The organism is Fodinibius salsisoli, assembly GCF_026229185.1.
GTDB lineage: Bacteria > Bacteroidota > Rhodothermia > Balneolales > Balneolaceae > Fodinibius > Fodinibius salsisoli.
In genome coordinates this window covers 230,687-346,029 of sequence record NZ_JAGGJA010000002.1, presented here as the reverse complement: position 1 = coordinate 346,029, position 115,343 = coordinate 230,687, and the positions used below count along the sequence as shown (strand labels likewise).

At 44.4% G+C, this 115,343-nt stretch carries 89 protein-coding genes and 1 pseudogene (2 of these 90 running past the window's edge); 52 read left to right on the top strand and 38 right to left on the bottom strand.

What is annotated here, in order from left to right:
- Positions 1–2,064 carry the 3' portion of an outer membrane protein assembly factor BamB family protein gene (locus tag J6I44_RS04265; RefSeq protein WP_265764751.1) on the top strand. It extends 105 nt beyond the left edge of the window, so 2,064 of the gene's 2,169 nt are visible here — the last part of the coding sequence; its start codon lies off the left edge, out of view; its stop codon occupies positions 2,062–2,064.
- Between the two features lie 345 nt (positions 2,065–2,409).
- Here J6I44_RS04265 and J6I44_RS04260 read toward each other — a convergent pair whose 3' ends face one another.
- From J6I44_RS04260 to porD, 7 genes are all read right to left on the bottom strand, one after another.
- Positions 2,410–3,624, bottom strand: coding sequence for an acyl-CoA dehydrogenase (locus tag J6I44_RS04260; protein ID WP_265764750.1), 1,215 nt, complete (start codon positions 3,622–3,624; stop codon positions 2,410–2,412).
- A 273-nt stretch (positions 3,625–3,897) separates the two neighbouring features.
- On the bottom strand, positions 3,898–5,049 hold the full coding sequence (locus tag J6I44_RS04255; protein WP_265764749.1) for an acyl-CoA dehydrogenase family protein: 1,152 nt from the start codon (positions 5,047–5,049) through the stop codon (positions 3,898–3,900).
- 834 nt (positions 5,050–5,883) lie between these two features.
- Positions 5,884–6,186 carry a ferredoxin family protein gene (locus tag J6I44_RS04250; protein WP_265764748.1) on the bottom strand — a complete coding sequence of 101 codons (303 nt, stop codon included), beginning with the start codon at positions 6,184–6,186 and terminating at the stop codon, positions 5,884–5,886.
- Positions 6,183–7,508 carry an FAD-dependent oxidoreductase gene (locus tag J6I44_RS04245; RefSeq protein ID WP_265764747.1) on the bottom strand — a complete coding sequence of 442 codons (1,326 nt, stop codon included), beginning with the start codon at positions 7,506–7,508 and terminating at the stop codon, positions 6,183–6,185. Before J6I44_RS04245 ends, J6I44_RS04250 begins: the two co-directional genes overlap by 4 nt.
- 105 nt (positions 7,509–7,613) lie before the next feature.
- Positions 7,614–8,588 carry an electron transfer flavoprotein subunit alpha/FixB family protein gene (locus tag J6I44_RS04240; RefSeq protein WP_265764746.1) on the bottom strand — a complete coding sequence of 325 codons (975 nt, stop codon included), beginning with the start codon at positions 8,586–8,588 and terminating at the stop codon, positions 7,614–7,616.
- A 113-nt stretch (positions 8,589–8,701) separates the two neighbouring features.
- The gene (locus J6I44_RS04235) at positions 8,702–9,472 is read right to left on the bottom strand and encodes an electron transfer flavoprotein subunit beta/FixA family protein (protein ID WP_265764745.1); all 771 of its coding nucleotides are present in this window, start codon (positions 9,470–9,472) and stop codon (positions 8,702–8,704) included.
- 251 nt (positions 9,473–9,723) lie between these two features.
- Positions 9,724–10,650 (bottom strand): type IX secretion system protein PorD, encoded by a 927-nt coding sequence (gene porD / locus J6I44_RS04230; protein WP_265764744.1) that lies wholly within the window; start codon positions 10,648–10,650, stop codon positions 9,724–9,726.
- 36 nt (positions 10,651–10,686) lie between these two features.
- Here porD and J6I44_RS04225 point away from each other — a divergent pair, with 36 nt between their 5' ends.
- The 7 genes from J6I44_RS04225 (at position 10,687) to J6I44_RS04195 (ending at position 19,951) form a co-directional block, all read left to right on the top strand.
- Positions 10,687–11,541 (top strand): hypothetical protein, encoded by an 855-nt coding sequence (locus J6I44_RS04225; RefSeq protein ID WP_265764743.1) that lies wholly within the window; start codon positions 10,687–10,689, stop codon positions 11,539–11,541.
- On the top strand, positions 11,541–13,598 hold the full coding sequence (locus J6I44_RS04220) for a ComEA family DNA-binding protein (protein ID WP_265764742.1): 2,058 nt from the start codon (positions 11,541–11,543) through the stop codon (positions 13,596–13,598). Before J6I44_RS04225 ends, J6I44_RS04220 begins: the two co-directional genes overlap by 1 nt.
- A gap of 450 nt (positions 13,599–14,048) precedes the next feature.
- Positions 14,049–14,720: a class I SAM-dependent methyltransferase gene (locus J6I44_RS04215; RefSeq protein ID WP_265764741.1), complete on the top strand. Its 672-nt coding sequence runs from the start codon at positions 14,049–14,051 to the stop codon at positions 14,718–14,720.
- A gap of 337 nt (positions 14,721–15,057) precedes the next feature.
- Entirely contained in the window at positions 15,058–16,125 is a 1,068-nt protein-coding gene (locus J6I44_RS04210; protein WP_265764740.1) for a hypothetical protein, read from the top strand.
- Positions 16,126–16,222: 97 nt separating this feature from the next.
- A complete protein-coding gene (locus J6I44_RS04205) occupies positions 16,223–17,773 on the top strand; it encodes a flippase (RefSeq protein WP_265764739.1) in 1,551 nt (516 codons plus the stop codon).
- 16 nt (positions 17,774–17,789) lie between these two features.
- A complete protein-coding gene (locus tag J6I44_RS04200; RefSeq protein WP_265764738.1) occupies positions 17,790–18,692 on the top strand; it encodes a glycosyltransferase family 2 protein in 903 nt (300 codons plus the stop codon).
- 17 nt (positions 18,693–18,709) lie between these two features.
- Positions 18,710–19,951 carry an O-antigen ligase family protein gene (locus J6I44_RS04195; protein WP_265764737.1) on the top strand — a complete coding sequence of 414 codons (1,242 nt, stop codon included), beginning with the start codon at positions 18,710–18,712 and terminating at the stop codon, positions 19,949–19,951.
- 120 nt (positions 19,952–20,071) lie between these two features.
- Here J6I44_RS04195 and J6I44_RS04190 read toward each other — a convergent pair whose 3' ends face one another.
- Entirely contained in the window at positions 20,072–20,815 is a 744-nt protein-coding gene (locus J6I44_RS04190; protein ID WP_265764736.1) for a sulfotransferase, read from the bottom strand.
- Between the two features lie 485 nt (positions 20,816–21,300).
- Here J6I44_RS04190 and J6I44_RS04185 point away from each other — a divergent pair, with 485 nt between their 5' ends.
- Positions 21,301–22,059: a sugar transferase gene (locus tag J6I44_RS04185; RefSeq protein ID WP_265764735.1), complete on the top strand. Its 759-nt coding sequence runs from the start codon at positions 21,301–21,303 to the stop codon at positions 22,057–22,059.
- 619 nt (positions 22,060–22,678) lie between these two features.
- Positions 22,679–23,998 (top strand): glycerate kinase type-2 family protein, encoded by a 1,320-nt coding sequence (locus tag J6I44_RS04180; RefSeq protein ID WP_265764734.1) that lies wholly within the window; start codon positions 22,679–22,681, stop codon positions 23,996–23,998.
- Between the two features lie 563 nt (positions 23,999–24,561).
- Here J6I44_RS04180 and J6I44_RS04175 read toward each other — a convergent pair.
- The 4 genes from J6I44_RS04175 to J6I44_RS04160 form a co-directional block, all read right to left on the bottom strand.
- Positions 24,562–27,072 carry an SLBB domain-containing protein gene (locus J6I44_RS04175; RefSeq protein WP_265764733.1) on the bottom strand — a complete coding sequence of 837 codons (2,511 nt, stop codon included), beginning with the start codon at positions 27,070–27,072 and terminating at the stop codon, positions 24,562–24,564.
- A 428-nt stretch (positions 27,073–27,500) separates the two neighbouring features.
- Complete coding sequence (locus tag J6I44_RS04170; RefSeq protein ID WP_265764732.1) at positions 27,501–28,610, bottom strand: glycosyltransferase; 1,110 nt, start codon at positions 28,608–28,610, stop codon at positions 27,501–27,503.
- A gap of 29 nt (positions 28,611–28,639) precedes the next feature.
- Entirely contained in the window at positions 28,640–30,391 is a 1,752-nt protein-coding gene (locus J6I44_RS04165; protein WP_265764731.1) for a capsule assembly Wzi family protein, read from the bottom strand.
- A 126-nt stretch (positions 30,392–30,517) separates the two neighbouring features.
- Positions 30,518–32,107 (bottom strand): capsule assembly Wzi family protein, encoded by a 1,590-nt coding sequence (locus J6I44_RS04160; protein ID WP_265764730.1) that lies wholly within the window; start codon positions 32,105–32,107, stop codon positions 30,518–30,520.
- Positions 32,108–32,640: 533 nt separating this feature from the next.
- On the opposite strand from J6I44_RS04160, the gene J6I44_RS04155 reads away from it, so the two are divergent.
- The 5 genes from J6I44_RS04155 (at position 32,641) to cysN (ending at position 39,144) form a co-directional block, all read left to right on the top strand.
- Complete coding sequence (locus J6I44_RS04155; RefSeq protein WP_265764729.1) at positions 32,641–34,410, top strand: SLC13 family permease; 1,770 nt, start codon at positions 32,641–32,643, stop codon at positions 34,408–34,410.
- Positions 34,411–34,947: 537 nt separating this feature from the next.
- Entirely contained in the window at positions 34,948–35,712 is a 765-nt protein-coding gene (cysQ, locus tag J6I44_RS04150) for a 3'(2'),5'-bisphosphate nucleotidase CysQ (RefSeq protein WP_265764863.1), read from the top strand.
- Between the two features lie 212 nt (positions 35,713–35,924).
- The gene (cysC, locus tag J6I44_RS04145; protein WP_265764728.1) at positions 35,925–36,458 is read left to right on the top strand and encodes an adenylyl-sulfate kinase; all 534 of its coding nucleotides are present in this window, start codon (positions 35,925–35,927) and stop codon (positions 36,456–36,458) included.
- Between the two features lie 424 nt (positions 36,459–36,882).
- Positions 36,883–37,788, top strand: a complete 906-nt coding sequence (gene cysD, locus J6I44_RS04140; RefSeq protein ID WP_265764727.1) for a sulfate adenylyltransferase subunit CysD — start codon at positions 36,883–36,885, stop codon at positions 37,786–37,788.
- Positions 37,789–37,863: 75 nt separating this feature from the next.
- Positions 37,864–39,144 carry a sulfate adenylyltransferase subunit CysN gene (gene cysN, locus J6I44_RS04135; RefSeq protein ID WP_265764726.1) on the top strand — a complete coding sequence of 427 codons (1,281 nt, stop codon included), beginning with the start codon at positions 37,864–37,866 and terminating at the stop codon, positions 39,142–39,144.
- Positions 39,145–39,587: 443 nt separating this feature from the next.
- On the opposite strand, the gene J6I44_RS04130 is transcribed toward cysN, so the two are convergent.
- The 3 genes from J6I44_RS04130 to J6I44_RS04120 form a co-directional block, all read right to left on the bottom strand.
- The gene (locus J6I44_RS04130; RefSeq protein ID WP_265764725.1) at positions 39,588–39,716 is read right to left on the bottom strand and encodes a hypothetical protein; all 129 of its coding nucleotides are present in this window, start codon (positions 39,714–39,716) and stop codon (positions 39,588–39,590) included.
- Between the two features lie 387 nt (positions 39,717–40,103).
- Positions 40,104–40,598 (bottom strand): cupin domain-containing protein, encoded by a 495-nt coding sequence (locus J6I44_RS04125; RefSeq protein ID WP_265764724.1) that lies wholly within the window; start codon positions 40,596–40,598, stop codon positions 40,104–40,106.
- 474 nt (positions 40,599–41,072) lie between these two features.
- The gene (locus tag J6I44_RS04120; RefSeq protein WP_265764723.1) at positions 41,073–48,221 is read right to left on the bottom strand and encodes a lamin tail domain-containing protein; all 7,149 of its coding nucleotides are present in this window, start codon (positions 48,219–48,221) and stop codon (positions 41,073–41,075) included.
- A 256-nt stretch (positions 48,222–48,477) separates the two neighbouring features.
- On the opposite strand from J6I44_RS04120, the gene J6I44_RS04115 reads away from it, so the two are divergent.
- Entirely contained in the window at positions 48,478–48,870 is a 393-nt protein-coding gene (locus tag J6I44_RS04115; RefSeq protein WP_265764722.1) for a hypothetical protein, read from the top strand.
- Between the two features lie 44 nt (positions 48,871–48,914).
- On the opposite strand, the gene asd is transcribed toward J6I44_RS04115, so the two are convergent.
- Positions 48,915–49,973 (bottom strand): aspartate-semialdehyde dehydrogenase, encoded by a 1,059-nt coding sequence (gene asd / locus J6I44_RS04110; RefSeq protein WP_265764721.1) that lies wholly within the window; start codon positions 49,971–49,973, stop codon positions 48,915–48,917.
- A gap of 169 nt (positions 49,974–50,142) precedes the next feature.
- Between asd and J6I44_RS04105 the strand changes: the two genes are divergently transcribed.
- From J6I44_RS04105 to J6I44_RS04100, 3 genes are all read left to right on the top strand, one after another.
- The gene (locus tag J6I44_RS04105; RefSeq protein WP_265764720.1) at positions 50,143–51,612 is read left to right on the top strand and encodes a glycine--tRNA ligase; all 1,470 of its coding nucleotides are present in this window, start codon (positions 50,143–50,145) and stop codon (positions 51,610–51,612) included.
- A gap of 815 nt (positions 51,613–52,427) precedes the next feature.
- Entirely contained in the window at positions 52,428–52,694 is a 267-nt protein-coding gene (locus J6I44_RS20790; protein WP_350356673.1) for an AlbA family DNA-binding domain-containing protein, read from the top strand.
- 866 nt (positions 52,695–53,560) lie between these two features.
- A complete protein-coding gene (locus tag J6I44_RS04100; protein ID WP_265764719.1) occupies positions 53,561–54,082 on the top strand; it encodes a DUF4395 domain-containing protein in 522 nt (173 codons plus the stop codon).
- Between the two features lie 389 nt (positions 54,083–54,471).
- Here the strand turns inward: J6I44_RS04100 and J6I44_RS04095 are convergent, their stop codons facing one another.
- The gene (locus J6I44_RS04095; RefSeq protein ID WP_265764718.1) at positions 54,472–55,011 is read right to left on the bottom strand and encodes a carboxypeptidase-like regulatory domain-containing protein; all 540 of its coding nucleotides are present in this window, start codon (positions 55,009–55,011) and stop codon (positions 54,472–54,474) included.
- A gap of 645 nt (positions 55,012–55,656) precedes the next feature.
- On the opposite strand from J6I44_RS04095, the gene J6I44_RS04090 reads away from it, so the two are divergent.
- The 3 genes and pseudogenes from J6I44_RS04090 (at position 55,657) to J6I44_RS04080 (ending at position 56,855) form a co-directional block, all read left to right on the top strand.
- A complete protein-coding gene (locus J6I44_RS04090; RefSeq protein WP_265764717.1) occupies positions 55,657–56,286 on the top strand; it encodes a hypothetical protein in 630 nt (209 codons plus the stop codon).
- Positions 56,287–56,341: 55 nt separating this feature from the next.
- Positions 56,342–56,527, top strand: a pseudogene (locus J6I44_RS04085) (RNA polymerase subunit sigma); the annotation flags it as partial.
- A gap of 133 nt (positions 56,528–56,660) precedes the next feature.
- Positions 56,661–56,855, top strand: a complete 195-nt coding sequence (locus J6I44_RS04080; protein WP_265764715.1) for a hypothetical protein — start codon at positions 56,661–56,663, stop codon at positions 56,853–56,855.
- 53 nt (positions 56,856–56,908) lie between these two features.
- Here the strand turns inward: J6I44_RS04080 and J6I44_RS04075 are convergent, their stop codons facing one another.
- The 4 genes from J6I44_RS04075 to J6I44_RS04060 form a co-directional block, all read right to left on the bottom strand.
- On the bottom strand, positions 56,909–57,109 hold the full coding sequence (locus J6I44_RS04075) for a dodecin family protein (protein ID WP_265764714.1): 201 nt from the start codon (positions 57,107–57,109) through the stop codon (positions 56,909–56,911).
- Positions 57,110–57,218: 109 nt separating this feature from the next.
- Complete coding sequence (locus tag J6I44_RS04070) at positions 57,219–58,622, bottom strand: alpha/beta hydrolase family protein (protein ID WP_265764713.1); 1,404 nt, start codon at positions 58,620–58,622, stop codon at positions 57,219–57,221.
- Between the two features lie 5 nt (positions 58,623–58,627).
- Positions 58,628–59,281: an SdpI family protein gene (locus J6I44_RS04065; RefSeq protein WP_265764712.1), complete on the bottom strand. Its 654-nt coding sequence runs from the start codon at positions 59,279–59,281 to the stop codon at positions 58,628–58,630.
- On the bottom strand, positions 59,278–59,547 hold the full coding sequence (locus J6I44_RS04060; protein WP_265764711.1) for an autorepressor SdpR family transcription factor: 270 nt from the start codon (positions 59,545–59,547) through the stop codon (positions 59,278–59,280). The genes J6I44_RS04065 and J6I44_RS04060 overlap by 4 nt, the downstream gene beginning before the upstream one ends.
- 242 nt (positions 59,548–59,789) lie before the next feature.
- Here J6I44_RS04060 and J6I44_RS04055 point away from each other — a divergent pair, with 242 nt between their 5' ends.
- Positions 59,790–60,713, top strand: a complete 924-nt coding sequence (locus J6I44_RS04055) for a sulfite exporter TauE/SafE family protein (RefSeq protein WP_265764710.1) — start codon at positions 59,790–59,792, stop codon at positions 60,711–60,713.
- Between the two features lie 89 nt (positions 60,714–60,802).
- On the opposite strand, the gene J6I44_RS04050 is transcribed toward J6I44_RS04055, so the two are convergent.
- Positions 60,803–61,405, bottom strand: a complete 603-nt coding sequence (locus tag J6I44_RS04050) for a superoxide dismutase family protein (RefSeq protein WP_265764709.1) — start codon at positions 61,403–61,405, stop codon at positions 60,803–60,805.
- 74 nt (positions 61,406–61,479) lie between these two features.
- Positions 61,480–62,235, bottom strand: a complete 756-nt coding sequence (locus J6I44_RS04045; RefSeq protein WP_265764708.1) for an alpha/beta hydrolase family protein — start codon at positions 62,233–62,235, stop codon at positions 61,480–61,482.
- Positions 62,236–62,305: 70 nt separating this feature from the next.
- On the opposite strand from J6I44_RS04045, the gene J6I44_RS04040 reads away from it, so the two are divergent.
- The gene (locus J6I44_RS04040; RefSeq protein ID WP_265764707.1) at positions 62,306–62,734 is read left to right on the top strand and encodes a VOC family protein; all 429 of its coding nucleotides are present in this window, start codon (positions 62,306–62,308) and stop codon (positions 62,732–62,734) included.
- A gap of 26 nt (positions 62,735–62,760) precedes the next feature.
- On the opposite strand, the gene J6I44_RS04035 is transcribed toward J6I44_RS04040, so the two are convergent.
- Positions 62,761–63,528 carry an SDR family NAD(P)-dependent oxidoreductase gene (locus J6I44_RS04035; RefSeq protein ID WP_265764706.1) on the bottom strand — a complete coding sequence of 256 codons (768 nt, stop codon included), beginning with the start codon at positions 63,526–63,528 and terminating at the stop codon, positions 62,761–62,763.
- Positions 63,529–63,540: 12 nt separating this feature from the next.
- Positions 63,541–65,496, bottom strand: coding sequence for an ABC-F family ATP-binding cassette domain-containing protein (locus J6I44_RS04030; protein ID WP_265764705.1), 1,956 nt, complete (start codon positions 65,494–65,496; stop codon positions 63,541–63,543).
- 122 nt (positions 65,497–65,618) lie between these two features.
- On the opposite strand from J6I44_RS04030, the gene J6I44_RS04025 reads away from it, so the two are divergent.
- Complete coding sequence (locus J6I44_RS04025; RefSeq protein WP_265764704.1) at positions 65,619–66,692, top strand: hemolysin family protein; 1,074 nt, start codon at positions 65,619–65,621, stop codon at positions 66,690–66,692.
- A gap of 26 nt (positions 66,693–66,718) precedes the next feature.
- On the opposite strand, the gene J6I44_RS04020 is transcribed toward J6I44_RS04025, so the two are convergent.
- Positions 66,719–68,068, bottom strand: coding sequence for an aspartate kinase (locus tag J6I44_RS04020; RefSeq protein WP_265764703.1), 1,350 nt, complete (start codon positions 68,066–68,068; stop codon positions 66,719–66,721).
- 155 nt (positions 68,069–68,223) lie between these two features.
- Between J6I44_RS04020 and J6I44_RS04015 the strand changes: the two genes are divergently transcribed.
- Complete coding sequence (locus J6I44_RS04015) at positions 68,224–68,799, top strand: RNA polymerase sigma-70 factor (protein WP_265764702.1); 576 nt, start codon at positions 68,224–68,226, stop codon at positions 68,797–68,799.
- 7 nt (positions 68,800–68,806) lie between these two features.
- Here the strand turns inward: J6I44_RS04015 and thrC are convergent, their stop codons facing one another.
- Together thrC and J6I44_RS04005 are read right to left on the bottom strand one after the other, a co-directional pair.
- Entirely contained in the window at positions 68,807–70,510 is a 1,704-nt protein-coding gene (gene thrC, locus J6I44_RS04010; protein ID WP_265764701.1) for a threonine synthase, read from the bottom strand.
- Between the two features lie 62 nt (positions 70,511–70,572).
- Positions 70,573–70,824, bottom strand: coding sequence for a hypothetical protein (locus J6I44_RS04005; RefSeq protein WP_265764700.1), 252 nt, complete (start codon positions 70,822–70,824; stop codon positions 70,573–70,575).
- Positions 70,825–70,904: 80 nt separating this feature from the next.
- Here J6I44_RS04005 and J6I44_RS04000 point away from each other — a divergent pair, with 80 nt between their 5' ends.
- Entirely contained in the window at positions 70,905–72,095 is a 1,191-nt protein-coding gene (locus J6I44_RS04000) for an anhydro-N-acetylmuramic acid kinase (RefSeq protein ID WP_265764699.1), read from the top strand.
- Positions 72,096–72,215: 120 nt separating this feature from the next.
- Here the strand turns inward: J6I44_RS04000 and J6I44_RS03995 are convergent, their stop codons facing one another.
- Complete coding sequence (locus J6I44_RS03995; RefSeq protein WP_265764698.1) at positions 72,216–73,121, bottom strand: 3-methyladenine DNA glycosylase; 906 nt, start codon at positions 73,119–73,121, stop codon at positions 72,216–72,218.
- An 83-nt stretch (positions 73,122–73,204) separates the two neighbouring features.
- Between J6I44_RS03995 and J6I44_RS03990 the strand changes: the two genes are divergently transcribed.
- A complete protein-coding gene (locus tag J6I44_RS03990; protein ID WP_265764697.1) occupies positions 73,205–74,140 on the top strand; it encodes a UbiA family prenyltransferase in 936 nt (311 codons plus the stop codon).
- Positions 74,141–74,197: 57 nt separating this feature from the next.
- Entirely contained in the window at positions 74,198–74,815 is a 618-nt protein-coding gene (locus tag J6I44_RS03985) for a thioredoxin family protein (RefSeq protein ID WP_265764696.1), read from the top strand.
- Positions 74,816–74,876: 61 nt separating this feature from the next.
- Here J6I44_RS03985 and J6I44_RS03980 read toward each other — a convergent pair whose 3' ends face one another.
- From J6I44_RS03980 to J6I44_RS03970, 3 genes are all read right to left on the bottom strand, one after another.
- On the bottom strand, positions 74,877–78,062 hold the full coding sequence (locus J6I44_RS03980) for a T9SS type A sorting domain-containing protein (protein WP_265764695.1): 3,186 nt from the start codon (positions 78,060–78,062) through the stop codon (positions 74,877–74,879).
- Positions 78,063–78,075: 13 nt separating this feature from the next.
- Positions 78,076–78,522 carry a hypothetical protein gene (locus tag J6I44_RS03975; protein ID WP_265764694.1) on the bottom strand — a complete coding sequence of 149 codons (447 nt, stop codon included), beginning with the start codon at positions 78,520–78,522 and terminating at the stop codon, positions 78,076–78,078.
- A gap of 68 nt (positions 78,523–78,590) precedes the next feature.
- The gene (locus J6I44_RS03970; protein ID WP_265764693.1) at positions 78,591–79,418 is read right to left on the bottom strand and encodes a 3-keto-disaccharide hydrolase; all 828 of its coding nucleotides are present in this window, start codon (positions 79,416–79,418) and stop codon (positions 78,591–78,593) included.
- Positions 79,419–79,561: 143 nt separating this feature from the next.
- Between J6I44_RS03970 and J6I44_RS03965 the strand changes: the two genes are divergently transcribed.
- The 7 genes from J6I44_RS03965 to J6I44_RS03935 all read left to right on the top strand — a co-directional run bounded on the left by J6I44_RS03965 (position 79,562) and on the right by J6I44_RS03935 (position 87,838).
- A complete protein-coding gene (locus J6I44_RS03965; protein WP_265764692.1) occupies positions 79,562–80,749 on the top strand; it encodes an aspartate aminotransferase family protein in 1,188 nt (395 codons plus the stop codon).
- A 66-nt stretch (positions 80,750–80,815) separates the two neighbouring features.
- Positions 80,816–81,634 (top strand): hypothetical protein, encoded by an 819-nt coding sequence (locus J6I44_RS03960; protein ID WP_265764691.1) that lies wholly within the window; start codon positions 80,816–80,818, stop codon positions 81,632–81,634.
- Positions 81,635–81,913: 279 nt separating this feature from the next.
- Positions 81,914–82,690, top strand: a complete 777-nt coding sequence (locus J6I44_RS03955; RefSeq protein WP_265764690.1) for a hypothetical protein — start codon at positions 81,914–81,916, stop codon at positions 82,688–82,690.
- Between the two features lie 219 nt (positions 82,691–82,909).
- A complete protein-coding gene (locus tag J6I44_RS03950) occupies positions 82,910–84,085 on the top strand; it encodes a PQQ-dependent sugar dehydrogenase (RefSeq protein ID WP_265764689.1) in 1,176 nt (391 codons plus the stop codon).
- A gap of 129 nt (positions 84,086–84,214) precedes the next feature.
- The gene (locus J6I44_RS03945) at positions 84,215–85,579 is read left to right on the top strand and encodes an NAD-dependent succinate-semialdehyde dehydrogenase (RefSeq protein ID WP_265764688.1); all 1,365 of its coding nucleotides are present in this window, start codon (positions 84,215–84,217) and stop codon (positions 85,577–85,579) included.
- A 236-nt stretch (positions 85,580–85,815) separates the two neighbouring features.
- Complete coding sequence (locus tag J6I44_RS03940; protein WP_265764687.1) at positions 85,816–86,619, top strand: hypothetical protein; 804 nt, start codon at positions 85,816–85,818, stop codon at positions 86,617–86,619.
- Positions 86,620–86,776: 157 nt separating this feature from the next.
- Positions 86,777–87,838, top strand: a complete 1,062-nt coding sequence (locus J6I44_RS03935; protein WP_265764685.1) for a PA0069 family radical SAM protein — start codon at positions 86,777–86,779, stop codon at positions 87,836–87,838.
- Between the two features lie 230 nt (positions 87,839–88,068).
- Here the strand turns inward: J6I44_RS03935 and J6I44_RS03930 are convergent, their stop codons facing one another.
- The 6 genes from J6I44_RS03930 to J6I44_RS03905 form a co-directional block, all read right to left on the bottom strand.
- The gene (locus tag J6I44_RS03930; protein WP_265764684.1) at positions 88,069–88,428 is read right to left on the bottom strand and encodes an SPW repeat domain-containing protein; all 360 of its coding nucleotides are present in this window, start codon (positions 88,426–88,428) and stop codon (positions 88,069–88,071) included.
- 11 nt (positions 88,429–88,439) lie between these two features.
- Positions 88,440–88,793 (bottom strand): hypothetical protein, encoded by a 354-nt coding sequence (locus J6I44_RS03925; protein ID WP_265764683.1) that lies wholly within the window; start codon positions 88,791–88,793, stop codon positions 88,440–88,442.
- 102 nt (positions 88,794–88,895) lie between these two features.
- Positions 88,896–89,480, bottom strand: a complete 585-nt coding sequence (locus J6I44_RS03920) for a Crp/Fnr family transcriptional regulator (protein WP_265764682.1) — start codon at positions 89,478–89,480, stop codon at positions 88,896–88,898.
- Between the two features lie 298 nt (positions 89,481–89,778).
- Complete coding sequence (locus J6I44_RS03915) at positions 89,779–90,414, bottom strand: peptidase associated/transthyretin-like domain-containing protein (RefSeq protein ID WP_265764681.1); 636 nt, start codon at positions 90,412–90,414, stop codon at positions 89,779–89,781.
- 126 nt (positions 90,415–90,540) lie between these two features.
- Positions 90,541–91,338 (bottom strand): LytR/AlgR family response regulator transcription factor, encoded by a 798-nt coding sequence (locus tag J6I44_RS03910; protein WP_265764680.1) that lies wholly within the window; start codon positions 91,336–91,338, stop codon positions 90,541–90,543.
- Positions 91,339–91,513: 175 nt separating this feature from the next.
- Complete coding sequence (locus tag J6I44_RS03905) at positions 91,514–92,125, bottom strand: hypothetical protein (protein ID WP_265764679.1); 612 nt, start codon at positions 92,123–92,125, stop codon at positions 91,514–91,516.
- Between the two features lie 271 nt (positions 92,126–92,396).
- On the opposite strand from J6I44_RS03905, the gene J6I44_RS03900 reads away from it, so the two are divergent.
- From J6I44_RS03900 to J6I44_RS03825, 16 genes are all read left to right on the top strand, one after another.
- On the top strand, positions 92,397–92,975 hold the full coding sequence (locus J6I44_RS03900) for a thioredoxin family protein (RefSeq protein WP_265764678.1): 579 nt from the start codon (positions 92,397–92,399) through the stop codon (positions 92,973–92,975).
- A complete protein-coding gene (gene pdxH / locus J6I44_RS03895) occupies positions 92,965–93,624 on the top strand; it encodes a pyridoxamine 5'-phosphate oxidase (RefSeq protein ID WP_265764677.1) in 660 nt (219 codons plus the stop codon). Before J6I44_RS03900 ends, pdxH begins: the two co-directional genes overlap by 11 nt.
- 20 nt (positions 93,625–93,644) lie before the next feature.
- Positions 93,645–94,328 (top strand): tRNA (guanosine(46)-N7)-methyltransferase TrmB, encoded by a 684-nt coding sequence (gene trmB / locus J6I44_RS03890; protein ID WP_265764676.1) that lies wholly within the window; start codon positions 93,645–93,647, stop codon positions 94,326–94,328.
- A gap of 209 nt (positions 94,329–94,537) precedes the next feature.
- On the top strand, positions 94,538–95,665 hold the full coding sequence (locus J6I44_RS03885; RefSeq protein WP_265764675.1) for a sensor histidine kinase: 1,128 nt from the start codon (positions 94,538–94,540) through the stop codon (positions 95,663–95,665).
- 3 nt (positions 95,666–95,668) lie between these two features.
- The gene (locus J6I44_RS03880) at positions 95,669–96,769 is read left to right on the top strand and encodes a sensor histidine kinase (RefSeq protein WP_265764674.1); all 1,101 of its coding nucleotides are present in this window, start codon (positions 95,669–95,671) and stop codon (positions 96,767–96,769) included.
- Positions 96,770–96,780: 11 nt separating this feature from the next.
- Complete coding sequence (locus tag J6I44_RS03875) at positions 96,781–97,539, top strand: LytR/AlgR family response regulator transcription factor (RefSeq protein ID WP_265764673.1); 759 nt, start codon at positions 96,781–96,783, stop codon at positions 97,537–97,539.
- 229 nt (positions 97,540–97,768) lie between these two features.
- Positions 97,769–100,909, top strand: a complete 3,141-nt coding sequence (locus tag J6I44_RS03870) for a SusC/RagA family TonB-linked outer membrane protein (RefSeq protein WP_265764672.1) — start codon at positions 97,769–97,771, stop codon at positions 100,907–100,909.
- A 23-nt stretch (positions 100,910–100,932) separates the two neighbouring features.
- Complete coding sequence (locus tag J6I44_RS03865) at positions 100,933–102,408, top strand: SusD/RagB family nutrient-binding outer membrane lipoprotein (RefSeq protein WP_265764671.1); 1,476 nt, start codon at positions 100,933–100,935, stop codon at positions 102,406–102,408.
- A 623-nt stretch (positions 102,409–103,031) separates the two neighbouring features.
- Complete coding sequence (locus J6I44_RS03860; protein ID WP_265764670.1) at positions 103,032–103,658, top strand: TetR/AcrR family transcriptional regulator; 627 nt, start codon at positions 103,032–103,034, stop codon at positions 103,656–103,658.
- A 22-nt stretch (positions 103,659–103,680) separates the two neighbouring features.
- Complete coding sequence (locus J6I44_RS03855; RefSeq protein WP_265764669.1) at positions 103,681–106,152, top strand: acyl-CoA dehydrogenase; 2,472 nt, start codon at positions 103,681–103,683, stop codon at positions 106,150–106,152.
- A gap of 370 nt (positions 106,153–106,522) precedes the next feature.
- Positions 106,523–107,038 (top strand): RNA polymerase sigma factor, encoded by a 516-nt coding sequence (locus J6I44_RS03850; protein ID WP_265764668.1) that lies wholly within the window; start codon positions 106,523–106,525, stop codon positions 107,036–107,038.
- 267 nt (positions 107,039–107,305) lie between these two features.
- Positions 107,306–108,349, top strand: coding sequence for a FecR family protein (locus J6I44_RS03845; RefSeq protein WP_265764667.1), 1,044 nt, complete (start codon positions 107,306–107,308; stop codon positions 108,347–108,349).
- Positions 108,350–108,359: 10 nt separating this feature from the next.
- Positions 108,360–111,911 (top strand): TonB-dependent receptor, encoded by a 3,552-nt coding sequence (locus tag J6I44_RS03840; RefSeq protein ID WP_265764666.1) that lies wholly within the window; start codon positions 108,360–108,362, stop codon positions 111,909–111,911.
- Between the two features lie 20 nt (positions 111,912–111,931).
- On the top strand, positions 111,932–113,842 hold the full coding sequence (locus tag J6I44_RS03835) for a RagB/SusD family nutrient uptake outer membrane protein (RefSeq protein WP_265764665.1): 1,911 nt from the start codon (positions 111,932–111,934) through the stop codon (positions 113,840–113,842).
- 88 nt (positions 113,843–113,930) lie between these two features.
- On the top strand, positions 113,931–115,094 hold the full coding sequence (locus tag J6I44_RS03830) for a DUF5000 domain-containing lipoprotein (protein WP_265764664.1): 1,164 nt from the start codon (positions 113,931–113,933) through the stop codon (positions 115,092–115,094).
- A gap of 63 nt (positions 115,095–115,157) precedes the next feature.
- Positions 115,158–115,343 carry the start of a DUF4998 domain-containing protein gene (locus J6I44_RS03825; protein WP_265764663.1) on the top strand. 1,071 nt of this gene lie beyond the right edge of the window, so only the first 186 of its 1,257 coding nucleotides appear in the window; the start codon lies at positions 115,158–115,160; its stop codon lies off the right edge, out of view.

Genomic DNA, 115,343 nt, shown 5'->3' with positions numbered 1-115,343 from the left:
AATAAGGAACAGAATCGCTACTCAGAGCTTACTCAGATTGACAGTTCCAATGTGACACAGCTTGAGAAAGCCTGGACCTACCGTACGGGCGATGCCGGAGGCGATTACTCTCAAATACAGACGAATCCCGTTGTCATAGATGGCATATTATTCGGATTATCCCCAAAAATGAAAGCTTTTGCCTTGGATGCGAAGACCGGAGAAGAACGGTGGATGTTTAATCCCTTTGGAGATATGGAGGAAGCACCATCCATTAACACCAGCCGGGGGCTTACCTATTGGGAGGAGAACGATGATAAGCGTATCCTATTCGCGGCGGGTTCTTCACTCTATGCCCTGGATGCTGAAACAGGAAATCCTGTTAAAAATTTTGGAGAAGAAGGGAGCATCAGCTTAAAAAAAGGGTATAGCGAGCAGTTTGATGATTTTTCAATCTCGGCAACTTCGCCCGGTATCATTTATAAAGATCTTATCATCATCGGTTCGCGGCTCTCCGAGGGAGCAGATGCGGGGCCGGGGGATATCAGGGCTTTTGATGTTAAGACCGGAGCACTCGAGTGGACCTTCCACACGATTCCTCGGCCAGGAGAGTTTGGGCATGATACCTGGGAAAACCCGGAGGCATGGAAAGAAATAGGCGGGGCCAACAGCTGGGCGGGTATGGCCCTCGATGAAGAACGAGGAGTTGTTTATGTGCCTACTGGCTCGGCTTCACCCGATTTTTATGGTGGTAACCGTAAGGGAGCGAATCTGTTTGCCAACACGCTACTGGCGCTTGATGCTTCCACCGGCAAACGTCTGTGGCATTTCCAGACCGTTCATCACGATCTGTGGGACCGGGACCTGCCTTCGCCACCGACCTTAGTCACGGTAAATCACGATGGGAAGTCTGTGGATGCTGTGGCGCAAACCACGAAGACCGGCTATGTGCTGCTCTTTAATCGCGAAACAGGGGAGCCTTTATTTGAAATCGAAGAGCGGAAGGTTCCAACCGAAACGAATTTGGAGGGGGAAGAGGTATGGCGCACGCAGCCTGCCCCGGTAAAGCCCGAGCCCCTGATACGACAGCAGATGAGCGTGGAGGATGTAAATCCATACATTTCGAAGCAGGAACAGCAGCAGATCAAGGAACGGATTCGCAGTTATGAAACGCAGCATATGTTCGAAGCTCCCTCCATAAAAGGGGATATCATGTTCCCCGGTTTCGACGGTGGAGCCGAGTGGGGAGGCAGTGCCTTTGACCCGGAAACCGGCATGCTATATGTGAACACCAACGAAGTGCCCTGGATTTTGCAAGTCATTGACAAGAAGCCGGGGGAGGACTCTAAAACGTTGTCAAAGTCAAGGCTGTTGGGCAAAGAGGTTTATTTGAATTCATGTGTTTCCTGCCATGGCGCCAACCTGGAAGGCAGCGGTAGAAGTCCCTCCCTGGTTGGAGTAGCCAGTCGACGTACACCGGATGATATTTTAGCCCTGGTTAACAGCGGAAGCGGAATGATGCCAGCTTTCAGTCAAATTTCAGAGCTTCGCAAAAAGGCCCTGGTGAATTTTCTCCTGAAAGAAGACCACTTTAAGGTGGATGAAAAGCAAGTATCAGACAAAACGGAAATGGGTGGCGAGGCAGCCGGGCAAGATCGATACACCTTGAATGGGTATCGGAAGTTTCGGACCAAAGAAGGGTATCCGGCTATAAACCCGCCCTGGGGAAAACTGAATGCAGTGAATCTGCATAACGGCGAAATAGAATGGCAGGTCCCGCTTGGCGAATACCCAGAGCTCCGGGAGCAGGGTATTGACCCTACGGGTACGGAGAATTATGGCGGACCGGTGGTTACCAAAGGTGGTGTTGTATTTATCGCCGCAACCCTGGACAAAAAGATTCGGGCCTTTGATAAGGATTCGGGCGATCTGCTTTGGGAAGCCGAACTACCATATGCCGGATTTGCTACGCCCAGCACCTACGAAGTAGACGGCAAGCAATACATTGTCATCGCCTGCGGGGGCGGTAAACTGGGGGCAGAATCCGGTGATGCTTATGTAGCTTTCGCTTTGCCTGACAGTTAAGTAACGTGAGTTCGAGATAACAGCAAGATTATTTTTCTGCCTGTAGTTGGTTCCTTGCCCTTTGTTAACCCTCTCCTTTCCTCTCCCTGATAATCAGGGAGAGGGAGACTCTTCCTCAACTATAGTCCGCTACGCTATATCAAAGCCCTTAAAGCCATTTATTACCTTCAATTTCTTATAAGTCAAAATAAGGTGGTTTTGCTGGATACAATATGTAGATCGGCCATTCTGGCCGATATGATCCACGGAAGTTACGGCGGTACTACTCGGACAAGATGTCCGGGCTACATGGTTATATCGAGCAGACGTTAAATAATAACCAAAGGGAACAAAAGAAACCTTCCTCTAATCCATGTCATTACCGCGTGGCACAAATGATTGGATATCGGTAATCTCTCGTCCCAAAATCAGGCCATGGATATCAAAGGTGCCTTCATAGGTATTGACCGATTCAAGGTTCATCATGTGATGAATGACACGGTATTCTCCGGTAATGCCGTTAGCACCATGCATATCGCGGGCCGTACGGGCAATTTCAAGTGCCTTGCCGCAGTTGTTGCGTTTGGCCAGTGAAACCATGGAATGGTGATCACGTCCTTCATCCTTAAGTTTCCCTAATCGCCATGCCAACATCTGCATCTGGGTGATATCGGTTAGCATATTTGCCAGTTTCGTCTGTGGAAGCTGGTTGGCACCAATCGGATGGCCAAACTGTGTTCGCTCCAAGACATATTGCCGCGCTTTCTGATAACAAAATTCTGCTGCTCCAACGGTCCCCCAGGCAATACCGTACCGGGCGCTGTTCAGGCAGGTAAAAGGGCCCTTAAGTCCGGTGATATCCGGAAAAACGTTTTCTTCGGGCACAAAGACATCCTCAAAGACCAGTTCTCCGGTCTCGGAGGCACGAAGCGACATTTTATATTTGGTTGCCGGAGCACTAAATCCATCCATATCTTTTTCCACCAGGAAGCCACGGATTACACCCTCATCATCTTTATTTTCCCTAGCCTTGGCCCAGACCACTGCGACGTCAGCAATTGGGGAGTTAGTGATCCACATTTTGGCCCCATTGAGAATCCAGCCGCCGTCTGTTTTGGTAGCAGTCGTGGTCATCCCACCCGGATCGGATCCGTGATCGGGTTCGGTAAGTCCAAAGCATCCAATCATTTCACCGGATGCAAGTTTAGGCAGAAAACGCTCTTTCTGCTCTTCGGTCCCAAACTTGAATATGGGATACATCACCAGCGAAGACTGTACCGACATGAACGAGCGATAGCCAGAATCCACGCGCTCCACCTCGCGGGCAATAAGTCCATAGGCCGTTTGACTGGCCCCACTGCCACCGTATTTGGGATCCAGGTAGGAGCCTAACAGTCCCAGTTCGCCCATTTCTTTGGCGATAGCAGGATCAAAATATTCCTCTTGGTTTCCCTTCAGCGCCCGGGGCTCCAGTTTGCTTTGAGCGTAGTCGCGAGCGGTCTCCATGATCATACGATCATCTTCGGAAAGTTCAGATTCAAACAGTAGAGGATCATCTATGTTAAAACTATTATGGGACATAGGCGATAATTTTGTGCTTAATTTTTGGATGCAAGGTAAGTGGTCGACAGGCTAAGGTCAACACTTTTAAAAAGTGGTTAAGTAAGAAGTGTTAAGTTTTAAGGATGGCAGTTAGAGTTTGGAAATTTGAGGTTAGAAATTTGAAATTAATCCTTGACCCGGAGTGTAGGAATGGACAGTCTGTAACTGCTAACTGCTAACTGCTAACTGCTAACTGCTAACTGCTAACTGCTAACTGCTAACTGCTAACTGCTAACTGCTAACTGCTAACTGCTAACCCCAGAACTCCTTCTTCAGCTCACGGGCTATAATCATACGTTGGATTTCAGAGGTGCCCTCGCCAATGGTCATGAGTTTGGCATCACGTAAAAAGCGCTCCACATGATACTCTTTGATATATCCATAGCCTCCGTGAATTTGTACGGCCTTATCGGCGGCGCGGACCGCCAGCTCAGAAGCAAAAAGCTTAGCTTTAGAGGCTGCCTGCTTAAACGGTTTCCCTTGATCTTTCAGCCATGCCGCGCGATGTACTAAAAAGCGAGCGGCATCAATTTCGGTAGCCATATCGGCAAGTTTGGCTTCAATGGCCTGGAAGTCACCGATGGGGGATCCGAACTGTTTGCGTTCCCCCGAATATTTCATCGACTCTTCCAGGGCTCCGCGTGCAATGCCCACCGAAAGCGCCCCGATGCCAATTCGTCCGCCATCCAGTACTTTCATGGTATCGATAAATCCTTTTCCTTCTGCGCCCAGGAGATTTTCTTCGGGCACTTCCACATCTTCGAAATAGACTTCCGTCGTGTCGGAGGAATTCATTCCCAGTTTTTCCATCTTACTACCGGACTGTACGCCTTCCCGGGAGCTCTCCACAATAAATGTGCTGATACCTTTGGTCCCTTTATTTGGATCCGTCTTCGCCAATACAACATAGGTATCACCTACCGAACCCTGGGTGATGAATATTTTGGAGCCATTGATAATCCATTGATCATCTTTTTTTTCAGCTGTGGTTTTCATGCCTGAGGCATCGCTCCCGGAGCCGGGCTCAGTGAGACACCAAGCGGCTAGCTTATCACCTTTTGCCAGGGGCGTAAGGTACTTTTCTTTCTGCTCATCTGTACCTGCGAGTTCGATATGTCCGGAGCCAAGCGAGGTATGAGAGGCCACGGTCAGGGCAAGCGAAGCATCCCATCGTGCTATTTCTTCAATAGCCAGGCAGAAACTGATGTGATCAATACCTCCGCCGCCGTATTCAACCGGGTGAACCATCCCCATGAATCCCTGCTCAGCCAGTCGTTGGACGAGGTCGTAAGGAAATGTTTTATTGGCATCCCGCTCCTTGACGTCAGGAGCGATGTACCGCTTGGCAAAGTCTCGCATACTGTCACGAATCAGTTGTTGCTCTTCCGATAGCTCAAAATCCATAAGACGACCCTCTTTGTATTAGGATGGAAATTTGCTGGCGTTTAGGTAGCATAATGAAAATTGGGAAAGGAAGCTAATAGAACCTTAAGGTGCCAGAACGAGGTGTACGAAGCCTACGTATCACCTTTACGTAGGCTTCGTATCATCCATATGTAGGGTAGGATGTGTCAGCCTCGGCCTGCAAGAATGGTGCATTTTGATGGTCCTTGTACAATTGGTAACGCGTGGAGGGCACAGGATAGTGCCTCATCGGGCGACTGGGGTTGTCGTCCGATGAATAGCAAAGCGCCTTGTCTACTCATCCGACTTCAACCCCAGAATTCGGATGAGAACAGGGGTCTTTTGAAACCAATGGGGGGGGAGCGTTGATATGGACAAGAGCATAGATTTTATATAAAATCTTAAGGGTCAAAACTCATAGCAAAAGACATTGGGATTTGGTCAATCCTCTTGTCCTCCTTCTCCCCCGAATAGCTCGGGACATGCAAGGAGGAACTCATTACTTGAAATACTTGCTGTAGAACGATTTCCGAACTATTTCCACAAAATCTCTCCCCGAAAGTGTTCGGGACAAGCTTTGGAGAAGAAGGATTTAGGGAGATTGCTCCTCTGGTCAAAGAGAGCAACCCTCATTTTTAACCGCTAAATATTTAATTAATCAATTCTTATAACGCAAGGGGTCGTCTATTATCATGTTGGAGGAAACCCACGACAATTTTTTGTCGCTATTAATTTTTCAAATAGCAATCCCAAGTCTCCCTTTGAAGGGAGTACCGCCGGAGGCGGGGAGGGATGTATAGAAAGTCTGACCAGAAGTCTATTTTGCAAATTTTCTCACCCAAAATTCCAGGTCACACCGCGACCGATTTCGGGATCGGGATAGTTCCACTCTACGGCACCCTGGTCGCAGGCATACATGCAGGTGCCGCATTCTATGCAATCCTCCACCTGGAAATGGACCTGGCCATCTTCATCCATAGTGTAGCAGTTGGCCGGACAGACATAGGTTGTGGCTTTATGGGGACAGGTAGAATTACAGATATCCGTATCCACCACAATATGTGGCTTGATATCCGATTTTGCCTGGTTACGGTAGCTGACCAGTCCCAGTCGTTCTGAAAGTTTAAGTAATTTCATAGCGATTTGGCTCCTTTAAATCCTATTTTCATTAAATCCCAATACGACGAATGTTTCTTGACCGATTCCGATAACAAGTTACGCGACTTTTTGGTCGGCTCGTTATCGATGGTAAAGAACTTGCGACCAAAGTCACAAATCAGGTTGGGCATATCCTGGTACATCGTCGGGTTATGCAGCATATGTACCGCATCCTGGAAACTGTTGATGTCCTTCATTACATAACTTCCCTGCAACTTCTGCTTATATTGCTTAAGTGTCTGGCTGGAATAGTCAGCCTGCTCTTTTGCTTCTACAATCGTTTCTGCCGCCAGGATGCCCGAGCGCATGGCATAATCCATGCCCTGGATGGCTTTTCCGGCATTCATGAGCAGATTGGCCGCTTCTCCACATAGTAAAACACCATCTTTATAAACCTCCCTGGGCATTACGCGCTTATCGCCCGAGGATACGGCATGCGCTGAATACTCAACGATTTCTCCATCCTGCAGGATGTCTTTAATAACGGGGTGCATCTTGAAATTATTGAGCAGGTCATGGGGACTTTTCTCCTTCTCCCGCATATCTTTGATACCAGCTACCAGCCCAAGGGAGATAGTATCGCGGTTGGTATAGAGAAATCCGCCGCCTTCCACACCGTCCGTAGCATAACCTACAAATTCGTTTGACATTCCGCTTAGCCCGTTGAGCTGGAAGCGGTCTTCCAGTACTTTTTGATCGAAGCGGATAACTTCTTTGATGCCCGTCAGGATGTGGTCAGCCGGCACGTAGTCGTTTTGTAACCCGACTTGTCGTGTAAGCAAGTTGTTGACGCCCTCGGCAATGATCACACTGTCGGCGCTAAACTCTTCTTCACCCGTACGGATGCCTACCGCTTTGTCGTTCTCCATCAGTACCTCATCCACCTTGATGTTGGTGGCAATAAACGACTCCATAGCGAAATCGCTTTCATCGATGGCATTTTGCACTTTCTCCGCCAGCCAGCGGTCGAATTTGGAACGCAACACCACCACGCCGGAGTAGGGCGTTTCATTAAAGTGAGAGGACTTGAAGTCGATGGAAAAAGCAGACTGTTCATCCAGAAAAGTCAGCCGGCGGTGATTGATGAAGCGCTCCCAGCCGCCGTCTTCTTCCTGCCAGTATTCCGGCACCAGCCGCGCCAGGTCACTGCCCCAGAGCACGCCGCCGGACACATTTTTGGAACCTGCAAACTCGCCCTTTTCGATGAGCAGGAACTTCATGTTGTTACGTGCAAGAATCATGGCGGCTGCTAATCCGGCAACGCCTGCTCCAACGATAATACAGTCAAACTTTTCATCCATGTTATTTTTGAGTCTGTAAGTTTAAATTGTATGGAGACTGCCTCCTACATACTGCTAACTGCCATTTCTTAAAAGGAGGCAGCAGCAGTTGGCTAAGATTAAAATCTATGATTTAATTTTCCTTAGTTCTTCAATAAACGGAGGCAGCACTTTGTACAGGTCACCGACGATGCCGTAATCCGCAATATCAAAAATAGGGGCATCGGGATCTTTGTTAATTGCTACAATAACCTTGCTGTTGGCCATACCCGCAACGTGCTGAATGGCTCCCGAAATGCCCACGGCAATATAAAGCTGGGGAGAAACCACTTTGCCCGTCTGACCGATCTGGAGGCTGGGATCTATGACGCCCGCTTCGGTCAACGCACGCGAGGCCCCGATGCCGGCATTCAGCGTAGAAGCCAATTCCTGGATCAGCTCTTGTCCTTCCTCGTCTTTGGCACCACGTCCCGCTGCTACAATCGTTTCGGCTTCGGAAAGGTCGATTTTATCCCCGGAGGTACCGATTATTTCTTTCAGCTTAGCCTTGATGTCGCTTTCCTCCATACTAAAATCAAGCGCTATCACTTCGGCATCTGTATCTTGTTCCTGCAACTCATAGGAGCCTGATCGAACGGAGACCAAAATACGATCGCCCTCCGCTTCATTCTCAGAAAGAATCTTTGCTGCCATCACCGGGCGGGTAGCCGTGATGCCGTTGCCCGTTAATTCAAAAGCGGAGACGTCCGAAAGAACAGCCGCCTGTTGATTCGCTGCCAAGGCTCCCAGGATATCTTTAGTTCCTTCTGTTGATGCGAAGGCAAAAAGATACGGATCCACTTCGTCAATCACTTTGTTCAATGCCCTGAGCAGTGGAGTATTGCGATGGTTTTCAAAAATAGAGTCCGAAATCGTATAAATGGTGGAAGGGCCATACTTTTGAACTTCCCCGGTATAGCTATCCGCATCCGGATCAATGATAACCGCGGCTACCGAATGGCCGTGCTCGTCGGCCTGCTGCCGGAGATGCGATAAAACTTCCAGTGAAGATCGTTTAACCTTTCCGTCACTAATGGCGATGTGTGCTAATAATGTGCTCATGGTGAAATATTTTTTAGTTGAAACTCTTCGCTTCTAAACCTTGGTGATCAAACGGGAGATGGCAAATGTGAAATATAATTTTGTCGTTTTACATTTGACATCCGAAGTTTCACTTAAACAACGTTTGCCTCTTCGTCGAGTAGTTGAGCCACTTTTTGAGCTATTTCTTCGGGCTCGCCCTCAAACTTTTGTCCTGCCTCGCGTTCTGGCTTTTCGCGATAGCCGGTTACCTTGGTCTTTGATTTAAGCTTATTCTCTTCGACATCCAAATCTGCAATTTCCACACTTTCTACCGGCTTTCGTTTTGACTGCATGATACCCTTCAGGCTGGGGATTCGTGGCTCGTTCATGTCATTAGAACATGTGACAAGGCTGGGAGTAGGTAGGGCAATCATTTCCTGGCCAGTATCGCCCTGACGTTTTACAATCAGCTTGCTATCTTCAATGGAAAGTCCCACCGCGTTGGTGGCATAGGGCAGATCGAGGTGTTCGGCCAGCATACCGCCGGTTAGACCTGCATCCGTATCCTGCGATTGCTTGCCGCAAGAAATGATATCGTACTCCTTATCCTGGAAGAACGTAGCCAAAATATGAGCATAACTGGCTGAGTCATAGGCCTCATCACCACTGGTCCGGATATGGGTCGCTTTGTCAGCTCCCATGGCCAGTGCTTTACGAATGGTTTCGGTGGCTTTATCAGGTCCAACCAGCACAACTTCAACCTCGCCGCCATGTTCTTCGGTCAGGACCAACGCTTCTTCAACTGCAGAAGCATCATAGGCATTGAGGATCATACGGTCGGTATCCTGGATCAGTTCGCCATTTTTTATTTGGATGGGAGCATTCACATCCGGAACCTGTTTAATACAAACATAAAATTTCATACAGCGAATAGTTTTTGGGTTAGAATGGAAGTAGATCTCCTTATCAGCTGATCAATATACAAAACCTGATTTAAAATGTAGAGCTTCTGGCAGTGAACAGTTCAACAGAGCAGTAGACATACGGCAGGATAAAGTATTAAGTAAAAAGTGAGAAGTAAGAAGTGTTGAATAGAATTGCGAAAATTAATCCTTGACAAGGAATAGGTAGAACATTTTTCTGCCTTCTGCCTTCTGCCTTCTGCCTTCTGCCTTCACTGTAATTGTCGGTAAGAAGAAAGATGGCTCTGATCAATCTCGGAAAGCAGATTGAAGGCTTCCTCTTTAACCTGTGGGGCAGCATCTTCGAAGATGGAAGCAATTTCGCGGTATTTGGTGTTAAAAAAGGTATCGAACAATAAGTTGACGGACGTATTTTGTTTGGATTCTTGTATTTTTTGGAGGGCTTGTAGCACTTCTTTTCGAGCTTGTTCAGGATCGCTGATAAATTGGTCGAGCCCCTGGCGGTGATATTGATAGATGGCCGAACGAAGTCCCTCGTAAGCGGGACTCAGTAAATTTTCAACAAGTTGACCACGGCTACGTCGATTCGTTCCGCTGCGTTCCCAACCGGCAGCAGAGATGGATTGAGCCTGCGAAACAATTTTCTGAGCTTCCGTAAAAAGCAGGGTGCCTCCCAAGTCCTCAAAGCTGTCAAAATCGTATCCCAAAATGATGTAAACATAAAAATCAAAAAAACTGGTGAGCGGATCGTACTGCAGCTTGTCATGGACAAGTGAGCGATTGGGTGTATAATTGAAGCTCAGGTTCTCATCATTATAAAAAAAGAGGGCCGTTTGTCGCGTTGAATTATAGATGGGGCGTCGAGAGCGGAAAACGACTTGGGCATCAAAGTTGAAATTGTCGTCCGCGCTCAGTAACGTTATCTGTATATCAACGCCGATGCGTTCTTGCGGGGTAAAGCTGGCGTTGATCCAGTTATGTTCATTGATATATGTTTCGATTTCCTCAGCCAGATTATCAATAGCGGTAAGAGAGGTATTATTAATTTGGCTGCGATCGACGGTTACTTCGGCCTCCAGTTCCTGGCTATACATTTGCATAGGAAATAACAGAAGGCAAAGAGAGAGCAAAAGAAGGCCGAGGCCTAATCGATCCTTATAAAAGAGAAAAAAGTTCATCAGCACCTTTATTTTAAACTCAAGAGAGACTCATCTATGGATTATATTATAGGAAACCAATGGTATTCTCAAAGAAAGTTTTTAATCCTTTTTGTTAGTGCGGTATTTCTCAGTACAACTTTTCCTGTTGTTGCCCTGGGACAAGATGTGCTGGGAGCACGCGAGCTGGCAATAGGACAAGCGACCACGGCGCTGCCGAACAGTAGTTGGTCTGTATTTGCCAATCCTGCTATGATATCGGATGAGGAATCGTCTGTTTCATTCTTCGGGGTGCGCTACTATGGACTCTCGGAGGTCTCCGATGTTGCCGCTACCGTTATCTATCCTACCGACTTTGGAGTCTTAGCGGCCGGAGCACATCGTTATGGCTTCGATTTATTTAACGAAAATCGATTACGAGTAGGCTATAAAAATGCGATCTCAGGATTTCATTACGGTATCGTCTTCAACTACAGCCATGTAGTGCAGGGTGGGGGATACGGTTCGGGAGGCGCTCTCGGCTTCGATGTTGGGATAGCCGCACCGATCGTCTCCGATTTGTGGATTGCTGCCAAAGCAACCAACGTCAACCAGCCAGCCTATGGCTCTCGCAATGAGGAGGAGTTACCACGGAATCTAAGTGTCGGGCTCTCGTATCAACTTTCAGATGTGGCCCTGTTTACCTCAGAAGTGTTCAAGGATGTGCGTTTCCCGATTGCTTATCGCGGGGGAATAGAAGTGCGTATTATCAGTGGATTGATGGGACGTGCGGGTGTGACTACTTCCCCACAATCCTTTTCAGCAGGCTTTGGATACCTGGGGTCTTTCTGGAGTGCCAATGTAGGTGTGCAGCGTCATGAGAATAACGTGCTGGGCTACAGTCCGGCTATCGATTTTAAAATCAGCTGGTAATGCGCTCTGTTTTAATCCACATAGCACTCATTGGATGGTTGATTCCCGCTGCCGTGGTTGCCCAACAGCGCGACTCTACCCAGACGCAGGTGCAGGAAGACCTGGAGCAGGCGCTGGAAGACTTCGATATAGAAGAGGGCGAAAGGGGGAGCGAGCAGCTCATACAGCTCCTGCAAGAATTGATGGCGAATCCTATCAATATTAATCGGGCGGATGTGAATGAGCTTAGGGAAGTCCCCGGAATAAATTTGAAGACAGCCCGAGCTATCATCCACTATCGGACCGAAGAAAAGCCTTTTGAAACCTTGGGCGAGCTGACTGAAGTGTCGGGCATTGGTAGGGTAACCTTCGAGAAGGTGCAACCCTATGTGACTATCGGCAGCGGACTGGAGCTCAGTAAGGCGCTGTATTCAGATCCCCGGTATTGGACGAACGACGGAAAATTACAAGTATTTAGTCGCTATCAACAAGATTTGCAAAAAGGACAGGGATATATTGAACCACCGGAAGAGGGCGGCTATCGGGGCAGTCCTATGAAGTATTACCAGCGGTTTGGTTATCAAAGCGACCATCTCTCCATGAATTTTACCCAGGAAAAAGATGCGGGAGAACAGTTATCCAACCCCGCGCGCTTTGATCATCAGTCGTGGCATTTAGCGCTCGAGGATAATGGGCTGTTGCAAATGATTGCGGTGGGCGACTACAGCCTGTCCTTCGGGCAGGGATTGGTATTGTGGAATGGTGGGGTATTTGGAAAGGGAAGCGATGTTATCGGGGCCGCGAACCGCAAGGGTAGAGGAATAAAGCCGTATACCTCTGCGCAAGAGACCAACTACTATCGTGGAGCTGCCGCTACAGTGGGCCGACGGTTCCAAATTACAGGATTTTATTCCGCACGAAACCGAAGTTCCAGCATTATTTCTCCTGATACCGTTCGCTATCCCGGCTCCGATGGATATCATCGTACGAACAAAGAACATGGGCAGCGTGGAAATCTTGGACAAATGTTATACGGAGGGCGTCTGCAGTTTGAATTCCCTTTTGGAATCGTTGGAGCCACGGGCTACCGCACTCGGTTCGATCGTTATATCAAAGCCAGTGATCAGGCCTATGCGCGGTATGATTTTGAAGGAGAAACCACCTCCACAGTTGGCTTCGATTACACCCTGCTTGTAGGTCCTGTGCTGATTTTTGGAGAAGTGGCCCGCAGCAGAAATGGAGGTTTGGGAGGGGTAACTGGCATTGAAAGTTCGCTGGGGTCCGATACCGAGATGGCCGTTGCATATCGTAATTATCAGAAAACTTTTCAGTCGGTCTTGGGCAACGGGTTCGGAGAAGTTTCAGGAAATCCCAAGAACGAAGAAGGTATTTATCTGGGTCTACAGCATACCATCGGAGACAAGGTTACGCTCCATGCGTATATGGATCAGTTTCGTTTTCCCGCCCCGCGTTTTGGCACCCATCAGCCGACCAAAGGATATGACTGGCTGGGAAAGGCAGAAGTGGAAGTTAGTCCGGAGCTGGAATTCTATGTGCAGCTCCGAAGTGAGACCAAAGAAGATGAATATGAGGCAACGGACGCCCTGGGACGTCAGCAGCGTCTTTTGGATAACACCCGGCGCAGTAACCTCAGGGCAAATTTATCCTACTGGGTGAATGATAGGGTTCGATTACGCACAAGGGGAGAATGGGTCCAGAGTCGAGCGGCCGGAGAACAGGTTGAAAACGGCTACCTATTGTATCAGGATTTGCGACTACTGCTGAAAGATAACCTCAAAATCGATACGCGTATCTCTGTCTTTGATACCCATAGTTATGCTGCCCGAGTGTATCAGTACGAGAACGATTTGCTCTATGTCTTTGCCAGCCAGATGTTATATGATCGCGGACAACGGATGTACCTGCTGCTCAACTATGAGCCCTTTGACTTCCTGGAAGGCTGGGCTAAGATTGGGATTACCAAGTATGAAGATAAGCAGGTGATCGGTAGCGGACTGAATCAAATAAAGGGAGATTTTCGAAGTGAAATAGGCATTCAACTTCGGTTTAAGTTTTAGTTGTCTCAGTCTTATTGCTGTGAGAAACGATCAACGTTGATGTCATTGCGAGCGTAGTGAAGCAATCTCCTGAAAACAGAGAACGTTACGGGGAGATTACTTCGTCGTTGCAAGCTCCTCCTCGTAATGACAGGTTGGTTTAGAAGAATTAGACTTGGTGTAGGGCATTTGTCATGTCTATCCATTTCCCGGGCACTATAAAGGGGCCAGAGAAATAAATAAACCTGCATAAGTTTTGAGGGAGCTCTGCTCTCGTGTCTTAAGCCATCCAGGAGATGAGGCCCATCACAGCTGCAGTAGGATATTTGAGAAGTGATGATATATCCAGCTATGCTGTTTCTGTTCTTAGAACCAAACGACTACTATGGTAAAAAATGATTTTAACCCCTAAATGCGTTTTGTTAGTTTGATCTCTAATAACTCAATGAGCTATAAATAGATCATCAAAAAATGCCAGAACCCAAATGGGAACAATTTGCCAGGGAAGAGGCGAAGTGCTATGTGGATACGAATTTCAATGGTAACAAAAAAGATTTTTTTAACTCCGGACAGTCATTCGTTGAACAAAGCCTGGAAGAAGTCTTGCCCCGTTTGGATGAAACAGCACGAGCTCTGGAGATTGGGTGCGGAGTGGGTCGGTTAACCTTTCCACATGCAGTTGAATTTGATGAAGTTTTAGCTGTAGACGTGGCCCCCACAATGCTGGCCCAACTAGAAAAGCATGCCAACCAGTTTGGGGTTGATAACATTGAAACTTATCTGCCCGATCAACCTTGGCATACGAAACCTGTTAATTTTGTTTATTCCTACCTGGTGTTTCAGCATATACCTGATTTGGAGGTCATCAGAAAGTATATTAAAAAAATAGCCTCCTGCCTAAAACCTAATGGAAAGGGGATGGCTCGGCTACAGTTTGATACTCGTCCGGCTACCCTTTTGTATAGGTGCAGAAATAACCTACCTGACTGGCTATTACCAAAGAACCAGCGGCAAGGAATTCGCCGGATCCGTAGAAAACCCAATACCCTTGAAGGTATTTTTCAAACAAACAACTTGAGCATTGTACGCCAGCAATTTACGAATTCTACGATGCATACCTTTCTTTTAGAAAAAATAGATTGATCAGCAAGAACCCCTATTAAATTCTGAGTGAGCTTTGCTCTCGTTTAGTAAGCTGTTCAGGAACAGAATTCCTTTAGAACTGAGTCCAATTGAAATTGGATATTCTCCAGCAGAGCTATAATCTTGGTGCCAAGAATCGCCTTTCTCTGCACCATAAAAATCCGTATCATTTGTGGCTGTAAGCGAAATATAGTTTTAAAGTAAAGAGGAAAAGCTGAGTAAAGGTCACGAACATAACGATTCCGGAGAAGAAAAGGCCCAGGAATTATCGGCTCGGGAGTATCGGCTGGTACCTGTCGAGGAGGAAAAAGCAAATGATGATAATGCTGTTAATATCGTGGAGCTACTTCGGTTATTGGGAGAAAAACGCCGGTTGATTGCCAAAATAACGGGTGGTTTTGTAGTTTTGGGATTGATTATTGCCTTATTTAGTTCGGTTGAATATACCTCGGAGGCATTGTTGATGCCCGAAGTGAAAAGCAGTGAAAGTTCTGCAGGTGATTTATTGGAAAGTTATGGAGGTATGCTTGGGTTGGGCAGCCTGGGATCAATGGAACTTTCCAAAGAGGGAACGATCGCACCGGAAGTCTATCCCCAAATAATAAAGAGTTTAGGCTTTCAGGATAAACTGCTTCAGAAGGAGATCTATTTTTCAGAGCTTGATACCACGGTGAGCGGCTATACATACTTTGAAGATATCCGAAACCTTTCTCTTTTTGAGTTTTTGATTGAATACACCCTTAAACTGCCCGGAAAGCTTGGCTCCCCGGACCCTGTAAAACAGTTGCCGGAATGGTTGAGAACTCAATTTAATGAAGATGCCGTTGTTGAGTTAAAAAGTGACGAGCTCGAAATTATTAAAAAAATGAAGGAAAGAATTACTATAGAGCTCAGTAGCGAAACTGGAGTTCTTACGGTAACATCCACAATGCCGGATCCCATTGCCGCCGCCCAGATTAACCGGGGAGTAATTAACATGCTCAAGGATTTTATCAAAGCTTATAGTACTCAGAAGGCAAAGGAAGATCTGCAGTTTGCACAGACACAGCATGAGCAGGCACAAGAGCGCCTTAAGAAGGTACAGGATAAGCTTGCTAACTTTTTAGATCAGAATGTTAATCTTGCTACAGCTAAGTCCCGGGCAGAGGAGCAGCGTCTGCAGGCCGAATTTGACTTAGCTTATAATATGTACAACAGTGTATCTCAGCAGCTAATGGAGGCCAAAATGAAAGTGCAGGAACAGACGCCGGTGTTTAAGCCGCTGCAGTCGGTCAATGTTCCTATAGAAAAAAGTAAGCCCCAGCGCATCCTCATTTTGATACTGTCTTTTTTAGTAGGCCTTGTGGTCTCTTTCGTGTTTATCGCCAGCCGGGATGTCTATCAAAAAGTTAGCCGGAATATGTAGGATAGTATTCCGAGAAATGTTTGTTCCTCTAATCTACAGAAACTTTTATAAAATCCTGTTAGTTATCCTAAACTCCGTTTCGGAAGCACAACTATAGATGAATTCTTCGTCCTCCCATTCGTCATCAAAGCAACAGGGTATTTTAGGACAGAATACCCTGATTAATATCATGGGCAGGGGAATCCCACTCTTATTTGCCGTTGTGGCTATCCCTTTCGTGATTGATGGTCTTGGAACTGAGCGTTTTGGTGTGCTTACCATCGTCTGGATTGTCATTGGATATTTTGGCCTTTTCGATATGGGACTGGGGCGGGCCACCACCAAGTTTGTAGCCGATCAGGAAGCTCGTGGCGCTGACCAGCTTTCACCTATAATTCTTACTTCTATATTCTTACTTATTGGACTGGGAATAATAGGAGGAGGAATTATCGTTATAGCTACACCTTATCTTGTCCAAAATATACTGAATATCCCTTCAGAACTTATCGGTGAAACTACCCAAGCCTTTTATGTACTAAGCATATCCATCCCCCTGGTACTGGGATCTATAGGAGCCCGAGGAGCCTTGGAGGCCCAACAACGATTTGGAATTGTTAACCTAATAAAAGTGCCGGCCAGTATTATCAACTATGTTGGGCCATTATTGGTATTACCGTTCAGCAATCAGTTGCAGCATGTGGTCATTGTACTGGTTATAGCACGGGCTGTCACTTTTGTAATGTACCTCTTTTATTGTTTAAAGAATGACTTAAACCTTCGTTTAGATCAGTATCCTGTTTTACAGTGGGTTAAAGAGTTGTTGAGTTTTGGGGCCTGGATTACCGTCAGTAATCTTATCAGCCCTCTTATGGTCTATATTGACCGATTTATTTTAGGGGCCATGATGACGATGACGGCCGTGGCCTATTACACCACTCCTTACGAAATGGTGACCCGGTTGTTAATGGTTTCTGGCAGCTTTATGGGCGTGATGTTTCCGGCATTCAGCGTGTACTCACTAAAGAAAAAAGAAAAGCTGACCGCCCTTCATCAAAAATCTATTCGGTACCTGTTACTAGTGCTGGTGCCTATTATTACCTTTCTTGTTCTCAGTGCCGAGCCATTACTTTACTATTGGATAGGCGATGAGTTTGCACAGAACAGTACCCATGTCTTACAACTTTTGGGCATAGGTGTACTGATTAATTCGATAGCGGCTGTGCCTTATACTATGCTACAGGCCATTGGTCGTCCAGATATTACGGCCAAGCTTCATATGGCAGAGTTGCCTGTTTATTTAGCAATGATCTGGTTCTTAACCCAGGCGATGGGCATTACAGGCGTTGCCCTGGCATGGGTACTGCGGGTTACCATTGATGCTGGACTGTTGCTCTTTTTTAGTAATCGTCTGGTAGGGTTTATTTCTCAAAAAGGGAATGCTATCCAAGCACAGGTATGGGGCTTTACCGTTTGCATAATAGTGTCTTCAGCTATTCTTTTTATTTTTGATAATAGAAATGTGTTATTAGGAATAGGAATCGTGATGGGAGTCGCCGTTTTTTTAGCTATCTGGAAATTTACTTTAAAGCCCGGAGAACGGTCTCGTTTGCTGGAGTTGTATCGGCAACTTAAGACCAAAATTTTTCATAAAAAGATTGCTAACGAATAATTAAGCCCCGTTGCCAATGAATATATCTTTAACGCCCAGGATATTTATAATTTTGGTCAACTGGAACGGATGGCAGGATACCATCGAATGCCTCCATTCTTTGGATAACCTCGATTACCCTAATTATTCGGTCATTGTTGTTGATAATGGATCAACTGACGGATCCCCAGAAAAGATCAGCAGGGCATTTCCGCAGGTCCATCTCATTGAAAGTGACCAAAACCTGGGCTTTGCCGGGGGCAATAATTTAGGTATTGAACAGGCACTTAACGAAGGAACTGATTATGTATGGTTGTTAAATAATGACACCGTAGTGGATCCAGATGCTCTTTCTCACCTCGTCCAGCGGATGGAAAAAGATACCAACATAGGTATATGCGGGTCTAAACTTATTTATTACCACCAGCGTGATACCATCCAAGTGTTGGGCGGAGGAAGCCATAACAAATGGTTGGCGACGACCAACAATTTTGGGCAACATCAGTCTGTGGAAACCTCCTTTAATCCTCAGCAAATTGAAGAAAATCTTGATTTCGTTATCGGGGCCTCGATGCTGGTATCCCGGCGCTTCCTCAACGAGGTGGGATGGTTGAGTGAAGATTATTTTCTATATTACGAAGAACTTGATTGGGGAATACGGGCTAAGCCACAATTTTCATTAGGATTTGCACCGGAAAGTGTTGTCTATCATAAGGAGGGAGCATCTACTGGGGGAAACCAATTACAGCGAGCTAACAGGAGTGAAAAATCCGATTATTATCAGCTCAAAAACCGATTAAAGTTCACTTATAAATTTTTCCCATTATATTTGCCTTGTGCCTATTTATCTATTTTTTATGCTTTGATTAACAGAGTACGAAGAGGCCAGTGGAAGCGCATCCCCATGATCATAAAACTAATGTTTACCTTTAATAAATAGTGTAACGGATTACTCTAGTGGATTTACAGAAGAAATTTGTATTGGGACTGGCGCTGGTGTCACTATTTGGGACAGTGACCAACTTCATCTATGTTAGTCCCTTACTGACCCTGTTGATTCCATTATCTATTTATGCATTTAACAAAAATGAGCTGCCCCGGCCCATTGCGTGGCTGTATGCTTTCTTGGCACTCTTTTTAATGAGTGTACTGCTGTACCATCCTCTCTCTGTTGTTGAATTTGGCTTTTACCGGCGCGACGGCAATTTTATCATTTCCTATGCGCCGCTGCTCATTTTGCCCCTGTTCAGCTTTGAATTTAAGCTGCGGAACCATTTTCGCCAGTTCTACCTGTTTGGCGTCATTCTTTATGGACTGTTATTTGTATATCACCTGTTAACCGCTAACTTTTTAGGTAATATTCATGAAATAGTTTTCAGTGGATTGTTTTACGCACAAAACGCAGTAGGTGGTTTTTTATCCACTTTAGGTGCACTGGGCTTTGCCTACTGGTATCACCGTGGCAGTAAAAAGGAGCTATTTTTATTTCTGTTAGTCCTAATCATTTTGATAGCTACCTATTCCCGCGGATCTATCCTGGGGTTAGCACTTGGCATTATGGCTTGGTACTGTGTACAAACCGAGCGTATGAAAATACTTATGTTGTTACTTTTGATACCCATTTTGTTTACTGCTGGCAGCCTGATGATCGGTTACCCTTACTACAAAGGACAGATTGCTACTCAAAATAATGTTCAGATAGATCTTGATAATGATGTAGAACAGAAAAGTGCCAATGTGATGATCAGAATATTCTATACCTTCCCCAGGGCTTGGTATATATTTTTGGAATCGCCCGTTTTAGGCAATGGAGTAGGGTCGTACGACGACAGGCCGTATGATCTGCAAGAGATTGTTCCCTATCTAACCTACAATGCCCAGCCCCAAAAAGCACATACCGATGCACATGCTCATCATTCGTATTTACATTTTCTTGCGGAACAGGGTATCGTAGGATTGACTCTGTTTTTAACGTTCTGGGTATCGCTCTTTTTATATCTCAAACGTATTAAAACCCAGCCGGTGATCCGCGATTACTTATTGATCGTTTTTTTTACTATCACTTTTGCCTCGTTTACCGCGCATCGCTTTACAACCCCTTCACACATGCTTCCCTTTACCATCTCGGTTGGACTGTTCATGATGCATAAAGGAAATTATAAACGGGTCAAGATTAGCGTGCTGGGCGGTTCAAAGTAAATCTGAATTCATAGAAAGTTATATACTTTTATTAGAATAGGTTACAATGTAAGCCAGCGGATTGATACCTCCCGGGAGGAGTTAAGTGTCTTCAAAAGTTAAGGACAATGGTTGAGTGATCTAAGCTTCACTACTGTACCTTTTTATAAAACCAAGTATGTCATCCAGGTAGTTATTTGAATTTTCTACTAATTTTTCCAGTTTTATAAAATGGATGTCATCAAATAGTTTGATATATTTTTTCTTGTATTCTTTTATTAGATCAATGCATTTGGTATGGTAATATTCAGGTCCTCTCTCGCGCATTAACTTGTCATATCCACTTAGTTTAGGACCAAAAGGGTAGAGTCCCTTGCGCCAGTGGTTAAATTTAAGAAGAGAGTATTTGGTGAAATTAAAAACCTGGGAGGAATGGATCTGCTTGTGTAATAGCAGCGTATTTTGGGGATTTTGTCCCTTTTCTAAATTATATGCATCTGGTTGTGATTTTTGTAAATACTTAGCTGGGTTAAATCCGCCATGTTTCAGCGTTGCTTTTACATTAGATTGCAAGCAGGCTTGCTCATCCCTTTCGATGAATAATATCTTAGCCTCTGGTAATACATACTTTACTGTTTCTGGTCTAAAAAGGTTCGGAGGTGATTTTTCAATGACAATTTTGTTGTCATGTCGAAGCTTCCGTGCAACAAATTTTTTTAAGTATTCATTTTTAACGGGCTTAACCTGATCGTAGATATTAAACTTATCGATATTCTTCCACAAAAGATGAGGCTCATTGAATTGTTTACATTCAATGTTGTTGTAAATTAAATTAGATAAATAAGTAGTGCCTGACCTTGAATAACCGATAATACAAAATATCATTTTCTACTATTGCCTCTCTTGTTAGAAAAACTAGTAATGTGTAAAATGTTCATTTATTTAATGATTAAATAAGAAATATTAAAAAAATAATTTTGCTTTAGAAACAAATCTATGGGGAAGCAATAATCTTCTAAGAACATTTCATCGATGAGCTTACTAATTATTCAACAAAGCAAAGGAATTGCAACTGGTAGATATTTTGTTAGCATCTTCCTATATCATTCTGTGCGAAACTCAATTGTCTAATTCAAGATAAATAAATCAATTTATCTTGAAACATAAACAATCAATGCTGGTAAATATTGTTTGATGGTCCTATTGCTCAATAGAAAGTATTTATAACTGAGGTGTGGACTTTATTTTAATCTTAAAAAGAGTTCTTTTTTTACTATTGAGTGAAATAGTTTTATATTAGATTTTTTTGAACCTGAACATAACTATTAGCTATAAGCCCAGTTAGCTACAATTCTTAATAAATTATTAAGATGGGATATAAAAGCGAGTCGGTTGCCCCTGAAAACCTAATTCAAGAGAAATATCAAACCGTCAGGCAATGTATTGTACAAGAGATGTACGATACTAATATAGCGTCTGCTAACGGTGCGGATAGCAGTTATTCAAAATTTGAATCACTGGCAAATAATACCTTTAGGGGTAAGCGAAGTATCGACATTTTTATTGGATGTTTTGCTTTTCTGTTTTTCCTATTGCTGTATCCCGTTTTTGCCCTATTTATTAAGCTAAGCTCTAAGGGACCTGTTCTATACAAGCAACGCAGAACCGGACAACATGGGCATGAGTTTGTCTGTTATAAATTTCGGACGATGCATCAGCTGGATCTTCGGCGTATTGATGGCAAACCGGTGGTAACCCAAGAAAACGATAAGCGAGTCTTCTGGTTTGGTAGTTTATTACGGATGACCAATCTGGATGAATTGCCACAGGTGCTGAACGTGTTGAAGGGAGATATGAGTCTTATTGGTCCCCGGCCTTATGCGATTGAAGAATGCGCACACTGGAATAACATGTATGATGATTTTTATTACCGGTATGCAGTCAAACCCGGCATTTCAGGACTCGCTCAGGTCAAAGGGTACCGAGGGGGAACGTTGGATGTAGATCATATGAGGAAGCGTTTAGACTACGATCTTATTTATGTTGAAAAACAGTGTCTGGGCCTGGATTTAAATATTTTAGGCCACACCATTCTTAAAATGATTCATCTGGATACGGATGGACATTAGTTGTTTAGGGCGGGTAAAGGCTTAATGGGTTGTACACTTCTGTGATAATTCTAAATTATAATGTAATTGTCTCATGCCAAAGGGAGCAGGGGATGTCGTATAGGTGATATATTGTTCTATTTTTGGAACGAACATCCCACAGAAGCGCGACCAGACTAAAAGGTATCGCCAGCTGGAAAAAGAGACCAGTAAGTAACCAGAGGCACCTCAGATCAAAGAATAAAAACTCACTTCTGATTTAGACAGTTTTTTTCAATCCTCAGCGTCTCCTTTGCCTTAACGAACCGAACCTTTTTTCTTAGATCGGTCGTATTAAAATCAGTTTGCCACCGGTCTTAAACTTGTTGACAAATGAGCTGTGACAAATCTCCCTTTTGGGAGTACGGCATAGCGGAGAGGTTTTTTTGTAGTAAATAAGTCGAAAGTGTGAAGTTTAAAGCACTTGGATGGATTCGCCCCGTGGGCTGTGGACCCTATTCATTAGGCTTGGAGAGCTATCATTTTCCTGCTATAAATCAGATATCCCATGGAAAGAAAAACACTTTATTTCCATTAAAATAAGTGCGTACTTAGACTGCAATAAATATTTGATACGCTTAATAGACAACCAGTAGTCTCTATGCATACATATCTGAAGGAGCTTTTCCTCCGTACCCTCGATGCTTGTTCACCCCAGAAGGCCATCGCGGACCGGGTCTCTTGTAAAGGGCATAAGTTGAGCGTTGGGGCGTCGGGCTTTGACCTGAAGGAACATCCCGTTTATGTTTTTGCGGCGGGGAAGGCCTCCATCCCCATGTATGAAGCGGTGCATACTATTATGGAAGGTCGAATAGCCGGGAGTCTGGTAATCACAGCCGGTTCGAAGGCTTCGGTTTCTGTGCCGGCGGATGAGATCATTGAAGGAGAACATCCGGTGCCGGGCAGGGGTAGTTTGAGGGCCGGAGAGCAGGCGATCTCTTTTTTTAAGGAAATACCCGGAGATGCGATTGTATTGAACCTCATCTCGGGGGGCACTTCTTCATTAATGTGTCAGCCTGCAGAGGACATTACTATCGAAGAACTTAATCAAACGTTCGACCTTTTGAATAACTCGGGTGCCGGGATTTATGAGATGAATGCCGTCCGTAAGCATTGTTCAGATATTAAGGGAGGGCAGTTGCTTCGTTCATTATCCCATGAAACGACGTTGATTAATTTGATTATTTCGGATGTGCCGGGTGATCATCCGGCTGTTATCGGAAGCGGGCCTACCGTTCCTGATTCCTCGACTTTTTCAGATGCAGAAGGCGTCTTAAAAGAACGAAGCATTTGGGATAAAGTGCCCAAGTCAGTACGAAAACATATTCAGTTGGGAATAGCAGGCCGTTGGCAGGAAACGCTAAAGCCGGGGGAGATATCCTTTGCTGGTGAGCAAACACAGATAATCAGTTCGGCTGGTCAGTTTGCCCGGCAGGCAGAGGCCTTTGCGGCAGAGGACGGGTACCAGGTATGGGTAGCCAGGGAGCCTTTTAATGAGCCGGTGGAAACGGTTGCTACTACTGTTTATGAAAGAATTAAGGATCAGTTGGAGAAGGAAGGCACTCAGGAAAGGCCAACGCTGCTTATATTTTATGGGGAATCAACGGTAAAAGTTACGGGAGAAGGAAAAGGAGGACGGAACCAGGAGTTAGCACTGCGTGGAGCTTTAAAGATCGCTAATCAGCCAAATATAAGCTGGCTAAGTGCTGGTACCGATGGGATTGACGGTCCGACGGATGCGGCGGGAGCTCTTGTTGACGGTGAGACGATAGGGCGGGCTCGCAATAATGATATAGATCCGGAAACTTACCTGCAGCGTAATGATTCCTATCATTTCCACAAGCAGATGGATACCCTTCTAAAAACGGGGGCCACGGGTCATAATTTAATGGATGTGGTTTGGATTGAGATTGGGGGCTAAGCCTGTCTTAGATAAGGCAATAAGAATTCTTCCTTGGAAGAGGGAGTGCCAGATGTGTTGCCCTATCCCGGCGTGCCCAGTGGAATATTATTCCACTGGAGTCTCAAACAAGGAATAGGCTGGTATCACTCATCGGATGAGTGATCTTGCTCATTGTTTGTTAGGGGTCCTGTTACTCATCCGATGAGTATAGTCTAAATAACTTGGTGGAACCCTATATCTCCTGAATGGGGATTATTGATGATAAAATACGTAGTAGGTCGGGAATCTTTCCCGACTGTAACAACCATAATAAAGATGCTATCAGCCGGACAAGATGTCTGGCCTACTATTGTAAACTACCTGTTACAGGGTAAATTTACCCTCCGAGAGAGGAGGTTAAGAGTTTTAAGGTTTGGGCAATCAGTTTTGAGGCTAATCACCCATAAAACAAGGAATACTGATTTCTCGCAAAAAAACTGTGATTATCAGCCTAATCTGTATTCCATTGATCCAGTGAGATTCTTCAGCTCCACTTCGTCTCGTTCAGAATATATATTGTAGGAGGAAATCCACATCTCCTCTTAATTCCTCGTGATCTGAACGATAGTCGTTGCTATGAGGGCCGCGGTAGAGGTAATTGCTGACAATATACCGATACGTTCCTGGGTAGAGAGGCCTTCATTGGGATCTTCTTCCGGCACGACGATAGTAGCCCCGGGCTGTACAGAGGGATAATTTTTGAAGAATAAAAACTTCTTGGTTCTATCCACATCGCCATTGGCATAGATAATATAAGCCTTCTTTTTTCGGGCAAGGTCATTAAATCCACCGGCAGCCGTAATATAGTCAGAAAATGAACGGCCAGGCTCGAAGCGAATGGTCGTGGGATAGAATACGCCACCTTCAACAGTCACGGTTTCAAGCCGTTGGGGCACGAACAGGGAATCTCCCTCCTCGAGTAATAGATCATACCTGGAGCCCGGATTTTGAAGTACTTCCGGAAGCTCAATACCGACCTGGGCCGACTCACTGCGCTGGGCCTGTTGTCTTTGTTGTTGCTGTTCTTGAGCTTCAGTTCCTTCTACGTTGGCAAGCATTTGCTGAGACTCCTGCTGGGTAAATTCTCTTCTCCTGAAAAGGGTTGCGCCTTCGGTATAGGCATCATTGGTCAGCCCGCCCGCTCGTTCTATAATATCAGAGATGCGTTCGGTACGCGATGAAATGGCATACTTCCCGGGGTACTGCACTTCACCAACAACATGTATCTCTTTCTGTTCTTCGTAATTTGGAAGCTCACGAATATAGACCTGGTCAAAGGGATGCAGCTCAAAGTTAGCGCCGGCCTCACCAAGGCTCAAGTCTTCGTTTACGTTAAAGGTTTTGATATCAGCAATAAATGACCGGTTGCCGGTCAGGTCATCTACATCACGGATGCGGCGGGCAACCTCAATACGATAAGGGGTGGCAGATTCTTTAAAGCCATCCGCCATATAGATGAGGTCCTCAAGCGTCATGCCCTTGGCATACTCATACTCATCCGGACTTTGTACCGGTCCCTTAATGCCAACCGTATATTCTTCTCTCAGATCAAAAATAGAGTTAATACGAACGATATCATCTTTCTTCAGGGGGATATTATGAGCTTCGGGATTTTGCATCAGCTCTCGTACGCTAAAAGAGATGGTCTCCATGGTATAATCGTCCTGAGTACGTAAGATGAGCCCACGGTTCATGAAAGCATCCCCCATCAGTCCGTCGGCACGTTGGATGAGCGAATAGAGGGAAGTAGTATCATTTAGAGCATATTCGCCGGGACGAAAAACGGCGCCTTCAATTTCAACTTTATTGGTAAAACGATCTAATATTTCTCCTACAGCTACGGAGTCTCCGTTTGATAAGACATAATCATCGAAATAACCTTTGTTGACGTCCGAAATTCGACGCTGCTTAGGAGTATTGCCAACCACTTTAATGCGATCGGTATAGGCTTGGTCGGTGAAATCGCCGGCATAGACGATCAGATCCTGTAAGGTTTCATTGCCCACAAGCTCGTAGATGCCGGGTCGTTTGACTTCACCCTCAATTTCTACACGGTTCTGATAAGGCTGGATCTGAATGATATCCTGCGAGCGCAGCCGGATATTCTGGGACTGGTTACCATAAATGAGCAGGTCGTAAAGGTCAAAAGTAGCGACTTTCTCATCGCCACGCATGACGTTGATTTTTCGGAAGCTTCCCTGTGTATTGGGGCCGCCTGCAGCGTAGAGGGCGTTAAATACCGTGGAAAAGGATGACAACGTGTAGGTTCCGGGCACATTAGCTTCGCCTAGCACGGTTACTTTGATGCTGCGCACCTGTCCCAGGGACAGCTGCATGTAGGTGTCCTTATTTTGTTCGTTCTGTGGATTCAGTCCGGAGTAGATATCTCCAAGGCGGGAGCGAAGCCGGTTGGAGGCTTCGTCAATGGACAGGCCGTTAACATTGATAGGGCCAATGTTTTGGATGTTAATCATGCCATCCGGCGTTACTTGCAGCTGGTAATTCATTTGAGCAGCTCCCCATATATCGATGATAATTTCGTCGCCGGGACCTAACTCATAATCTTTGGGAGTAGGGATATTCAGTGCAGGTTCGAACGTCACTCGGTCATCGGTAAAGAGCTTATATCCAAATATTTTTTCACGAAGCTGTCTTTTAGCCATTTCCAGCGAATCGGAAAGGGCATACAGGGAATCAAATTTTGTGGGATCGGCCGGAGGTCCTTCTGTTTCAACTTGCGTTCTAAGCTGCCCGGTCTGTAGTCCCTGGGTTGTGTCTCCCCCGAGGCCTCCACTGCGCGCTTGCTGAAGGCGTTGCCGTAATTTACTGGCCTGCGATTGGGGTAACCCCCGGGATACTGCTAATTGAACGGCCTGATCGATAGAGAGACTACGAGCTTGTGCAGCATCATATATGCGTTGAATCTGCTGGTCGGAAAGCTGGTCAACTCTAATACTCTTGAAATCGATATCAGATAGGCTTTGATTTTGTGCCTGTACAAGGGTAGCAAAGCACAAAAGTAGAAGAGGTAATAGTCCCTTTGTCAATCGCATTGATAGTATAATCTTATTGGATATTGAATTTTTCTAAGCGCTTAAAATAATGAATTTAGTGATAAACTTACATTCTGATTTTATAACTTCTAAAGTTCGTTTGACACATTATGTTCCGATGAGAGGCTGTTTGCGTATCGAGGGTTGAGATGGGAAGTAGTAAAATTCGAGCTGCAGTTTATTTGTTGTACGTTTGCACCAGTATCACTCCGAAGCCTTAGCGGCGAGGAGTCTCAAATGGGCAATAGGCTGATACCACCCATCGGATGAGTGATATGGCTGAATACTCAACTATGTCTTTTTGTACTCATCCGATGAGTATAAAATGCTACGTATTCCGGGCTATGAGATGATCTATCCCCAGCTCTTTTAGACACCGACGCCCCTAAAAAACCATCGGATAAGTATCTCTAAAGGTATTCAGAAGGTTAGTCCTTCAGCTTACCTTCAATAAATGACTGTATCTGTTGACGAAAATGGGCTTCATCAAATTTAGTCACAGACTGCTTGACCGTTTGAGAATCAAACTCTGTTTCTTCAAATACCGAGATAGTCTGTAGCAATGATTCGGGCGTCTGTTCCTCAAAAAAACAGCCATTAATCCCATCTTGAATATAATCCCGGGTGCCGCCCTGACCATATCCAATAACAGGAGTGCCCAATGACATGGCTTCTACAGGACTCATTCCAAAATCTTCTTCCGCCGCAAATAAAAAGGCTTTTGCCTGTGCAATTAGTTTTGTTTTAGTATCTTCATCCACAAAGCCCAAAAAATGGATATTGTCGGACTGGACCAGTGATTCTAAGCGGTCACGGTCATTACCCGCACCGGCAATATATAATTCGCGATCCGGCGATTGATTAAAAGCTTCAATAAGGATATCTACTCGTTTATAAGGTACCAGTCGTCCCACCGTTATGTAGTGTTCTTTCTGCTCAACACCCTTGTGTTTATCCCGGTATTGCTGAACTTGTATCGGAGGATGGATGACGGTAGCTTCCCTGCGATATATATCTTCAATACGTTTTTGTACGGTAGTCGAATTGGCTATGAAATGATCTACTCTGTTGGCCGTGGATACATCCCATATGCGCAAATAGTTCATTACGTATCGGAGGGCCGTGCGGGTTAACTTTCCAATATCGTTTTCGTTCTGCAGGTATTCATGATACTTCACCCAGGCTTGCCGCATGGGCGTGTGGACGTAGGAGATATGCAAGGTATCCGGGCGAGATAAAACCCCTTTAGCCCACAGGTACGAGCTGGAAATGATCAGGTCATAGCCGGTTAAATCAAAATCTTCTACATAGGTAGGGTAGAGAGGAAGTAGCTTGCGGTAATGCTTTTGACGCCAAGAGGAATCTTTGATTTTAGGATGCTCGATAACCCGGTGCCCCTCGAAATAAGTGTCCATTACTTGCTGTTCGCCAAACATGGTATAAATGTCAGCCTGGGGAAACAGGGTAGCAATTTGGTGAGTGACGATTTCAGCCCCTCCAAATTGATTTAGGAAATCTGTTACAATGGCTGTTTTCAAAATAGCAGTTCTAAAGGGTTCAAAGTTTCTTAAAAGAGGTATCGGACGGAAAGTTGATACTGCATATTGATCACATTATGTCCTTCAATAGTATAGAAAGCCGGCTTCCCTAAATCAAAGCGACCGTAGTTAAAGTTTTTATTCCATGTAATACGACCATCCAGTAAGAAAGAGCCCACTTGGTAAGCCCCTGTGAGACCAAGGTTCAGGTTGATACGATGGTGGAACTGGTCTTTAAATCCACCGCCGGGATAAAAGCGTTGATTAAACTCATAATGAAAATGGTTATTATCGACCATGCGCTGAGCAAAAATTCCCAGCTTCCCCTTCTTGAAATAACCTTCAATACTTACAAATTGGCTTTCTGATCCGGGACCGATGGCTGCTCCCAAAAGTTGTCCCCTGTTGGTATGTCCTTGCTTGATTCTTTTGTGGGTGTAGTAATAGGTTTGAGGGCGAACCTCATCGATACGACCGGGAAGAAGGGAATTGACTTCGGCGTTCACTTTTACAAAATCAATCCAGTTGCTTTCAATGATTTTTTGTACGCCAAAAGTATAAGCCCGGCCATGTTGGGGCTCCATTAGAAAGTCGCGGAAATTCCAGTTATGAGATTCCTTATAGAGTTCACCATAGATTTCAGCATTACTTTCCGGAAGAACCCATCGGAAGTAGACCGAATTAAGGGCGTTTTTATCTTCATAATGACTCGCATCGCGGGCGCTATTTAATGCTTTTTCATCCGGATTGGGGAAGGAACGGAAGATAGCAAAATAATCGGCTGCTTTTAGCCCACCATCAGGAATGTATTGTTGAATGATCCGGCTTGTACCGATGTGAAAGTTCGGCAGGAAAGAAGGCGAATAAATCAGGTTAAGACCATTCATGAACCGCTTTTTCTCATAATGAATGGATATAGAATCCTCAAAAAACTTGGAGTCTCGGGGCCAGGCTGCTATCCAGCGAAATTGGAGATGGCCTATATTCCAGGGAAGCTCAATAGGCTCGCGACTGCCCAAGAAGCCATGTGGCACCCCCGAAGCATTGTTGCTCATCACCAAGGCATACCGTACGCCTGGTCCCCACCACAGAGGTTCATTACTAATGCCAAGCTCAAGACCATGATGGTGGAATCGGATGGAAGAATGGCCCCAGTCGAAAGTAGTATAACTATCCGGGCCGAACCGGAACGGCTGGTCGATACGCTGATCGAGTGTATCTTCCGGAAGGATGCCGGGGGCTACATAACGGACATTGCCCTCACTGTCACGGGGAAGGAATCGGGGGGCTTCAAAATCCCTGTTCCCGGTATAGATTAAGTGGGGACGAAAACTAATATCCAGGTAGTCTGAAGTCAGGTAGACGCCGCCCTGAAATTCGGTATTGATGCCTCGACCATACCAGGCGGCTCCATTATTTCCACCATAGGGCAGCTTTGTATTTTGGGTGGCCTGTAACACAGGTTCATAAAATCCGACGGTAAAATCTTCTGAGATGTTAATCTTAGGGGTACTGTCCGGAGAGGCCCACCACGAATCTGAATAGCCCAAATTTCTTCGGACCTTCTGATAGCTTTCCTTGCTAACCGGACGATTCATATATGATATTTCGGCAGTAGAATCTGAAAGCAGTTGAAGCAATCGGAACTGGTCATCCCGAAAATCGCCAACAGGAACCGTTTGAGCAGCAGTTTGTGCAGGAACCAAGTTGAGACATACCAGTATGAGGATCGCAACAAGAGGGTATTGGCCTTGAATAGTATATGCAGCGGATGAAGTCAAAGTGTCAATGTTTTGCTTTGTTGATGTAATTTTTTGCGCTGGCTTTTGCGAAACCATTTTTTCAATCTGTCCACCAGCTTATGGATCAGGATTTGGATCTAAAACCCTTTTTATAAGCTCATAGGGTTAAAACAAGTATCGAGCAGAGAGCTGGAGTTGAATATTTATCTTATCATTCTGGCCGGTAGTGTCGAAATCAATATCCGGGTTTCCATACTCATACCGGCCGTAGTTATAATTTTTATTCCAAATGAGTTTGCCTCCCAGCAGTAAGGGACCGGTTTGGTAAGCGCCTGTAAATCCAATATTTAAGTTAATACGATGGCGGTAAATATCTCCGACTGGTGGATTGGGTTGATTCGTATCATTGTATTCGTAATGGAAAAAATCATTCTCTGCGACCCGCTGGACAAATACCCCCATCATACCGTTCTCAAAAAATCCTTCTGCGCCAATATATTGACTGGCCGAACCCGGTCCGATAGCAGCACCTAATACTTCGCCCTGGTTGGTATGTCCTTGTTTAATTTGTTGATGACGGTAATAATAGGTCTGTGGACGCACTTCATCGGTGCGATTGGGGACCAGCGAATTTACTTCGCCCGTGAATTTGAAGAAATCGAACCAGTTATTGGTTTCTACTACCTTTTGAAGACCAAGGGTAAATGCGCGGTCGTGGTCCGGTTCCATGAACAGGTCGCGGGCATTGAAATAGCTGTCCTCCCGAAAATATTCTCCATACACTTCGGCATTGCTTTCCGGAAAGACCCACCGAAAGAAAGCAGAAACCAGCTGGTTTTGAGCATCACTGCTTCTCGTTTGACGCTCATTGAAAAAGGGAAGCGTAGCTGCATAGTCCTGGAATTTTAAGCCACTTTCTGGAATATATTTATGACTGAAGCGTCCAAAACCGAGGCTTAAGTTGGGCGCAAAGCCCGGGGTGAATATGACATTGAGTCCGGTGGTGAAGCGGTCCTTGTCCGTTGACGGAGTTGTTTGGAAGTATTCAGAGTCTTGAGGATAAGCCCATATTACTTTGAACTCTAAGCTCCCGATACCCAGGGGAAAGACGATAGGAGTACGAGTTCCCAAAAAACCATGGTGCAAGCCAGATGCATTATTACTCAGTAACAACCCATTTTGGACGCCTGGTCCCCACCAGAGTGGTTCGGTACTCAGGCCTGCTGCAATACTTTTATAGTGAATACTAACAGAAGAATGGCCCCACTCAAAATCACTATAGCCATCGGGACCAAACCGATAGGGCATGTCGATGCCTCCAAAGATAGCCCGGTATTGAGGGTTGCCATCCTCATTGGTTGGGATGAAGCGAGGTTTGGCGAAATCATTATTCTGGGCATAAGTCAGATGTGGCCGGAAGGTAACCGTAAGATAGTCCGATGTAAGATAAAAACCTCCCTGCAGCTCGGTGTTCAGTCCCCGCCCATACCAGGCGGCTCCATTATTTCCCCCATAGGGCAGCTCACTATTAATTGTGTTGGTGAATACCGGATTGTAGATACCTGCTCTAAAGAAATTATTGGCAAAAGTAGTCTCAGGCCCTTCCAGGTTCTGGGTCCACCAGCCCTTGGCAGTTGATGAGGTTTGGTTAGTCAGCTTATGATAGTCGCCCATCCAGAGCGACCGATTCATTAAGGAAGTCTGGATGGTTGAATCTGACAGAAGCTGCAGTGTGCGGTATTGATGATCGCTCATACTGCCAACGGGAATCGATTGGGCATAAACATACGAGGTCGAAGAACAAACAAACAGCAACGCAAAGAGTGCAAAAAGATTAGACTGAGACCGGTAGATGAAATTAATTGAAGTCAATAGCTTCTTGATCTGTGATTAGTAAATACCTTAAAGTAATGGGATGCAACTAAAATAGCTAAAATTCATAAATCTCACATTTAATAAACAGAGACTCTATCTTTATGTTCCTGACACGATAACGCGTTTAAGAGTTAAATCATTTTTTATCATAGTAATCATTGGGTTCTAAGAACAGAAACAGGTTATAGGTGTGTTATCATCTCCCTACTCTCGGGAAGCACACCGTGCGTAGGGGATGACCCATTTTAAACTATAGCCAGCGTCTGTGAAATCAAGCTTTTCATTATTCTTCCAACCGCTAAACGCGTTAACACAATATATTTAGAACCATAAAACGTATTATGTGATTTGAAAGCTTCCAATATTTCTTTTTCTTTACCTCAGGCTAAAATTATAAACGGAGGAAAAAGTTCATGACCATTGCCGGATGGACGGTCGTAGCCGTCATTATTTTATGTTTGATTCTTCTTATTAAGACACGCATATCAGCGGATGTCATATTCCTCAGTGGTTTGACCATTCTTATTGTAGGTCAGGCAGTTTCTCCAGTCAATGCACTCATAGGCTTTTCTAACCAGGGGATGCTAACCGTTGCTGCCTTGTATGTAGTTGCGGCCGGTCTTAAAGAGACCGGGGCCATTCAGTTTGTGGTAAATAAGATTGTGGGCCGTTCGCGCAGTATTCGAATGGCCCAGCTGCGTATTATGGCGCCTGTAATGGTGATTAGTGCTTTTTTGAATAACACCCCGGTTGTGGCTTCCTTCATTCCGGCCCTGGAAGACTGGGCTCGAAAGAATCGTATCCCGGCTTCCAAAATTTTAATTCCGCTTAGTTACGCAGCTATTCTGGGGGGCACTTGTACGCTGATTGGGACCAGTACGAACCTTATTGTCAACGGTCTCCTGATACAGGAGACGGGCTCTGCATCATTGGGACTTTTTGAGCCGGCGCTGGTCGGTATTCCCTGTGCTATTGCCGGTTTTATTTATCTGGCGCTTTTTGGTCGCAAGATGTTGCCCATCCGCGGTTCCGGCTTTGACACCTTTAAAGATCCGCGGGAATATACCATTGAAATGCTGGTGGATGAAGGCAGTTCACTTGTAGAGGGCACCATAGAGGAAGCCGGCCTTCGTAACTTGCCCGGACTCTATTTGGCAGAAGTCTACCGGGAAGATCAAATCCTGGCGGCCGTCGATCCGGAAATCCGTCTTAAGGCCAAAGATCGGCTTATCTTTACCGGCATCGTGGATTCTATTGTTGATCTGCAGCAGATGAAAGGACTCAGTCCTGCAACAGATCAGCTTTTCAAACTTAACTCTACCCGCAGAGAACGACTGTTGATTGAAGCGGTCGTTTCTCCGACGCATCCCATTAATGGACGAACAATCAAAGAAGGGCGATTTCGGAATCTCTATGACGCAGTAGTGTTAGCTGTGGCGCGGAATGGTGAGCGAGTGAAAGAAAAAATAGGAGATATCCGGCTACAGACCGGCGACACCTTGCTGCTGGAGGCGCATCCGAACTTTTTGCAGCAATACAGAAATTCAAGCGACTATTTTCTGGTCAGCGGCATCAGTGGCTCCAGTCCCCCGAATTATGATAAATCAGGGGTTGCATGGACTATCCTGGGGATCATGGTCGGTTCGGTGGCCTTTAATTTGCTGTCGATGTTTCAAGCCTCCTTTATGGCGGCAGGCTTGATGATTTTTAGCAAATGTTGCCGTGCTGCCGATGCCAAAAGCTATATTGATTGGTCCGTATTATTGGTCATAGCCGCCTCGTTGGGTATAGGGAATGCGATGCAGGAGACCGGAGCCGCTGAAATTATGGCCGAGAGCTTTTTAGGGGTTGTAGAATCGAATCCCCACTTAGCCTTGATTGGCACCTACCTGGCTACCTGGATACTCACCGAACTCATTACCAATAATGCTTCGGCCGTGCTTATTTTCCCCATTGCCATATCGATGGCTGCTTCGTTTGGGGTTAATTATATGCCGTTTGTAATGACGATCATTATGGCAGCCTCTGCCAGCTTCTCAACACCTATTGGCTATCAGACGAACCTCATGGTCTATGGCCCGGGGGGATATAAATTTACGGATTTTACGAAAATAGGCTTACCCCTGAATCTGCTGGTCGCCACGATTACCATCATATTAGTACCGATGATCTGGCCGTTTTAAATGTTTAGGATGCAAGATGTAAGTCTACTAAAGTTTCAGAGTGCATGTATTGGGGTGAATGTGAAATGTTTGGCAGGTTGATCCAAATCCATCCCCATGTTGTCACTCCGAGGAGCTTGTGACGAGGAGTCTCAAATGAGGAATATAGTAGGCATACTCATCTGATGAGTATGTAACGCTCGAATGATGCCCCATCCCACTACTATGTTAAAGACTTTGTAGCACAGGCTGCCCCTTTCCTACAAGCAGGCCCAGTGGCATGCTACACTGTGACCCTACGATTTCTCGGAGGATTCCATAGGGTAGGGAAGGGAGCGTTAGGACTTAGCCTGTGTAGGTCGGGAAGCTTTCCCAACCATATCAACTGGAATCAAGATTCTGCCAGCAGATAAACGATGGCATGTTTGCAACTTCTGACAGAAAGGCCCAGAGGCCCATTAAAAAGATACTATTTCCTTATTCGAAGAAGCCTAATTATTTACTATCTTTGGCGCGAAATAGATTTAGAATATCAAATAATAAATTAGCGTGGCAGTAATGGTTGAAGAAATTGTTAAGGTAGCAAAGCGGGCTGGAGAGGCAATGCTGGAATTTTATAATGATGATGTGGAGGTCATGCAGAAAGACGACGATTCTCCGCTGACCAAGGCCGACCTTGCTGCTCACCATATTATTGTTGAAGCTCTCGCCGAGATCGATCCTGATACGCCGGTGATCTCGGAAGAATCCGGTATCCCCGAATACGAGGATCGCAAAAACTGGGAAAGTTTCTGGATTGTTGATCCCTTGGACGGGACGAAAGAGTTTATTAAAAAGAATGGGGAGTTTACGGTTAACATAGCCCTTATTGATCAGGGGACACCCGTCTTAGGGGTGGTTTATGTACCCGATAAACAAACAACCTATTATGCCACCAAAGAGGAGGGCGCCTTTAAACAGCTCGCCGATGAAAAACCAGAACGTATTTACTCGAAGCTTAGCGATGGCAAAAGCGAGCTGACGGCGGTACAAAGTCGATCGCACGGCTCTAATAGCCTTATCAAAGAATTGGAAGAAAAAGGATTGACGGTAACCAAGACGGTGCCGGCCGGAAGTTCGATCAAGTTTTGCCTGGTAGCGGAAGGTGAGGCTGACATTTATCCACGTATGGGGCCTACAATGGAATGGGATGTGGCCGCTGGGGATTGTGTGTATCGATATTCCGCACGCGAAGGGGCCCATCCATCACCATTGACCTATAATAAGCCTGATTTGAAGAACACGGGCTTTTTGATAGGAGTGGAAGGTGATTTTAAATTTTGAATGATGAATTATTGATTGTCAATCAAGCTATATTGTCACTTTTTCTTCTATTGCCAGAAAAATATGTAAGAATTTGTTGAGGATTGGATCTTATTCTATAAATATTAACTGGTCAAAATTCATCATTCTAAATTTTCCATTAGTATAAATACCGTCATTGGTCATCCGTCATAAATCAACTAAACCTTTAAAACGCTATACTTATAGTCATTATGTCTAAAGAAAAGAAATTAAAGCCGGCGGTTCTTTGGTTTACCGGCTTGTCCGGATCCGGGAAGAGTACTATTTCAGAAAAAGTATACCCGGCCTTGAAAGAACGGGGCTATCGGGTAGAACACCTCGATGGAGATGCCATCCGTGAAGTCTTCCCCAAGACAGGATTTAGCAAAGAAGAACGTAACGCTCATGTTAAGCGTGTTGGCTACATCGCCAGTCGCCTGCAGGCACACGAGGTTTTTGTCATTGGCTCCTTCATCTCTCCCTACCAGGAAGCACGAGATTTTGTCCGTAATATGTGTGAGGATTTTGTGGAGATCTACGTTTCTACCCCGCTTGAAGTTTGTGAGGAACGCGATGTTAAAGGACTCTATGCCCAGGCCCGTAAAGGCGAGATTGATAACTTTACTGGCATCAGTGATCCGTATGAAGCCCCTGAAAACCCCGAACTTGAAATTGATACCACGGATATTACACCTGAAGAAGGCGTTCAGATGGTTTTGGATTACCTGGAAAACAGGGAAGGGTAACAGCGGTTTATCGTTCATTTTGCAGGTTCGGTAACTGGGAACTCTTATCTTTGAAAGTTGAAAAAGAGAAGTTGACTGTTGTCATGCAAACGGAGAAAGGGATCCCAAATGGGAATCGGTCGGTATCATTCATTGGATGAGTGATTTAACTCATTTTTGAATAAGAGCTCCTGTTACTCATCCCATAAGTATGGGATGCTTGAATAATGCCCTTATCCCTAACCCTGACTGATGGACAGTTCGTCAGATATTTTATTAGGGAGTAAAGGGATTCGAAATAGTAGGCTGTATTTCAAAAGTCAGTCGAAACATTTTTAACTTTTGATAGTAGACAGGCTGTTAAATAACGTAAATCATACATGGTTTTTCTTACTATTAATGCTTAGCTTTAGCAGCTTCATAAAATCAATACAGAATTTTATCTATGCGTAAGTACAAATTAAGCCATATTCGGCAGTTAGAAGCTGAATCTATTCACATAATGAGGGAGGTAGCCGCTCAGTTCGAGAATCCGGTCCTTATGTTTTCCGGAGGCAAGGATTCGATCACAATGGCCAAGCTCGCACAGAAAGCTTTTTGGCCGGGCAAAATTCCTTTTCCATTTCTGCATGTGGATACCGGTCATAACTTTGATGAAACCCTTGAATTTCGCGATAACCTGATGGATGAACTTGGTGTTGAGCTGATTGTAGCCAAAGTTCAGGATCTGATCGATTCCGGAGAAGTACGAGAAGAAAACGGTCCTAACGCCAGCCGGAATAAACTGCAGATTCCTGCTCTACTTAAGGCGCTGGAAGAGCATGAGTTTGATGCCGCTTTCGGTGGCGCCCGACGCGATGAAGAGAAAGCACGTGCTAAAGAGCGCTTTTTCTCTCACCGTGATGAGTTTGGACAGTGGGATCCCAAGAACCAGCGACCGGAACTCTGGAATTTGTATAACGGCAAGAAGGGGCATGGCGAGCACTTCCGTGTATTTCCGCTGAGTAACTGGACCGAAATGGATGTATGGCAGTATATTGCTGCAGAAGATATTGATATCCCGGACCTGTACCTGGCTCATGAACGTGAGGTCGTTGAGCGAGCAGATACTTTCCTGGCCAAGTCGGAGTTTATCACTCTTACTGATGAAGAAGAGTATGAAACCAGAACCGTACGTTTCCGAACGATTGGAGATATGACCTGTACCGGTGCTTTTCAGTCGGATGCTGCAACCGTCCCCCAAATTATTGAAGAAGTTGCTTCCGCACGTATTACGGAACGAGGCAACCGTACGGACGACAAGCGGGCTGAAGCCGCTATGGAAGAACGAAAGAAACAAGGCTACTTCTAATTAAAAATTTTCAATTATGAATTAGGAATTATCTTTAATTCCTGGTTTTTAATTTACAATTCTCAATTCTTGACAATGAGTACTAACGAAACTGAAGCAAGCAAATATCTTAATATGGACCTCCTCCGCTTTACAACGGCGGGGAGTGTAGATGACGGCAAAAGTACACTGATTGGCCGTCTGCTATACGATTCTAAGGCCATCTTTGATGATCAGATGGAAAAGATCGAGGAGTCCAGCCGTAAGAAGGGAGATGAATACACGAACCTGGCATTATTAACTGACGGACTGTCTGCCGAACGAGAGCAGGGCATTACCATCGATGTAGCTTATCGCTACTTTTCGACGCCCAACCGTAAGTTTATTATCGCCGACACCCCGGGCCACGTGCAGTATACCCGGAATATGGTGACCGGCGCCTCCACAGCTAACCTGGCGATCATCCTGGTTGATGCCCGTAATGGCGTCATTGAGCAGACCTGTCGGCACTCATTCATCGCTTCTTTACTACAGATTGAGCACATCATCCTTTGTGTCAATAAGATGGATCTGGTGGATTACAGCGAAGAGCGTTTTAAGGAAATTCGCCAACAGTTTCGTTCCTTTTCTTCTAAACTGGATATTCCCGACATTCACTATATCCCCATCAGTGCGCTTTACGGGGATAATGTAGTGGATAAGTCGGATAATATGCCTTGGTACGGCGGATCCTCTTTGCTCTATACCCTCGAGAATGTACAGGTTGACAGCGACCATAACCACGTGGACAGTCGCTTCCCCGTACAGTGGGTTACCCGTCCGCAGTCCGAAGAATATCCCGATTACCGGGGCTATGCGGGTAAGGTAGCCGGTGGCGTCTTTAAGCCTGGTGATGAAATAATTGCACTTCCTTCCGGCTTTACCAGCACCATCGATACGGTAGAGACTTATGAGAATGAGGAAGAAGAGGTCTTTGCTCCTATGTCGGTTACAATGACCCTTGAAGACGATATCGACATTAGTCGCGGAGATATGATTGCTAAGCCCGACAATCAGCCTACCGTAGGGCAGGATATTGATCTGATGGTCTGCTGGCTCAACAAAGAACCACTCAAGCCTAATGGCAAATATGCCATCAAGCATACCACCAAGGATGCTCGCTGTATCATCAAAGAGGTGAAGTACAAGGTGAATATCAATACATTGCACCGGGTGGAAGGAGATAAAGAAATCGGTCTAAACGATATTGGACGTATTCATATCCGCACCACGGAGCCGCTCTTCTATGACAGCTATAAGCGGAACCGTGCCACGGGAAGCGTTATCATTATTGATGAGTATACCAATGAGACGGTAGGAGCCGGAATGATCCTGTAAGGTTTCGATCCCCCCCCCTTATTTTATATAAAAGCTTAGAATATCTGGTCGTTATGCTACGTGCTGCGGCCAGATATTTTTTTATGCGCATGATTCACCCCATCTTGTCACTCCCAGGCGCTTACGACGAGGAGTCTCAAGCGGAAAGTGGGGCAGTATCACTCATCGGATGAGTGATTTGACCAAACACTCAACTATGTCTTTGGGTACTCATCCGATGAGTACCCAATGCTCGAATGGTGACCCACACAGCTCTAAGGGGGTTATACTCCCGCAGTTTTTTGGGCTAATTAGCATTGCCTGATGTACCCTTCGACTACGCTGCACCTATTTGGAAGTGAAGGATTCTAAGGTAGGTGAATGAAGAGTTTGAGGCAGACAACAAAATATTCTCCCTTAAGAAAGGTCACTTACGCTCCTATAGCACAGCCTACGTAGCTGAGCTACTTCGGCGTGGTAAAGCCTTCAGCAACGGAGCGGAGTGCCGTGCAGCGGTGACCCATCCCCGGCCCTTCCCTCCGGAGCAGGGAAGAGTGGCAAAAAAATGATTGCCCGATCATAATTAATGCCATACTTCTATCACTTTTTTGAATGACACAGCCCACAGAAGCGGGACCAGGCAAGATGGAATCAAAAACGTCATTTAGCTTGACTTTCTGACATTTCCTACTTTGATAGCTCCCAAAATGAAATATTCAGCCCGTAGCCTGTTCCCTGCCAAGCCCCTACCATCTCCTTACCAACTCCTACTGGAAGTGGAGAAATTAGGGCGCAGGTAGGGCTGTGATAGAGTCATTATTCTCGCACAGGTATCTGGCCGCTGACCGGTTAAAAATAATTTTGTACGGCTATTGGAAGATTCTGTTTTCAAGCGGTTATAGCCTATGGACTATGAGTTGCAAGAGGGCTGGAGAAGATACAGAGAATCTCCCTTAGTAAGAGGCAGGGCTTGATGGATGTTACCTCCCAAAATCATCCTGGACGCGGACGATATCCTCCTCATTGGAGGGATTATCGGGATCCGTGTGTTGCCAGATCTCGGCCAGGAGGCCCCACTCGTCCAGCCCTACTAACCGATGGCGTTCTCCCTGCTGGAGCTTAACGGTATCGCCGGAGATATGTTTTTCAAGAGAGCCCTGCTCATCAGTGTCACTCCGTACGACGCCTACCGGACCTTCGAGCACTTTCCATATTTCGGCCCGCCGGTGATGATACTGCCACGACAACCTCTTCCCGGGCCTGACCACCAAAATTTTAGGACTCAGCTTACCTGCATCCTCAAAGTCTTCAATAGCCTGCTCCGGGAAGTAGGTCCGGGCAAACTGTAGCGCCTGCTGTTCATTGATGACAAAAAACCCACCCCACGGACGTTCTTGGTCAGAGTCTACAATAGTAAAGCCCTGTTCTTTTACATTTGCTGCTGCACGCTCAAAAATGGTTATTGAATCGCTCATGGAAGAAATACTATTTACGGTAATATTTTTTAGCAATGGAGGATACATAAAAAGCAATTCTTATGAAAGAGAAGTATAACTAAGGATGGGGAATTAAAAATTGGAATAGTGAACAGTTTTAAGTGTAGCCTCCCTTGGCAAAGCCTGTCCCGAATGCTATGACTTGGTGATGCCCGGGCTGCTGGACAGGCCGGCGAGGGGGCACAATTTGGCGGGTTCGGGCTTCCAATTGTTGTGTTTACCGACCAAGCAGCTGAAGTTGACTCTGTCGATGGCTTTAGTCGAAAACCAATCATGCGATGATGTTTTGTAAAATGTACCACTTAGTGATGGAAATGAAGCTAATTTAGATTCAAAGCATAAGCAAGGGTTTCCAGTTCCTGAAGAAGGGTTTGAACAGAATGCCGGGTATTAAAATTTCTGACTTTTTATCCATTTCTATCCAAAGCAGATTATAAGCAATAAAAGTAATTTTCAGTTCAGCTTACGAGCAATTACGACCGTCTTTTTATAGGCCTTATCACTGCCCGTGGAACTGTTGATAGCTTCAAAAACGATAATATAGATACCGATACGGTTGCGCCGACCATCATCACGGCGTCCATCCCAGATGAGGGTGCCTTCAAAGCCGGCTGGTTTGCCATCCGCTAATTCTTTGATGTGCCGGCCATATCGATCAAAGATGTTGACTCTCAGCAGGTAATCTTCCTTATCCAGTTTGTAGTTAATGACCAAATTATCCTCATAACCGTCGCCATCCGGTGAAAAGGGATTGGGTGCAAAAGTAATCCCCATTTTTTGTGGCGTATCGGGCTGCTCTTGGTAAAGAGAGTTCTGAGCGTGGGGCGTTCCACCTTTGGGATGCACACTTGATCCCCAGTTGCTGGCGGTATTGCTTGCGCCCTTGGGCGAGATGCGTTCAAGAGCACGGCCCCGATAATCGATAAGGTTCGGATTTTGCCACTCCTCGCTATAGTATACCGAATCAATAACAGCTCCACTGCTGTCGGCAATGAAAATGGCATCATCCGCTGAACTTAGGCTAAGGCTACTTCGGTCGATTTGTAGCAATGATGCGGTATTTAGTGAATCCAAATTAAAGAAAGAGGCTACTTTTGACTTTTGAAAATCCAGAGCCTGATCGGCATAGACCAGGACGGTTTGCCCGGGTTTTACCCACTTGGCCGTAGTGGAAACAGGCTGTAGTTTTCGTACATCGTTATCCTCGTCGGGCGCATCATGCAAGATCAAGCCTTCCAGCGATAGTGCATAATCTCTGGTATTGTATAGCTCTACATATTCACTTTGGTCGGCCTGATTATCATCTCCCTCATCCAGAGGGTTATACATAATCTCATTAATGACGAGGTCGCCCTTTTGAAGTGGACGCGCCACCAAAATACTTGCATTAGGGGTGGTATTGCCGCGGATATCGGTAAGGCCCTGAATATCAATTGCTTTTGCCAGAGAAGCTGGTTCCTCGAGGATAATACGGTTCCCGGAATGGGGATCGAAAGAATATTTTTCGAGGGACTGCCCATCCATCGTAAACTGCAGGTCTTGCGAACGTTGGATGAACTCGGTAAAGTAAACTTCAATTTTACCATCGGCGCGCACCTTGGTAAACCGAACCTCGGGTGGCAGAATATCTTCTTGGTAGGTACTGTTTTGTATACCAGCGGAATTTTTCTGTTCGGTAGTATTGGTGGTCCAGTTAGCTGGATCATTCGAAGCAGCCTTGGGATCCTTACGTTCCAGGGAAGCAGACGATACTGCCTCAGGCCAGTCCGAAGTATAATGCAGAGAGTCAATCAGCTGTCCATTGCTATCATATAGGCTGAGGGTTTCCTCTGTGTTATTCAAACTTGGAAAACCAGAAATGGTAAGGGCCTGGTCAATTGATTGGCCTAAGGTGGCACTTTCAGTCAATATGAGATATTCTCCGGTTTTCAGGATAATACCGGAAGGTAGATTGACCTCATCGCGGGCGTCACTGAACGCCCAGTTGTCAAGGTCAATATTTTTGCCCGAACGATTATAAAGTTCCACAAACTCTGCTGAATTTAACCCGGGATTGGTCATCATTTCATTGATAATAATATCTCCGGCTTTGGCCTGAGCTATTTCTATATATTCAAGGTCTTTTTGGTTTTCAGAGCTTTGATTGCCAAATATATCCGTGACTCCTGAAACGGTTAGCGTGTAATGCTGGCCGGAAATGAGCGGATCCGATAGATAAAGTGTTACTGTATCAGAACGGGCGGCAATAAGCTGTATGTTGCGGACAGGAGAAAGGGTGTAGTTAGACTTTTTAACAGCACTGACGGCAGTCAGACGTTCAGAAAATATCAGTTGCAGTTCTGACTCCTTTTTAATGTTTACATCAGACAGACTCGGAGGTTGTTGGTCAGCCTTAATGCTATTCTGTAGTCCGGGAGAACCTGTCTTACCAGGTGCTGGCCCCCAGTTTTCTTTAAAAGTTCCCGAAATATTGGTACTTAGACGCTCTAAAGCAATCTCTTCTCCACCCCAGGCCGAAGTGTACTTCAGCGAATCAAGAGGCAAGCCTTCTTCGTTTCGAATTACAATGTCATCACCGCTGTTGTTAAGTGCCGGGAACCGGCTTCCCATAGCAATCAGGGGAAGATCCGGAGCCGTTTCTAAAAGCGAATTATCTGGTGATAAAACTACATAATTATCGGGAGGGAGAATGAAAGCCTCATCTGTGATCAGGTTTTGTTCGTCCCTGTTATCGCTTAGAGTCCAGCCCTGGAGATCAAAAGAGTGGTTTGTGTGATTATAGAGTTCGATATATTCAGTTTGACCAGCCGCCGGATTATAGCTGAATTCATTGATGAACACCTGCCCCGAATCGGATTCTGATGGTTTATAATAGGTGAAAAGGGTATCGATCGCTGTCAATTTGTTTCCAAACATATCCTGTATCTCCGAGATAGAGAACTGGTATTCGGTGGCATTTTGTAATGGTTCGGATAACTGTAAGTGGACGGTATCGGGAGCGAAGAACGTCAGATCCGAAATTTGAGTCGAAGAAGATATCTTGAAGCTTCCATATTCAGCGATATCAGCAATTTGCTCATCAAAAATAAGCTGTAACTCTTGGTCTCCCAGAATATCCAACGTTTTAAGTACGGGTGACTGAGCATCCGGGGCAATCAGGTTGGGTAAACCGGGAGAGCCGGTTGTATCAGCGGGACTTCCCCAGTTAGCTTTGATATTCGCCGAGAGTTCATGGCTTCTACGTTCAGCTGCTTTTCCGGGCATGGCCCAGGTGTCGGTGTAGCGAAGTGAGTCAAGTAAAGTTCCTGAGGAGTCGCGCAGCACAATGTCGTCACCACCGTTGTTTAGAGATGGAAAACGGCTGAACATCGGTATAACGGGTAGGTCGGGATGTCGTTTTGCCAGTGTAGAATCCTCGGCTAAAAGTATATAACTATCCGGTGGTAGCAGGTGCTTTTGATCGGATAGTCGGGATCTGTTACCGGTATTATCATTAACCGTCCACCCCTGGAGATCGAAAGATTTTGAGGAGTTGTTATACAGTTCGATGTATTCCGTATCACCTTCTTTGGGATTAAAGGAAAATTCATTGATGAATACATCGCCTGAATCTGCTGTAGATACTGCAAAATAAGTCAGTGTCGTATCTTCGGGGCTAATTTGGTTTCCGAAGATATCCTGCAGGCCTGAAAGCGTAAGTTCATACTGTTGAGCATTCTTCAGGTCTGTAGCCAGATGTAAAGTGATAGAATCCGGAGCAGTATGACTCACGGAGCTTATATCCAGATTATTGCTGCCGAAATGGTCTCTTTGGCTGCCTGTAGAATCCAGACGTTCATTAAAAGCTAACTGTAGTTGCTGTTTTGAGATGATTTCAAGATTGTTTAAAATGGGTGGATTCGTATCCATCTCCACTTGGTTGAACGTACCCGGAGTACCACCGGCTGGAGATAAAGAGTGTCCCCAATTTTCTTTATAAAAGCCGGAAACGGAGGTAGAACGCCGTTCGAAAGCGGTACTGTCGGTTCGCCATTCTGCATTATATTGCAGGGAATCCAACAGCATACCGTTAATATTGCGCAATACGATATCATCACCGCTGTTATTCAGAGAGGGAAACTGGTCCATAGCCACCAATTTAATACTCGGATGCTCGGTTAATAGCGTATTATCGGGAGCGATGAGTACAAAGCTTTGGGGTGGCAGGATAAATGACGAATTGGTAATACTTGCTGGATTCCGGCGGTTGTCATTGATCGTCCAATGTTGCAGGTCGAATGAATAGGAGGTGGGATTGTACAGCTCGATATACTCTGTACTCCCAGGGTATGGTTCGGCGCGGAATTCATTGATAAATACCTGCCCCGAATCCACGGGCGTAGGTTTGTAGTAGGTAAAAGAAGTATCTCGTTGGGCCATAGCATTACCAAATAAATCCTGAACATCGGAAATAGTTAAGGTATATAATTCAGCATTCTCTAAGGGCTGGGATAGGGAAAGTAAAACAGTATCAGGCGCCTGGAACTGGGTATTACCGATCTGTATATCGCCCGAAATAGAGAATAATCCATTTGTAGAGGGCGAGGACAAGTATTCATCGAATATGATTTGTAATGAGTGCTCATCCAAAATTGAAAAAGAAGTAACGCTTGGTGGCTGGGTATCCGGGGCCACGGTGTTGGCCATTCCGGGGGAGCCTGAACTATCAACCGGACTTGCCCAGTTTGCTTTATAAATAGATGGCAGTTTATAACTTTTGCGCTCGCTGGCTTTTTCGGAAACACTCCAGGAGCTGGCATACTGCAGAGAATCAAGCAAGATGCCCGAAGAGTCGCGCAGTACGATGTCATCCCCACTATTATTGAGAGAGGGGAATTGGGTGCCCATGCTGATCAGTGAGATATCGCTGTATTGCGTGGATAAAGAACGATCGGCTGCAAGAACGATATAGCCATCCGGCGGCAAAATATAGCGCTCATCAGTAATGGTTCGAGTCGTTCCGGTGTTATCATTAACCGTCCAATGTTGCAGGTCGAATGACCGTTGGGTAGGATTGTAGAGCTCAATATATTCACTTTTCCCTTCCTCTGGATCAAATAAAAACTCACTGATAAAGACCTGTCCCGAATCTGCGGGGCTGACTTCATAATAGGTGAAGGTGGTATCCACATCAGTTGCGGTATTACCGAATACGTCTTCTAAGCCATCAAGTGAAAAGGTGTAGGTGGTGTTGTTTAAAAGGGAATCTGATAAACTGATGCTTACAGTATCTGGTTGTCGGACATGAGCAGCACCGATAGTTGGATTGCCTGAGATGGCGTAACTGTTAATCGATTCAGCAGAGGAGATATCTGGGTGCTCGCTGATTATTAACTGAAGAGAGTTGTTGTCAATAATTGTAAGCTCATCTATCGCTGGTGGTGTTTGGTCGTCTTCAATCTGATTTAGTTGGCCTGGCGTTCCAAACCCATTGGGGGCATCGCCCCAGTTTGCGGAGTATCGGGCAGCTACGGTTTGGCTTCGTCGTTCGAGAGCTATTTGTTCTCCACCCCAGTGGTCAGCATATTGTAGAGAATCTAAAAGCACCCGGGAGGAATCACGTAATACTATTCTGTCACCACTGTTATTAAGAGAGGGGAAGCGATTGCCCATTTCGATCAGGGAGGCTCCGGGATGATCAACCAGCAAAGTAGAATCGGGAGCCAGTACAACCAGACTATCCGGAGGGAGTAAGTATTGCTGATAGGATATTATCGCTTCGGAGCCCGTGGCATCGTTGAGAGTCCAATCTTGTAAATCCAGCGTTTTGGATGATGGGTTATAAAGCTCCACATATTCTGACTGCCCGGATGGAGGATCAAACATAAATTCATTAATGAATATGTCAGTCGAATCTACTGCAGATATTTTATAGTAGGTAAAGCTGGTATCCCGTGAGGTGCTGGTATTACCAAAGATATCTTGTACTCCTGAAATTGTTAGCTGGTATTCACGGGCATTTTCCAGCGCAGTATTCAAAGCTAAATGAATGGTATCGGGCGCTGTTAGCGTAGCAGAATTGATATCAATTCCGGGAATAGTGTAGTGGATTGGGGCTGCGGATGAGGAGTCGAGCCGTTCATTGAACAAAAGTTGTAGTTTAGAATCGGACAGGATGTTTAAGGAACGTAAGTCTGGTGGTTGCGTATCCGATGCCACTTGGTTTTCGGTGCCGGGCGTACCGTTGTTGAGGGAGGGGGAGTTGGCCCAGTTTTCTTGGTAAATTGCGGAAACGGAATCTGACCGGCGTTCCAGTGCCACCTGATCGCCGCCCCAGGAGGATTGGTAGTAGAGAGAATCAGCGGGTATGCCAGAATTAGTCAGCAGTTTGAGGGCATCTCCTATATTATTGAGCGAAGGCAGGTTCGCCTGCAGGTAGTTATGGTCACCAAAAATGGTTGAGAGGGTAGTGGTATCCGATGAGATGACAAGGAAATCGTCAGGGGCAATGGCCAGGGTATCTGATGATAGTTCTTGATTGTTTGAATCATCTCCAATTTGCCAATGCTGTAAATTCAGGTATTTGTCGGAGGTATTTCTAAGCTCCACATATTCCGGCTGACCCGTGGGCGGGTCATACATAAATTCGTTGAGTATGATATCCTTCTCAGCAGGGGATCCAAACACTACAAATGATGCAGTGGCATCTTCGACAATCATATTCCCCTGCAAATCCTGGATGTTCTGAGCCGATAATTCATATTGATTAGAAGAAAAAGGGGTGGCAAAGAAAAGTTTGGCCGATGAGGGCGAAGAAGTTATAACATTGGATGGTGCACCTATTCCTTGATTTACGAAAAAGTCTGCGCTTTGTATGGAACTTTGGTCAAAAGGGCGGTTAAATGTCACTTCGATAGTATCACCACGGGCAGTCGCATCGGTCATCATTAAAGGTGGAAGGTCGATTTTGAAATCGTAATGAAAAAGGTCTGCCCGGGAAGAGGTATAAGTAGATCGAACACCGAAATAATTGGTCGTATTATAAGTATCATCTGCTTGAGAGCTTCCTTCTTGAGTTAGTATCCCGCTATAGCCTTCAGCAACCTGCAGAGTCCAAATGCCGCCAGATTCTCGCCCAACCTTTACACGAAAAGTGCCGCCACTACTTATATCGGTTGTCCCGGATAGGACCGTAGTCCCCTCTGCACCACTGTCATATCGTACAATCCGAAAGACATCGTTGCTACCGCTTTCTCCGGCGCGCAGGGCATATCCATTAACGGGGCCCTCCAGATTGGCAATATTGCTCATTAGAAAGATATCGGCTTTATTACCCCCGGAAGGTGAGAAATCGAGCTGCACATAAAACTCCCAGCTGCCTATTGAATCTTCTGAGGCCACGCTTAAGTAGTCAACGCCTCCATCCTCATCATTGCCTTGTAACCGGAGTAGATTATTTGTGCCATCTGAGATAATTGTATAAAGCGTATCATCGCCCGCCCAAGTGGGATTATTGGTAAAATCACCATCCTCAAAGCCATCTTCGAAATTGGTCGACTGGCTGTACCCAATAGAGGGTATAGCCAATAGGAGAAGCCAAATGAGTAAATGATGGTTGTTCATAAGTCTCTCTCTTAATTATACAGAGCGTAGCTACTCTGTAAATCCCACGCCAACCTGTGTCGATTAAAAAGAGGTGAAGTAGTTCTCCACTACTTCACCCCGGAAGGACATTTTATTTTCTCTCTTTTATCAACGGCTTTAGACGTTATTTTTCAAACGTTCTATAGGTAAGTACCTTTTAAAGACAAATCCTTACATAATTTTTTGATTTTTTTATTTATCATGTGAGTTCCTCCAAAAACAGTATCAAAATATCATGAATATTAGCAACAGAACCGTCCCTTTTGAAATTACCGGAGTCTCGCATGGACTAAAGGAAGTCGAGGGACTCATCAAGCTTACGAATGATGGCTTCGAATTGGAATATCAGCTAAAAGATAGCTTCGTAGGGATGATCAAATCGGATAGCAAGACCACAATTATACCGTATAGCAACCTGGAGGAAATAACGTTTGAGAAAGGATGGTTTAGCAATAAGATCATCCTGGAAGGAACTTCTATGGATGCCTTTAATGATTTGCCGGGCACCGAACCGGGCAGCCGAACGCTAAAGATTAAGAGAAAAGATAAGGAAGAAGCAGAAAAATTGGTTTCTCGTGCTCGAATGGAATTTTCGGAGTATAAACTAAACCAGATGGGAGGAGAGTAAAAAGTTCTGAATCCAGCAGCGCTGAATTCAGAACCTAAAATGTATTATCCAAAGTAACCTTTGGCAGCTAACAATTCTGCATTTAATATTGCACCGCCGGCCGCACCACGGATGGTATTGTGCGCCATCGTCACGTAGCCCAGGTCCATTAGGTTTCCTTTGCGTAACCGTCCGATAGCCGTTTGCATTCCACCTTCTCGGTCGGCATGCAGGCGAGGCTGTGGATAGCGATTCTCTTCGTAGAGGCGAATGGGCTGTTTCGGCGAAGAGGGCAAATCAAGATCGGCTATAGGATTATCCCAATCCGTAAACGCTTCACGTGCTTCTTCTATATCAGCCGGTGGATTTTTTAGCTTAATTGCCACAGAGAGCAGATGCCCTTCGATCGTAGGAACACGCACAGCTGTAGCCTGAATGGTGAAATCTCGGAATTCGGTTGTATCGCCTTTTACCTGGCCCAGCAGCTTGGTCGATTCCGTTTCTACCTTGTCTTCCTCACCGCCGATATAGGGCACGACGTTCGCTACTATATCAAGGCTTGGTACCCCGGGATATCCGGCCCCGGAAACAGACTGCATCGAAGTTACCACCAGCGAATCAATGCCGAAAGCATCATCCAGTGGCTTTAGCGACATCGAAAGCGGCACGGATACACAATTTGGATTGGTGACAATCCAGCCGCTGCCATCGCTGCTAAACGTTTGCTTTTTGATCAGTTCGGCATGCTCCGGATTTACTTCGGGTACCAGCAAAGGAACTTGGTCGTGCATGCGGTAATTCTTGGCATTGGAGATGACCGGAATGCCCGCTTCTGCAAATTCCTTCTCAATATCACCGGCTACGGAAGAGTCCAGACCGGAGAAAACAAAATCAACGTCCTGGAATTCAGCAGATTGGCATTCGGATACTTCAATATCGGCTACCTCGGCGGGTAGCTCCGTCTTTTCTACCCAGTGCACGGCGTGTTTGTATTTCTTGCCGGCGGAACGTTTTGAAGCACCCAGCTTAGTAGCTGTAAACCAGGGATGATCTTCGAGTAAGCGAATGAATTTTTGTCCGACAGCGCCAGTGGCACCAAGTACACCAATTTGATATGAATGCATTTTATTAGAGATTTATCTTTACTGCTGAATATTAATCAGTTTATAAGCTAATGTTGTCCTGCATAATAGCAGGCTAACGAAAATAGAATAAAAGGAGAATTAATTAAAGGCATATTTTTTACTATTTTAGGCCATCTTTAAAGTCGTCAACCGCAAAAATACTGTAGCAATGTCCGTTACTGAACTCAAGAATTTAGATACCATAGTTTCACTGGCGAAAGCCCGAAGTTTCATTTATCAGTCCTCAGAAATTTACGGTGGACTGGGAGCCGTCTATGATTACGGTCCTTTAGGCACCGAGCTGAAGCGCAATATCCGTGATTTCTGGTGGAAAGCGATGACCCAATACCACGATAATATTGTAGGGCTGGATGCCTCTATCTTTATGCACCCCAAGGTGTGGGAGGCCAGCGGACACGTGGATGGCTTTAACGACCCGATGATTGACGATAAACAATCGAACAAACGCTACCGTGCCGATATGCTGGTGGAAGGGCATATCGCCAAGCTTCGCAGCAAAGATAAAGCTGATGAGGCTGATGAACTTCAAGAGTTACTCGATACGGCCGGCTCCAGGAAAGGGCTGTGCGAAGATCTGCACGAGCTGATTATGGATAACGAAATCCGGGCGCCCGAATCCGGCGCTTTTGAGTGGACCGATGTGCGCCAGTTCAACCTGATGTTCAAGACACAGTTTGGAGCAACTTCCTCCGGGGACGACGGCGACGCGGTCTATCTGCGTCCCGAGACGGCCCAGGGTATCTTCGTGAACTTCAAGAATGTAATGGATACCGCCCGCCAGAAGGTACCTTTTGGTATCGCCCAGGTGGGGAAAGCCTTCCGGAACGAGGTAGTTGCCCGGCAGTTTGTCTTCCGTATGCGGGAGTTCGAGCAGATGGAGATGCAATACTTTGTAGAACCGGGCACCGACGCTGAAGAATATGAGAAGTGGCTCAACAAGCGACTGGAGTGGCATAAAGCACTGGGTATCCGGGAGCATAAGCTACGCACGCATCCGCATCCCGAAGATAAGTTGGCGCACTACGCTGCATCAGCTGCCGATATTGAGTATGAATACCCCATTGGATGGCAGGAAGTAGAGGGTATCCATAACCGAACGGATTTTGACCTTACGCAGCATCACGAGTATTCGGGCAAGAAGCTGGAGTATTACGACCAGAAGAAGCAGAAGCGCTATACGCCTTATGTGATCGAGACCTCTATTGGGCTCGACCGCGCGGTGATGATGGTGCTTTGCGATGCCTACCGCGAGGAAGAAGTGGACGGCGATACCCGTACCGTATTGAAACTGAATCCCAAGATAGCCCCGACCAAAGTGGGCATCTTCCCGCTTATCAAGAAGGATAAGCTGCAGGATCTGGCGCACAAGATTGAGCACGATCTGCGCGAAGATTTTAATGTGCTTTATGATGAGTCCGGTTCTATTGGTAAGCGCTACCGCCGACAGGATGAAGCAGGAACGCCTTTCTGTATTACGGTGGACTTCGATGGAGTAGAGTCGGAAGGCGAAGATACGGTGACCATCCGCTACCGCGATGATATGACGCAGGATCGTGTGCCGGTCAGCCGACTCCGTGAAGCTATCAACGACAAGATGAACAGCTGGCAACCGGAATAGTAGATTGGAAACCCGATCAGACGGCTGGTTTCGCCATCCGATGGATCGTTTGAAGATCATAAAATCCTGTAATAGCGTGAGCGCGTGTCCTACGAAGTTTTAACATAGTGGGTCCGCTCGTGCTAAGGGTTGTCACAAACGAGACGCTTGCGACAGGTGGGTGCAAATAACAAAATTCACCCAAGACCGGGTTGTCATATATCGTAGAGACGCATCGTATGCGTCTCCTGGCTATTCATACCACAACCTGATGCGAGAGATAGATGCGATCGGGCCTCTACAGGGAAACCCTATTATCTCTCAGGCCGTAGCTGAAATGCGTTTGTTATGAGGTCGCTTTCCCAGATTTTCCTCTCCGGACTATGCCATCATAGCATCTCCCTTGCCAGTAGGAGTTGGTACGGAGGAGACAGGGACTTGGCCTGGGGGAATGTCCAATCGTTCTGAGAGAGCTTTGCTCCCGTTTTTTTGACCCACCCTAATCCCTCCCTATACCGCAAAACCACGGCACAAGGAGGGACATTTAACCAATATTTCCAATCGACATCTAGGCGTCCTCCTTCCTTGTGGTCCCGGTGCATTGAAGGAGCCAGAGCCCTGCCCACCGTAGCTTTAGCGTAGGAGTGGATGGGTCCTGATGGATTATTCCACGGGGCAGGGATAGGGCCCATGCATGGTCATATCCCCAAATTACGTTTTTTGTGTTTGAACAGAATTTTTGGCAAACTATCTTTTGTACGATAATGATATTATGTCTTTGGCTGTTTGACATAAATATAGGTTAGCGATGTAAAAGAAATATAATCTCATCTTAAATAGAAGATTTTTTTGATAAGGAAAATTACAATCAAGATGACATTAATAATCTAATTAAAAATGAGGTAGAAGAATCTTTAATACTGGAATTCAAGAGAGCTGGATCTCTTTCCAAAAAAAGAAAAGACAAAAAAGAGATAGGAAAAGATGTTTCTGCAGTCGCCAATTCTGATGGAGGAATAATTATTTATGGCATAGCAGAAAAAATCATGTCGCTACTTCAAAATCATTCGTTAATGGGAATAAATTTACCAAAGAATGGTTAGAACAAGTGATAAACGGTAATATTCAAAGACGAATAACGAACTTAAAAATATATCCCATTCGATTTGAGGAAAATATTGAGAACACTATATATCTAATTAAGATACCTGCCAGTAGTTTAGCTCCCCATATGTGTACGGACAATAGATTCTATAGAAGATTTAATTTCCAATCTACTGCAATGCATGAATATGAAGTACGAAATTTGTATAACTAGAAAGATCGAACACAATTAGTTTTAAAAGAGCTAGACTTTAAAAATGGGACTTTACTAAGAAAAAATGGAAAACCAACGGGACGGGAAATTCAGTTTGATCTTTTAATCGAAAATATTAGTACTTTAATTGAAAAAGACTACAAACTTGAATTAAAGATTCCATCTAAATTTCGTGTTAGAGATGAATCAAACCTACGATTTCACTTCTGTAGAACGGATAGTGATGGCAACTATTATTACACCTTTTTCTAAAAAGAGCCTCTTTTTCAGGGCGAAACAACAGATTTTGGAAGTGCCAGAATAAAAATTTCTAAATCAAATTTAAACCTTATTGATAGGAGAAAAATAGAATTGAAGCTTTATTATTCAAATGATGTGCAGACGAAAAGTTATTTGTTTGAAGAAATTGTTGAAGCAGTCGATTTAGATAAAGGTTAACCTTGTATCGATGCCCCCTTAAAAAGGAAAATGCCGAGGAGATATTTCTCACCTATTTTGCCGGCAACTAGTTTTTTAACTCTCCGTTCGTTATTTAACAGATAGACGCTGGTTCGCACACATTTTAAACGCAAGGCCGTTGAGCATCATGCTATAAAAACTGACAGCTCCGTAGTTTTTATTGAAAAAGTACTAATCATAAAAAATGAAGCTATGGAAAAATACAAAACCCCAAAAGCGAATTGCCTGATTTCACCGTCACGGATTTCTAGGATTAAAGCACAGGGATATGATACCGGGTTTACGGATGAAGAGATATTCATACATGCCGTTGGTAACAGGTTTGCCTACCAGTTGTGTACGCTGTTATTTGTAACCGGACTTGTTTTAACCAGCATTCCAATTTTGGCCGTGGCTGCCACCATTGCTTTGTTAACAGTAATTTTGCCCTACCATCCATTTGATTACCTGTACAATTATGGTGTACGGCACTGGCTTGACCGTCCCAAGTTGCCTCGCAGAACTGCTCAGGCAAAATTTGCGTGTGGTATCGCTGCCATTTGGCTGGGTATGATCATTTATTTATTTGGTGCTTCCCTTATGGTATGGGGATATGTGATGGGAGGAATTTTACTCATTATCGCCTTACTTGTAAGCATGGTGGATTTTTGTATACCCTCCCTGGTCTATAATTATCTTTTCCGGAAAGATAAAAAAGTCGTAGCGGGTAAATAGTAGCACGAATGCCAACATTGCATATAAGCGTCCCTGCTATGTCAGGGGGGCTGGCATAATCGTGTCAGATCTCTTAACACCACTAGTTAGGACCCTTGAGTCTACTATGTTTAACCCTATCGTGTTAAGACCCTTGACGAAAGAGAGTGCCTCCAGAGGTCCTAAAGCCTGTTTCTGTACGTAAGCTCTTATTTTATATCCTAAGTTTATGTCAAGATAAGGCAGCTAGGTTTGGGAATAGGCCAATATCTTCCGTTAGAGCAATCTATCTGCATTTCATCCGACCCAGAAGAATACATTATTGAGTGAACAAGTAATAGCGAGGCAATAACTGTGTCATATATGTTTTACCGCTTGACTAAACCGTTTTGTGTAGAAAAAGGCTTCTTCTATGGGATCTCTACGCCATCCCATTCCCCGGGAGTTCCCAAAGCACCACTCTCGAGCTCAATTCTTTTGAGGGGGGCTGTGAGTTCACACCGAAAGTTGATGGGCTTGCCACCCAGCTCGGAGAATTCCTCGGTATCTCTCTTGCCTTTAATCCAAATGGAGTAGTCTTCGCCCTGGTATCGGGCAACAATGGATTGACTAATGACCAGTTGAACGAGAGGTGAAGTTTTAATCCGGCGTTCTATTTTGGGTATAACAAACCGTCCGTTTGCATCGGTCGTGTATGTTTGGGTAATCTCTTCGTCATTCCAGCGGACAGAAAAGTCCAGCTCCGCGTTGGGCACAGGCGTACCGTTGAAGAGAATGGTCCCCGAGACACCCGAAAAAAGTACTGCATCCACTTCCTGTTGCTTGAAGAGTTCGTTGAAAAAAATCATGGCAGAGCCCGAAGGTTGGTTAGAGGTATAGATGACGAAAGAAAAGAACAGACCCAGTACGACGATGCTGAGTGAGACGACAATTTTTGTTGAGCGACCCATAGTGTTATATCCGGCTTAAGACTATGAAATAGTTTGAGAACCACATGAGCGTAAACAGCAGAAGCATGGTGACGAAAAGGTAATAGCACCTTTTGGGGGATGTGTGTTCCCCATAGTGATTCCCTTTGGGATTTATCTGGGATGTATATCTTAGTATTGGTAAAGTTAAACCAGTGTAAACGATAGCGAGCAATTTAAAAATTATTATTTAAAAATAAACCCCATCTCTTCCTTCTTGCTAATTGCCGGCCAAATTAGTAGACTTCATTTGACATTTTTCTCTTGGCTAATAATGGTACAAGGCCTTGGGGCACAGTCAGATAAAATAAAAGTTCGGCTGCGGTATATCTTAAGTGCAGTCCTCCAGCCCTTATAGCAAAAATAATGCAAGCAAGTATTACACAACTGTTATCTTTAGTCGCTCATGGAAATGAGTATCTTGCCGGCCGGCTGGATGACCATTCGTATTTTGAAAGCTCGGTCTTTAAATATTGAAAATTCGTCAAATTTGCAGACCTGCAGGGATCTGGCACTCAAAGAAGCGAAACAGAATACGCCCCCACCCCTGAGGTATGGTTTGAGAAGCTGGGGAACACGGGCGTTACTCAGCTTTCTGCTCACTACGTATCCACCAACAATGACCAAGTGTCAAATAGAATGTCGGTGGCCTTTGTTGGCGGCGGAGGGAGGTGGCTGGTCGAGGCTGCCAAAGCCGAAACATCAGACTTTTGGGAAGCCAAGTGGGAACTTGGAGATCGCAATGATCCCGACCAGCCACTGCCAGACGTACCCACTCTCAAGGTCTGGCTCAAACAACAGCTTCAAGAGATCAGCGCTTTTGCCTACAAATATGAATATGCAAATTTTGGAAAATGTTTTGACCGGGGAATAAAAGCGCTGACCGAAAGTCCCTCGGCTGCCGCGGACGGGTACAAAATATTTCCCGACACCTACGGATCTCCGGCACACCATCAGTTGCTCAACGCCTGCCGAAGCGCTTGGGTGTTTGGCGGCATGGGCTCATGGAACGACGTGGTATTCGCCGACGACGAGGTGTATGCAGAATATGAAGAGCTTTCAGATGCCTTATTCAATCTCATCAACTTGGGGCTGGCCGTGTCGGCAACCCAAATCCTCATTCAGACACCGAATCACCAAACAAGGCTGAACGATGTTAATAAGGGCGCAAATAGAACAACACCAACGGATTCACAGCCTGATATATGGCGTGGCCCTGTACGAAAAGTGGCGCATTTTAATAGAAGTGGAGTATAAATTCGGCCGGTAGGGTAGATGTTGGGCATTGGTAACTGTTACTTTAACTCAAAAAATCGGTTTTTCTCCGCAAAACATTAATGACAGCCAGCTACAGATGATGTTTGTCATTTGTCATCCCGCCATTCCAATAAAAGCACAAATCGGGCTTTCTCTTCGCATTCTCTGCGGTTTCGGTATTGAAGAAATCACTGATGCCTTCTTAGCTAAGAAAGGAACCATCAAGAAGCGACTGTATCGGTGAGCCGCTACAAGTTATTGAATAGCATGGATTACATCTGCAGATGAGAAAGGAGCTGTAAATACGGCACCATTCAGTTGGTTCAATCTGATGGGTATTGATCCGCCAATTGTTACGATCAAGCCACAATATCGTGAATGAGGAATTGGCTTTAAAAATGGATCGTACCTCAGCCATCTATCCAGTTGGGGTAAGTGAAGTGGAAAGACAATATTTGGGACTGGTTCCTTCAGCTAAAATCAAGATGGCACGCATTTCCGAAGCACCCGCATCATTGAAAAAATGGAATTATACAATAGCAGTAAAGAAAATCCAGACCAAAAATTAAAAAGGCTTGAGGATAGCCTCAAGCCTCTTTGAAGTCTTAAAGATTGAGTTAGATCAGCTTACCTCAAATGTGACTTTAAGGTTTACGCGATAAGTATCGACCGTTCCGCCAGATACCGTTACACTTTGATTTTGAACGTTTGCTGATTTGATATTGCTAACCGTTTCTGAGGCTTTTTTTATCCCTTTCGCCGTAGCATCTTCCCATGATTCCGGCGAGTCGCTCATAATCTCCAATACTTTTATAACTGACATAATGATAGTGATTTATTTGATGTTTTTATTGAACTGCTTTACCAACATAGTTGATAACCTAACTTTAGTCAAGCACATAGATTTATAGCCACTAATTATGGCAATATTTTTATGCGTCCAGATTCTGAATCCACTCAGTTATAACTTGCCAAAAGGAATCCGAAAATGTTTCTCCAAGGGTTCCATATTCGGTAGGCAGTCCCGTCTTTGCTTTTTGAAATAAGTGATTTGCCGAGGGGATAATTTCAATGGTAAATGGAGCTTTGCCCTGTTTGAGTGCATTACGCATTTGGGTGCTGTTAGGTTGGGGTAGAACCTGAAGATCTTTTTCTCCAAAAATAGCCAATACCGGGATGTCTAATTGTGTTAAATCCTGTGTTGGGTTGTAATCTATCAAAGATCGGAATAAGGGACTGGTGACGGCTTGAAGTTGTTGTTTGGCCTGATTGTCGGCATAGACTTGCAAATCACTAATTTGTTGTTGCTGGGATTTCGGCAGCTGCTGAACCCTTTTATATATCTTCTGAGCTATAATATGTCGAACCTCAGACATTCCAGTATCGTTTCGCACTGCTTCAAAAATACGCTTCTGCAGATTTATATTCTGCTGTATGGTAGAATCCGGTTGACTGGCTGTAGAGGCTATGGCCTCTGATTGTTGGATAATGATGTCAGAAAGGGGAAAGGCTGGACTTCCCATCATAATGATGAATGGGATAGTTGGATTTTGTGCAGCCAGCTTTGCGGCAATTATACCACCCTGGCTGTGACCTAACAGGCCTATTTCGGTATTAGAGAGGCGGTGGCTTTTTTTCAGCGTTTGGTGAATAGTTTCAACATCCTTAACCAACTCAGAAAGCTCAGCATCAGGTTGACCGGTTGATTGTCCAACACCCCGATCATCAAATCGAAAAACAGCCATGCCCAGACGTGTAAGAGAGTCGGCTAGGCGGGCAAAAGGCTTGAAGCCGACCATGGTTTCATCCCGATCCTGAGCACCACTGCCGGAAATCAGGATTACAGCTCGTCTTGGAGGTTGATCAGAAGGAAGAGTGAGCGTACCAGCAATAACGATAGAGTCTCGTTGGATCACAAGATCTTCTTGTCGGTAGGGTAGATTTTTGGGCTGACTTTGATCCTTATGTTCGGCTGATTTAGAGAGTCGGAAAGGAAAGGCCATACCGTTCTGAAGAAAACGACCGGTAATGGTGGTATCGTTTTGGAAGTTCCCATGGAACTGGGCGAGGCCCGGGCCGGCCATCAGTTCAAAATAAACAGAATCGGGTTTCGGGGACGTAATGTTTTGTAGCGAGAGGCCGGAAGCCATCTGTTGCGGAATATCGATGGTACCGGTATAGGCTGTATCTTCGTGACTAAAATGAACGGTGATATCCAGTGGTTGAGCAGGAATTTCAATGTTGCCTCGCCAGTCGCCTTGCAGTATTCCATTATTTTGAGCAAACGAAGATGTTGCAAGCATCAAGCAGAAAACAATGATCAGTGACCTTCTCATAATTATCAGGATTGAGTTTTATAAAGATAGAAGGAATAGACTGCGGGAATGAGTGCCAGGGCTATGACAACAACCGTAAAAAGGGTAGCATAGGTCTGAAGTGGAAGGAAAGGGAAGAGGAGAATCAGGGAAAGTCCGCCTGCCACCCATACATAAGAGCCAAGCCGGTGAGTTTCCTTCCAGTTTTCAGCATTTTCGAGGGCCCATGGCACGCGAATCCCGATAAAGTAATTGGGCTTGATGGTGCGCAGGTAGTTACCCATGACCAGAAAGAATACTGCCAGCACTAAATAGAGCCAGCCTTGTGACTGAATTTCTGTTCCCAGTCCGTTGAATATCACCCAGCCGTGAATACCGGTAAGCAACACCACCATCAGGGTTCGCAGAACGGGAATCGGCTTTTGGTTAACGGTAATACGCTTTTTGGGATCTATTACGGGCAAATAAAGCAGCAGAGCATATACCCCTATGTTGATAAGTGGGAGTATGAGCAGGCCAGTAATTCTGCTACTATATCCGTCGATTTCGCCCTGCCAGTTCCAGTGGGTGGGGAGTTGGGCCGGCAGCAAATCCCAAATAAAGGGAATCACTATAAAGGGGAGTAGTAGAAGTAGGAGATTATACCATTCGTATTTAAGAGCATATTTGAGCGTCTTCATGGGTCCGATGATTGATTAATGATTTCCAAAAACCAGTTGGCGGCCTCTTCGAGTACGGTGGTGTTTATCGAATACCGGATAAATTGTCCCTCGCGTTCTCCGCTTATCAACTGGGCTCGTTTCAGGATATCCAGATGGTGCGAAATACTGGGTTTACTGATGTCAAATTGGTCCGAAATTTCGCCCGCACTTAGATCTTGATCCCGTAGCATTTGCAGGATTTTTCGACGCGTTGGATCGTTGAGAGCTTTAAATAATGCATTCATTTAAATATTTAGATAACTATCTAAATAACGAAAGTCAACGGTTATTCAATAGAAGTATGTAGCTGATCTTTTGGCCAAATACCAAAGTTGCATTCTATAATAATTTCCGGTTCATTTGGAACTGGTCAGAAAAGAATAAACTGGTGTTAGTAATGAGTTCGCACACATTTTATAAGAGCAAAAGGGTATTATTTTATTTTATACTGCCCGCCGTTGTGGTCTATATTATCTGGTTCACATACATGCATACGTGGGATAAATGGGGACTTTTCATTGATAATTGGTTTATGTCACTAACCATGATTTTTGGTTCTTTTGTAGCCGGTATCAGCTCTGAGGGTGGCGGAGCAATTGCCTATCCGGTGATGACACTCATGTTTAAGATTACCCCGGATGTAGCTCGAAACTTTAGTTTAGCCATCCAGAGTATTGGGATGACGGCAGCAAGTTTATGGATCTTCGCCAAACGTATTCCCGTTGAAAGGACCTATCTGTTACTCTCGGGTTTGGGCGGACTCCTGGGAGTTATTGCCGGTACGATCTGGATCGCCCCTATTGTGCCCCCGGCTTATGCCAAAATGATGTTCGTTTCCTTTTGGCTAAGCTTCGGTATTGCTTTATTTGTCATCAATCATATTCGCAAGCGCGATACGCGTTCAAGCCTCCCTGTACTGTCTGGCTACCAAAAAACAGAGCTGGTGTTAGTTGGCCTGCTGGGTGGCGTATTGAGCGCAGTTTTTGGCAATGGCATTGACATCTGTACCTTCTCATTTGTGACGATGAAGTATAGCCTGTCCGAGAAGATAGCCACTCCTACCTCGGTGGTGTTAATGACCACCAATGCCATTGTCGGAACCCTTATGCATGGCTTTGTAGTAGCTGATATGCAGGTAGAAGCAATAAACTATTGGCTGGTTTGTATTCCCTTTGTCATTTTAGGAGCTCCTTTGGGCGCCAATGTGTTGGGTAAAATTAACCGGATATCTATTGCGGTAATGTTGTATTTGATCATTATAGCACAGTTTGTAGCAGCTTTATTTATCATTCAACCATCAGGTATGCTCATGATTGTTTCTATGCTGACATTTTTAACAGGAATAGCGATTTTCTTTTTTCTAACCTCAAGCCACGAAAAATTGAGGAGGGAAATTATAGTTGATGAGTAGCTTGTACCAAGGAATAGAAGGGGTAAAATAATTAAGCCGTCAGCTCCGTAAAGAACTGACGGCTCAATAAAAATACTGCTAGGAAAAACTTAGTTTCCAGTATTAGCAATGCCAATTACACCACAAGCCTTGCGAGGTCCAGCGGCACCGGAGGGCTGTGAGCTCAAGTCATCTTCACCACCATGAAGGATAACTGCACGTCCCCGAATTTTATCCAGCTCAATAACAGGGTCTAGATAATCAACCGTAGCATTTCCTTCGGCGTCAGCTTCGATATTCCCCATGTCTCCCATATGGCGGGCAGAATCAGAAGGAGCAGCGTGCTCACTACCAGCCGGATTGTAGTGTCCGCCCGCTGAGGTTCCGTCTGATGCCGTGCAGTCGCCATATTGGTGAATATGGAAGCCATGCTTTCCTTCGGCGAGGCCACTGATTGTTCCCTGTACCTGTACGCCGTCGGCTGTTTTAGTAAAAGTTACCGTACCGGAAACTTGGTTGCCTTCAGTAGGATGAACAACAGCAACCATTTTTGAAAATTGAGGAGCACTGTCCATCGTTTTGTGGACTTCTTCTTCCATATTCTGGGTTTCGGTTTGCGGATCGTGCATGTCGTCTTCCGACTGCTGTTGGGCACAGCTGATACCGAACAAGAGCATCAGTATGCATATTGAAAATGGTTTTAATAATTTCATAAGTGGATGTGTAGGTTTAATTTAAATTAATATCGTAGATCAGATCTTTAAGTTATTTGTAATTCATTCGGTTGTCAAAAATATCTTCCGGCCCAGCTGGCAAGCACTTCAGCTACATAGGTGCTATCTTCTTCTTTCATGAGAAGATGGTCGGCATCATCCAGCGAAACAAAACTTTTGGGATGTTTTGCCATACGATAGATTTGTGCGGCGTTATCAATGCCTACCGTATTATCAATCGGGGAATGGAAAATCATGAGCGCGCGGGCAAGTTCCTGGGTACGTTTATTCATATTACTCGCTTCCAGATCTTCGATAAACTGCTTTTTGATGGTAAATTTACGCCCGGCCAACTGAACGGTCGCGGCCCCTTCGGCATTAATGACATCCAGTTGACCGCCAAAATTCTTTTTGACATGCTCGGGGTGGGCCGGTGCCCCAATTGTCGCTACCGCTTTGCTGGAGGGGATCCGGTGTGCTGCCTGCAGAACAGCAGCTCCACCCAGGGAATGGCCAATCAATATTTCAGGTGCCTGGTATTCATCCGACATGAATGCGGCCGCTTCAATAAGGTCATCGATATTGGAGGAAAAGTTTGTATCGGCAAAATCACCCTCGCTTTCTCCCAGGCCGGTAAAGTCGAATCGAAGTACCCCAATGCCCCGCTCATTTAGTTTACGACTGATATTTTTTACGGGCTTAAGGTTTTTGGAACAGGTAAAACAGTGGGCAAACAAGGCAAAAGTCTTGGGAGACGCATCCGGCAGATCAACCCGAGCCGCCAGCTCATCACCAAAAGCTCCCTTAAAAGTAATTTTTTTGGATCGCATAGCTTAAATTTGATTTATATCTTGTGATCATTCATACCTACTACAGGATAATAACAAAACAACTTTTGAGATGAGTAACAAAAAAGTGCCGCTTTTTCATTTAGCTTTTCCCGTTGCAGATCTGGAGGAGACCCTTCATTTTTACAAGAATATTCTGGGTTGTACAACGGGCCGAAGCTCTGATCATTGGATTGACTTTAACTTCTGGGGACACCAGGTCGTGGCTCATCTTAGTCCGGATGAAGCGGGCCGCTCTTCCACCAACGAGGTTGACGGTCATAAGGTGCCGGCGAAACATTTCGGACTTATATTAGAATGGGAGCAATGGCAGGAACTCGCCGAGCGGCTGCAAGAAAAGGGAATAGATTTTATCATTGATCCCTACATCCGGTTTGAAGGAGAAGCCGGTGAGCAGGCGACCATGTTTTTCAAAGATCCCAGTGGTAATGCCTTGGAGTTTAAGGCCTTTCGAAACGAAGAGCAGATTTTTGCTACCTGATTACTGAAGAAGTAAGAATGCAACAATCAACCGGATGCAGAAGCACCGCCATCGATAGTGATGATTGATCCGGTCATCCAGGAGGAATCGCTGCTGGCCAAGAAGAGGACGGCCTGGGCAATATCATCCGGAGCTCCCGTTCGTTGCATCGGCAGCGACTTTGGTACTTCATCCAGTATCGTATCAGCATTGGGGAAGGCTATGGCAGAATCTTTATAAAGTTTTGTTTCTACCGGACCGGGTTGAATCATATTAATCCGAATATCCGGAGCATAGTCAACGGCGGCCTGGCGAACCAATGATTCTACGGCACCTTTGGAGGCACAGTAAGCCGCATGATTTGGGAAGCCTTTGTGAGCAGCAATGGATCCTGTGACGACAATAGCAGCGGTAGGATCAGTTTGCTGCATCTTCGGGATGGCCGCCCGCAACAGGTAAAATATGGCATTGAGGTTTGTGTCCAGGGTTTGGTGCCATACTTTTTCATCCACTTCGGTAATGGAGCCGAGTCCCAGCATGCCAGCATTAGGAACCAGAATATCCAGCTGACCAAACTGGGCAATCGTTTCGTTTACAAGTCGCTTGTTGGCTTCGGGCAAGCTGATATCTGCTTTTACAAAAAATGCGGAGCCGCCCGCATCTTTGATTTCTTGTACAACGCTTTTTCCTGCCTTTTCATCCCTGCCGGTCACAACTACCTTGGCGCCTTCTTTGGCAAAAAGTTTCGCGATAGCTGTTCCCATGCCACGCGTGCTTCCTGTTATTAATGCAACCTTGTTCGTTAGCTTACCCATTTAAAAATGGATTTAGGCTTCAAATTGTTCTTCAATCTCACTCATTTCCATAGCCAGCTCTTCCCATTCGGCATACACTTCAACCAGTCCGGCTTTTAGCTTATCGTACTCCATGGAAATTTCTTTTACTTGCTCTTCATCATCATAAAAGTCCGGTTGAGCCATTCGTTCTTCAATTTCAGCCTTTCGGCTTTCCATAGTTTCAATCTTATCTTCGAGGGGATCAATCTTTTTCTTGAGGGGCTTGAGGGCCTGGTATTTTTGCTGGCGTTTTTGGGCTTCCAGGCGACGTTCCTCCTTTCGGGAAAGTCCGCTGTCTTCTTGCTGCCCATTTTGTTGCGTTTGGCCAGCAAGCTCTTCGCGTTCTTCCACTTTCTGCAGGTAATAGGATACATTGCCCAAAAAAGTGTTCGTTTCATTAGGGCGCACTTCCAGCACTTTGTCTACAATAGGATCCAGGAAATCGCGATCGTGCGATACAATCATAAAGGTCCCTTCATACTGATTCAGGGCCTGCTGCAGAATATCCTTGGACTTCATATCCAGGTGGTTGGTCGGCTCATCAAAAATCAGGAAGTTGGCCGGCATCAGAAGCATCCGTGCCAGGGCAAGGCGGCTTTTTTCTCCACCAGACAATACCGCTACTTTTTTGAACACGTCATCGCCCTGAAATAGAAAACAGCCTAATATGGTGCGCAGCCTCGTTTCGTCAGCTTTAGGCGCGGCATCGCGCATGATCTCAAAGACGGTTTTATCGAGATCAAGCTCATCGGCCTGGTGCTGGGCAAAGTAAGAAGTTGTTACATTATGTCCCGGCTCACGGCTGCCGCTGGTCGGTTCTTCCAGGCCGCCCATCATCCGAATCATCGTTGATTTACCCGCACCATTAGGACCTAAAACGGCAATTTTATCTCCGCGATCGATAGAACAGGAGAGGTCCTCAAAAACGACGTTGTCGTCATATTGCTTCTGGATGTTGTTCAGCTGCATTACGATAGCCCCACTGCGTTCCGGCGGAGGAAATTCAAAGTAAATTTCTTCTTCATGCTCATCCAGCTCAATTATATCCATCTTTTCCAGCTTCTTGATGCGGCTTTGCACTTGTTTTGCCTTGCTGGCTTTATACCGAAAGCGATCGATAAACTCCTGGATCTCTTTAATCTCTTTCTGCTGATTTTTGTAAGCCTTCCGCAGATGCTCCTGCCGCTCTTTATCTTTTTCCTTGTAGTAGGAATAGTTGCCCGAATAATCCAGCAGATCTCCACGATCCAAAGCAAGCGTACGGCTGGTAATTTCATTCAGGAAGGCTTTGTCGTGTGATACAATGATGACCGTGCCTTCGTACTTATGAAGAAATTGTTCAATCCAGCGCAGCGATTCAATATCCAGGTGGTTGGTCGGCTCATCAAGCAGCAGGTAGGTAGGTTTTTTCAGCAAAAGCTTGGCCAGGGCAATTCGCATCAGCCATCCACCGCTAAATTCAGTAGTAGATCGGTTAAAATCATCGGGCGTGAATCCGAGTCCCATTAAAACTTTTTCAATATCTGATTGCAGCGTATATGCCCCAGACTGTTCGAGTTTGCTTTGCAATATTCCCAGTTGTTCCATCGCTTGGGTATACTTACTGGATTCCTCATCCAGGTTGGCCACTTTCTGCTGGGCTTTCTGAACTTTGTGCTCCAGCTTCTGGAGTTCTTTAAACGCGCGCTCCACCTCTTCATAAACCGTGCAGCCTGGGTCTGGATCTACACCATCCTGTGGCAGATAACCGATGGTGGCTGTCTTGGAGGTATTAACATTACCCGAATCGGGGAGTGTTTCGCCTGCTATAATTTTGAGTAGTGTTGATTTACCAGCGCCATTGGGGCCTACCAGCCCGATACGCTCACCGGGATTAATAAGAACACTAACGTCATTCAGTAACGTCTTCTGGCCGTATGTCAGAGAAATATTATCTAATGAAAGCAATGAAATGTGTTTTTGGTTAGAACCCTTAATATAATCAACATAGCAGGTAGAGCTAAATGGTTTTTATAACTTTTAGTGCAGAGCATTTTTTAAAAAAGATACAATTGTTCTATTTTTGGCCTATGTCTTTACTCATATTTTATTTATCACTGGCAATCGGGGTATCATTTTTATGCTCAATGCTGGAAGCGGTGCTGCTTTCGGTCAGTCATTCTTATATTGCGATTATGGATCGCAAGGGCAGTAAAACGGGTGAACTGCTCCGCAATTATAAAGAAGATATTGATCGTCCGCTTTCGGCTATACTGAGTTTAAATACAATCGCACATACAGTAGGTGCAGCCGGTGTTGGCGCACAGGCCCAAATCATTTTTGGAGATGCTTATGTAGCGATAACTTCGGCCGTGCTGACTTTTCTTATTTTAGTGTTGTCTGAGATTATTCCCAAAACCATCGGTGCTACTTATTGGAGACGCTTGGCACCCTTTACCGCCAAGACCCTCCACATTCTAATGGTGTTATTGTATCCTTTTGTGTTGATGTCTCAGGCCATTACACGGATGATTTCGGGCGAGAATGAACCAAGCTTTAGCAGAGAAGAATTTGGAGCCCTGGCCGATTTGGGAGTGGAAGAAGGCGTATTTGAAGAGGAAGAATCACGTATTTTTAAGAATCTCATTCGCTTCAGCTCGTTGCGCGTCAAAGATATTATGACCCCGCGCACGGTTGTAGTGGGGTTCCAGGAAAACCTTCCGGTTGGGGAAGTCAGTGATCATGTGGAGCAGCTTCATTTTTCCCGTTTACCCGTCTATGGAGAAGCAAGAGACGATGTGACAGGCTATGTGCTAAAGAATGACCTGCTCTTGATGATGGCGCGTAATGAAACGGAAACAAAATTAAAGGAGTTTAAGCGTGATATTTTGATTGTGCCTGAAATGACTCCGCTGCAGGACTTTTTTGAGCGCCTGATGAAAAAGCAGGAACATATCGCTATGGCGGTGGATGAATACGGTGGCTTCGCAGGGGTTGTGACGATGGAAGACCTGGTGGAAACCTTACTGGGGATGGAAATCATCGATGAGGTAGATACTATTGAAGATATGCAGAAGATGGCTCGCAAAAAATGGGTAGAGCGTGCCAAGCGACTCGGCATCGTCAGTGCTTCGGAACAACAGGCACCTTCAGATTCTCAATAGATCTTGGATATCTAGATATGGTAGAATCAAGTAAATATCTTGCGATGTATCGCTTTAACGGCAGTCAGTAATCGATCACTGTTGAGCACTACATTTAGATTTCGTTTGGCATGGCTAAACGAAAGCATATTGATAATATCTTCACCAATCCCATCCAATGTTTCTTTTATCAGCAAAGTCGATTGTTGAGGATTACAACCAACTATACTAATAATAGCTTGGTTTTCCTGGAGATCAATACGGCCTGCCGACTGTAGTTGTTCAACAAGAGTTTCCAACTGGGAACAGGGAGGTATCGCAATAGATACAGAAGCTTCGGTCGTTGTTACTACATCGACCGGTAAATGGAGTGATTGCAGCGTCTTAAAGACGTTAGCCAAAAATTCATATCCCATCACAGTATGGCTAGAATTAACGGTACAGATAAGCGCTTCTTCTTTAAAGGTCATCGCTTTGGCGGTTCCGTTGGATGTTACCTTCGTACTGATGTGTGTTCCGGGTGCATCGGGATCAAAAATGTTTTTTACTTTAATTGGGATATCTTTCAGGGCAGCAGGCTTGGTTGTGGAAGGATGCAGTACCTTAGCACCGAAGTAGGCTAATTCGGTAGCTTCCTGAAAGCTAAGCTCTGGAATGGGATAAGCCTCATCAATAACACGTGGATCACAGGTATAAATACCGCTGACATCCGTCCAAATTTCAATAGCATCAGCAGAGAGTGCGGCCCCCATCAGGCTTGCAGAGTAGTCTGATCCTTCAAAACCAAGGGTCGTAATATTTCCATGGTTGTCCTGACCATAAAAGCCCCCCATTACTGGAATGGTATCGGCAGAGAGTTGGTGTATGGCCGAAAGGTTATTGGTGATATAGGTCAGATCCGGTGTGGCCTGCCCAAAATCTGAATTGGTACGTATTACATCCGCAGCATTGATCCACTGGGTAGGCAGACCCAAAGCTTGGCCGCATTGAGCAAAAAGATAAGAAGAGAGTTGCTCGCCGATGGAAGCTATAGCATCCATCGTTGCAGGATTTATTTCTTTTTCTGCATCAATTTGGGCGATAAGTTTATGCAGCTGTTGATTTTGTTTCTTAATCCATTCTTGGCATTTTTTTCTTATACTGTGATGTGTTATAGTAACATTGGCCAAAAAATTTGTGATCAGCTTCTGATGCCTTTGTTCTATTTTCGATGCATGCTCATAGGCCTTTTCTGGATCAGCCAGAGCAAGTTTGGCAGTTTTAATAAGTTGCCGGGTTGTATCAGAAGTGGCTGAAACAATAATAAAGGGATGTTCGTAGCGGGTAATAATTTGTAGCACCTGGCGCCATGTATTCTCATTACCCATCGAGGTGCCACCGAATTTTAAAATAGTCATAGGTTTATTTCTTAAAAATATTAATCGAATGGCATTAAAATAGTTAGTTATTAATGCTTTTGTTATTATTTTAGTCGGTATTTAAGTATTGTATGAAAGTATGGCCACAAAAGTGGTTACTATGAATAGTTTTGAAAAGAGTTTCAGCACTTTTTATGAGAAACGTTCAGGAAAAAATAAGTAATTCTGATCAGCATCTTGCCGAAGAGGTCCAACAAGGCGATGAGAAGGCATTTAAACGACTGTTTTTAAAGTATTATTATGACCTGCGGGGATTTTCAGCTCAGATGATAAAGTCAAAAGAGCGTGCCCAGGATATTGTACAGGATGTATTTTGCACATTGTGGAAGAAAAGAGAGGAGTGGCATATTCATAGCTCCGTAAAAGCATATCTATTTCAGTCAGTCCGGAACGAAACCCTGAATTATATTGACCGACGTCAGCATCGCGAAAATATACGCACTGCTTTTTCCAAAAAGGAAGTAAGCCATTTGTCGATTGTACGAAATAGTGATACACACAGGGAGCAACTTTTAATTGATCAAATTTGGGAGATTGTCTCTGAGATGCCTGATCGCCGACGGTCGGTATTCATTTTACACCGAAAGCATGGGCTTAGTTATAAAGAGATAGCAGAGGTCTTGGGAATTACTCGCAAAACGGTGGAAAACCATATGGGGTTCGCACTGAGTGACATCAGGGAGCAGGTCGACCACTCGCTTTTGGTATAAATTAATTTTAGTCTTCATCAGGTTTCATCGCAATCGCCAGTCCTTTGGTGAATGCCTGGATAACGGCTTCTAGGGTGTCGGGTGAGGCTCCTTTTGAGACCCACTGCTGTTCGCTGTTGGCAAGCGTAAGGGTGACCATTACCAGGGAATCAGTATCAGGACTAAGAATATCCACCTCATGGTTTTTCACCTGGAGAGGAAAAACATTGTCGGTTTCTGTGCGAATGGCCGTAAGAATAGCATCTATAGGTCCCACTCCCTTGGCTTCCGAAATAACTTCTTTGCCTTCCAGGTCGAGCTTAACAGCCGCATGCACCAAGCCATGTTTGCGCATAGTCAGTTCATAGTCAAGCACTTCTACCGGGTAATCCAAATCCACGTCTTCATCAAAAATGAGTGACTGCAGCACTTCAATTTCGTTATTGCTTAACGTCTTTCCTTTCCGGTTGATCTTGGAAATATAATCGTTATAGAGCTGTTCATGTTGTTCATCCATTTTGAGGTTTGCCATGAAAGTATCACGCGATTTACCCCAGGATTTTTTCTGCATTTCAATGAATCCGGAATGAATGTAGTTAATCACTTTATCCAGGTCAGCAGACAGCACGGGCGAATTGAGCGAATGCTTGGTGACCACTCCGGTATCCTTAAAGCCAGAGCCGGTTGCGACAAACACGCATTTTTTATCTTTAAATTTCTTTCGCCGCTTTTTAAAAGCAGCAAGGGGGAGAGCACCTGCGGGTTCCACAAAATGTCCTTCTACAACAGCCAGCTCTTTTAGGGCATCTAAAATGTCATCTTCCGTAACGGTCATAGCCATACCATCAGATTCATTAATGCCTTCCAGCACTTTATAGAAATCAACCGGATCGGGCACGGCCACGGAGCTGGCCATGGTGTGTACCTGCTGCTTGACAATTTTTTTCTTTTTGAAAATACCTTCTACTACCGGGGAGCTTTGGTCCGGCTGGATAGCAATCAGCTTTGGAATTTGGTCAATTAAGCCAGCTGCTTTCATTTCCTTGAACCCCTTGAAGATAGCGCTGAAATTTGTGCCGCAACCGATGGGAATAAACACGTAGTCAGCATCGGCCCCGTTCTGTTCCAGCAGTTCATAGGAGAATGATTTCTGGCCTTCTTCCCGGAATACAAAATCGCCGGCAAGATAATAATTGCCAGATTTGGCAAATTCTCGGCACAGCTGTTCGCAGGTACTAAATGAGCCTTTGATACGAATTATATTGGCGTCGAAAATAGTGGCCTGGGCGAGCTTTGCTTCTGTCGTTTTTTCAGGGACAAAAACAAAGCACGGAATATTGAAATAGCATGCGTATGCTGCAACGGAGGCCGCCATATTACCTGTGGATGCCAGGCAGATAGCATCAGCGCCTAATTCCATCGCTTTTTGAACTTCAATATAACTACCGCGGTCTTTGAAACAGCCCGTAGGGTGCTGAAACTCCAGTTTAGCCCACAGCTCCGCATGGTACGTTTCTGAAAGACGATTGAGCTGCTCAAGGGCAATAGGATGAGTTTTCAACGGATCCGGAACAATCGATTCCAGTGGGTATTGAAGGTCAGCAGAAGGTTCATCATAATGAACCCGCAAGACGCTGCCACATTGGGTACAATAGGTGGTGGTTTCCCGGGCAGTATTCAGATGACCGTTGGCTACGCATTTGAGCTGATAAGCGGTGGTTGCAGTGGGCATAGATTAGACTTTAGGGTGCTAAAAGAGATACTTTTTAAAGATAGTTTACTTACTGCAGGATATCATTTTTTAAGAGGCAGGAGGGATATTTCGTCAAAATCCATATCCAATTCTTCAAGAACGGGTTCAGCAACTTCCGAAATTTCTTCATTGCTTAGCTCATCCAGTCCTTCAATTTCAATAAAAAGGGTATTCTGGTGACCTATAACGTTGTATCGGGCTTTAGGGGCATCGAAACACTTGCGAAGGGTATCGACCAATAGTTCGATATCTTGTTCATATGCTTCATAATCGGTGTCATTCAATTCATCCATGATAAAACAATTGCGTGTTAGGTGAATCTTCCTGTTATTTTCTGTTCCAGAATACATAATCCTGATAAGTCAATCAATGTATGAATAATCAAATTTCCCTGCTTGCCCAAGCTGCTCAAAAGAAAAAGAAAATTATACTTGGATTGATGTCGGGCACCTCTATGGATGGACTCGATCTGGTACTGTGCCAGTTGACCGGAAAGGGTAAAGAAACGGAAATTTCTTTGTTGGAATTTGAAACCGTCGCCTATTCTGAGAAGCTGAAGGACCTATTACAGAAGGTTATCTCTGTGCCGCGGTGCAGCTTGGAAGATGTCTGCCTGATGCACACCTACCTGGGACATTTTACGGCTGAGATCATTTTGGATACACTGGAAGGATGGCGCATCAATCCTTCTGAAGTTGACTGTATAGCCAGCCACGGCCAGACGATCTATCATGCGCCGAAATCAAAACATCAACGGGCGGAGTTTCCACATGCAACTTTACAGATAGGTGACGGGGATCATATAGCACATAAAACGGGCATTTTGACGATCAGCGATTTTCGTCAGAAACATACCGCTGCTGGAGGGGAAGGGGCACCCATGGCGGCTTTAATTGACCAGCTCTTGTTCCGTGATTCTCATAAAGATCGAATATTACTCAACATTGGAGGAATTGCCAATTTCACCTATGTACCGGCTTCTTCTGCCTTGGATGCTATAAGTGCTGACACCGGGCCGGGGAATACCCTGCTGGATGCCGCAGCTCGCCGCCTGCTGGATAAACCGTTTGATGAAGGTGGAACCGAAGCACAAAAAGGAGTTGTGAATAAAGCCTTGCTGGAGGCGTTAAAAGCCAATCCTTATTTTGAGCAAGCAATGCCGAAAACAACGGGCCCAGAGTTATTTAACTGGAAGTATGTAGAACAGGCCCGTGACCAGGCCAATGTCAAAGCAATATCGGATAAGGATCTGTTAGCTACCCTGGTTGAATTAACGGCAGAAACAATTGCAGAGGCGATTAAAAAAGTGGATGCTTCGGATGAAATGGAAATACTAACGAGCGGGGGAGGGATTCATAATAACGCTTTGATGTATCGTTTGAAGCAACAGTTGCCAAAAGCAGCATTTGTTCCTTTTGGCGCGCAATACTTTAACCCGGATGCCAAAGAAGCCGTTTGCTTTGCCGTTTTGGCTAATGAGGCCCTTTCTGGAAAAGGATTCCAAATTGGTTTGAATGAAAAAAAGGAAAGAGTAAATTTTGGGAAAGTTTCTTTTCCAAAGTAAGCAAGCTTTTATTGTACATATCAGATTTGAGTGAGTTTTACTCCCGAGTTTTCTTAATTTCAAGAAGCGGGAACGGAGCTCCCTTGGAGCATAGCATTAAGCTCGAACTTGAATTAGATCTTATAGCTCATCCAGTGCCTGTAATATGCCCTGGTATTCTGTAATTAATTGCTGGCGAATGGGTTGTGACTTCTGGTGGATGGCACGCTGTTTTTCTACATACTCAAGCCGTCCTTCTTCGGTCTCAATCCTGATGGGTTCCAGGCCCTGTTCTCGCAAATCATAGGGACTGGCTTTCATATCCATTACTCTTGTTTGGACGGCCAGTTCAAAAGCTCGGCGAATAGTACTGCTGGAAATCCAGGGATACATCTTGAAGGACCATTTGTATAAATCCATATTGGTATGCAGGCAGCCGGGTTGTTCCATCTCATGGAAGTTATTCCGATTTAACTCGAACTTATTGTACGGTTTGGCCTCATCGGTAAAAAAGCGGAAAGCATCGAAATGGGTACAGACCAGCGGACGTGACTCCACAAATTCGGCAAGCTCGTCCATTTCCATGCGCAACGAAAGGTGATTATGACGAATACGGTCTGCTTTATAGACCATGGCCCATTCGTGCATGCCAAAACATCCGAATGAAGGTTTTCGATGCAGCGAATTTTCGAGTACCGTTAAAATCCACTGTAGTGCCGAAATACGATCATCAGGGAAGTGGGTTATGTCCAAAAAAGAATCCTCACCAATTGGTTCCATTTCATCAAACCGCCAGTCGTAGCTGCCGCCATCCTGCAAAAGCGTTCCCAAGCCCGGTGACCAGCGCTTGAGATGGGCCGGACGAAAAGCATAATATTCGAAAAGGAAATCCATCACCGGATCTTTCTGTTGTTGACTCCGGCGATCAAGATAATCATCAATCTGTTTGGCTATTAGCCGCTCGTGCTCATTTTTTTCTTGTTTCCACTCTTTAGCGCTGAGCTTTGTGGAAATGTAGCTTGGTATGGTAATGTTAGTCGTAATCATGGCTTCCTAAAATACCAAACTTTCGGTGGATTGATAAGTCTAAAATCGGTATGATAAACTTAATCTTTCATTAATAATTTTGCGTGGCTGAGATTACCAAACGGAACGTTCCCTGGCTTGTTCAGATTTGGCATTTTGTGCTTCATCTACGCCTTCACTACCAGTTTTTTATCTTGTCAGGTGCTTTTTTAATGGGTGGCCTGTTGAGTGATGATTTCGATACCAACTGGTTTATTGTCCAGTTTTTAAATATCCATCTCTTACTGTTTGGAGGCGCAACAGCCTATAATTCCTTTTGGGATCGGGATGAGGGACCGATTGGCGGGTTAAAAAATCCTCCCAAGATGCATCCCTGGATGTGGCTGGCTTCCCTATTTCTCCAAATGATAGGGCTGCTTGTGGCACTTCCGATGGGAACATTCTTTGTGGCCCTGTACGCCCTGAGTATGCTATTTTTTTGGCTGTATTCAAGTCCATGGACCCGCTGGAAAGGACGCCCGTTTAAGAGCTTAATTGCCATTGGTTTCAGTACAGGTTTTAATACGGTCTTAATGGGCTATATTGCAGCGGGACATGAACCGCTTGGTTTCTTTATCTGGATTGTTGCTGCTGGCGTTACCCTTATTTTACTCAGCTTATACCCCGTATCCCAGCTATACCAGCAGGAAGAAGATCAAAAGCGTGGCGACCGTACATTTGCCATTACATACGGTAAAACCATTGTCCTTTATTTCTTTGGAATGGCCTTCTTTAGCGGCGTATTATTGACTACCCTGGGAATCTGTTTACAGCATCTGAAGCTGGGATTATTATTTGGAATCACTGGAAGTGTGGTTGGAATGGTAATCAATAATAGGTTGAAAGCCTTGATTAAACGTAGCCAAAGTGATTACCAGAGCGTGATGTATATGAAATATGGAACTTCGCTGGCATTTGTATCATTTCTCATTGTCACCCTTATGCTTAAGCATAGCGGATCTATATTTTTTTCATCTATAGCTGAATGGTTACTTGGCTAAAGCTGTTAAAGCCTCCCAATATTCAAAAGACAAACTTAAATTTTCGAGAAAAATATTATGAGCCAGACGGCAGAACAACTTGTTACCCCAGAAATCATTGCTGATGCTATGAGCTATAGGGAATACCGGACCTTGATTGACGATTTGCTCGATCAGGGAAAGACAACAGGATCCAATCATTCAGAAGCAATGCTTAATTATACCAAAATGAATGTCCAGCGGATGCGGCGGCTGGATAAGCAGTTGGAGCTTACAAGTTCACTCAAAAAGCAGATTCAATCGGTGGATGAAGACTGGGTTTGGCTGGTGCTTACCGAAGCATGGTGTGGCGATGCAGCCCAAAATATTCCGGGAATTGCCAAGATGGCTGAACAGAATGACCATATCGAGTTGAAGTTTATCCTGAGGGATGAGCATCTGGATATTATGGATGAATACTTGACCAATGGGGGGCGTTCTATCCCCAAACTGATATGTTTTGATGCCGATACGTTGGAAGAGATCGGAACATGGGGACCACGCCCCGGTGAGTTTCAGCAGAAGGCGATGGAATGGAAAGATGATCCTGAAATCAGTAAAAAGGAATGGGCTAAAAAGCTGCACAAATGGTATGCGGATGATAAAGGGAAGACGTTACAGGCGGACTTTGAAACGTTGATTGCCCAGTGGAGTTGACGTCGTCCAGATAGCAGAGGCGTTGGGAAATATGTTGGAGCATTCTTAACGCCTCATTTTATCATTTGATGAGTGTCATTTTTTTGGACTCTATTTGAGTCTGTCCACCTGATTTTGCGATTATCCGAAAGATATAGACGCCACTTGCCAAATTGGAGAGGTCAATTTGTTGATTGTACGTTCCTGCATTAAAAGTCTGTTCGTGGATAGGGCTTTGAACTTTTTGACCGTTGATGGAATAAATAATCAGTGTGATTTCACTGTCCATAGCAACATCGAAAGAGATATTCGTGGTGCCTCTGAAGGGATTTGGGAAGTTTTGATTGAGTGAGAAACGGTTAGGTGGAAGAACTGTAAAAGGGATAGAGGGGGGAGCCGTATCGCCGACTTTAATACTTAATTGCACTTCATTATCTGGGGCATTGGGCAGCGTTGCATCCCGGGGAATTCGCAGGGTTAATTCTGATCCGTTGGTTTCGATCACTTCAGCAGGAGTTTCTTGCGTCTGGTCTTCAAAAGTATCGATCAGCATAACTTCATTGTCGGTCAATGTAGGGCTGAACGAAAAGTTCAAAGCCCTGATTACCACTTGCTCCCCGGGTTGCTTAGCATCCTCTCCCGAATCAAGCTGGATGGTGGGTAAATCTGGGATATTAATGATGCCTTCGAAATTGCCTGACAGCATGCCGCGACCGTGTGTGCCGGCCGCCACATCACCGTCGGATATTCGCATGGAAAGATGTTCCGTAACTACATTTCCGACAACATTTTGAGCCTCTTGTCCCCACTGGGTATTTGAACCATCAGGTGATTGTGTAGAGTATAAGCCTGTGCTGGTGGCCAGTAAATACAAGACACCCGCTTCTGCCGGTATGATTGTGGCGGCACGAAGTGAAGGCCCCGGGTTATTTTCGTTGCCAGTCAGATTGCCTTCCACCGCAGTCCAGTTTTCACCACCATCTGTTGTCCGATAAAGTCCAACGATATTGTAATTAGAGAGCACGACCAGAATTTCATTGATATTAGCCGGATTAACGGCAATATCTTTGATGTAGGCTCCGCTTAAAGAGGGTTCCGACGGCAAAGAGATATCGGTGATCTCACTCGAAGTCGTATGGGCGTTGCGAATGTGTTTTATAACAGGCTCCCGACTGGGCGAGTATCCACCTAAGAAGAGTACGTTGGCCGGTACAATAGAGGTTTCCAAAGTCGAAATAATATACCCATTTCCTACCGTTAGGTTTGGCAGCTCTTCCCATCCTTCGGAGGCTCCCGAGCTGGAATTGCTATTGGGAATATCACTCAGGCTTGTATTTCTCCAGAGATGATCATTTTCCGGATAATACATGATGTTGGCATCGTTTGGATCGATCTCATACGGATGAATAAACAACTGTCCATCGGCCTCAGAGGGATAGACATAAGCAAGTTGGGAAAAATCATTAGTCCATCGAAGAACCGTTCCATTTTGTTGAGAAACAAATAGGTTCTCCTCCGTAAAGAAGGAATAACCACCATCTCCCGAAGAGATATCGACTGTTGGCTCACTTTGCGGTTGCCCGGCCTGAAAGAGGGGAGTGCCATTATCCTGAGTACCGCCCATAATTCGGTTATCACCGGATGTCTCAGGCAAAGCTGAGGTGTAGAATTGTGAGGTTACGTAATTATCATCCCTGTTAACCCAAGCGACGGAGGAGGCTGAGACGTCGCTGGTATAGCTCAAACCACCGTCATGGCCAGACATCATAAGGTTGGGGTTATCAACAGGTTCTGGAAACACCACCCGATGTTGATCGGGGTGGTGTTTGGGATATTGGGCAAAGGTATTGCCTTTATTATAGCCGCCAATCCAAAATTCATTTTTTAGGCTGGTATTCGTCTCATCATAACCTCCCGCCGGCACCGAAGCAAAGCCATCCGTAGAGCGAAACAGATTCGTCCCCCCTACAAACACATAATCTTCGTCATCAGGTTTAACGGCAACGGTCATATTATATCCACCCTGCATTTCCATATATCCGGAGCCATCACCGCTGTTATCTCGAAAGTCTGGCAGATTCGCCGAGCGGTCCTCAGCTATGGGATTCGAAGGATCTGAAATATTGATTTTAAAAAAGCTTATCCCCTGATTGGTATTGTTGTTGGCTCCTTTAAGAGTGAGTACATATAAAATATCAGGATTGCTTGGAGCAAAGGTAAGGACACTCCTTCGGTGGGTTGTGGGAAAATCTTTCGGAGTAATATCGATCCATACAGATCCATCATTGGTAGAAATAAAAATGCCCGGAGTATGGTTCGTCGTATTTGGATTGGTGGATTGTTGATCATCGAAGGCCGCTTCTGAAATAACTGCACCTAACGTTCCATCTGAGGCTACGGCTACATCGGTAAAAAGCTGCTCTCCGGCCGTGCCCAGTATGGGACCTGAAAAAGTTTCACCATCTGTCGATTTATAAATGCCAAACCCTGTACTTGAGGCAAAAACGCTGCCGGTTGTAGGACTTACTATAATGCGACTGACCGTATTAAAAGGCGCCACCAGGCCACTGATATCAGAACTATTGGTCTGGGGCAAAAGAGACCAACTGTCCCCATTATCGGTAGATTTGTAAATACCTTCGCCATAATAGGCTGCCCCTGTGGCGCTGGCTGAGTTGCCGAGCACTTCGCCTGAAGCATAATACCAGGTATCCGGGTTTAAAGGATCCTGAGCCACAGACGTGACACTCAGGTTGGGCAGGTCGGGAGTTCTGAGCTGCCAGCTTAACCCACGATTTGTGGACTTCCACATTCCACCGGAAACTCCGCCCGCCAGCAAAATATCCGGATTGCGCTGATCGGCTGCTAAAGCACGAGTACGCCCGCCGAGGTCAAAGGGACCGGCCGAACTCCAGCTGTATTCAACCGCCTGAAAAGAAGGGTTCTTAGCCTTTGCCCGACTCCGAAGCTGTTGGATGGAAGGTAAGGAGCGAGCAAAGTCAAGTTCCCGGTTGCGTATGTTTTCAGGGATGGCGTTTGTGGCCGGATCTCGCATCAGCCGGAAGAAATAGTCTGCCCGTGCTTCCTTTTTCTCAATCCGATCCATTTTATCCAGTTCGGAAAGCTTAGCTTCATAGTTTTCATTCTTAGCCGATAAGAGGGATATATCCTTTGGAGAGGAGGAATGAAAATAGAAGAGGCCACCCAGAACAAGCAGTAGCGAAACTCCGGCAAGAATCAGTAAGCGTTTCGTAGCGTATTTATTCATAACGTTAAGGCGGTTAGTTTTTGATATCAACTAATGACCAGCCGGGCTTTTTGTCTTGACCGATGCTTTCAATATTGTGTTGTACGGTAACCTGGATGGTATCTCCTTCTTCAACGTTTTGGAATTGGTTAGCCATTAGAAGAATACTAAGCGTATCATTTGCGGGTATGGCTGGTGTTGAGGGGCCATACTGCTCTACGCTATGCACCTGAAGGCTAAGGCGCCCGGTAGATTCTTTTTGGTTGAAAAAGATCTCAGTTACTTCTGCTTGCAGTGTAGCTTGTCCCGGTGGTAACCCGGGTTCTGGATGGGCAATTATCGGAAGCGTATCAGGAGTGCTTGCATTTAGCTGTGAAAGAGAATCGGTAGTATAGTCTTGGGGCTGCTGCGGTTGCTCTTCTGACCCCTTGCAGCCATTAAACAAATATATCAACGATATGAGAACCGCAACGTATGTCACAGCAGTAGTTGATTTAATTTAAAAACAAGAGGCTCCAATATGTATTGACTTATTGGAGCCTTAAACGTTCATTCGTCCAGGGGAAGGACCTCTATCTTACGAAACTGTGTAGGATGGCTCTCCGCCTGTATAGAAATATATCCGTTATCAATAAGCAAATTGTCTCCGTCGACTAATCCTTTTGACCGCCCATCGTTTTTGTCATACTGGGGATCGGTGTAATCCATTACGGTTTCGCCGTTTACATAATGCTTTACAATGTCACTTCCACGTACCTCAACCTCAACGGTCACCCATTGATCGCCATGATAGGTTTTCGAATTGGAGTTGACACAGTGAGGAGTAAAAAGTTCCCCATCCATCACTACATTCGTTCCGGGAGTGCAGAGGTTGGCCGTAGAGCGTGGATCTTCGCCATTTCCGCCTAAAAGCTGAACTTCGATAGAGGTTGGGAAATCCTGATCCTTGGACATAGAGTTAGGATCCTGGCTATGTAACATTAATCCATTATTGCGGATGGCCCAACCCGGACCGTTGGGGGCTTGTTCGCCGATAAAGCGATATTCAGCACGAATCTTATAATTTGAAAATGCCCTTTCATTATAGAAAAGATGCCCGAATTCACCATCAAATTGATCCCACTCTTCGTAAGATACCGTCAAAAGACCATCCTCGACCCGAAAAGTATTATTGTAGTTCGTTCCCAGATCGTAGCCCGTAAACTTTGGAGTCCAGTTGTCTAAGTCTTTACCATTAAAGAGGGTAATCCATTCCGAATCGGAAGATTGGTTAGTTTCTTCTTCTGATGTTTGGCAGCCCATTAGTAATACTGACAAAACCAGTAGAGCGACTGAGAAGTGGGATTTAGAAAAGACGGTGTCGAATAAGTTGCTCATAGAATCTAATAATTTCGTTGAAGCGTATTGCTGGTTAGTTAAGATTATAGAATGTTAAATACAGGATTATCTTAAAAAGATACGCGTACATTCCGTTATATTATACCTATTACCGTTAATCATTAAAAAATATTTCTTCAGTAGTGGAACATTCCTCTTCATTCTATCGGCATGTAGCCCAAACCAGTGACGCTCCTATGGGATTGGAAATCGATCGGGCCGAGGGACCTTTTATCTACACAACAGATGGCAAGCGATATACGGATTTTATTTCTGGTATTGCAGTGAGTAGCCTGGGGCATCGCCATCCCAAGGTTATTGAGGCCATTGAGCAACAGCTGGATCGTCATCTGCATGTGATGGTTTATGGCGAATTTATTCAAGAACCACAGTCGGCCTATGCCCGGTTATTGACTGCCCAGTTGCCCGCATCATTAGATCGGGTATATTTCGTAAACAGCGGTACGGAAGCAAATGAAGGAGCCCTGAAATTGGCAAAAAAACATACAGGTCGTCATAAGTTTGTGGCTTTTAATCACGGTTATCACGGTGATACCCATGGTTCGCTTAGCGTTACCGGCCGTGATGTCTATCGCGACCCCTATAAGCCACTGCTGCCTAATATCCATTTTGGAAATTTTAATGACCCCAAAGCTCTTTCTCTCATCGATAGTGAAACGGCAGCTGTTATCATGGAGCCCATCCAGGGAGAGGGGGGCATTATTCCGGCTAACAGGCAATGGCTGCAACGGTTGCGTGAGCGTTGTAATGAAGTAGAGGCACTACTGATTTTTGATGAAATTCAGACCGGTTTCTACCGTACAGGCACTCTTTTTGCCTTCCAGTATTATGATGTTGTTCCGGATATACTGTGCCTGGCCAAAGCCATGGCAGGGGGAATGCCTATGGGCGCCTTTGCTTCGTCTTCTGATATCTTTGAATCATTTAAACATGATCCGCCCTTAAATCATGTAACAACATTTGGAGGGCATCCTGTTTCTTGTGCCGCTGCCCACGCCACGCTTCGTACCTTGCTGGATGGAGATTTTGGAACATCTGCAAAGAGTATTGAGCAGACGGTTCGTGAGGTGTTAGTTTCTGATGGTATTGTTGAGATTCGAGGGCGGGGAGCTATGCTGGGGATGGAGCTCAGAGATCGAGAGTTAACCCGCCAGGTCGTTGAAGACTGCCTGGAGAAAGGCATTATTTTGGGATGGACGCTTCATTCCAATACACTGGTCCGTCTGGCACCACCGCTTATCATAAAGGAAGAGCACCTGCGTCAAACACTGACTGAGATTAACAACAGCGTTGAAAAGTATAGTAAATAATTTTTTGAGAACATTTCTGTTTTATCAAAGTATGAACAGAATGAACGGCAATCAATAGATCCTCCTATGCTAAGACAATTTGCTACTTTTTCAATCGCTCTTTTGGCAGTAATGATGGTTATCAGCTCATGCAGTGATAGTTCTACAAATTCTACGGGAGGGAATCCACCAGCCGTACCACCGGAAACTTCAATGGCCATGGATTTTTCAAATTTTGATGCTCAAAGCAAGGCCCCAAATACTGCAGTTCAAGCAAAGAATAACTTTGGTCAGGCTGTAGTGCGTGCGGGGCTGCTAAAAGCTATTGTGGATATAAATCTGGCCCTTCCCCGGGCTTTTCTTAAGGCTGCCTCAGAATCGGATGTTCAATATAATGAAAATGGAGAATGGGAATGGGCATATAATACGTCAAAAGAAGAAAATGACTATGGTGTACGCCTGACGGCCGCCCGCGACCAGGCCGGAGATGCCAGTTGGAATTTTTATGTCACCAATTCCAACTTAGGATTGGAAGACGAGCTGTTCTTCAGTGGTGTTTCTATGGCTCAGGGCACAACGGGTAGTTGGTCGTATTACAGCCTGCTAGACGCCGAAGGTAAAGGAGAAAAAGTCTCTCAAATTACTTGGGCTGCCAATGCCGAAAATGATTTAAGTCTGCGTCTTGAGGTCGTATCCGATCGTAATGATAACTTGGGTGATTACATTGATTATACTTTCGAGGGCACTACGAAGACGGCCGTTTACTATGATGCCGGCAAAAATCAGGAAACAACATTAGAGTGGGATGTTGAAACCAAAGCCGGCTCTATTACTGCTCCGGGTTATAATAATGGAGATAAAGCTTGCTGGGACGAGAATTTTGAAGATATCCCCTGCTCCGAATAATATAAGCTCCTGTTTATCAGTTCTAATGCATGGCAGGGCCTATGAAATACTTCCTCGTCCGAACACTAATTGTGTGGTCGGGCGAGTTTATAGTGCCTAAGACCATTCTCCGGACGATACCGAGAATTCGGGACCCGACGAGTTTTGCAAAGGCATCTGGTAAAAAGTTTTGGGTGTATTAATATCGAACCTTTACCATTGCTCTTTTTCATAAATTAATTTAATCCTCCAATAGTCTATATGTTTAAGCGGTTTTCAATACTTCCCATAGTTATTTTGTTGAGTGTTTTATTATTTAACGCCTGTTCCGATGATCCTGCTTCATCGGTCAATCAAGAGCCCCCGGCTTTGCCCCCCATTTCGTCCCTGGAAATTGAATTTTCGACACTCCTGGGAGCAGAAGAGCCTCAAAAAGCAACAACGCAAGCTATTGACTATTACATCCAGGCTGTATATCGCGCAGGTTCTTTGGAAGGAATTGTTGAAAGCAATTTAGCAAAACCAAGAGCCCTTTTATCAGCTGCTGAAGATACGGTGGCGGAACTCAATGACGACCAGCAGTGGGAGTGGAGTTATCAAACCTCGGCGGATAGCATCCAGTATCAAGCTCGGCTCATTGGCCAGCGAATTACGGCAAATACTGTGAGCTGGTCCCTTTTCGTGAGCTCCGAATCAAGCACCTTGAATGACAAACTGTTTCTTAGCGGAACGGTGAGGCAAGACGGCAAGAGGGGGAACTGGACTATTAACAGCTTGAGCAGTACAGAGAGTAATAATACGCCACTGGCAGAGTTGAGCTGGGAATTTGACGAGCAGGAGGCAAACCAGATCAGATTAGACATTATATCAGGAAACGGGACACCGGGAAGTTACATCCAGTATACAACTGAAGCACCCTTAAAAACGGTTGAGTACCTTAACGCCGGAACTGCTGATACTACGATTACCCAGTGGAATGTAGATACCCGTGCGGGCTATTTGATTACTCCCGATGTAAATGAAGGGAACAAAGCCTGTTGGGATGAAACACTGGAAAATGTTAGCTGCAGTGAATAGGTAAGGTATATTGTTGCAGTAGCCTGGCTATTATTGTAGTGCATAATACTCCCTTATACGTTTAAAAGATGGCAACAGGGATTGGTATATTTAACCATCTCCAGTGGGCCTTTAGAATTAGGAAAAATAGTTGTTTTTCCTATCTTCATTATTTCATGCTTTTTCAATGCTGAGATTCATTTCTCAGCGTAACCGTTCATCACTAAATCCAGTGGACTAATGCATCTAACATTTCTTATCTTTTTCATGTTTGTAACCGGTTGTTCTGCAGCGGATAAAAGTTCGGATCAGAGCACCGACAATCCAGCTATTGATAACGCCTATCACATCGAAGAAGCTTTTCCTGAACTGGAGTTTACACGACCTGTTGACCTGCAGGATCCGGGCGACGGCAGTAATCGTCTTTTTGTGGTCGAGCAGCGAGGTATTATCTCTGTTTTCCCTAATGATCCACAGGTACAGGAAGTTACAACCTTTCTGGATATTGAAGAACGAGTAGACGATCGAAGCAATGAGGAAGGATTACTGGGGCTGGCATTCCATCCGGACTACCAGCAAAACGGCTATTTTTATGTTAATTATACGACGCCGGATTCCAAGACCCATATTTCTCGTTTTCAGGTTGCTCCCGACGATCCTGATAAAGCCGTAGCCTCTTCGGAGCAGGTGTTGCTTTCTTATGAACAGCCGTATGGCAATCACAATGGCGGAGGGGTAGCATTCGGCCCTGATGGGTATTTTTATATTGCTGTGGGTGATGGTGGTTCGGGTGGAGATCCACACGGACACGGCCAAAACAGGAAAACGCTGCTGTCTAACATTCTCCGTATTGATGTAGATAACCCGGATGATGGAAAGAAGTACGGAATTCCATCCGATAATCCTTTTGTAAATAACGATCAGGGTTATCGGGAGGAAATTTATGCCTACGGTTTGCGTAATGTGTGGCGATTTAGCTTTGATCCGGAGAACGGCCGACTGTGGGCTGGGGATGTCGGGCAAAATCGATTTGAGGAGATCGATATTGTCAAAAAGGGAGGCAACTATGGTTGGAATACGATGGAGGCGAAGCATTGCTTCAGCCCCAAAGAAAACTGCAATCAGTCGGGATTAGAACCTCCGGTATGGGAATACGATCGCAGCCAGGGTGATGTATCCGTAACCGGTGGATTTGTGTATCGCGGCCCCTCACACGCTGAGCTCCAGGGATTGTATATTTACGCCGATTATGTATCGGGACGCATTTGGGCACTGGATTACTCTGATATGGACAACCCGGTAAATACGGAAATCGTGGATGCCAATGTGGCTATTTCCTCCTTTGGAGTGGATGCAGATAATGAGCTATATCTCTGCGCTTTTGATGGAAATATATATAAGCTGTCATCAGAGTAGGATAGGATCAATTGAGAACAATTTTTTGGATATAGGGCTCGCAAGATGGCGAGTCCTTTTTGTATGTTGGGGAATGTGATGCATTTATTTTAGGTTAAGAAAAGTCAATGCTAATCAAAGAAAAACGGCATGAAAGAATCCGTCAATCCAGCTACCGGAGAGGTTATTGCATCTTACGATGAAATGAGCGAAGAGGAATTACATACTATTGCCCAAAATGCCAGGGAGGCACAGCAGAAATGGAAGAAACGCCCTTTTGATGAACGAGCATCCTTATTGCAGGCTGTGGCAGATAGGCTGGAAGAGCATAAAGATGAATATGCGGAGTTAATGGCTAAGGAGATGGGAAAGCCACTGCTACAGGGGATATCCGAAAGTGAAAAATGTGCGTGGGTGTGCCGTTACTATGCTGATAACGGGGAAGAGTTTCTCGATGATGAGCTTATCGAATCCGATGCACGGAAAAGTTATATCACCTACAATCCCTTAGGTACGGTACTGGCTATCATGCCATGGAATTTTCCATTCTGGCAGCTCTTCAGGTTTGCTGCCCCGGCCCTGATGGCAGGCAATGCGGCTATTCTCAAACATGCTTCCAACGTAACGGGCTGTGCGCTTGCTATTGAAGAATTATTGCATGAGGCTGGTATTCCGGAAAACCTTTTCCGAACGGTCATTGCAGGCAGTGAGCAGGCACAGAAGCTCATTAAGCATAAAGATATAGCAGCCGTTACGTTAACCGGAAGCACCCGTGCAGGCAAGGCTGTTGCGGGAACAGCTGGAAGTGAACTAAAAAAATCCGTCCTCGAGCTGGGAGGCAGTGACCCATATATCATCCTGGCAGATGCCGACATTGAGAAAGCGGCTGAGACCTGTGTCACTTCGCGTCTCATTAACAGCGGGCAGAGTTGTATTGCTGCCAAACGATTTATCGTTGTGGAAGATAACTTTCGCCCCTTTTTAGAGGCCGTGATTAGCAAAATGGAAGAGAAAAAGGCTGGAGATCCGTTTGAAGAGTCAACGGATATAGGTCCTATGGCTCGTGAAAGCCTGCGCAATGAGCTTCATCAGCAAGTACAAAAAAGCATTGATGCCGGTGCAAATTGTGTATTAGGAGGGGCGATCCCTGATCAGGAGGGAGCCTATTATCCTGCCACAATATTAACGAACGTTGGAGAAGGTATGCCAGCTTACCACGAGGAACTTTTTGGTCCCGTGGCTTCGGTAATTACGGTAGAAAATGAGAGGGATGCTATTACCGTTGCCAATAGTACAAACTATGGGCTTGGGGCGGCTATTTTCTCTGAGGATGTGACCCATGCCGAACGTATTGCGGCCCAAGAATTAGAGGCAGGCTGTTGTTTTGTTAATGATTTTGTGAAGTCGGATCCGCGGCTGCCTTTCGGTGGAATAAAAGAGTCCGGTTTTGGCCGTGAGCTTTCCCATGTAGGCATCCGGGAATTTGTCAATGTTAAAACGGTTTATTGCGCGTAGGCTTATGCAAGATTTTCGGTAGGTAAGGGTACCAGTATGATTTTTAAATCTTGGTTCTGATCAATGGCACAGGTTTAGTATCGGACAGCTTAACGTAGGGAGAGGTGTATCAAAAAAGTGTAAGGATTTTGGTGCTGAAGGGGCTTCCAAAAAATGATAAATTTTTTTGAGCTGATTTATCCTGTAGATACGTATTAACTAATAGAAGACCCCATTAACCAAAATAAGGAGACGTTATGAAACAACTAAGCTATGCTTTTTTAATTTTATTATTCACTATAAGCCTTTCAGGTTGCGGTGGAGACAATAGTACCGGCCCAGAGACAGAAGGAGATCCGCCCACAATTCCGGATTTAACAGAGGTAGCACAGCCTGACATTTCCTTCTTTGAAGAAAATAACCCTCAGGGCACAAAGGGCCGACAGATATTAAATGATGATTATTCCGCTTATTCTTCAGCACGGTTCAAAGCCATATTTGGAACATTCTTTGCTTCTCTCGGGCAGATATATATGGGTTACTTGAATCCGGCGTATAATGAAGCTGCCAATTTTGAGGATGGTACCTGGGAATGGTCATATAATTATTCTGCTGAAGGACAAAGTGTTTCGACGCGCTTTACAGCAGAACAGCAAGCAGGATCAACTAATTGGGCCATGTTTATTTCATTTGATGACGGCCAGGGTGGCGGTTTTGATAACTATAAAGTGATGGAAGGAAATACCACTGATGATGGAACCGAAGGCGAATGGACATTTTATGTACTTGATCAAAGCGGTGAAGCTGCAGCCTCTACAGAGTGGAATGCAACAAGTGATACCGAACGAACTTTAACCACTGAAATCTTTGACGATGGGGCTCTTGATGTGACCTTCACCTATGAACAAAATGGAGCCGATCATACCATGACGTTTACTGAGGCGGGTAACTCGGATACAGATACCGTTTTCTGGAATACTGACAGCCAGACCGGCTATGTTATGGAAGACGGAAGTAAACTATGCTGGGATGCTAACCTTATGAATACGACCTGCAGCTAATATTGAGTTTGTCCAGAGGCTAAGAGAGAGGAGGGATCCGGATTAAGTTCTGGATCCCTTTTTATTTTGGCAGATATTTCAAGGTCAGATGACACTATGTTGTCAGGAACTTTGTTCACATTATTGAAGCAACAAAGTTTGACCTGAATCCATCGATATGTCACAGAACAAACACAATCCGATTCGGGGGAGGGGAGCTTCCGATAATCCTGCCAACCGTTTTGAGGATGACTACCTCGACTACGATTTGGATGAAGAAACGGGCCAAAAACCATCGCAGGAAACCAAGCTTATTCGTGATGATACCAAGGAGATACTATCAAAAAATGATAGTCCGGATATCCCTTTTATTTACGGATTAAATCCTTATCGGGGCTGTGAACATGGTTGTATCTATTGTTATGCCCGGCCTACTCATGAATACCTGGGCTTTTCGGCCGGGCTTGATTTTGAGTCACGCATAATGGTTAAATATGATGCTCCTGAAAAACTACGCTCAAAATTTGCGAGCAAGCGTTGGAAGCCCACCGCTATTACGCTCAGCGGAGTAACGGATCCCTTTCAACCCGTGGAACGAGAGCTTGAAATAACCAGGAACTGCCTGAAGGTATTTGCCGAAGCACGGAATCCCGTGGGAATTATCACGAAGAACTATTTGGTTACCCGCGATATCGACCATCTTAGCGAGCTCGCCGAATATGATGCGGCCCATGTCACATTATCGGTTACCACTTTGGATAGGGATTTGGCCCGCGTAATGGAGCCGCGAACCTCTCAACCTTACAGAAGACTCCGGGCCATAGAAAAACTATCTGAGGCCGGGATCTCAGTAGGAGTAAACGTTGCTCCGATTATTCCGGGCCTTACCGATCATGAATGTGCGGACATCCTGAAAGCAGCCAAAGAGGCCGGCGCCTCGCATGCGGGCTATACGATTGTGCGTCTTCCATATGGCGTTAAAGACCTTTTCCAGGATTGGCTTGAACAATATTTCCCCGACAGAAAAGAGAAGATCCTTAACCGGATTAAAGATATGCGTGACGGAAAGCTGAATATTAGCGAGTTTGGAAAACGGTTCAGCGGGGATGGTGCTTTCTCAGACCAAATCCGAAAAATGTTTGCCATTCAAACTAAAAAACTGGGGCTCAATGAACATGATATTAAACTTTCTACAAAACATTTTAGACGTCCGGAAGAGGGACAGCTTCACCTTTTTTGAGGAGTACTGTTTGGTTGGTACCAGCACCAATCATTGTAATGACCATGCTCAACTTTACTACTCGGATGGCGGGGGTACCAATACGATAGTAAACTGGATGTCAGCATCCACGAAGGTATTGACTAATCAATAACGTCAACTTTATATCTGGTATCGACATTGAAATAAAAAAGCGTTGCTATTATTACGAATAATCCTTTGAGGGTGTAATATTTTAAACTCTAGGAAAATTAATTTGAAGTTGCTACTTCTGGTTTATGCAAACTTACGACTGCTAAAACCGTTGCACCGATTATCCAATAGTAGTAAGCATCCAAACCTTCAAACAAAAACACGAAAGGAGTTATCACAAACAGAATGCCTACAAGGGTATCTGCAAATAAATGTCCTTTGTAAGGGATAATTCGGTAAACACCCAATTGATGGTCCGTTAATAGTGTAAGAATAAGAGCTGCAATTCCTGTTCCAACCGATAGTTGCAAGGCAAGTGAGTTAGAATTTCCCAATCCCAGTACGAATGGTAATGCCATGAGTGCCACAGCTACCGGATAATCCAGATAGGAGTGTATTTTTTTGGTTACAAATTTCATATCTCAATAGTTTAAGCTTTAAAGTATTGTTCCTCAATAATTTGGCCGTTTTGCCAAACGGTTCGAAGAATCTCGTGCCATAAAATTTTGCTTCCGTCTTTCATATCAAAGTCAAACGTAAATTCAGCAAAAGAAACATCTCCACTCAATGAAGTGTGATGCAGGGTGATGTCATTCACTTTGGCAATACCACCTGCAAAACCTTGCATCTTGGATACCATTTCTGATTTGTCCTTTGTTATTGTACCATCAAAATCAATGGTTTTAGCATTAGGTGCGAAAAACTTTTCTGTGGCTTCTACGATTTGCCCTTTTTTTACCATCTCGTTTTTTGTTGAGAAGGTTTTATTTAATGATGGGTCCATTTTTTATCAGTTTTGAATTATCTGTCAATATTGACAAGAGAAAAATTCAACAATTCAAAAACAATAAATATGAAGTAGTTCAAGAAATAAAGTTGACCTGGTTTAACTTTTGTCGGTTCTATTATTTCTGATTCTGGACAAATATTCCGTTGTCATTCCCAGGTAGGAAGCTAATGCGTATTGTGGTACCCGCTGAACAAAGTTGGGGAAGTTTGATAAAAAACTCTCATAGCGTGCTTCTGCAGAATGGGTCAGGTTGAAAAGGATTCTTCGGTGTTCAAAGGCAAGTCCCTTTTCAGCCATTATTCTAAAAAATGTCTCAAACTTATGATTGGCTTTTTTAAGTTCTTGCTCTGTATTGTATTCAATTTGTAAGATCGTACTGTCTTCTAATGCAACTATGAAAAGAGTTGCGGGATGTTGGTATATGTAGCTATTAAAATCTGATATCCACCAATTTTCTATGGCAAATTGAAGGGTGTGTTCTTGTCCATCATTTGCTATTGCATAGCTTCTGAACGCTCCCTTTACTACAAATGACCGGTGCCTGTTGGTAAAATTAGGCTGCACAATGAATTGTCTCTTTTTTACTTTGACCTCTTCAAAGGCAGACACAAATTGTTCAGCTTCATCATCTTCTAATGAAACGAAGTTCTGTACATAATCTATTAATTGATTTTTACTCATTACTCAATTTTTGTGTACTATTGGTGTTTCAGCCTTGCAGGTAACGGGTTGAATAAAAAAAGTAGCGCAGTTAAAGCCCCATAACTTCAAAAACACTACTAAATTAAATCGAAGAGCCTACTTGCTGTTATTTTGTCTTGGCTAAAGTTAATTCCATGCAAATTAACTTTAGTATTTTATATCACCTATGATACAATACATTGTAAAAAAACGCACCTATTTCCGCGGGTTTATCAGTGCAACATCTTAAATAGATAGCAGGTATAGCCAACCGACTGTAGGCAACGAAGAGAGAAAATTATTCATAATTCGGAATATTCTTGCCCAGAGTATAATCCCTTCGGCCAACCCATATTCCGGATTCTTTCTTTAGCGACAAAATGCCGTTGCTTCCGCCTCTGGGCGATTTATTATTTCTCTCTTCATCCGAAAGTAGCGGATCGTCGTCAAAAAGATAGCTGCTGAGCCAATAATACTTACCGTTGGGTTCGAGAATAATTGGATGAATGTGTGCTGGGTTCTGACTGTAGGATCCGGGCTTAAATGTATAGAAGGTATATCGGCCATCAGTCCCGGTCTTTATCCATCCATGGATGTAGCCGTATCCCCGTTCCCAGCCTTTTGCATCACCACGGGTAGGGTAAATGCCCTCTCGATTGGTGTGATGAATAAACAGGATTACCCCTTCGGCGGGGGTCTCACCATCATTTTTATAGATGGTGCCGGTTATTTTTAGTTTGGGTTTATTCTCTTCAAATCCGGGCAGTGTGTCGGTTGCTGAAAGTTCTCCGTTTCCGAAGTCTAAAACAGCTTCACATCCCTCGCATGGTCCACCAACCAGTTCTGCATTCTGTATTGATTTTTCTTGTGCAAGCCCGAAATGAGAATGGAGAAGTACAAGTAATAAAGGAAGGATTGTTCTGAGAGTATACATGGGACAAAGGTTAATTTTTTCTTGTAACGAAATATGCTCTTCTTCCAAAATGTACACAATTCGGTGGGGCTGCGGGAAGTGAATTATATAAGCTGAGTTATTTATCGCATGAGGTGAGTAAGAATGCTACAGAAGGTCCCCCTTCAGCTGTTTCCTGTAGTTTCTGCTGAGCCGAAGCAACCGATCGTCATCCATTATTACATCGTAGTCACCATTGCCGCGGGATTTTAACTCTTTGATGTTATCCATATTTACAATGGTTGATCTATGAATGCGTTTAAAATTTTCAGGCAGGGTTTTAATGATATTTTTCAGGCTGTCGAGCACTATATATTTTTTATCGGTTGTATGAATGTCAAGATAGGCACCATCAGAGGCAATCCATTTGATATCGACAATGTCCACAATCTTGGAACTCTTGCCATTTTTAACTGTAATGGTTTTTGAGGCAATCTTTTGATCCGCTTTTCCCTGAGGTTTTATACGCCTAATTACAAAAGAAAATACTGATAACGAAAAGTAAATGGAGAGGGCGAGATAAAGGCGGGTCGATAGTTTTTCATAGATCAGGTACATCAGCGTAACTGGATCTTCATGGATGAGGTTTGAGATTCCAAAAAGAATAAAGGAAAATAAGATGAGATGAATTGATGTGATGAAAAGTATTAGTATCAGTTTAAAGACAAAGGGTTGTAAGCCCGGAAAGAATTTATCTGCTTTTGTAAAGCTGTAATTGAGGGCTAACGAAAGTGGAATGAACAACAACCAGAATAGCTTGTAGGATAAAGATTCTACAACGATGAAGGCGTTGCCGTTGAGTATCGCACTAATATAATCCTGACCAAATTCAAGGATGGCTATGAAAAACCAGAAACCACAAAACCAATAAACCTGTCTTCTTACCGTCTTGAAATTATCGGGCAAAAAGAAAGTTGTTAAGGAATTTGAGTCTTTGAGGCCCATGATCGGCTTGTAAATATCTTAACTATCCTTTTTATAATTATATCAATTAAACGGCAAATGAGCTAAGGCGTCAGCCAATATTCTGCGAACTAGTATAGGTGTAACTAAAAAAGATCTAAACCTTAAAGTCTGATAACTATTTTTGAGATCGATAGATGCCATCAAAGAGTGTTTCCCAGGTCGAGCCGCCGTCGGTAGATTGTTCATAAATTTGTCGGACGCTACCATCTTTTCGGGGAATAAATTCCATTCGTACCTTGGTTTGTGTGCCATCTCTGAGCGTGTTTATTCCTGAAAAATACATGTTACCGTCTTCTTGGTTCCCACGGTATCGGCTTACGTTACCTTGATTGTCGGTCCATATCTGTATCCACTCTTGCCGTTTAGGATCATAAAAGTTCATGCTTTTCCCGGCAAAACCGTTTTTCAAATTCCGGTAGTTCTCCAAAATCATACAGCCGTCAAGGGTTCGCTCAATATGGCTTACCGCAGTTTTCTCTCCATCCACGAAAACGTTCCACTCGCCTATCCAGAAATTAAATTGATTACGAACGGTATCGCTGCTGCATGAAAAATATGAGGAAGGACCAGCCGGTGCAGGGTCTATATTCCGGGATATTTCAGGATAGCTGCCAGCTTGTTCGCCTTTATCTTTTTGTGGTTGAGCCGAGAGCACCAGTGGAAAGATGATTATGCTCAGTAGCAGTCGTTGACAAAAGGTTAGTAGCCTGGGAATATGTAAATCCATATTTAGCGTCTTTTTAAGTTAGGTTCGATGATGGTTGATCATATCCGGTAACAACTTATGCCGTTAACATGGTTAATATCAGGTTAAATAAATTTCTTTGTATAGTAATTGTGGTGATAAGACAATAGTTGTGGCAGAATATTCAAGTAACCCTCAAAAAGGGCAGCGATCATTATTTTAAAGGTATGGTTCATTTTATATATTCAGGGAACTGAACAACAGAATTTTTTGTACCTTCTAACCAATTAATATTAACAAAGACTTTTTACCTATGTCTGAGACTCCTTCTACCATGATGGAACTTGGTACCCAAGCTCCTGACTTTAAGCTATTTGATACGGTTAATAACCAGTTGGTTTCGCTGCAGGATTTTGCCAATGCCAAAGGGTTATTGGTTGTTTTTATGTGTAACCACTGCCCCTATGTGCTTCATATATTGGATGAGTTCGTAGTTGCCGCACGCGACCTGCAACAAAAGGGAATTGGAGTCGTGACGATAAGCTCCAATGATGTTGAGAATTATCCCGATGACAGTCCGGTTAAAATGGCTGCCCTTGCCCGCGAAAAACAATTTTCGTTTCCATACCTGTATGACGGAAGCCAAGAAGTTGCCCAGGCATACCGGGCTGCCTGTACGCCAGATCTGTTTCTCTTCGATGAAAATGATAAGTTGGTTTATCGCGGTCAGTTTGATGATAGCCGTCCCGGGAATGATAAGCCGGTAAATGGCAATGATCTGCGAGAGGCTGTTGAATTGCTGCTGGATGGAAAGGTTAAAGATGAACAGAAGCCGAGCATGGGCTGTAATATCAAGTGGAAAAAGGGCAAAGCTCCCCAGTATGCCGGATAGTTCAGACAAGCAGGAACGTATCGAGCAAATTCGGCGCGATTTTGCCAGAGAAGAGCTTCTGGAGTCTGTCGTCCGGGATGATCCTATAAAACAGTTTGCAGAGTGGTTTGAACAGGCACTATCGTCCGATCTGCTTGATGCTAATGCCATGAGCTTATCAACAGCTACTGAAGAGGGCATCCCTTCTTCTCGTATTGTACTGCTCAAAGGCATTGATAAGCAGGGCTTCCGTTTTTATACCAATTATGAAAGCCGTAAAGGAAGAGAGCTACAGGAAAATCCCCATGCTGCGCTCTGCTTTTATTGGGCACCTCTCGAGCGGCAGGTGCGAATAGAAGGGAGGGTAGAAAAATTAAGCCAAGAAGAGTCGGAAGTCTATTTCCACCAGCGGCCGCGCCTGAGCCAGCTTGGAGCCTGGGCTTCAAAACAGAGTGCTGAAGTGGCGTCCCGATCAGAACTGGAAAAGCAATTTAGGGCTGTTAAAGAACGGTTCGAGGACAAGGAAATTCCATTGCCCGACTTTTGGGGCGGTTTTAGACTTAAACCACAGCGCATCGAATTTTGGCAGGGACGTACTGGACGGCTGCACGATCGCATATGTTATGAGAAGAAGGGCGACGACTGGAATATATTTAGACTTTCACCCTAATCATTATTTTGAAGTAAGTAATGGGAAAAAAGCTTGATCGATTTCAAGATATAGCGGCTTTTCAGAATGTTTCCGAGTATACCGATTTTCAATCGGGGGAAGTACAAAAGCCGAGGGGCAGATGGAATACCGATGTTTTCGAAAATGATCACCCTATAACGTTAGAGCTTGCCTGTGGAAAGGGAGAGTATACCCTGGAATTAAGCGATCGGTATCCGGAGAAGAACATTATAGGCATTGACATCAAGGGCGCCCGGATCTGGAAAGGAGCGAGTAAGGCGTTGAAGAAAAAGCGTGCCAATGTACATTTTTTAAGGACGTATATTGATCATCTGGATGAATACTTCGATCCCGGGGAAGTACATGATATTTGGATTACATTTCCCGATCCATATCCCAAAGGAAGTGATCGTAATAAGCGGCTTACCTCCCCAAAATTTTTGGCCATCTATCAAAAAGTATTGGTTCCGAATGGAAGAATTCGATTAAAAACGGATAGCAATCAGCTGTTTTCCTATACCCAATGGGCCGTTAAAGAAACAGGATGTAAAACATTGGATATCGTAGAAAATATCTATGATGAACGCCCTGATGACCCACTGCTTACCCACAAAACCTATTTTGAGAAAAAGCATTTAAAAAAAGGACGAACTATTTCGTATATCGAGTTTTCAGTGCCTGAAATTTTTAAGACACAATCGTGATACTTTTTAAAACGGCCTGTCCCGGTTATATCCACTTGGCCACATAGTTAAGCGATCCACAACCCCTCCGCCTTTTTTAATTTTTCTAAATGGTAACTTATAAATTTATTATCAATAAATTATCGTAACGAGCAGGTGATATAAAAGCTGCGTACATTGCAATATATCGTTTCTTTAATGCTATATGCAGCCACCGAAAAAAGATTATAATGGAGGTTCTATCTCTGAAAAAAAAGGCACTTAAGCTGTTGATGGTAGGGGGGATCTGGGGCATTGTCATCCTGTTAATCTCACTGATGACTCTATTCTCATTTTTTCAGGAGGGTACTCCTATAGGAGTCATTGATGCCATCATATTTGAATTTTGGTGCATTATCCCCTGGATTGTTTCCACACCCATACTCATCTGGTTAGCCCGAACCTATCGTTTCAAGAAGCAGACGCTATATACCAGCATGGGGATCCATTTAGTAGCAGCGGTCATCCTGTTTAGTTTACACTGCCTGGTACAAAGCTACACCGTTTCCCATTATTTTGATATAACATTTGGCTGGTCATATTTAAAAAGGGATTTTTTAGGATTTCTTGATATGAGGGTAATGCTTTATGCGGGCGTTTTATTAGTGGTTTATAGCATAGACTTTTACCGAAAAAATAAGGAGATCGAGCTTGAGGAACCTCTGCTAAAAGCCAAATTAAACAAAGCTAAATTTCATGCTATTTTAAATCAGGTACAGCCAGATTTTCTGCTTAACAGTATAGAATTGGTTAACAAAAGTTTGGATACAAGTAAGGAAGAAGCTGAAAAAGTTCTTACCGATTTTAGTGATCTATTGCGAATTATGTTAGCTAACATAGAGCGAGAACAAGTGACCATCCGGGAAGATTTAAGATCTTATTTTCTTTATGCCAGTCTACTGCAAAAAAGGTTGGGGCATGATATCCAAATTAAAACGAATATTGACCAAGAATGCTTTGACGACCTGATACCCCCGTTTTTAGTACTCATTCCCTTATTGGAAGAGGTTGCACGAACCATAAAGCATACTGCTGGTACTATTACCGAAATAAGTTATAATGCATACCAGTTGGGAGATGAGGTTCAGTTAGAGGCGGTGATTAAAGGGAAAGGTATATTAGCAGGACCGATGGCCGATTTATTGCAAGTAACAGGTATAACGGAGGTCATGGGTCGGCTGGAAAAGGAATATGGAAAAGAAGTTCAACTTACAACCAAGGGGCTGAGTAATGAAATTCGTGTATCGGTAATATTGCCTTTAAAAAAAGTGCAGAATGATTATGAGACGATGTTTTTGACCAACGCTAACGGATTATAAATAATGAAGCTGGCGAAGATTTATCAAAAATTAAAAGAAGAACGGCTCCTGTTGGGCTTAGCCGTTGTTGTCTGGCTTTTTTTGTTTCTAACCACTATTAGTAAAACGTATCTCTTTTATCTAAGAAACGATCTGGAACTGGAAATAGGCTATATTGTTTTACGTTCGTTCCTTATATGGGGTGGCCTTGCAGCCTTTGCCCCTTTGATCATTATATTGGTCAATAAATTTCCTTTGAAAGGGAGGTTTTACAAACACATTGGCGTGCATCTTTTTTTTAGTCTTCTTTTGGTACCGGTGCATGCCGTACTATTTCGGCTCGTTATTACAATGGTCTACCAGAAGGTAGAATGGAGCTTGACGAGTTTCATGGAATCTGTGCCGGTGATTATGAACTGGCTAGGCATGGTAGATCCTTTTGGATATTGGTTAATTATTGGAGCCTACTATTCCAGGAGATATTATGAGCGCTATAGAGAACGGCAGCTCAGGAATGCCCATTTGGAGGCAGAACTTGCCTCCATACGCCTGCACATTCTAAAGGTCCAGCTACATCCTCATTTCTTATTTAATACACTTCATAGTATCAATTCGCTAATTTATGAAGCACCAACTAAAGCCAGAAGGGTACTGAAATTACTCAAACGTTTTTTAAGAACCTCAATTAACCGAGTAGATGATCAGCAGGTACCGCTGGTGGACGAACTTGAATTTACCGGCACTTATCTTGAGATTGAGAAAACCCGGTTCAGCGATCGTTTACATATAGAAAAGGAAATTGATGAGGATACGCTCCATGGATTGGTGCCCAGTTTCTTACTGCAACCATTAGTTGAAAATGCCGTAAAACACGGTATATCTCATAAGATGCAGCCGGGGAAGATTCGGATTTCAGCCCAAAAACAGAATGGATTGCTGAGTATAGCTGTTGAAGACGATGGTCCGGGGTTGGAAAATTCAGTTAACGTCGATGGTATCGGGCTTGAAAATATTAAACAGCGATTAAACCAACTGTATCACAATTCAACGTTCGAGCTCATGGACTCCCCACTCGGAGGCTTAAAAGTGTATATCGAATTTCCGTTCAAAAAAAATGAGAAATAACCGATAGTATTATGGAGAGCCAAATAAGAACGATCATCGTAGATGATGAACTTCTCGCTTGCAGACGATTGGAAAAACTGCTTAAAGAAGACAAAGAGATTGATATAACAGCGGTTTGTAAAAATGGTGTGGAAGCAATTGAACAGATACATGAAAAGAATCCGGATCTTCTGTTTCTGGACATCCAGATGCCTGAAATTAATGGATTTGAGGTGCTTCAACATATTGAAACCGACCTGATGCCGGCTACGATTTTTGTGACAGCTTATAATGAATATGCGCTGAAAGCCTTTGAAGTTCATGCCCTGGATTATCTGATGAAACCCTTCAGTAAAAGTCGGTTTAATGAAGCCTTAGGACGTGTCAAGAATATTATAGCTCGGGAAGCGCAATCTAATATAGATGAAAAGGTGGATCAGCTGCTGAAATTCGTGCATAATGATGAGCCCTTGTCGCGGATCCTGGTAAAATCATCAGATCATTATTCTTTCCTCAAGTCTGAAGACATCGTCTGGATAGAAGCAGCAGGTAATTATGTTCGTATCCATACCTCCTCAAAAAAACATTTAATCAGGGAGACCATGACCAATATGGTAGAGAAATTGGATTCAAACTTATTTTTCCGGATCCACAGGTCAACAATTGTCAATGTCGAGAAGGTAAAAGAACTCGAAAAATGGTTTCATGGGGATTATAAGGTAGTCATGGATAACGGCGAAAAATTAACGATGAGTAGAAATTACAAGGAGCTATTAGATCGTTTTAGTTGAAGGAATAAGGTTTGTTTGGGTCGTGTAGATTTATCACACTATTTCTCTTCTCGTCACACTATTACCCTTCTCATCTTAATTTGATTTAACGCTGACTATCTCTCCTATAAATTTATTTAAAGATAAACCTTGAAGAATTACCTCAGGGATATATCGGTTTTAAGACAAAATAAGATAAAGGTCTTAAAATGGGTATCAAATCTATATAAATAAATTTAAGGGGGCATACATGTTTAAAAAGTTACTATCGACCTTATGTTTTATACTCTTTTTTGTGCCGGTACTATGGGCGCAAAGCGGTAGTATAGAAGGAACGGTTACCGACGAAGAAACGGGTGAAGTAGTCCCAGGTGCAAATGTTTTATTAGTAGAACCTAATCGTGGTGCAGCTACTAATGTTGAGGGGCGTTATGCAATCAAAAATATTGAACCTGGCACTTATACACTACGAGTTACATTTGTTGGCTATAAAACGCATAGTCAACAGATTACCATAACGGCTGGTGAAATGCTGGAACAGGATGTTGCCTTACGATCGGGTGCGCTGAATCTCGATGAAGTAGTGGTTACTGCGCTGGGTATTGAGCGACAAGCACGGGCTGTTGGATATGCCGTCCAGGAAGTGGATGGAGCCTCGGTATCGGAAGCGCCGGAAGCCAACTTGGTTAATGCCCTGGCGGGTAAAGTGGCAGGCGTACAAATCAATAGCTCCAGTGGCCAACCGGGAGCATCATCCAGAATTATTATCAGGGGAAACTCTTCTCTGTTAGGGAATAACCAGCCGCTGTTTGTAGTTGACGGTATTCCTATTAGTAATGAAGAGGATGATAACCCCGCAGGGAATGCGGTATTTACGGGGGGAACGTCGAACCGCAGTTTAGATATCGACCCAAGCATTATTAAAGATATAAGTGTCCTCAAAGGAGCCAGTGCTACTGCTTTATACGGATCCAGGGCTGCCAATGGAGCCGTCATTATTACGACCAAACAAGGAACGGTCGGTCAAGCTCCCCGCATCGAGTTGAAAAGTTCGGTAGGTTGGGCAGATGCCATTACCGATGGATTCCAGAATGAGTATACGCTGGGAATTGAAGGGTTCTATTCCAATGGTCTGCCGCGAGAAAGAGGAGGTTATACCGAACCCGGATATCCGGGTGAAAATCCCAATCCACAGACTACCAGAAGCTGGGGCCCCCATAAGGATGAGATTAGTCAACAGGTGATCAGTGATATTGGTGAAGTTAATATCTATGATCCCAGAGAAGATTTTTATCAAACAGGGATTACCGCCGAGAACGCCCTTAACTTATCCGGTGGAACGGAACGGGGGAACTACTTCTTTTCAGCAAGTAACCTCAACCAAAGTGGCATCGTGCCCGAAACCAAGCTTGACCGAACGAGCCTGACTGGTAAGTTTGGCACTCAGTTTGGTGATGATCTTAATGTGCAAACTTCGGTTACATATACGAATACCCAAAATGATTGGCTGGCGGAAGGTAATGGCACGCAGGCTTATTTGTTTGGCCTAAATTTTGCGCCTATCAACTTTAATATAAAGGATGTACAATTCGAAGATGGTACACAGCGGATGAATTCTTCTGCCTTCAATAATCCGTTCTGGTTGTCCGAAAATAATGGGTTTACCAGCGATGTGGATCGGTTTATTGCACGAACAGAGCTGAAGTACGACCTGTTGCCATGGCTGTCTCTTACTGAACGTATTGGCATTGACACCTATTCTGATAAACGGAAGGGTAAGGTGAATGTAGGAACACGCGGCACGCCGAATGGCAGTATGTTTGATCAAAAAATCAATCGATCACAGGTTAATTCCGACTTAACCCTGACGGCCTCTCAAGACCTGAATGAAGATTTCTCAGCCGAACTGTTAGTAGGTAATAACATCAATGTTCGGCAATATGATTATGAGCTCGTAGAGGGAACAAATCTGAATGTGCCGGACTTCTTCCACATTTCTAATGCCGATGTTGTTACAGCAGATGAAGTCGTAGAAGAACAAAGGCTCTACAGCGTTTATGGCCAGGCCACACTCGATTACCGAGATTATATTTACCTGACCTTAACAGGCCGAAATGACTGGTCCTCCACTTTGCCCGATGATAAGAATTCTTATTTCTATCCATCAGCCAGCCTTGGATTTGTATTTACAGATGCCTTAGACTTATTCGATAATTCATTTTTCACTTTTGGGAAACTACGAATGTCTCTTTCTCAAATAGGAAACGATGCACCTGTTTATTCTCTTTCAACAAACTTTAACCAGGCTGCGCCCGGCGATGGCGTTCGAGGCGTTATCAACTATCCATTCAATGGCATTAATGGATATACTTTAAGCAGCTCTCTTGGTAATCCGGACCTTAAACCCGAGATATCCACCGAGTATGAGGTGGGACTGGACCTTCGGTTTTTTGAAGGACGTGCCAATGTAGACTTTTCCTACTATGACCGGATAACGCGGGATCAGATTTTTGAAGTCCCGGTATCTTCAGCCACAGGTTTTGAGAGCCGATTGCTAAATGCCGGCGAAATCAAAAACTACGGGGTGGAGATGTCACTGGGGGGCAGGCCCATCGAAACCAACGATTTTCAGTGGGACTTACAGTTTAATTTTGCCAAAAATACTTCAGAGGTTGTTGAATTGGCTCCCGGAGTCGAAAATATCTTCTTAGGTGGTTTTACCAATCCTCAGATTCGTATTGAGCCCACTAAAGGAGGTTATGGTGTCATCTGGGGTACTCGTTATGAACGGAATGACGAAGGACAACTTATCATTGGAGACAACGGCCTACCCATTATTTCCGGTGAAACAGGACCCATTGGTAATGTACAGCCCGACTGGACCAGCAACTTACGAACCACCTTTAGGTATAAAGGCGTTGAGCTTTCGGCCTTATTTGATAAACGGCAGGGAGGAGATATCCTGAATTTTGACCTCTTCTATTCTGTCTTCTATGGGACCGCTGGAATAACGGGAAACAGGGGATCAACCTATACCTATCCGGGCGTTAATGTAAATACGGGGGAACCCAATGATGTAGAGATTACCCGTGATCAAACATATTATCAAACCCACTATACCAACTCGTTTGAAAACCTGGTTGAAGATGGCGGTTTCATAAAATTAAGAGAACTGAGCCTCGCTTACCGATTGCCAAACTCCTTGCTTGCCCAAACTCCCTTTAAATCGCTTACGGTAAAGGGGATCGGGCGCAACTTATGGATTGATAGTGACTTCTCTTATCTGGATCCGGAAGGCAGTTTGCTGGGTGCTGGTAATGCACAAGGTTTTTATCATGCTGTAACACCAAGCTCCAGAAGTATTGTGGTAAGCTTAAATGTCTCATTTTAAACAAGTCAGAGGGAATTAAAATTATGAAACTATCAAAAATTGTAACACAACTGATGCTTATTGCAGTCATTGTGGGAGCTGGAGCCTGTAACGATTTTCTGGATGTAAATGAAGATCCTACGGCCCCGAACCAGGTGCCAGAAAATTTACAGCTCTCGGGATTGCTTGGAAACTTTAGCTATGAAGTGATTGGCAATACGCCGGCCCGAACGACAACACAGTGGGTTCAACAGACCTCCTATAATGGCGTGCCACCAAGTGCCGATAATTATGATGTAAACTCGTCAGATGTCAATAATCTTTGGAATGCCTCCTACATCGACGTGATGAATAGTGCTACCGGCTTAAATGAGTTAGCTACTCAAAACGGTAATTTTGCCTATGCAGGGATAGCCAAAGTTATTTTGGCATGGAATATTGCAATCATAACTGATCTGTGGGGAGATGCACCCTACACGGAAGCATTTGATCCATCTATCTCCACACCGGCCTATGATAGCCAGGAAGAAATATATTCGACTATTTTTGATTTGCTAAATAGTGCCCTTAATGACTTTGGTCAACCAAGTCCACAATCTCCGGGTAACGATGACTTGTTATACGGTGGGGACATGGCGAAATGGGAGAAGTTAACCCACACGCTGATTGCGCGTTTTAACCTGCATTTAACCAACGCACCTGGTTATGATGCCACCGAACAAGCAAATGCGGCTTTGGCAGCCTTGCAAAATGGTTTTGAAAGCAATGCCGACGATGCGGACTTCCAATATTTTGATACGGCGGGGCAGGAAAATCCTTGGTATCAATTTGTTATTGATGGCAAGTGGGATACCCGGAATCAGCTGAGCAATCATCATGTATCGTTACTCCAATCTCTTAACGATCCACGATTAGCTATCCAGGCACGTCCGGTGGGAGCTGTAGACGGTCAGGGCTTGGTAGCAGGATTTGATGGTTCGAATCCGGTATACGAAGGACATGACAATGGGGAGGAGGGCGTAGGGGCCGTTAACATCTCTTCTATAGGATTGTTTTATAGCGCCCCGGATGCTCCTCTTAATTGGATTAGCTATGCTGAAGCCAAGTTCATTGAAGCTGAGGCTACGCTCATTACCTCCGGGGCCACTGCTGCCCAGCCTATTTACATTGAGGGGATTACAGCTTCGATGGACAAGCTGGGAGTTGAGGATACAGAGGCCGCTATATATATTGCTTCGCTGCCACTATTAGCGGTTTCGGCTAATGCTCTGGAAGAGATTATCAGGCAAAAGTACATTGCCAACTTCTTAAAGTTTGAAGCATATAATGACTGGCGAAGAACGGGCTATCCGGAAATTGAACCTGTTACCAACCAAGTTCAGACGCCTTCCGGAATAATCCCTCTTCGGTTCCCTTACCCAGATTCTGAATTGCAAAATAATGCGAGTAATGTATCAGATACCGGCATTCCCGGAGGCTTCCCGGCCCTCGAAGTGCCCGTTTGGTGGGATCAAAACTAATGCTTGAGGTTGGATAACTTTAGTCATGGAGCCACCCCACAAGGGGTGGCTTTTTTATTTCAGCCGGAGAGCGTTCTGTAAATAACAAACAGTAAAACCACTTTAACCCAGCATGCAGCGTTTGATCACAAAATTGTTTTTAGCCAGACCCACTATCGGTTAATTAGCTATTGAAGGATAAGGCATACAGTTACTTAGCCCTAAATATAAGCGACAAGATTACAACCTCAATCTGTTGTTTATATAAGTAATGAAGATGTCTTGTGTTTCACCGTGCATTGTGTTGCTATTAAGGCACCGTGCATATTTTACATAGATAACCTTATGAGCCCGGTATTTGCGATATTGTATGTCTAAAATCCAGTAAATGGAGCTTTCTATACATAGATATACCTCAATATACTTGTAAATACCGGGGCTCATTATCCCTTCCTTCTCAAGCATTAAGTACGTTCACTTCTTGCTCTATCCATGATTCGTATTCAAGGCTGCCGCTAATTGTTTATAGCTTATAAGAAAAGTTCATAAGACTGCAGGTTCTCCAAAAATTAAAAATTTACCATCCGATTGCTTTATCCTTCCAGAAATGTTTAATTACTACTTAACGCTGTTAACCAAGGATTATGGAAGAGGTGAAAAAACAGAATTTAAAGCTTCAGATTATAGAAGCAGCCCGAGAAGTTTTGCTCTCAGAAGGATATCGCAACCTGTCACTCCGCAAAATTGCTCGCAAAATCGGGGTGAGTGCAACCAGTATTTATCTTCATTTTGAAGGTAAGGATAACTTGGTTCATTCTTTGATAGAAGCAGCTATTGAACGGCTTAATGAAAGTTTGAAGTTAGCTCTTCCGGAGAAGGGTGGTCCGATAAACAAATTAGAAAAGCTGGCATGGGCCTACGTTAATTTTGCACTCACCCATCCTCGAGAATACCAGATTATATATTTGGTTAGCTCCGATGAAATGACCCGCTATCCCAAAGAAAAGTTTCGGAAAGCCCGCAAAGGATATAAGCTGGTCTTGCAGGTTTTACAAGAAGGAATCGCAGAAGGCATCGTGGATGAAAAGAAGCCCCGCATTGCCTCTTACACCTTTTGGGCGCAACTTCATGGCGTATTGTCGGTCGTACTGTCTAAACGCCTTGATACGCGCATCGATCAGGAAGAGTTTATCGAAGAAGCAATCGATCATATCATTAGTAGTTATAGGCAGAAAACCTCATTAGAGGCAGAAGAATTAGATAGAATCTAACATTAAGTTTGGAGAGCATATTATGAATTGGTTAAATGAAAGTTTAGGCTTCCTGTTTCAGTATCCACTCTGGGCAGTTATTGTGAGCATAATTGTTATAGCAACATTGTTAGCTTTCTGGGGAACACCTCTTTGGATATGGGCCATTGCAGGCTTTATAGCGTTATGGGGATTTTCTGCCCCGGCCTGGCTCTTTATCGTTTTTGGGGCCCTGGTTTTGATATTTAATATCAAGGCTATTCGGCGCGTGGCTGTAACGGGCCCATTAATGAAATTACTGGATGCGCTAAATTTTTTACCCGCCATCTCGGAGACCGAGCGTACGGCGATTGAAGCCGGCAATGTTTGGGTGGATGCCGAGCTTTTTTCAGGTAAACCAGATTTAAATCGATTGGCCAATGAATCCTATCCTGAGTTAACGGAGAAGGAGCGTGCTTTTTTAGAAGGTCCGGTTGAAGAGCTGTGCAGCATGGTTCAGGACTGGGACATTTTTGTTCGAAAAGGATTTACGGACAAAGTTTGGAAATTTATGCGAGAGCATAAGTTCTTTGGCCTGATCATTCCAGAAAAATATGGAGGCTTGGAGTTTTCAGCCAGCGCCCATAGTGCTATTATTGCTAAGTTAGCCTCCCGATCCGGACCGCTGGCCACCACGGTGATGGTACCTAACTCCCTGGGACCAGCTGAGCTTTTGATGCACTATGGAACGGAGGAACAGAAAGATCATTATTTGCCCCGCTTAGCTACCGGTGAAGAGATGCCGTGCTTTGCACTCACCGAACCCACTGCGGGTTCAGATGCCGGCGCTATGACGGCCGAAGGGGAAGTTTTTAAGGGAGATGATGGTGAGCTCTATATACGCCTAAACTTTGAAAAGCGATATATTACACTGGCAGCCATTTCAACGATTATTGGGCTGGCATTTAAACTTGAAGATCCGGAAAACCATCTGGGCAAAGGCAAAGATTTGGGTATTACCTGTGCACTGATTCCAAGCGATACCGAAGGGATCCGGCTGGGTCGGCGTCACGATCCGATGGGTATTCCTTTTTACAATTGTCCCATTAACGGTGATAATGCTGTTGTTTCAGTTGATCAGATTATTGGTGGGCCGAAACAGGCCGGTAACGGTTGGCGAATGCTTATGGAATCACTGGGAGTAGGACGAGGTATTTCACTGCCAGCCCAAAGCCTCGGTGGAGCTAAAGTAGCTACTCGTGCTTTGGGAGCTTATACCGCCATCCGTCGACAGTTTGGAATCAATATTGGAAAGTTTGAAGGAATCGAGGAGCCGATGGCCCGCATCGGTGGGTTTACCTACCTGATGGATGCGGCTCGCCGTTATACCTGCGCTGGACTGGATATGGGGGAAAAGCCAGCGGTGGTTACGGCTATAGCAAAATATAACTTTACTGAATTGGGTCGCCAGATTATTAACGATGCCATGGATATCCAGGGAGGAGCAGGAATTTCTCGGGGGCCCCGTAATATTTTTGCTAATCAATATACGGCTATGCCTATTGCGATTACGGTAGAGGGAGCCAATATCTTAACGCGAAGTCTGATGATTTTTGGCCAGGGGGCTATCCGCTGTCATCCCTATGCTTTTGATGAAATTGATGCTTTAACGAAAGGAGATGTAAAAGCTTTTGACGAGGCCTTCTGGAAACATATTGGCCATGTAGCCAGAAATAAATCACGTGCTTTATTAATGACGTTGACACGTGGAGCTATTGCTTCGTCGCCGGTGAGTGGCCCAGCTTCTAAGTATTATAAAAAACTCTCCTGGGCGTCCTCTTCGTTCGCCTTTCTGGCTGACATTGCACTGGGTTCCTATGGAGGCGGATTAAAAATAAAAGAAAAAATAAGTGGTCGTTTTGCGGATATCCTCAGCTGGATGTACTTAGCTACAGCGACCCTTCGACGTTATGATGCCGAAGGCCAGCGAGAGGAAGATCGTATCTTTTTTGAATGGTCCATGGAATATGCATTTGCTCAAATCCAGGAAGCCTTTGATGCGTTGTACCGCGAGATTCAGGTTCCCGGCCTAAGCTGGCTGTTTCGTGGGCCAATTGCTCTTTGGTCACGAATGAATCGGATCGGCACCATGCCTTCCGACAAGCTGGGGCATAAAGTAGCCCAGGCCATGCAGCAGCCGGGTGAGCAGCGCGATCGTTTGACCAGCGATATTTTTCTGCCCGAAGAGAAAAGCCAGGCAATGGGACGTTATGAATATGCGCTCCAGGCGCTGGTTGATGCTGAAGAGGTCTATAAGAAGATATATGTGGCTACAAAGAAAAAAGAACTGCCCAAAACACAGCCTCGCTTTGTAATTGACCAGGCTGAAGAGAAAGGAATTATCAGTTCGGAAGAAGCTGACTTAATACGCAAAGCAGAAGATGCTCGCGTGGATGTGGTTCAGGTCGATGAGTTTACCCTGGAAGAATATCAAAACCAAACCCCGGCTGCACCAGCAATGGAGCAGAATAACTAAATAAAAAGTTGTTATTAACATAACTAAAACCCTGTCGTACTAAAGACGATAGGGTTTTATACTTTTATGTAATTTGGCTCAAAATTTTTTAAGAGCTTTTGTTATAAGTTATATACCCCTTCTTTTTATTTCTATACCAAGATAAGTATTAAATATCCCACCTTTTATCCTCATTTAATAATTAGGAATAGAATATTTAAGGATAAAATGAAATAATCCTTTTGAAATGAAAAGTAATATAAATTTTCATTTTTGAAACAAAAATATTATTTATTGTTTTGTTATGAAACGTTATGATATTTGTTTGGGGAAACGAATTTAGATAAAAGGTAGGGAAAGTTAATAGCTGCAATCAGTAAGATTGAAACAGATGTTGGGAAGAAAACAGTTTGAAGAATTATTTGATCAGTATATTAATGACGTGGTGTCTTTTTTGTACACCTATACATCTAATCAAGCACTTGTTCAAGATTGGGCGCAGGATGTATTTCTTAAGATGTGGCAGAAAAGAGATTCTATTAATTTTGACCATCCTTCATTTAAAAGTTACTTGCTTAAGACAGCCCGGAATCATGCGTTAAAAAGATTGAAAAAAGAGAATAATTACGACAATTGGTTAGAAGAGAACCTTGAGAAACTTACTGAAAAGCAGTCTCAGGATGAACCTGTAGTTAATCCGATTGATATTCAGGAGGCTTATCGGGTTGCACATTCTAAAATATCGCTGCGTGCCCGGAAGGCCTACCTGTTAAGTAGGGAAGAAGGGCTGACCTATTCTGAAATTGCAGAAGTAATGGACATTTCCATCAAGACGGTAGAAACGCACATCAGTAAAGCCTTGCAAATTTTGAGACAAGAGCTCAGAGAATTCTCCCAAAACAACTAATAGTCTTGTCTACATCAGGCGCCATCTATTTATAACCCACTCGTTTACTACAGTTTCAAAAGTCCCGCCTACTAAAGTAAATAAATACTGATTTCTCCGTCCTGATTTTTTACCCACGCACTGATATGCACGGAATGTGGAGATCAATTTCTAAATTATTTCATAAACGCCTTTATCAGGATGTAGGGGCAATAATTAAAATATTTTTCACCTCAGGGGTTAGGGTTTTAATAGGATTATATAAGTGAATTTTAGCAAAAGACTCATATGCAAGATCTGCCAAACCGACAACTTTTAGTTAATTATCTATTAGGTCTTTGCACACCCAATGAAGTGCAGGCGATCGAGAATTGGCTTGATCAAGATCCCGAGAATGTTTCTTTATTGGAAAGGATAGCAAAAGATATCCGTCACGAAAAGAAGCAATCCTATGCCGATACTGAAGAGATAAAAAAACAGCTCTTCAGTAACATTAAGCCAGATAAGCAAGAAGGTGCTACAGGGAGAAAGGACATTCGACCTGCTCAAGGTATTAAAACCAATAGTTGGTTGAGGGTAGCAGCCATCATTTTGCTTATTCTTACCGCCGGGGGAGTAGGATTTTATTATATGCAAACTCCCCTTGAGGAAAATACCTCCCTAACGTATAAAGAACGAACATTATCGGCTGGACAAAAAGCGACTTTCCGGTTTGGTGACGGTTCAGTGATATACTTAAATGCCGGAAGTTCTTTGCGTTATCCTTCAAAATTTAGTCGCAATAAGCGCGAAATATATCTCGAGGGAGAGGCTTTCTTTTCGGTTGTCAGAGATACTTCTCGCCCATTTATCGTACACGCGGGGAATACCGTAACAAAAGTTTTGGGCACCTCATTTAATATCAATGCTTATAAATCTGGTGAAAAAGTACAGGTAGCCGTTGCTGAGGGAAAAGTGGCAGTAAGTAAAGAAAAGGTAGAAGAAAATGATGATGGTAAGTATGAACCTGTTTTCCTAACAAAAAACCAATGGGTAACCTACCATCCTTCGGGAAATATCATTGAAAGAGGAGAAGGGAGTATAAGAGAACTGATTGCATGGAAAGATAAAGTTTTGATGTTCAATGATCGGCCGTTAAAAGATGTAGTTACCCGGTTAGAGCGTTGGTACAACATTAATATTACCATAGCGGATACTGGGTTGGCCAGCCGGCGGTTGTCAGCTTCCTTTGAAGATGAACCATTAGCAGAAGTATTAACAGTAATTGCATTATCGCTGGATATGAAATACGAGAGGGAAGGTCGTGAGATTACCTTTTCGGATAGCAAATAGAACAAGAAAAATGGATGAACAAACAGTAAAAAGTAGCGGTTTAGATATGACAGATAAGGAACAGAGAACTGACCTATACCGGATAAGCATTCAAATCATTTTAGTATGGATGGCAGTGTGTGTGCTGGTATTATCAGCACAGGGACAAGAAAGGCAGGAAGGTGAACTGCCTGTGGCTTCAGCGGGGTCGATCGAGCTTATGTTTGATGAACAAGTGACCTCGGATATTGATCATGAGTCTGTATTGAATAATACAATTTCACTTCATTTAAATGAAGTATCGGTGTTAGAAGGTATAAAAAAAATTGCCAGCAAAGCCGACTTAAAGCTGTCTTACAATACACAGTTAACTTCTTTGGACAAGAAAGTGACATTAGAAATGGAGGATGGAACTATTGAGGATGCTTTATGGAAGGTGTTGAGAGGTACCAACCTGCGTTTTGCTGTTTCTGCTAATGGGCAGCTGGTATTAATAAATAGGCAAAGCAAACTCCAGGTATCGGTAACACAGGAACAAGTCGCCGGAACTGTAACTGATTCCCAATCAGGAGAAACATTGCCAGCTGTTAACGTATCAGTGAAGGGTACGACTACTGGTATATCTACCGACAGTGAAGGCCGCTTTGAACTTACTGTTCCCTCCTTGCAGGATACCCTCATGTTTTCTTTTGTGGGCTATCAAACGAAAGAAGAGCCGATTAATGGGCGGACGAAAGTTAACGTTGCCTTGGAGCCTAAAGTTGTTGAAGGTGACGAAGTGGTGGTAACTGCCTTTGGGGAAGAGGAAAGGAGAGAAGATGTAGTTGGAGCGGTAACTTCAGTAAGTGCCAATGAGTTGGCGGAAGTACCTACAAGCAACCTGACTACGACCTTAGCTGGTCGGGCCTCAGGCATAATATCCTACCAACGGAGTGGAGAACCGGGTCAAGATAATGCTCAGTTTTTTGTGAGGGGCGTTACTTCCTTCGGCTACAAGAAGGATCCGCTTATTTTGATCGATGGTATTGAAAGCAGCAGTACAGATCTGGCCCGATTACAACCCGATAATATTGAAAACTTTTCGATCCTTAAAGATGCAACTTCAACGGCCGTTTATGGAAGTCGGGCTGCCAATGGAGTGATATTGGTTCGCACCAAAGAAGGCCGGCCTGGAAGTACCCAAGTCGATTTTCGTTTAGAGAACTCAATTTCTATGCCAACCGAGGAAATACAGTTTGCAGATCCGGTTCAGTATATGAGGCTCAATAATGAGGCTGTAGCAACGCGCGACCCATTGGGGGTACGGCCTTATTCATTACGCAAAATCGATAAAACGGAGGCTGGTGCCAACCCTTACTTATATCCAGCTACGAATTGGAAAGATGATCTTTTTAAAGATCACACCATGAATCAGAGGTTGCATCTGGATATAAGTGGTGGGGGAGATGTCGCAAACTATTATGTAGCTGGTGCTGTAAACCAAGATAACGGTGTGCTAAAAGTTGATCCTATCAATAATTACAATAGCAACATTGACTTAAAAAGCTATTCATTGCGTACGAATGTAGATGTGAAGCTCTCTGAAAATACGCAATTAGATACGAAACTTAGTGGTTCATTTGATGACTACACGGGGCCCTTAAAGTCCGGTACCGAAATTTATGAGATGGTCGCCCGGTCCAATCCAGTGCGTTTTCCTGCTGTTTATCCCAAAACGGAAAACACTCAGTATGTAAATCATATTCTATATGGAAATTACGAAGCAGAGGGTGGAGGCTTCATGACCAATCCATATGCGGAAATGGTGAAGGGCTATCGGAACTATTCCCGGACGAACCTGAATGCTCAGTTTGGAATAAAACACAACTTCTCATTCATAAAGAATTTAACATTGGATGCCCGCGTGTTTGTATCAAGATATAGCTACTTCGAAATACAAAGAAGTACGACTCCATACTGGTACGAAGCCTCACCTGCGTTGGGCGGTAGTAGGCAAAGCTTTAATCTTAATTTATTGAATGAAGATGAAGGGAATCCTTCACTACGATATAACCCTGAGTCAAAGCAGGTTAGTTCAGACTTTAAATTGCAATCTAAACTACGGTATAGCAATACTCTCGCAGAAAAACATAGTATAGGTGGACTATTAGTCTTCAGAATGAGAAATGAACTTGAAGGAAGCCCAACAGATCTGCAGACTTCATTACCGCAGCGAAATTTGGGCATTTCCGGAAGCGCAACCTATAACTACGACAGCCGATACTACGCCACTTTTAACTTTGGATATAATGGTTCTGAGCGGTTCGATAAAAGCCATCGGTTTGGCTTCTTCCCCTCATTGGGGCTGTCGTGGAATATATCAAATGAAAACTTTTGGGAACCTCTTAGTAAAGCGATAACTAATCTCAAAATCCGCGCTACATATGGCTTGGTAGGTAATGATGCAATTGGGAATCCATCAGACCGCTTTCTGTATCTTTCCAATGTTAATATTCGAGATAATAGCCAAGGGTACACCTTCGGTCGGGAAAGAAATGAAAGCCTGCCGGGAGTCTCAATATCACGGTATGGCAATTCAGCTATTACCTGGGAAGAAGGGACCAAGATTGATGTAGGCATTCGATTAGGGTTGTTTGATCAATTTGAGCTGGAAGCCGATTATTTCGAAGAAAACCGGAATAATATTTTAATGTCGAGAGAGTCTATACCAACTTCAATGGGACTTTCGGCTACCCCACAGGCCAACATAGGTGCGGCCAAAAGCCATGGGTTTGATGCATCCTTGAATTATTCAAAATTTCTCAGCAGAGATTTTTACGTCAAGCTGCGTGGTAATTTCACCTATGCAACCAATAAATACACGAAGTATGAGGAAAATGATTATAGCGACACCCCCTGGAAGTCACGCATTGGCAATCCTATTGACCAAGTCTATGGATATATAGCAGAACGCCTGTTCGTGGATGATAACGAGGCTGCAAATTCCCCAGAACAAAGCTTTGGAGAATATGGAGGTGGAGATATTAAATACCGGGATGTCAACGGAGACGGCAGGATAACTAAGCTGGACCAAGTACCTCTTGGCTATCCTACCACGCCTGAGATTGTGTATGGATTTGGTTTTTCTCTGGGCTATAAAAGTTTTGACCTTTCGGCCTTTTTCCAGGGATCGGCTCGTTCATCCTTCTGGATTAATGCCAGCGGTACAGCGCCCTTCGTAGGTGGCAATCAGCTGCTAAAGGCCTATGCTGATGATCACTGGTCAAGAGAAGATCAGGATGTATATGCGTTATGGCCACGCTTGAGTGCCAATAATAGTGCTGGAAATGAAAATAACTTTCAACGAAGCACTTGGTTTATGAGAGATGGCAGTTTCTTAAGGTTAAAACAGTTAGAGCTGGGTTATAATCTTCCGTTAGAACTAACAGAGTCGCTATCCATGCGAAACCTACGAGTTTACCTCACCGGATCAAACTTATTGACCTTCAGCAAATTTAAACTTTGGGATCCTGAGATGGCTGGAAATGGATTAGGCTACCCGGTCCAGAGGGTTTTTAGTGCAGGTATTAAAGCATCATTTTAATGTATAAAGAAATAGAAACTATGAATAAGCAAATTCTATTACCCCTTCTACTTATTGTATTTTCAGGGGCCTTAACTTCTTGTGATTATTTGGACGTGGTACCCGATAATGTAGCAACGATCGAAGATAATGCCTTTGCATTGCGTGCCGATGCTAAACGCTTCTTATATACTTGTTATTCGTATATGCCTGACCAAGCCAGCGCGAGTAATAATCCAGGTTTTCTGGCGAGTGATGAATTGGTGTTTACACCAACCTATGATGGAAATTCCGGATCTCAGGTAATGCAGGGAAATCAGTCCGTTGTAGATCCCTACTTAAATTACTGGGAAGGCCAGAACGGAGGTACTGATCTATATGAAGGGGTCCGGCAAGCCAATATTTTTATAGAGAATATCGGTTCGGTTCCAGATATGACCGAGACAGAAAAAGCGCAATGGGCTGCAGAGGCAAAGTTCTTAAAAGCCTACTATTTGTTCTATCTGACTCGCATGTATGGGCCGATAGTATTGCCTAAAGAGAACATTTCTGTTTCTGAATCTACGGAAGGGGTTCGAGTGACACGGGAGCCCGTGGATGAAGTATTTAGCTATATTGTTCAGCTATTGGATAAGGCTATTACCGACCTGCCCGATGAAATAACGAATCAGGAAGCTAACTTAGGCCGCATAACTAAAACAATCGCCTATGGTATTAAGGCAAAGGTCTTAGTGACGGCGGCCAGTCCTTTATTTAATGGTAATCAGGATTATGCCGGATTTGCTAACAAAGACGGAGAAATCATGTTTAATCAAGAGTATGATCCTGCGAAATGGGATAGTGCATTGGTGGCTACACAAGAGGCCATTGATTTTGCTGAACAGATGGGACATTCGCTGCATTATTTTGAATCTTCGGTTGGTAATACCGGTATTAGTGATAGCACTAAATATAAGCTGAATGTGAGAACCAGTGTTACCGAACAATGGAACTCGGAAATTATATGGGCTAATACCGATAATAGTACCTATAGCCTCCAGCGTGATGCCGCGCCTCGTGGTATTGAGCCAGCATACGTAAAGGATAATACAAATCCCTGGGGGAGGTTTGGAGTACCGTTTCATGTTGTTGAGCTGTTCTACAGCGATAATGGTGTGCCTATCGAGGAAGATAAAACCTGGGAATATGGGAGCAGATATAATTTTAAGACCATTACTGAACAAGACCGTTTTTACCTGAAACCCGGCTACATAACGGCGAATATGAATTTTAATAGAGAGCCGCGGTTTTATGCCAGTTTAGGATTTGACGGGGCGATATGGTATGGGCAGGGTCATTATGACGATAAAAGCAATGAGCAATTGTATATCCAGTCCAAAAAGGGACAACCTGCCTCAGAACAACACATCGGACGTTTTTCTATGTCGGGATATTGGCCTAAAAAGCTATTCCATTACCAGACGGTTGTATCGCGGAGTAGCTTTAATACGAAAAGTTATCCGTGGCCGGTGCTTAGGTTAACTGATCTTTACCTTTTGCATGCTGAAGCCAAAAACGAAGTCGATGGGCCGGGACCGGATGTATATGATTATGTAAATCGTATAAGGGAGCGAGCGGGATTACCATCCGTTCAGGATGCCTGGACCAAGTATTCCGTAGATCCCAATAAATTTAAAACCAAAGAGGGCATGCGTGATATCATCCATCAGGAGCGTATGATTGAGCTGGCCTTTGAAGCAAAGCGGTTTTGGGATTTACGAAGGTGGAAGGAAGCTTCTCTTGTTTTAAACCAACCACTATCCGGATGGAGCATCAATCAGGTAGAAGAAAAGGCTTACTATAGGCCCAGGACGTTCTTTCAGCAGAAGTTTACGGCTCGTGATTACCTGTGGCCCATTAGCGAAGAGGCGTTACTGACCAACACCAAACTGACTCAAAACCCAGGCTGGTAAAGCGGATATTTATTCTTAAGTCAAATATTATAGTATTATGAAATTGCGAATATTATCAATAAATCTCATAGTTTCAGCATTTTTTATATTGTCAGGTTGCAGTGAAAGCAGTATCCATGGTCCGAATAAAGATGCTGATACAGCTACGCCGGATAAGGTGACGAATGTGCAAGTCGAAAATTTACATGGGGGAGCCAGAATTAGCTATGATATACCCCAAAACCAAGAGGTTTTATATGTAAAAGCGGTGGCTAAACTGGGGGAGGACAGAACCATAGAAAAAAAATCTTCCTTATATACCGATCAACTAACAATTAAGGGTTTTGCTGATACCGCAGCCTATACTATTAATCTATATGCTGTTAACCGTGCAGAAAAAGAATCTGAGCCAGTAAGTGTTGATATAAAACCCCTGATTTCCCCCTTGTCCAGTACTTTTAAAACACTCGCTTTTAGCGAAGCCTTCGGCGGGGCGTCTATTTCCTTTGAAAATGAGTATAGTGGAAATATAACATTTTCTATTCTTGCTGAAGATTCCCTCGGTGAAATAACGGAGGTAGAAAAATTCTACTCGAAAAGTAAAAATGGACAGTTTTCTGTACGTGGATTTCCCTCTGAAAGTATACGCTTCGGTGTTTATTTGAATGATGGATTTAACAACTATTCGGATACACTTTTTACTGAACTCACCCCTTTATTTGAAGAATTGATACCCAAGTCTGGTTTTACATCGCTTGATCTATCGACTGATTATAACGACCAGCACTGCTGTGGTACCGGTATGACAGATATTTGGGATGAAACAACAAACATAGCAGATCCGGTCTTTTTCCCATCGCCCGATAGTTATCCTATTTGGTTCACCTTTGATTTAGGAGTGAAAGCAAAATTGAACAGACTAAAATTCCATGCCCGTGCGGGAGGTTCCTATGGACCAGGAGAACCCAAGAAGTTTGAAATATGGGGTACCAATGATCCGGGTGAAGATGGCAGTTTCCTGAGTTGGACGAAGCTGGGGACATTTGAGGCTCAAAAACCGTCGGAGTCACCTCCCGGTGAGGTCACCCAGGGAGATATAGAGTATGCAGAAGTTTTGGGGCGCGATATGAACTTTCCTAATGCCGCTGAAGCTCCGGCGGTTCGATACATTCGGTTTAAAATGGTAAATACATGGGATGAAGCTAAAAACGGGGGCGGATTTGGAATCGCAGAGCTTACCTTCTGGGGGCAGATTCAGGAGACCTATGAATAAAGTTCAGGGATGACAAATCAGCTGGGTATAGACAAGTAAAATGAATTTAAAGACTGTACAATTATGAAACGTTTCTACAATAAATTTCAAAAAATGGGTGGTTACATAGCAGCGATGGCTCTTATTATTTGCTCCGTATCCTGTACCTCAATGAATGATCCCTATCAGGATTTTATAGAGGGAGGAGAAATAATATATCCTGCTAAATCTGATTCAGTTATGTTTGCACCAGGTAAAAATAGAGTAAAG

Bases quoted from the DNA above. Each gene is read 5' to 3' on its own strand.
- J6I44_RS04260 (WP_265764750.1), bottom strand. From the start codon at position 3,624: ATGTCCCATAATAGTTTTAACATAGATGATCCTCTACTGTTTGAATCT.
- J6I44_RS04255 (WP_265764749.1), bottom strand. From the start codon at position 5,049: ATGGATTTTGAGCTATCGGAAGAGCAACAACTGATTCGTGACAGTATG.
- J6I44_RS04250 (WP_265764748.1), bottom strand. From the start codon at position 6,186: ATGAAATTACTTAAACTTTCAGAACGACTGGGACTGGTCAGCTACCGT.
- J6I44_RS04245 (WP_265764747.1), bottom strand. From the start codon at position 7,508: ATGGATGAAAAGTTTGACTGTATTATCGTTGGAGCAGGCGTTGCCGGA.
- J6I44_RS04240 (WP_265764746.1), bottom strand. From the start codon at position 8,588: ATGAGCACATTATTAGCACACATCGCCATTAGTGACGGAAAGGTTAAA.
- J6I44_RS04235 (WP_265764745.1), bottom strand. From the start codon at position 9,472: ATGAAATTTTATGTTTGTATTAAACAGGTTCCGGATGTGAATGCTCCC.
- porD (WP_265764744.1), bottom strand. From the start codon at position 10,650: ATGAACTTTTTTCTCTTTTATAAGGATCGATTAGGCCTCGGCCTTCTT.
- J6I44_RS04225 (WP_265764743.1), top strand. From the start codon at position 10,687: ATGGATTATATTATAGGAAACCAATGGTATTCTCAAAGAAAGTTTTTA.
- J6I44_RS04220 (WP_265764742.1), top strand. From the start codon at position 11,541: ATGCGCTCTGTTTTAATCCACATAGCACTCATTGGATGGTTGATTCCC.
- J6I44_RS04215 (WP_265764741.1), top strand. From the start codon at position 14,049: ATGCCAGAACCCAAATGGGAACAATTTGCCAGGGAAGAGGCGAAGTGC.
- J6I44_RS04205 (WP_265764739.1), top strand. From the start codon at position 16,223: ATGAATTCTTCGTCCTCCCATTCGTCATCAAAGCAACAGGGTATTTTA.
- J6I44_RS04200 (WP_265764738.1), top strand. From the start codon at position 17,790: ATGAATATATCTTTAACGCCCAGGATATTTATAATTTTGGTCAACTGG.
- J6I44_RS04190 (WP_265764736.1), bottom strand. From the start codon at position 20,815: ATGATATTTTGTATTATCGGTTATTCAAGGTCAGGCACTACTTATTTA.
- J6I44_RS04185 (WP_265764735.1), top strand. From the start codon at position 21,301: ATGGGATATAAAAGCGAGTCGGTTGCCCCTGAAAACCTAATTCAAGAG.
- J6I44_RS04180 (WP_265764734.1), top strand. From the start codon at position 22,679: ATGCATACATATCTGAAGGAGCTTTTCCTCCGTACCCTCGATGCTTGT.
- J6I44_RS04175 (WP_265764733.1), bottom strand. From the start codon at position 27,072: ATGCGATTGACAAAGGGACTATTACCTCTTCTACTTTTGTGCTTTGCT.
- J6I44_RS04160 (WP_265764730.1), bottom strand. From the start codon at position 32,107: ATGAGCGATCATCAATACCGCACACTGCAGCTTCTGTCAGATTCAACC.
- J6I44_RS04155 (WP_265764729.1), top strand. From the start codon at position 32,641: ATGACCATTGCCGGATGGACGGTCGTAGCCGTCATTATTTTATGTTTG.
- cysQ (WP_265764863.1), top strand. From the start codon at position 34,948: ATGGTTGAAGAAATTGTTAAGGTAGCAAAGCGGGCTGGAGAGGCAATG.
- cysC (WP_265764728.1), top strand. From the start codon at position 35,925: ATGTCTAAAGAAAAGAAATTAAAGCCGGCGGTTCTTTGGTTTACCGGC.
- cysD (WP_265764727.1), top strand. From the start codon at position 36,883: ATGCGTAAGTACAAATTAAGCCATATTCGGCAGTTAGAAGCTGAATCT.
- cysN (WP_265764726.1), top strand. From the start codon at position 37,864: ATGAGTACTAACGAAACTGAAGCAAGCAAATATCTTAATATGGACCTC.
- J6I44_RS04130 (WP_265764725.1), bottom strand. From the start codon at position 39,716: ATGGCATTAATTATGATCGGGCAATCATTTTTTTGCCACTCTTCCCTG.
- J6I44_RS04125 (WP_265764724.1), bottom strand. From the start codon at position 40,598: ATGAGCGATTCAATAACCATTTTTGAGCGTGCAGCAGCAAATGTAAAA.
- J6I44_RS04120 (WP_265764723.1), bottom strand. From the start codon at position 48,221: ATGAACAACCATCATTTACTCATTTGGCTTCTCCTATTGGCTATACCC.
- J6I44_RS04115 (WP_265764722.1), top strand. From the start codon at position 48,478: ATGAATATTAGCAACAGAACCGTCCCTTTTGAAATTACCGGAGTCTCG.
- asd (WP_265764721.1), bottom strand. From the start codon at position 49,973: ATGCATTCATATCAAATTGGTGTACTTGGTGCCACTGGCGCTGTCGGA.
- J6I44_RS04105 (WP_265764720.1), top strand. From the start codon at position 50,143: ATGTCCGTTACTGAACTCAAGAATTTAGATACCATAGTTTCACTGGCG.
- J6I44_RS04100 (WP_265764719.1), top strand. From the start codon at position 53,561: ATGGAAAAATACAAAACCCCAAAAGCGAATTGCCTGATTTCACCGTCA.
- J6I44_RS04095 (WP_265764718.1), bottom strand. From the start codon at position 55,011: ATGGGTCGCTCAACAAAAATTGTCGTCTCACTCAGCATCGTCGTACTG.
- J6I44_RS04075 (WP_265764714.1), bottom strand. From the start codon at position 57,109: ATGTCAGTTATAAAAGTATTGGAGATTATGAGCGACTCGCCGGAATCA.
- J6I44_RS04070 (WP_265764713.1), bottom strand. From the start codon at position 58,622: ATGAGAAGGTCACTGATCATTGTTTTCTGCTTGATGCTTGCAACATCT.
- J6I44_RS04065 (WP_265764712.1), bottom strand. From the start codon at position 59,281: ATGAAGACGCTCAAATATGCTCTTAAATACGAATGGTATAATCTCCTA.
- J6I44_RS04060 (WP_265764711.1), bottom strand. From the start codon at position 59,547: ATGAATGCATTATTTAAAGCTCTCAACGATCCAACGCGTCGAAAAATC.
- J6I44_RS04055 (WP_265764710.1), top strand. From the start codon at position 59,790: ATGCATACGTGGGATAAATGGGGACTTTTCATTGATAATTGGTTTATG.
- J6I44_RS04050 (WP_265764709.1), bottom strand. From the start codon at position 61,405: ATGAAATTATTAAAACCATTTTCAATATGCATACTGATGCTCTTGTTC.
- J6I44_RS04045 (WP_265764708.1), bottom strand. From the start codon at position 62,235: ATGCGATCCAAAAAAATTACTTTTAAGGGAGCTTTTGGTGATGAGCTG.
- J6I44_RS04040 (WP_265764707.1), top strand. From the start codon at position 62,306: ATGAGTAACAAAAAAGTGCCGCTTTTTCATTTAGCTTTTCCCGTTGCA.
- J6I44_RS04035 (WP_265764706.1), bottom strand. From the start codon at position 63,528: ATGGGTAAGCTAACGAACAAGGTTGCATTAATAACAGGAAGCACGCGT.
- J6I44_RS04025 (WP_265764704.1), top strand. From the start codon at position 65,619: ATGTCTTTACTCATATTTTATTTATCACTGGCAATCGGGGTATCATTT.
- J6I44_RS04020 (WP_265764703.1), bottom strand. From the start codon at position 68,068: ATGACTATTTTAAAATTCGGTGGCACCTCGATGGGTAATGAGAATACA.
- J6I44_RS04015 (WP_265764702.1), top strand. From the start codon at position 68,224: ATGAGAAACGTTCAGGAAAAAATAAGTAATTCTGATCAGCATCTTGCC.
- thrC (WP_265764701.1), bottom strand. From the start codon at position 70,510: ATGCCCACTGCAACCACCGCTTATCAGCTCAAATGCGTAGCCAACGGT.
- J6I44_RS04005 (WP_265764700.1), bottom strand. From the start codon at position 70,824: ATGGATGAATTGAATGACACCGATTATGAAGCATATGAACAAGATATC.
- J6I44_RS04000 (WP_265764699.1), top strand. From the start codon at position 70,905: ATGAATAATCAAATTTCCCTGCTTGCCCAAGCTGCTCAAAAGAAAAAG.
- J6I44_RS03995 (WP_265764698.1), bottom strand. From the start codon at position 73,121: ATGATTACGACTAACATTACCATACCAAGCTACATTTCCACAAAGCTC.
- J6I44_RS03985 (WP_265764696.1), top strand. From the start codon at position 74,198: ATGAGCCAGACGGCAGAACAACTTGTTACCCCAGAAATCATTGCTGAT.
- J6I44_RS03980 (WP_265764695.1), bottom strand. From the start codon at position 78,062: ATGAATAAATACGCTACGAAACGCTTACTGATTCTTGCCGGAGTTTCG.
- J6I44_RS03970 (WP_265764693.1), bottom strand. From the start codon at position 79,418: ATGAGCAACTTATTCGACACCGTCTTTTCTAAATCCCACTTCTCAGTC.
- J6I44_RS03960 (WP_265764691.1), top strand. From the start codon at position 80,816: ATGCTAAGACAATTTGCTACTTTTTCAATCGCTCTTTTGGCAGTAATG.
- J6I44_RS03950 (WP_265764689.1), top strand. From the start codon at position 82,910: ATGCATCTAACATTTCTTATCTTTTTCATGTTTGTAACCGGTTGTTCT.
- J6I44_RS03945 (WP_265764688.1), top strand. From the start codon at position 84,215: ATGAAAGAATCCGTCAATCCAGCTACCGGAGAGGTTATTGCATCTTAC.
- J6I44_RS03940 (WP_265764687.1), top strand. From the start codon at position 85,816: ATGAAACAACTAAGCTATGCTTTTTTAATTTTATTATTCACTATAAGC.
- J6I44_RS03935 (WP_265764685.1), top strand. From the start codon at position 86,777: ATGTCACAGAACAAACACAATCCGATTCGGGGGAGGGGAGCTTCCGAT.
- J6I44_RS03930 (WP_265764684.1), bottom strand. From the start codon at position 88,428: ATGAAATTTGTAACCAAAAAAATACACTCCTATCTGGATTATCCGGTA.
- J6I44_RS03925 (WP_265764683.1), bottom strand. From the start codon at position 88,793: ATGGACCCATCATTAAATAAAACCTTCTCAACAAAAAACGAGATGGTA.
- J6I44_RS03920 (WP_265764682.1), bottom strand. From the start codon at position 89,480: ATGAGTAAAAATCAATTAATAGATTATGTACAGAACTTCGTTTCATTA.
- J6I44_RS03915 (WP_265764681.1), bottom strand. From the start codon at position 90,414: ATGTATACTCTCAGAACAATCCTTCCTTTATTACTTGTACTTCTCCAT.
- J6I44_RS03905 (WP_265764679.1), bottom strand. From the start codon at position 92,125: ATGGATTTACATATTCCCAGGCTACTAACCTTTTGTCAACGACTGCTA.
- J6I44_RS03900 (WP_265764678.1), top strand. From the start codon at position 92,397: ATGTCTGAGACTCCTTCTACCATGATGGAACTTGGTACCCAAGCTCCT.
- pdxH (WP_265764677.1), top strand. From the start codon at position 92,965: ATGCCGGATAGTTCAGACAAGCAGGAACGTATCGAGCAAATTCGGCGC.
- trmB (WP_265764676.1), top strand. From the start codon at position 93,645: ATGGGAAAAAAGCTTGATCGATTTCAAGATATAGCGGCTTTTCAGAAT.
- J6I44_RS03885 (WP_265764675.1), top strand. From the start codon at position 94,538: ATGGAGGTTCTATCTCTGAAAAAAAAGGCACTTAAGCTGTTGATGGTA.
- J6I44_RS03880 (WP_265764674.1), top strand. From the start codon at position 95,669: ATGAAGCTGGCGAAGATTTATCAAAAATTAAAAGAAGAACGGCTCCTG.
- J6I44_RS03875 (WP_265764673.1), top strand. From the start codon at position 96,781: ATGGAGAGCCAAATAAGAACGATCATCGTAGATGATGAACTTCTCGCT.
- J6I44_RS03870 (WP_265764672.1), top strand. From the start codon at position 97,769: ATGTTTAAAAAGTTACTATCGACCTTATGTTTTATACTCTTTTTTGTG.
- J6I44_RS03865 (WP_265764671.1), top strand. From the start codon at position 100,933: ATGAAACTATCAAAAATTGTAACACAACTGATGCTTATTGCAGTCATT.
- J6I44_RS03860 (WP_265764670.1), top strand. From the start codon at position 103,032: ATGGAAGAGGTGAAAAAACAGAATTTAAAGCTTCAGATTATAGAAGCA.
- J6I44_RS03855 (WP_265764669.1), top strand. From the start codon at position 103,681: ATGAATTGGTTAAATGAAAGTTTAGGCTTCCTGTTTCAGTATCCACTC.
- J6I44_RS03850 (WP_265764668.1), top strand. From the start codon at position 106,523: ATGTTGGGAAGAAAACAGTTTGAAGAATTATTTGATCAGTATATTAAT.
- J6I44_RS03845 (WP_265764667.1), top strand. From the start codon at position 107,306: ATGCAAGATCTGCCAAACCGACAACTTTTAGTTAATTATCTATTAGGT.
- J6I44_RS03840 (WP_265764666.1), top strand. From the start codon at position 108,360: ATGGATGAACAAACAGTAAAAAGTAGCGGTTTAGATATGACAGATAAG.
- J6I44_RS03835 (WP_265764665.1), top strand. From the start codon at position 111,932: ATGAATAAGCAAATTCTATTACCCCTTCTACTTATTGTATTTTCAGGG.